Source organism: Janthinobacterium sp. CG3 (genome assembly GCF_000344615.1).
Taxonomy (GTDB): Bacteria; Pseudomonadota; Gammaproteobacteria; order Burkholderiales; family Burkholderiaceae_D; genus Janthinobacterium.
This window is the reverse complement of sequence record NZ_KB467824.1, coordinates 3,707,875-3,809,450: the sequence shown is the minus strand read 5'-3', so window position 1 is coordinate 3,809,450 and position 101,576 is coordinate 3,707,875. Positions and strand designations below refer to the sequence as shown.

Here is a 101,576-nt window from a genome sequence, read left to right as displayed (position 1 = left end):
TGCTTTACTTCTTCCAGATTGAGCCGTCTGCCGCCAAAGGGTGCAATTCCCGGGGCAGATGGTTTTACAAGTTATGCCTGATGACCATAGCAAATTGGTACCACCCCTTCCCATCCCGAACAGGACCGTGAAACAATTTTGCGCCGATGATAGTGCTGCAACCAGTGTGAAAGTAGGTTATCGTCAGGCTTGTTATATTAAAAAACCCCACCAGCCCCAGCGCGCTCAAGATCGCGCTGGGCGCCGGTGGGGTTTTTTTCCGTCCGCGTTTTTGTCGGCGTTAAACCAGAAGCAAACCTGGGGTCAGACCCCGGCCCTTGCTTTTGGTTTGGCTTCGCAGATGTAAAAAAAGCCCTTCTAGCTAACGAAGGGCTTGGTCCGCTACTGATTCGGCTTACTTCAAACGCCCCAGACGATATCGTTGCCGTTGGCGCTGGCCGAACGCAGCATTTCCATCAGCGGAAAGGCGCGGGCGCCGAAATCCACCCGCTGTACCTTGGCTTCTTCCAGCTTGTCGTCATCTTCTTTTTCCCCCGCGCCGGTATCGGCCGCAGGCTCCTGGCGCTGGCGGCTTGCCACGACTTCTTGCTCCAGCGTCGCCATTGCGCCTGCCGCTTCCGCCGCGGTGATAATGCCGCGCGCCGGGCTCTTATGCAGCAGGTCCAGGATGGGTTGCGCGTTGTCTTGCAACATCAGCACGTCGGCCGACGATTTGGATTTGAAAGTGATCAACATAAGTGCTTTCTGAAACTGTTATTTAGTTTGCCAACAATATCACGTTCGCCTGTTTCAGCTTTAGCGGTGGCGCTTCAAACGTGCGGCCGCCGTTTCAGTGCAGTTTGACCGAACTCATGAAGGTTTCGACGCTGTCGCGATCAAGGTGTTTTTCCTTGCCCAGCACGATGATTTGATAGACGCGCTTATCTTGGGCCGCAAAGCGCCCGACCAGCAGCATGGGCGTGCCGTTTTGCATGCCATTCGCTTCAATCTCAATCGATGATTTCTGGCTGGATGCACCGTTGCTGCTGCTGGCCGCCGACGATGCCTTTTCGCTTTTCACGGTGCCGCCGATGTTCTTGACCATCGCCGTTTTCATTGCCGCCAGCGCGGCCTTGGCCTTGGCGGCGTCGGCCATGTCGGCGCTGCCGATGGCAAAGGTGGTGCCGTCGATCTCGGCGGCGGTCATGGTCATGTTCGCTTTCACTCCGTTGAGGTCCACTTCGCGGGTGAAGCTTGCCGGTTTGGCGGGAAAGAGGGCGGAATAGCTCGCGTCCGGGCTGCGGTAGTCGCGCCAGTCGAATTTAGGGCTGCAGGCTGACAAGACGCAGGCGGCAACTAGGGTGCCCAGCACGGTGGGGATGGTTTTTTTTAGCATGGGCAAATGGTAGCAGCCGGGCCGGCGCGAGGCAATCGCGCACGCGCCGCTGTCAGCGTTCGCGCAAGGCGCGGCGATATTGGATCGCTTCGGCGACGTGCTGCGGCGCGATGGCCGGCGCGCCGGCCAGGTCGGCGATGCTGCGCGCCACCTTCAGCACGCGGTGGTAGGCGCGCGCCGACCAGCGCAGCCGCAGCATCGCCGTGCGCAGCAATTGTTCGCCTTCGTCGTCGAGCTGGCAATGCCGGTCGATTTCGCGCGCCACCAGGTGCTGGTTGGCTTTGCCCTGGCGCGCCAGTTGCAGCTGGAACGCCAGCGCGACGCGCTGGGCGACATCGGCCGAGCTTTCACCGTCGGCCGCCGCGCTCAGCGAGGCGGGCGGCATGGCCGCCACTTCGATCTGCATGTCGATGCGGTCGAGCAGGGGGCCGGAAATGCGGCCCTGGTAGCGCAGCACGGATTCGGTTGTGCAACGGCAGCGGTCCGACTGGCCCAGGAAGCCGCAGGGGCAGGGGTTCATCGCCGCGATCAGTTGGAAGCGCGCCGGAAAGTCGGACTGGTGCGCCGCGCGCGAAATGGTGATGCGACCGGATTCCAGCGGCTGGCGCAACACCTCCAGCACGCGCCGGTCGAATTCTGGCAGTTCGTCGAGAAACAGAATGCCGCAATGGGCCAGCGAAATTTCACCCGGACGCGGCACGCTGCCGCCGCCGACCAGGGCGACGCCGGACGCGGTGTGGTGCGGCGCGCGGAATGGCCGGCGCTTCCAGTTGCCGGCGTTGAAGCCGCCCGTCAGCGATTGCACGGCGGCCGATTCGAGCGCCTCCTCGTCCGTCATCGGCGGCAATAAGCCGCCAAAGCGCAGCGCCAACATGGTCTTGCCGGCGCCCGGCGGGCCGATCAGGATGATGCTGTGGGCGCCGGCGGCCGCCACCTCCAGCGCGCGCTTGGCCTGGCGCTGGCCTTTCACGTCGGCGAAGTCGGGGTAGGCGAACTGCGTGTCCGGCAGGCGGGCGCTGTGGCGTTGCAGCGCGGCGGCCGGATCGCGCGCGGCGAAGTGCGCGCACACCTGTAGCAGCGTGCTGGCGGGGTAAATGGCGGCGTCCGTGACCAGCGCCGCCTCGTCGGCGTTGGCCAGCGGCAGGATGAAGGCGCGCGGTTTGCCGTCGGCGCTGCGCTGCATGGCGAAGGTCATCGCCAGCGCGCCGCGGATGGGCCGCAGTTGGCCCGACAGCGATAGTTCGCCGGCGAATTCGTATTGGTTCAGGCGCCCGCCCGGGATCTGGCCGGAGGCGGCCAGAATGCCCAACGCGATCGGCAGGTCGAAGCGCCCCGATTCCTTCGGCAGGTCGGCCGGGGCGAGGTTGACGGTGATGCGCCGGTTCGGCATGTCGAAGCCGCCGTTTTGCAGCGCCGCGCGGACCCGGTCGCGCGATTCCTTCACTTCGGTATCGGGCAGGCCAACGATGGTAAACGACGGCAAGCCGTTGGCCAGGTGGACTTCGACGTTCACTTCAGGCGCGTCCATACCGGCCAGGGCGCGGCTTTTCAACACGGCGAGGCTCATGGTTTTCCTTGCGGCTGGGGATCGGCGTTACTGGGATCGTAAGGGGTTTTGCAGGGGGCGCTTTGAGGGCGACCAAACCTGGCGTGTATAGACGGCTGGAGCGGGGAGGGCTGTGACCAAACGCGTTAGGCTGGAGCCGGGTTTTGTAGGTCGGGTTTGCCCGCCAGGGCGCAACCCGACAACGTCGTTGGCCTGGAGCAGCGCGTCTCGCTTCGGCCAACATTGTCGGATTAGGCTTCGCTAATCCGACCTACGACACGCTAACTTAACGCTATGCGGGGCTTACGCGTCTTTCGACAGGACCGGCGGCAGGCGCGCTTCCAGTTCGGCCACGCGCGTTTCCAGCGCGTCGAGTTTGGCGCGGGTCTTGGCCAGCACTTGCGCCTGGATGTCGAATTCCTCGCGCGTCACCAGGTCGAGCTTGGAAAACCCCTGGGTCATCATCGATTTGACGTTCTTTTCGATGTCTTTGGCCGGCGAGTTTTCTATCGCTTGGTTGATCTTGCTCTGCAAGTCGGTGAAGAAGTTGTTCATATCCATGGGTATCCTTTGTGGCTGGCAGGCGCGTCGCACCATTGCGGTGCGCCCCCGGCGTTAAATTGGTGCGGGTCTGGCTAATGTGATAACGCGGCACGCTTGCGGTTCTGTGCGACCTGGCGAAAACGGGGCACGCCAGGGTTGAAATGTCCATAACGGGCAGCGGCGGCTGCTGGCACGCATTCTGCTAATGAGGTTACTGACAGCATTTTGCGCCTCATCCCAGATTTTAAACCCCAACCGCCATTAAAGTTCAATCAAAAGGAAATCGTTATGAAAAACCTGACCACGAACCTGACTCTAGCTGCCGCGTTGACCCTTGCAATGAGCGCCATCGGGACCGTGGCCCACGCCGAAGATGCTGCGACGCCGGAGCACGCCGTCAGTTACAACGTGGCCGTGACCAGCGATTACCGTTTCCGCGGCGTCTCGCAAACCCGCTTGCAGCCGGCGCTGCAGGGCGGCGCCGACTACGTCAACAATCCAACCGGCCTGTACGCCGGCGTGTGGGCGTCGAACATCAAATGGATCAAGGACGCGAAGGGCGACAGCGATATCGAGATTGACCTGTATGGCGGCAAGCGCGGTGAAATCGCCAAGGACGTCAGCTACGACATCGGCGGCCTGTACTACTTCTACCCGTCGAACGACCTGAACCCGAGCGCCAACACCTTCGAGGTCTACGGCCAACTCGGTTTCGGTCCGGCCTACGCCAAATACTCGGTGTCGACGACGAATTTGTTCGGCTTTTCCGACAGCAAACAAAGCGGCTACTTCGACATCGGCCTGAACTACGACGTCGCCCAAGGATATATGTTGAATCTGCACGCCGGCCACCAGGAAGTCAGACACAACGGTGCGGCCAGCTATAACGACTACAAAATCGGCGTGACCAAGGACTTCGGCGTCGTCACCGTCGCGCTGGCCGCGGTCAAGGCCGATATCGAGGTGCCCGCGCCGAACGGCAAAAACACGGCTAAAACCGGTCTCGTCCTGACCGTTTCCAAAACTTTCTAAGCGAGGCCAGCATGAAAATGATCACCGCCATTATCAAACCGTTCAAACTCGACGAGGTGCGCGAAGCCTTGTCGGCGATTAACGTGCAAGGCATCACGGTTACCGAAGTAAAAGGTTTCGGCCGCCAAAAAGGACATACCGAGCTGTATCGCGGCGCCGAATACGTCGTCGATTTCCTTCCTAAAACCAAAATCGAAGCGGCCGTCGACGACGCCATCGTCGACCAGGCGATTGAAGCCATCGAGACCGCGGCCCGTACCGGCAAGATCGGCGACGGCAAAATCTTCGTGTATAACCTGGAACAAGTCATCCGTATCCGCACCGGTGAAACCGGCAACGAAGCACTCTAAGGCAAGGGGAATATAGATGAATAAAAATATAACAAAATGGCTAGCCGGGGTTGCTGTCCTGTTTGCTTGCAGCGTCGCGATCCCGAGCTTTGCCGCCGACGAGACCGCTGCAAAAGTTGAACCGGTGGCCACGGCCGCCGTGGCCGCGCCGGCTGCCGCGCCAGCTGCGGAGCCCGCCTCCGCGCCGGTTGCCGCCGCCGCAGCCGCACCGGCAGCCGCCGCGGCGGCACCGGCCGCCCCTGCCGCGCCGGCCGCCGCACCCGTCGCCAACAAGGGCGACACCGCCTGGATGATGGTGGCGACCTTGCTGGTGATCCTGATGACCATTCCCGGCCTGGCGCTGTTCTACGGCGGCCTGGTGCGCGCGAAAAACATGCTGTCGGTGCTGATGCAAGTGTTCATGGTCTTCGCCCTGATCATCGTGCTGTGGTGCCTGTACGGCTACTCGCTGGCGTTCACCGAGGGCGGCTCGTTCTTTGGTGGTTTCGGCCGCCTGTTCCTGAACGGCATCTGGGATCCGGCCGCCGGCACCTTCGCCTCGGCCGCCACCTTCAGCAAGGGTGTCGTCATTCCCGAATTCGTGTTTGTCGCGTTCCAGGGCACGTTCGCCGCCATTACCTGCGGCCTGATCGTCGGCGCCTTCGCCGAGCGCGCCAAGTTCGCCGCCGTGCTGGCCTTCGTGGTGTTGTGGTTCACCTTCTCCTACCTGCCGGTGGCCCATATGGTCTGGTTCTGGACCGGCCCCGACGCGATCAAAGACGCCGCCACGCTGGCCGCCGAAACGGCCAAGGCCGGTTGGATCTGGAAAAAAGGCGCGCTCGACTTCGCCGGCGGCACCGTGGTGCATATCAACGCCGCCGTGGCCGGCCTGGTCGGCGCGATCATGATCGGCAAGCGCGTCGGTTACGGCCGCGAATCGATGGCGCCGCACTCGCTGACCATGACCATGGTCGGCGCCTCGCTGCTGTGGGTCGGCTGGTTCGGTTTCAACGCCGGCTCGGCGCTGGAAGCGAACGACATCGCCGGCCTGGCCTTCATCAACACCTTGCTGGCCACCGCCGCGGCCACCGTGTCGTGGGTGTTCGGCGAGTGGATCTCCAAAGGCAAGCCATCGATGCTCGGTGGCGCCTCCGGCGCCGTCGCCGGCCTGGTGGCGATCACCCCGGCCTGCGGCTACGTCGGGCCGATGGGCGCATTGTTCATGGGCTTGCTCGCTGGTATGATCTGCCTGTGGGGTGTGAATGGTTTGAAACGCCTGATCGGCGCCGACGACTCGCTGGACGTGTTCGGCGTGCATGGCGTCGGCGGTATCCTGGGGGCCTTGCTGACCGGCGTGTTTGCCGCGCCACAACTGGGCGGCCAGGGCGTGTTCGACTACGTCGCCAACAAGATGTCGGCCGACGCTTATTCGATCGGCAACCAGGTCTGGATCCAGGCGCAGGCGGTCGGCACCACGATCGTCTGGTCGGCGCTGGTTTCGGTCATCGCCTACAAGCTGGTCGACGTGGTCATCGGCCTGCGCGTGCCGGAAGAAGAGGAGCGCGAAGGCCTGGACATCACCAGCCACGGCGAGTCCGCTTACCATTCCTGATTGTCGATTGTGCACGTGCCCGCGCAAGCGGGCCGGCCAAGGCGCCCCCAGCGGGCGCCTTTTTGCATTGCGGGACTTTAAAACAAGGGTTTTGCCCCGATTTGGGGTACTTGCACGGTAATATAGACAGCGCTATGTGCTTTTTTGATGCCGGCACATAATTTAAGGATGTCACCATGGTTCCCCACCTCGTCACGGCCCTGACCGGACCTCTGCTCGACCTTGAAAAGAAAATCCTGGCCGCGACGCCGGCCATTGAGCGCTGGTTCCGCATGGAGTGGCAAGAGCACACGCCGCCGTTTTATTGCTCGGTCGATTTGCGCAACGCCGGCTACAAGCTGGCCCCGGTCGACACCAATCTGTTCCCCGGCGGCTTCAACAACCTGGCCACCGAAATGCTGCCGCTGTCGGTGCAGGCGGCCATGGCGGCGATCGACAAGTATTGCCCCGACGCGCGCAACCTGTTGATGATCCCGGAGAGCCATACCCGCAATCCCTTCTACCTGCAAAACGTCGCGCGCCTGATGCAAATCTTCCGCCAGACCGGGCTGCACGTGCGCCTGGGCACGCTGGACCCGGAAATCACCCAGCCGACGCCGTTGGCTCTGCCGGACGGCAACATGCTGGTGATCGAGCCGCTGGTGCGCCTGAACAACGGCCGGCGCCTGGGCTTGAAGGATTTCGATCCCTGCACGATTTTGCTGAACAACGACTTGTCGGCCGGTATCCCGGATATCTTGCAAAACATTCACGAGCAAAGCCTGCTGCCGCCGCTGCACGCGGGCTGGGCGGTGCGCCGCAAGAGTAACCACTTCGCCGCCTACGACGAGGTGGCGAAGAAATTCGGCAAGATGATCGACGTCGACCCGTGGATGCTGAACCCCTTCCACAGCAAATGCAGCGACATCAATTTCCAGGAAGGCGAGGGCGAGGATTGCCTGGCGGCCAACGTGGACGTGCTGCTGGCGAAGATCCGCAAGAAGTACAAGGAATACGGCATCAAGGAAAAGCCTTTCGTCATCGTCAAGCCGGACGCCGGCACCTACGGCATGGGCATCATGACGGTGAAGGACGCCAGCGAGGTGCGCGACCTGACCCGCAAGCAGCGCAACAAGATGTCCGTCATCAAGGACGGCAAGGTGGTCACCGACGTCATTATCCAAGAGGGCGTGCCGACCTTCGAGAGCATCAAGGAGGCGGTGGCCGAGCCGGTGGTGTACATGATCGACCGCTACGTGGTGGGCGGCTTCTACCGCGTGCACGCCGAGCGCGGCGTCGACCAGAACCTGAACGCGCCCGGTTCGCAGTTCGTGCCGCTGGCGTTCGCGCAGCAGCACGCGGTGCCGGATTTGAAGGCCAAGCCGGGCACCGCCGCGCCGAACCGCTTCTATGTCTACGGCGTGGTGGCGCGGCTGGCGCTGCTGGCGGCGTCGCTGGAGATGGAGCGCACCGATCCGAATCCGGAAGTCTACTGAACCGTAGGCGCGAGCCCGGCTCCGCGCCCCCGGTTTGGCGGCGGCGGCCGGCGCGTGGCCGCAAAGCGGGCTCGACCGGACCGGCGCCGCCAATCTCGGCTAGAATCAGGCATTACCTCATTTGGACCCGACCATGAAAATCGCATTCCTCGCCGATCCGCTGGCAGGCTTTAAGACTTACAAAGACACCACCTACGCGATGATGGTCGAAGCGTCCCGCCGCGGCCACGCGGTGTACGCGTTCGAGCAGAAGGACATGGCGCTCGACGAGGGCGTGGTCAGCGCCAACGTCGCGCGCATCACCCTGACCGGCGAGGCCGACGACTGGTTCCGCGCCGACCTGCGCCACGAGACCCCGCTGGGCGAGTTCGACGCCATCATCGAACGCAAGGACCCGCCCTTCGACATGGAGTACGTCTACGGCACCTATCTGCTGGAGCTGGCCGAGAAGCAGGGCGCGCACGTCTTCAACAAGCCGTCGGCGATCCGCGACAACAATGAAAAACTGTCGATCGCGCAGTTTTCGCAGTTCACCTCGCCGACCCTGGTCACTTCCAGCGAGGCGCGCCTGCGCGCCTTCCACGCGCGCCACCAGGACGTCATCTTCAAGCCGCTCGACGGCATGGGCGGCACCGGCATCTTCCGCGTCAAGTCCGACGCCCTGAACCTGGGCGCGATCATCGAGACGCTGAGCGACAACGGCGCCCGCACCATCATGGCGCAGCGCTTCATCCCGGAGATCGCCAAGGGCGACAAGCGCATCCTGGTCATCGGCGGCAAGCCGGTGCCGTTTTCGCTGGCGCGCATCCCGCAGGGCGGCGAAGTGCGCGGCAACCTGGCCGCCGGCGGCGTCGGCGTGGCGCAGCCCTTGACGGCGCGCGACCTGGAAATCGCCGAAACGCTGGGGCCGATACTGGCGGCGCGCGGCCTGATGCTGGTAGGATTGGACGTGATCGGCGACTACCTCACCGAAATCAACGTCACCAGCCCGACCTGCTTCCAAGAGATCGGGCAGCAGACCGGTTTCGACGTCGCCGCGATGTTCATCGACGCCGTCGAGCGCGGCGTGGCGGGGCGCTGAGATGGTCGGCATTCTGCTGATGACGCACGCGCCGCTGGGCCAGGCCTTCGTGGCCGCCTGCGCCCACGTGTTCCGCGGCCCGACCGAGCGCCTGGAGGCGATTGACGTCACCGCCGACCAGGACCTGCTGGAGGTGCAGGCGCTGGCGCAGGAAGCCATCCGCCGCCTCGACGACGGCAGCGGCGTGCTGGTCATGACCGACATCAAGGGCGGCACGCCGGCCAACTGCTGCAACAAGCTGCACGACGTCGGCCAGGTCGAGGTGATCGCCGGCATCAGCCTGCCGATGCTGCTGCGCGCCATCACCTACCGCCGCGACACGCTCGACGTGGTGGTGGAGATGGCGCTGGCCGGCGCGCAAAGCGGCGCGGTAAGGGTCGACAACCGCATCCGCGTCGGCGAGAATTAGGGGGGGGGGGGCCGAGGGGCAAGCCCCCGGAGTGAAAGTAGCGCCTTATAACTGCGACTGAGACAATATAAAAATGATTCAACAAGAACTCGAAATCATCAACAAGCTGGGTCTGCACGCGCGTGCCTCGGCCAAGTTCACGCAACTGGCCGCCAAGTTCCAGAGCGATGTCTGGCTGACCCGCAACTCGCGCCGCATCAACGCCAAGTCCATCATGGGGGTGATGATGCTGGCCGCCGGCAAGGGCGCCAAGGTGACGCTGGAGGCCGAGGGCGCGGACGAGGGTCCCTGCGTCGCCGCCCTCGCCGCGCTGATCAACGACAGGTTCGGCGAAGGCGAGTAATGCCTTCCGACCGCAGCCACACCCGCATCCCGACAGGTCCGCCGATGGCGTCCTTCACCTTGCACGGCATTCCGGTCTCGCGCGGCATCGCCATCGGCCGCGCCCACCTGCTGGCGCCGGCCGCGCTCGACGTCAAGCACTACCTGGTCGCCGAGGAGCTGCTGGAGGCCGAGGTGCGCCGCCTGCGGCACGCGCTGGCCGAGGTGCACAAGGAATTGCAGACGCTGTGGAACGAGCTGCCGAAGGACGCCCCGACCGAACTGGGCGCCTTCATCGACGTGCACGCGCTGATCCTCTCGGACCCGCTCATATCCGAGGCGCCGCTGGACATCATCCGCTCGCGCCACTACAACGCCGAGTGGGCCCTGCTGACGCAGATCGACGAGCTATCGGCGCAGTTCGACGAGATCGAAGACCCCTACCTGCGCGAGCGCAAGGCCGACATCCAGCAGGTGGCCGAGCGCGTCCTCAAGGTGCTGTTGGGCAGCGAGCCGCTGCCGTCGGCCAGGGCCGGCGACGACCCGTTCCAGGCGCAGATGATCGTCGTCGCCCACGACATTTCGCCGGCCGACATGCTGCAGTTCCGCGACCGCTCCTTCATCGGCTTCGTCACCGACGTCGGTGGCCAGAACTCGCACACGGCGATCGTCGCGCGCAGCCTCGACATACCGGCCGCGGTCGGCATGTCGCAGGCCTCGACGCTGATCGAGCAGGACGACTGGCTGATCATCGACGGCGACGCCGGCGTCGTCATCGCCAACCCCAGCGCGCTGGTGCTGGATCAGTACCGCGAGCGGCAGAACGCCATGCAGCGCGCCCGCAAGAAGCTCAACAAGCTGAAGAAAACCCCGGCCGTGACCAGGTGCGGCACGCCGATCACGCTGCTGGCCAACATCGAGCTGCCGGACGACTGCGCGGTGGCGATGGAGTCCGGCGCCAGCGGCATCGGCCTGTTCCGCTCGGAGTTCCTGTTCATGGGGCGCGGCCACAAGATCCCGTCCGAGGACGAGCAGTTCGAGGCCTACCGCCAGACGGTGGTGTCGATGAAGGGCCGGCCGGTGACCATCCGCACGCTCGACATCGGCGCCGACAAGCCGCTCGACCAGTCCGACCACACCGCGCTGAACCCGGCGCTGGGGCTGCGGGCGATCCGCTACTGCCTGGCCGAGCCGCAGATCTTCCTGACCCAGTTGCGGGCGATCCTGCGCGCCTCGGCCTTCGGCAAGGTGCGCATCCTGATCCCGATGCTGGCGCACGCCTTCGAGATCGACCAGTCGCTGGCGATGATCGCCCAGGCCAAGGCCGAGCTGCGCGAGGCCAACATCAAGTTCGACGCCGACGTCGACGTCGGCGCCATGATCGAGATCCCGGCGGCGGCGCTGGCGCTGCCGATGTTCGTCAAGCGCATGGACTTCCTGTCGATCGGCACCAACGACCTGATCCAGTACACGCTGGCGATCGACCGGGTCGACTACGAGGTCGCGCACCTGTACAACCCGCTCCACCCGGCGGTGCTGCAACTGATCTCGATGACCATCACGGCCGGCCACAAGGCCGGCATCGACGTCGCCGTCTGCGGCGAGATGGCGGGCGACGTCAAGCTCACGCGCCTGCTGCTGGGCATGGGCCTGCGCGAATTCTCGATGCATCCGGCGCAGCTGCTGGCGGTCAAGCAGGAAATCCTCAACAGCGACCTGGGCCTGATTACGCCGCGCACGCGGAAAATTTTGCGCTCGATGGAGCCAAATGTCATCGCCGAGGCGGTCCGCCAGTTGCAGGTGATGTAAGATTGCCATGCGGAGCCCGGGCGCCGGGCTCCGCGGCGGCGCCCCGGCCTTTCTTTCCACCCCATTTTTAACGTTGACAAGTACAAGCACATGGCCTCCATTGGAATCGTATCGCCGCAGACTATGCAGTTTGCGCAACCACTGCTGCTGCAAAGCGGAGCCACGCTGCACGACTACATGTTGATGTTCGAAACCTATGGCACCCTCAACGCCGACAAGTCGAACGCCGTGCTGGTGTGCCACGCGCTGAACGCCTCGCACCACGTGGCCGGGGTCTACGCCGACCAGCCGAAAAGCCTCGGCTGGTGGGACAACATGGTCGGCCCCGGCAAGCCGCTCGACACCGACAAGTTCTTCGTCATCGGCGTCAACAACCTCGGCTCCTGCTTCGGCTCGACCGGGCCGATGCACAGCAACCCGGCCACCGGCAAACCCTACGGCGCCGCCTTCCCGGTGGTGACGGTGGAGGACTGGGTGGTGTCGCAGTCGCGCCTGGCCGACGCCCTCGGCATCGACCAGTTCGCCGCCGTCATGGGCGGCTCGCTGGGCGGCATGCAGGCGCTGGCCTGGAGCATCATGTTCCCGGCGCGGCTGCGCCACTGCGTCGTCATCGCCTCCACCGCCAAGCTGTCGGCGCAGAACATCGCCTTCAACGACGTCGCCCGCCAGGCCATCCTGTCGGACCCGGACTACCACGGCGGCGACTTCTACGCCCACGGCGTGGTGCCGAAGAACGGCCTGCGGGTGGCGCGCATGGTCGGCCACATCACCTACCTGTCGAACGACGACATGGCCGAAAAATTCGGCCGCAAGCTGCGCGACGCCGCCCAGACCGGCAACTACAAGTTCGGCTTCGGCATCGACTTCGAGATCGAGTCCTACCTGCGCTACCAGGGCGACAAGTTCTCCGAGTACTTCGACGCCAACACCTACCTGTTGATCACCAAGGCGCTCGACTACTTCGACCCGGCGCGCGCCCACGACGGCGACCTGGCGGCGGCGCTGGCGCACACCCGGGCCAAGTTCTTCCTGGCCTCGTTCTCGACCGACTGGCGCTTTTCGCCCGAGCGCAGCCGCGAAATCGTCCAGGCGCTGGTGAGCAACCGGCGCCAGGTGACCTACGCCGAAATCGACGCGCCGCACGGCCACGACGCCTTCCTGCTGGAGGACCAGCGCTACATGAACATGGTGCGCGCCTATTACGAGCAGGTCTGGGCCGAAGGCGCCGCCCCGCCGCACACCGCACCGACCGCCAAGCACGGCAACAAGGAATACGCATGAACTTCGACGACTTGAGCGCGCTGCGCCCCGACCTCGCCTTTATCGCCCACTGGGTGCCGAACAAGGCCCACGTGCTCGACGTCGGCTGCGGCGACGGCGTCATGCTGCAGTACCTGCAAAGCGACAAGGCCTGCAGCGGCTACGGCATCGAAATCGCCGACGACAAGGTGCTCGCCAGCACCCGCCGCGGCGTCAACGTGATCCAGCAGGACATGGAGAAGGGCCTGGCCGTGTTCGGCGACAACAGCTTCGACACGGTGTTGTGCCTGTCCTCGCTGCAGATGATGAAGCACGTCGAGGACCTGCTGCGCGACATCGTGCGGGTCGGCGCCGAGGCCATCGTCTCCTTCCCCAACTTCGCCTACTGGCCGCACCGCGCCGCGCTGCTGCGCGGGCGCATGCCGGTGTCGAAATCGCTGCCCTACCAGTGGTACGACACGCCCAACCTGCGCTGCGCCACCATCTCCGACTTCGAGGAACTGGCCAACCAGGTCGGCCTGGAGGTGCTCGAATGCGTCGCGCTGGGCGCCGACGGCAAGCCGGTGACCTTCCTGCCCAGCCTGCGCGGCAGCATGGCGGTGTTCCGGCTGCGTAAAAAAGCGCTCCACTGATGTCGCGGCGGACCAAGGGCGCGGCGTGGCGGGACTACCTGAACACGCGCATGCTGACGGTGCTGGTGCTTGGTTTCAGCTCGGGCCTGCCGCTGTTCATCCTGCTGTACCTGCTGCAGGCGTGGCTGGCCAAGTCCGGCCTGAACGTCAAGGCGCTGGGCTTGTTCGCGCTGGTGCAGTTCCCCTACATCTGGAAATTCCTGTGGGCGCCGCTGATGGACCGCTTCAGCTTTGGCTCGCTGGGGCGGCGCCGCGGCTGGATGGCGCTGACCCAGGCCGCGCTGTTCGTGGCGATCGGCTGCATGGGCATGCTCGACCCGCTGACCCAGATCGGCCCGATCGCGCTGGCGGCCGCCGGCGTGGCCTTCCTGTCGGCCAGCCAGGACATCGTCATCGACGCCTACCGCCGCGAGATCCTCTCCGACAACGAGCAGGGCCTGGGCGCCGCCGTCATCGTCAACGCCTACAAGGTGTCCGGCATGGTGCCGGGCGCGCTGGCGCTGGTGCTGGCCGACCGCATGCCGTGGCAGCCGGTGTTCTGGATCACGGCGGCGTTCATGCTGCCGGGGCTGCTGTGCACGCTGCTGATCAAGGAGCCGGCCGTCTACGGCGCGCCGCCGAAGACGATGAAGGACGCCATCATCCTGCCGTTCAAGGAATTCATCGCCCGCGACGGCTGGCGCCACGCCCTGTGGATACTCGCCTTCGTGCTGCTGTATAAGATCGGCGACAGCATGGCCACCGCGCTGGCCACCAAGTTCTACCTCGACCTCGGTTTCACGATGACGCAGATCGGCCTGGCCGCCAACACCACCGGCTTCTGGGCCAGCCTGGCCGGCGGCGTGGTCGGCGGCGTCTGGATGGTCAAGCTGGGCATCAACCGCGGCCTGTGGGTGTTCGGCGCCTTGCAGGCGGTGGCCATCCTCGGCTTCGCCTGGCTGGCCCAGGCCGGCGCCAACACCGTCTTACTCAGCGCGGTGATCGGCTTCGAGGCCTTCGCCAGCCTGGGCCTGGGCGCGGCCGCCTTCGTCGCCTTCCTGTCGCGCAGCACCGACCCGCGCTACACCGCCACCCAATACGCGCTGTTCACCAGCCTGGCGGCGGTGCCGCGCACCTTCATCAATTCATCGGTAGGCTATATCGTCGCTGAAACCGGCTGGTTCACGTTCTTTATCGTGTGCTTCGTTTTGGCGTTTCCTGCGATGATGATGCTACCTAAAATCGCACCATGGAACGAAAAAAAATGATCGCATTAAAACGTCTGACGGTTCTCTTGAGCCTTTCCGCCTGCGCCGGTTTGGCGCTGGGCGAGCAAGCGCCGTCCGTACAGGACGGTATCGAAGTCAAGCCGCTGTCGAGGTGGCGCAATCTGCAGGACCAGCAGGAAGTGGACCAGCAGGCGCAAAGCCAGTACGCCGAGATGATGGACGAGGCGCAGCAAAAGGGCGCGCTGGTCGACGCCGCGCATCCGCAGGTGAAGCGCCTGCGCGCCATCGCCGCGCGCCTGACGCCGTACGCGCCGCGCTGGAACGAGCAATCGGCGCAGTGGAAATGGGAAGTCAACCTGCTCAACTCGCCGCAGGTGAACGCCTTCTGCATGCCGGGCGGGCGCATCGCGTTCTACAGCGGCATCCTGACGACGCTCAAGCTGAGCGACGACGAGGTGGCGGTGGTCATGGGCCATGAAATCGCCCACGCGTTGCGCGAGCACGGCCGCGCCCAGGCCGCCAAAACCAACGCCACCTCGATCGGCAGCCGCTTGCTCGGCGCCGGCGCGGCGGCCCTGTTCGGCGTCGACCCGCGCATCACCGGCACCGTCGCCGACATGGCGGCCAAGGGTTTGAGCCTGCATTACTCGCGCGACGACGAGCGCGAAGCCGACCTGGTCGGGCTGGACCTGGCCGCGCGCGCCGGCTTCGACCCGCGCGCCGGCATCGTGCTGTGGCAAAAAATGGGCTCGCTGAACAAGAGCGCGCCGCCGGCCTTCATGTCGACCCATCCGTCCGGCGCCGACCGCATCGACATCATGCAGAGCCACATGGGCCAGGTGTTGCCGCTGTACGCGCGCAGCAAGGGCGTCAGCGTTGAGAAACTGCCGGCCTACCGCAGCAGCGCGATCGCCAGCAAATAATGGCGCGGCCAGCGTGACGCCGCGCAAGGAGGCGCCGCGGCCGGCGCCGCTGCCGGTGCGCGACGGCGTCGCGCCCAGCTACCTGTGGCTGCCCGAAGGCGGCTGGGCCGACATGCTCAGCTTCCTGGTCGAACGCTTCCCGCTGGTAACAAGGGCGGAGTGGGGCGAGCGCATGGCGCGCGGCGAGGTCGTCAGCGGCGACGGCGTCGCGCTGCAGCCGGGCAGCCAGTTCCGCCGCGGCATGCGCATCTTTTACTACCGCGAGCTGGGGCGCGAAACCCCGATCCCGTTCGAGGAGCGCATCCTGTTCCAGGACGAGCACCTGGTCGTCGTCGACAAGCCGCATTTCCTGCCGATGATACCCAGCGGGCGCTTCCTGCGCGAGACGCTGCTGGTGCGCCTGAAGAAAAAGCTGGCGCTGGACGACCTGAGCCCGATCCACCGGCTCGACCGCGAGACCGCCGGCGTGGTGGTTTTTTCCAGCCGGCAAGCCAGTCGCGGCGCCTACCAGTCGCTGTTCCAACGGCGCGAGGTCAGCAAGGTCTACGAGGCGCTGGCGGCGCCGCTGGCGGGGCGCGACTACCCCTTCGTCCACCGCAGCCGCATGGTTGAAGGCGAGCCCTTCTTCCGCATGCGGGAGGTGGCCGGCGAGGCGAATTCGGAAACCGAGGTCGACGTTATCGAAGCGCGCGGCGCCGCAGCGCTATACCGGCTGCGCCCGCACACCGGCCGCAAGCACCAGTTGCGCGTGCACATGGCGGCGCTGGGCGTGCCCATCATTAACGACGCCTTCTATCCGGTGGCGCTGCCGTGCAAGGAGGACGACGTCTCGGCGCCGCTGCAACTGCTGGCGCGGGCGATTTCGTTCACCGATCCGCTGACGGGCGAATGGCGCCAATTTGAAAGCGGCAGGACGCTCGACCTGGACGCGTTCGCCTGAACCGCGCCGCCCGGGCTAGCCGTGCGGTAATGCCGCCGGCTAAGCCGGCCTACGACAACGCTTATATCGAATAGTCGATCGTCAACGGCGCGTGGTCGGAAAAGCGCTCGTCCTTGTAGATCGCCACGGTCTTGGCCTGCGCCGCGATGCCGGGCGTGGCGACGTGGTAGTCGATGCGCCAGCCGACGTTCTTGGCCCAGGCCTGGCCGCGGTTGCTCCACCAGGTGTATTGCTCCTCGCGCTTGTCGAGGCCGCGGTGCACGTCGACGAAGCCGACTTCGTCGAAGACCCGCGTCAGCCAGGCGCGCTCTTCCGGCAGGAAACCGGAATTCTTCTTGTTGCCCTTCCAATTCTTCAAGTCGATCTCGTTGTGGGCGATGTTCCAGTCGCCGCAGATGACCACTTCGCGGCCCTCGGCCTTGAGTTGCAGCAGGTGCGGCAGGAACAATGCCATGAAGCGGAACTTGGCTTCCTGGCGCTCCGGCGAGGACGAGCCGGACGGGCAATACACGGAAATCACCGACAGGGTGCCGAAATCGCAGCGCACGTAGCGGCCCTCGGCGTCGAACTCCGGGCTGCCGAAGCCGATGTGGACGGCGTCGGGCGCCAGTTTGCTATAGACGCCGGTGCCGGAATAGCCTTTCTTCTCGGCGTAGTGGAAATGGCCGTGGTAGTTGCCGGGGTTGAGGAACTCGGGCGTCATGTCGGGCAGTTGCGCCTTCAACTCTTGCACGCAGATGAAGTCGGCCGACTGCGCCGCCATCCAGGTGAAGAAGCCTTTTTTGGACGCCGAACGGATGCCGTTCAAGTTGGCGGAAATGATTTTTGGCATAGATAGGGGGGGGAAGAGGGCGGGCCGGCGCGCAACCGGCCTGCGGGATTGATTGTCGCGCCGGGGCGCGCGGATTAAAATACAGTCACTTTTAATAAATGAGGCCATCGTGAACAATTTACGTCAACAGTTTATCGCGTTTTCAGTGTCGACGGGCGTGTTGCGCTTCGGCGACTTCACCACGAAGGCCGGGCGCCAGTCGCCGTACTTCTTCAACGCCGGCCTGTTCCACGACGGCGCCACGCTGGCGCAACTGGCGCAGTTCTACGCCCAGACCCTGCTCGACTCCGGCGTTGAATTCGACATGCTGTTCGGTCCGGCCTACAAGGGCATCACGCTGGCCTCGGCCACCGCCGTGGCGCTGGCCGGCAAGGGCCGCAACACCTCGTTCGCCTTCAACCGCAAGGAAGCCAAGGACCACGGCGAGGGCGGCACCATCGTCGGCGCCAAGCTGCAGGGCAAGGTCGTCATCATCGACGACGTCATCTCGGCCGGCACCTCGGTGCGCGAGTCGGTCGACATGATCCGCGCCGCCGGCGCCGAACCGTGCGCCGTGCTGATCGCGCTGGACCGCATGGAGCGCTCGGGCAAGGACGGCGAACTGTCGCCGAGCTCGGCGGTGCAAGAGGTCAGCAAGGCCTACGGCATCCCGGTCATCTCGATCGGCAACCTCGACGACCTGTTCGCCTACCTGAACGGCGCCGGCGCCGACCCCGGGCTGCTGCAATACAAGGACGCGGTGGCGGCCTACCGCGGCCGCTACGGCATCTAAACCGGAGCCGCCTGCGAGCGACTCGATCCCGGCTTACCTTGTTCCTTGATCTTTTGTGCGTCGCCGCCTCATGGCGGCGCCGATTTAGGTTAAGCTGCAACCATGTCATATATACAATGCGAAGGCGGTCACATGAGATTTTCCGAGGATAAGCTGGCGCTGCTCACATGCAGCGATCTGGTCGCGCGGCACATCCATATCTGGCAGCCGGAGCAGCCGCGCGCGGTGATCCTGGCAATCCACGGCGGCATGGCGCACGCCGGCGACTATGTGACGCCGGCGCTGTATTTCCGCGCCCATGGCATCGCCACGGTGAGTTTCGACATGTGCGGCCACGACGGCAAGAAGCGGGTCGACATTCCCGGCTTCGACAGTTTCCTCGACGACGCCGAGCTGTTCTTGCAATGGGTCAAGCGCCACTATCCGGGCCTGCCGATCTTCGTCATGGGGCATTCGATGGGTGCGCTGATCGCCACCCACCTGGGCCTGGCGCGCTTCGCCGGCGACGCCGACATCAAGGGCTTCATCCTGTCCTCGCCGTACTACGTGAACGCGATCAAGGTGCCGAAGGTGTTGCTGCTGCTATCCGATTTCCTCGCCAGGGTGTTTCCGACCATGAAGGTGCCGCTCGGTTCCCTGACCGAGGTGCTGACGCACGACCGCGGCATCATCGCGCGCCATGTCGCCGACGAAAAGGACAACGTCCGCGCCACCGAGGTGACGGTGCGTTTCGCCGCCGCGCTGACGTCGGCCCAGTCCGGGCTGGCCAGCCGCTTGCCGGCCTGGCGCTTTCCGGTGTTCGGCGTGGTCGCCGGCGACGACAAGCTGGCCGACGCCGCCGCGTCGCAGGCGATGCTGGCGTCGATCTCGCCGGCGCTGCTGGAATACCATTTTTATCCGGATAATTACCACGAGAATTTCAACGAACTCAACCGGGACAAGATCTTTGGCCAGATCTTGCACTGGCTGGACGGCTTGCTGGAAGCCCCGCGCGGCAGCCAGCCGTAAGGCCCGGCCAGCGCCGTTTAAGCGGCGCTGGCCTGGGCGGCCTAGGCACGATGGCGGATGGGCAGCGGCGCGCAGCTGCGTATAATCAATTGCTTCCTCCGCCGCCATGGAAGCACGCCGATGTCCGCCCCTCAAAACCGGCCCAGCGCCGACCCGCCCGCCAACACGCAGGCGTGCCACTCCCTGTTTGAAGACCTCCAAGCCTTGCTTACCGGCACGCTGGTGGTGGCGCTCGGCATCGCCATGTACAAGAAGGCCGGCCTGCTGACCGGCGGCGTGACCGGCGTGGCCTTCCTGTCGCATTACGCCAGCGGCATCAATTTCGGCCTGCTGCTGGTCGGCATCAACCTGCCGTTTTATGTCTTCGCGCTCAAGCGCATGGGGCTGGCGTTCACCGTCAAGAGCCTGCTCGCGCTGGCGCTGGTGGCCTTGTTTACCGAGTATTCGTCGGCGCTGCTGCGCTTCGAGTGGCTGCACCCGGTGGTGGCCGGCGTCGTCGGCGGCATGCTGATGGGCGTGGGCATGTTGATCCTGTTCCGCCACAAAGCCAGCCTGGGCGGCTTTAGCGTGCTCGCCCTGTATCTGCAGGAAACGCGCGGCTGGCGCGCCGGCAAGGTGCAGATGGCGCTCGATTGCGCCATCCTGCTCGGTTCGGCTTTTGTCGTCGAGCCTATGATGATCGCGATCTCCATCCTGGGCGCGGTGGTGCTGAACTTGTCGCTGGCGACCAACCACAAGCATGGCAGGTATATGGCGGCGTAGGTCGGGCCGGCAACGCTGAAATCAAGCAAAGGGGTCAGACCCTGGGGGGGCTGGCCCCGGGGTTACGCCCTTGGTTTTAACGATTTCAGCGCCGCAGCCGCGTCATTTAACGGCATCAAGCTCAGACCGCGACAACACGGCCCTCGCCGGCGCTGCGCAGGGCCGCCTCGATCAGGCGTATCGTCGCCAGCGCGTCTTGCGCCGCCACCGGCGCCGGGGCGCCGTTGCGGATGGCGTCGGCCATGCCCTGGTAGAAGTGTTGATAGCAGCCGTCGGCCATCGGCAGGTGCCGGGCCTGGCCGTCGGCGGCGTCGGCCAGGTGCAGCGCGCCGTGCACCGGGTCGCGGCCCCAGCCGGGCTGGCCCGGGCGGCCGCCGGCTTTCAAGGCGTCTTCCTGCGGGTCCAGGCCGAATTTGACGAAGCTGCCCTTGTCGCCGTGCACGGCGAAGCGCGCCGTCGGCGCGTTGACCAGGCAGCCCGCCTGCAGCACCACGCGCAGGCGTTCGTAATACAGCACCAGGTGGAAGTAGTCGACCGCGGCGGCGCCGTCGCGCAGCAGCGCGATGTCGGCGTACAGCCGCTGCGGCGGGCCGAACAGTTGCAAGGCCTGGTCGAGCATGTGCGGGCCGAGGTCGTACAGCAGGCCGCCGCCCGGCGCGGCCGATTCGCGCCAGCGCTGTTTGATGTCGGGGCGGAAACGGTCGAAGTGCGATTCAAAGCTCGTCACGCGGCCCAGCGTGCCTTGCGCCAGCAGCGCCTTCAAGCTCAGGAAGTCGGCGTCCCAGCGGCGGTTATGGTACACGCTGAGCACGCGCCCGGCCGCCTTGGCGCAGGCGATCAGCGTCTCGGCCTCGGCGCTGGTGAGGGTGAAGGGCTTGTCGACCACCACGTGCTTGCCCGCCAGCAGGGCGGCGTGCGCCAGGCTGAAGTGCGCCTCGTTCGGCGCCGCGATGACCACCAGTTCTATCGACGCGTCGGCGAACAGTTGCGCCGCGTCGGCGTACACGGTGGCGGCCGGCCAATCCTTGTGGACCAGCTCGGGCTTGCTGGAGGCGACCGCGGTCAGTTCCAGCGTCTCGACGGCCGTCAATACCGGGGCGTGGAAGGTCGAGCCGGCAAAGCCGTAGCCAACCAAACCAGTTTTTATTTTTTGCATGGGATTCTCGCGGCGGGTGGACGGTCCATGATGATACCCGTTCGCCGCCGGCGGCGCAGGGCGCTACACCGGGGACAGACCACGATTTCCGGGAAAGCTTTCCGGGAAATCGTGGTCTGTCCCCGGTTTGCTCGTGTCGCGAGAAAGCTTTGTCGAAAATCTTGGTCTGTCCCCGCGTTCGCCGGTGTCGGGAAATCTGACAGGGGGCGGCTGCGCTACCGGGCAGGCCGGGCCGTGGCGCCGCGCGCACCGGCGCGGCGGCGTCTGGCCCGATATATGCATGAACCTTCTTACTTTCCAATGGGGGTGGTCATGATGAATTTTCGTTGCGGATGGGGCGGGCTGGCGCTCGCGGCAAGCCTGGGCGCCGCGCCGGTCGCGCAGGCGGCGCCGCTCAAGGTGCTCTGGTACAGCTATGCCGACCAGGCGTCGGAATACAAGGAAAAAATCTCGCTGCTGGCCGATTCGGTACAGACTTTGCCCAGCGGGACGGGACAGGCCTGGAACCTGACGTATTTCGGGCCCGGCAGCGCGGCGCCGAATTTTTCACGGTACGATGTGTTGGTGGTGCAAAGCGGCGAGGCCTTCCGCACCGGCGCGCCGGGCGCTCCGAACGCGCGGCCTGACTATAGCGGCATTCTGGGCAACAAGGCGGCGATCGCCTCCGCCCGCGGCGACCGCACCTTCCTGACCGGCGCCGATTCCGACTTCCACGCCGTGCGCGGCGACACCGGCAACATCGCCTTTCCGGCGAAATGCTCGCCGAGCATCACGGCGCCCGCGTGCTGGGACGGCGCGCTGGGCCACTCGGTCAACGCCGTCAACTGGGCCGGCAACGGCAACGGCATGGGCGTGGTGTCGTTCTTGGACGGCGAGTTTCCCGGTTCGTTCTGGTGGACCAAGCAGGACTCCTTCCTGCGCCAGGAACTGCTCGGCAATGTCGGCTACGGCGGCCACGACCAGCACGCGCTGTTCGACGCCCGCGGCGCGGCCCTGCCGCTCAATGCCGGCCTGAGCTCGCAGGGCTTGTCGAACTGGAACTTGTCCTTCCACGCCTTCTTCAAGGACAGCACGCCGGGTTACACGCAGGTGGTCGATTCCACCGCGCTGCCGGGCTGGGCGCTGGCGATCGCCACCTCGGGCACGGCAGCGGGGGCGCGGAGCGCGCCGGTGATGCTGCCGCAGGTTGACGAGCCCGCCATGCCGCTGATGCTGGCGCTGGGGCTGGCCACGCTCGGCGTCATCCGGCGGCGCCGGGGCCGGAGCGTGGCGCCGCATTGAAGCCTGGAGGGCCGGTAGTCCGGCGCAAGCTGGACGACCCGGCGCGCAGCCGCATGCGCGGGTGGTGTGGCAGGGGCGCAGCCATCCTTGGCTGCCCCCCCTATGCCGATGCCGGTTCGCTTAGCCCGCCAGCTTTTGCTTCAGCAGCTCGGTCAGCTGGGCCGGGTTGGCCTTGCCTTTCGAGGCCTTCATGGCCTGGCCGATCAGCGCGTTGATGGCCGCTTCCTTGCCGGCGCGGTATTGCTCGACCGACTTGGCGTTGGCCGCCAGCACCTCGTCGACGATCGCCGCCAGCGCGCCGCTGTCGGAAATCTGCTTCAAGCCCTTGGCGTCGATGACCAGGTCGGCCAGGTTCTCGTCGGCCGACTTGGCTTGCCACATGCCGGCGAACACCTCCTTGGCCAGCTTGTTGGAGATGGTGCCGTCGGCGATGCGCGCCAGCAGCAGCGCCAGTTGCGCGCCCGACACCGGGGCGTCGACGATGTCGACGTTTTCCCGGTTCAGCGTCGAGGCGACGTCGCCCATCAGCCAGTTGGCCGCCGTCTTCGCCTGTTCCTTGCCGGCCTTGGCCAGCACCGCCTCGAAGAACGCCGCCATCGCCTGCGACTGCGTCAGCACCAGGCCGTCGTAGTCGGACAGGCCGTATTCCTTGGTGAAGCGGGCGCGCATCGCCTCCGGCAGTTCCGGCATGTCGGCCTGGACGCGGGCGATCCACTGCGGCGAGATGACCAGCGGCGGCAAGTCCGGGTCCGGGAAGTAGCGGTAGTCCTGGGCGTCTTCCTTGCTGCGCATCTGCCGGGTTTCCTTGCGGTCCGGATCGTACAGACGGGTGGCCTGCTCGACCTTGCCGCCGTCCTCGATCAGCTCGATCTGCCGCCGCACCTCGTAGTGCACCGCCTCTTCGATAAAGCGGAAGGAGTTCAAGTTCTTGATCTCGCAGCGGGTGCCGAATTCCTTCTGGCCGACCGGGCGCACCGAGACGTTGACGTCGCAGCGGAACGAGCCCTCCTGCATGTTGCCGTCGCACACGCCCAACCACATCACCAGCGAGTGCAGCGCCTTGGCGTAGGCTACCGCCTCGGCGGCGCTGCGCAGTTCCGGCTCGCTGACGATTTCCAGTAGCGGCGTGCCGGCGCGGTTCAGGTCGATGCCGGTCATGCCGTGGTAGTCCTCGTGCAGCGACTTGCCGGCGTCCTCCTCCAGGTGGGCGCGCGTCAGGTTGACGGTTTTGGTGACGAACTCGCCGTCCTTTTCAAAGCCGAAGGTCAGGCTGCCGCCTTGCACCACCGGGTCTTCGAACTGGCTGATCTGGTAGCCCTTCGGCGAATCCGGGTAAAAATAGTTCTTGCGCGCGAAGATGGAGGTCGGCGCGATGGTGGCGCCGACGGCCAGGCCGAAGCGGATCGCCCGCTCGACGGCGGTCTTGTTCATGACCGGCAGCACGCCCGGCAGCGCCAGGTCGACCGGGCTGGTCTGGGTGTTCGCCGCGGCGCCGAACTGGATCGGCGCGCCGCTGAAAATCTTGGACTGGGTGGTGAGCTGCACGTGGTTCTCAAGACCGATGACGACTTCCCATTGCATAGTGTTCTCGCTTTCTGTTGGCCCGCGGGGGGCCGAATTCGTTGATGCGTTATCGCTTAAACGCCGGCCGGCGCGCGCAGGTGCCAGTCGGTGGCCAACTGGTACTGGTGGGCGATATTCAGCAGCTTGGCTTCGGCGAAGTAGTTGCCGATGATTTGCAGCCCGACCGGGCGCGCGGCGTTCTTCTCGCCCTGGCCGAAGCCGCACGGAATCGACATGCCGGGCAGGCCGGCCAGGCTGGTCGACAGCGTGTAAATGTCGGCCAGGTAGTTGGCGACCGGGTCGTCGGTCTTGGCGCCCAGGTCCCAGGCCACGCTCGGCGCGACCGGTCCCATGATGACGTCGCAGGGCGCGTCGGGGCCGTTCAGCGCGGCGGCGAAGTCTTGCGCGATCAGGCGGCGGATTTTTTGCGCCTTCAGGTAGTAGGCGTCGTAGTAGCCGTGGCACAGCACGTAGGTGCCGACCATGATGCGGCGCTGCACTTCCGCGCCGAAACCCTCGGCGCGGCTCTTCTTGTACATGTCCTGCAAGTCCTTGTACTCGGCGGCGCGGTGGCCGTAGCGCACGCCGTCGAAGCGCGACAGGTTCGACGACGCCTCGGCCGGGGCGATGATGTAGTAGGCCGGGATCGACAGCGCGGTGTTCGGCAGCGAGATGTCGACCAGCGTGGCGCCCAGCGCCACGTATTGCGCCAGCGCGGCGCGCACGGCCTGCTCGACGTCAAACGCCAGGCCTTCGCCGAAGTATTCGCGCGGCACGCCGATGCGCAGGCCGGCCAGCGATTGGCCCAGGTCGCGCGCGTAGTCTTCCGCCACGCCGCCTTGCTCCGGCGTCAGGCTGGTCGAGTCGCGCTCGTCGAAGCCGGCCATGGCCGTCAGCAGCAGGGCGCAGTCCTCGGCGGTTTTGGCCATCGGCCCGCCCTGGTCGAGCGAGGAGGCGAAGGCGATCATGCCGAAGCGCGACACCCGTCCGTAGGTCGGCTTGATGCCGGTGACGCCGCAAAACGCCGCCGGCTGGCGGATCGAGCCGCCGGTGTCGGTGGCGGTGGCGGCCGGCGCCAGGCGCGCGGCGATGGCGGCGGCCGAGCCGCCCGAGGAGCCGCCCGGCACGGCCGTGCTGTCCCACGGGTTCTTGACGGCGCCGAAGGCCGAGTTCTCGTTGGCCGAGCCCATGGCGAATTCATCGCAGTTGAGCTTGCCCAGGGTGACCATGCCGGCGGCGTTGAATTTCTCGACGACGGTGGCGTTGAAGGGGCTGGTGTAGTTGCCCAGCATTTTGGAGCCGGCCGTCGAGCGCCAGTCGCGCGTGACGAAGATGTCCTTGTGGGCGATCGGCACGCCGGTCAGCGCGGTGGCGGTGCCGTCGGCCAGGCGGGCGTCGGCGGCGGCGGCCTGCGCCAGCGTGAGCGCGCGGTCGACGTGCAGGAAGGCGTTCAGCGCGCTGCCGTCGATGCGGTCGAGGAAGTGGGTCGCCAGTTCGGTGGCGGAAATCGCCTTGCTGTGCAGCAGCGTCGACAGCTCTTTGATGGTTTTTGTATGCATGGTGGTCAATTCAAGTCGGTTCGGCGGGGTGGGGCGCGCGCGGTTCGCCGGGTGCTTGGCGGTCGGCTGCTCGGGCGTTTACTCGATCACCTGCGGCACCAGGTACAAGCCGTCCTCGGTCTTCGGCGCGAGCGCCTGGTAGTCGTCGCGGCGGTTCGGCTCGTTGGCGACGTCCTCGCGCAGGCGCAGCGCGATATTGTCCATGTGCGCCGCCAGCGGGTGGCTCAACGGCGCCACGCCGGTGGTGTCGACCGCCTGCATTTGCTCGGCCAACGCGAAAATACCGTTCAGTTGGCCCAGCGCGGTGGCGGCCTGCTCGTCGCCCATTTCAAGTTGCGCCAGGTGGGCGATGCGTTTTACGTCGGATAGGGTCAGGGACATGGCGAAATGGCGCGGACGGGCCGCGCGGGTTTAAAGTTGGCGTATAGATAAAACGCGGGTATTTAGTGCTATTTTGCTCATAAAAGCGCGCCAATGGCGTGTATTTCGCGCCCGGCCGGGCCGCATTTTTAGGCGCTTTTTGAGTAAATCGCAATCAAATTATAAGGTAGAATGGCGGGTTAATGCGTTGTCGGCGCCGATTCACTGCTGCCGCAGCATAGAAAAGAGTGCGCCAGCGCCCCAGCAGCCTCCGATGGCGCCCGCATAGATACCCCCTACAACAGCTTTTGCGCAGCTCGATGCGCTACAGGACACTCATGTTTGGTTTTTTACGCAGGTATATTTCCACCGATCTGGCCATTGACTTGGGCACGGCCAACACCCTTATCTATGTGCGCGGCCTCGGTATTGTGCTGGACGAGCCATCGGTCGTGGCGATCCGCCAGGAAGGCGGCCCGAACGGCAAGAAAACCATCCAGGCGGTCGGCAAGGAAGCCAAGCAGATGCTGGGCAAGGTGCCCGGCAACATCGAGGCGATCCGGCCGATGAAGGACGGCGTGATCGCCGACTTCACCGTCACCGAACAAATGCTCAAGCAATTCATCCGCATGGTGCACGACTCGAAATTCTTCCGGCCCTCGCCGCGCATCATCATTTGCGTGCCGTGCGGTTCGACCCAGGTCGAGCGCCGCGCCATCCGCGAATCGGCGCTCGGCGCCGGCGCCTCGCAGGTGTACCTGATCGAAGAGCCGATGGCGGCGGCGATCGGCGCCGGCCTGCCGGTGTCGGAAGCGACCGGCTCGATGGTCGTCGACATCGGCGGCGGCACCACCGAGGTCGGCATCATCTCGCTCGGCGGCATGGTCTACAAGGGTTCGGTGCGCGTCGGCGGCGACAAGTTCGACGAGGCCATCGTCAACTACATCCGCCGCAACTACGGCATGCTGATCGGCGAGCAGACCGCCGAAGCCATCAAGAAGGCCATCGGTTCGGCCTTCCCCGGCTCGGAAGTGAAGGAAATGGAAGTCAAGGGCCGCAACCTGTCGGAGGGCATCCCGCGCTCGTTCACCATTTCCAGCAACGAGATCCTGGAAGCGCTGACCGACCCGCTCAACAACATCGTCTCGGCCGTCAAGAACGCGCTCGAGCAGACCCCGCCGGAACTCGGCGCCGACATCGCCGAAAAAGGCATGATGCTGACCGGCGGCGGCGCCCTGCTGCGCGACCTGGACCGCCTGCTGATGGAGGAAACCGGGCTGCCGGTGCTGGTCGCCGAGGACCCGCTCACCTGCGTGGTGCGCGGCTCCGGCATGGCGTTGGAGCGTATGGACAAGCTCGGTTCGATCTTCTCCTACGAATAATCGACACGATGGGCCGGAACACAGCGTTCCGGCCCATCGCAGTTTTGGCTGACTTTTTTGGCTGATTTGTTGGTCGAGAGTCGTCTCGTTGGCGTCTTTGCGCCGGATTATTGGAAGTCATGGAATACAGCCCTCCGCCCCTGTTCAAACAAGGTGCCTCCGCCAGGGTCAAGATGATGGTGTTCGCCTGCATCTCGATCGGCCTGTTGCTGGCCGATTCGCAGAAGTTCGCCCTGAACGCGCTGCGCCAGAGCGTGGGCACGCTGCTGTACCCGGCGCAGATGGCGGCGCTGGCGCCGCGCAACCTGGCTTACGGCGTCGGCAACTACTTCTCCTCGCTGTCGGCGCTGGAGACCGAGGTGCGCGAGCTGAAGCGCCAGCAGATCGTTGCCGCCCAGACCATGCAGCAAGCCCAGTTGAATATCATCGAGAACAACCATTTGCGCAGGCTGATGGAGGCGCGCGAGCACGTGCCGGTGAAGTCGATGATGGCCGAGATCCTGTACGACGCGCGCGACATGTACTCGCGCAAGATCGTGCTCGACCGCGGCAGCCAGCAGGGCGTCGAGTTGGGCTTCCCGGTGATCGACAACCTGGGCGTGGTCGGCCAGGTGACGCGGGTGTTCCCGTTCACCGCCGAGGTGACCTTGCTGACCGACAAGGCGCAGGCGATCCCGGTGCAGATTTTGCGCAGCGGCCTGCGCTCGGTGGCCTACGGCGGCGGCCAGTCGGGCCAGCTGGAGCTGCGCTACACCACCACCAACGCCGACATCGTGGTCGGCGACATCGTCGTCACGTCGGGCCTGGACGGGGTCTATCCGGCCGGGCTGGCGGTGGCGCGCGTGATGCTCGTCGAGAACAACGCCAACGGCGTCTTCGGCCGCGTGGTGTGCCAGCCGCTGGCCGGCATCGCCCGCAACACCCAGTTGCTGGTGCTGATGTCGACGCCGAACATCGCGCCGCGCCCGCCCGAGGAAGAGTTGAAAACCAGCAAGAAGCACGGCAAGATGGCGCCGATCAAGGATGCGCCGGCGGCGCCAACGCCCGCCGCCGCCGCCGCGCCGGCCAAAGACGCCGCCAAGGCGGGCGCCGCGCCCGCCGCCAGGCCGGCCGCGCCGGCCACCGTCCCGGGCGCCGCCGCCGCCAAGCCGAAGGAGGAAAGCCGATGAACCGCCCCCATTACATCCTGCTGCCGGTGAGTCCGATTTTCATCGGCTTCAGCCTGTTGTGCGCGTTTTTGCTGAACCTGCTGCCCTGGGGCGGCTTGATCGGCGTGCCGGACTTCGTCGCGCTGGTGCTGGTCTTCTGGGGCATCCACCAGCCGCGCCGGGTCGGCATCGGCATGGCCTTTTTCATGGGCCTGCTGATGGACGTGCACAACGCCAGCCGGCTCGGCGAGAACGCGCTGGCCTACACGCTGCTGTCGTATTTCGCCATCATGATGCACCGCCGGGTACTCTGGTTTCCCGTTATGACCCAGGCCTTCCACGTGCTGCCGCTGCTGCTGCTGACGCAGTCGATCCAGCTGCTGGTGCGCTTCCTGGGCACCGGCATGCTGCCGGGCTGGTCGTATTTCATAGAAAGCCCGGTCTCGGTGGCGCTGTGGCCGGTGGTCACGTGGATGCTGCTGGCGCCGCAGCGGCGCGCGGTGGACCGCGACCACACCCGGCCCATCTGAGGCGGCGCGCGGCCGGCCCGCCGCGCCGTTGCGCGCCGCCTTGGCGGCGTCCCCGACACTCCCCGATTTGCCCCGACATGCCCATGAGCAGACCCGATGACCGAGATTAAGAACACCGAACGCGAGCTGCATTTCTTCCGCCTGCGCCTGACCGCGCTGGTGGCGCTGGTGTTCATTTGCTTTTGCTGCCTGCTGGCGCGCTTCATCTGGTTGCAGGTGATCAAGCACAACGACTTCGCCGCCCAGGCCGAGGACAACCGCATCGCGCTGGTGCCGATCGTCCCCAACCGCGGCCTGATCCTCGACCGCAACGGCGTCATCCTGGCGCGCAACTACTCGGCCTACACGCTGGAGATCACGCCGTCCAAGCTGACCGCCAGCCTGGACGCGGTGATCGACGACCTGGCCAAGCTGGTGGCGATCGAGGTCAAGGACCGGCGCCGCTTCAAGAAGATGCTGGAGGAGTCGAAGAACTTCGCCAGCGTGCCGCTGCGCAGCCGCCTGAGCGACGAGGAGGTGGCGCGCTTCACCGCCCAGCGCTTCCGCTTCCCCGGCGTCGAGGTGCAGGCGCGCCTGTTCCGCCAGTATCCGCTGGGCGAGGTGGCCTCGCACGTGGTCGGCTTCATCGGCCGCATCAACCGCGGCGAGGCGAAGGCGATGGAGGAGTCCGACGACGCCGCCAACTACCGCGGCACCGACTACATCGGCAAGGAGGGCCTGGAGAAAAGCTACGAGAAGCAGTTGCACGGCACCACCGGCTACGAGGAGGTCGAGGTGTCGGCGCGCGGGCGCGCCATGCGCACGCTGTCGCGCAAGGCGGCGGTGCCGGGCAACAACCTGATCCTGTCGATCGACATCGAGCTGCAAAAAGTGGTCGAGGAGGCCTTCGGCGAGTGGCGCGGCGCGATGGTGGCGATCGAGCCGTCCACCGGCGACATCCTGGCCTACGTGTCGCGGCCCGGCTACGACCCGAACCTGTTCGTCGACGGCATCGACCAGCAGAGCTGGAACGAACTCAACACCTCGCTCGACCGGCCGATGGTGAACCGGCCGCTGTCGGGCACCTACGCGCCCGGCTCGACCTTCAAGCCCTTCATGGCGCTGGCCGCGCTGGAGCTGGGCAAGCGCACCCCAAGCCAGGCGATTTCCGACCCCGGCTTCATGTACCTGGGCGACCATAAGTTCCGCGACGACAAGGTGGGCGGCCACGGCACCGTCGACATGCACAAGTCCATCGTGGTTTCCTGCAACACCTATTACTACCAGCTGGGCAAGGACATGGGCATCGACCTGATCCATGACTTCATGAAACCGTTCGGCTTCGGCCAGCCGACCGGCATCGACCTGGAGAACGAGCGCGTCGGCGTGTTGCCGTCGACGGCGTGGAAACGCGGCCGCTTCAAGACCGTGGCGCAGCAGAAGTGGTTCCAGGGCGACACGATTTCGGTGAGCAACGGCTCCGGCTACAATTCCTATACGCCGCTGCAAATCGCCCACGCGGTGGCCAACCTGGCCAACGACGGCGTGGTGATGAAGCCGCATCTGGTGAAAATCGTCGAGGACGGCGCCACCCGCGCGCGCACCCTGACGGTGGCCAAGGAAAGCTACCGCATCCCGCTCAAGCAGGACAACATCGACACCATCAAGCGCGCCATGGTCGGCGTCACCAGCGAGGCCGGCGGCACCGCCGTGAAACCCTTCCTCGGCGCGCTCTACACGGTGGGCGGCAAGACCGGCACCGCGCAGGTGATCGCGATCAAGAAAAACGAGAAGTACAACGCCAAGCTGATCGCCGAGCGGCTGCGCGACAACGCGCTGTTTACCGCCTTCGCGCCGGCCGACAAGCCGCGCATCGCGCTGGCCATCGTGGTGGAAAACGGCGGCTTCGGCGCCACCACGGCGGTGCCGATCGCCCGCAAGGCGCTCGACTTCTATCTGCTGGGCAAGCGCTCGGACGAGAGGGACACCACCAAGGTGCCGAAAGAGGACGCCGAGGCGCTGCAGGCGGTCGAAGCGATCGAGGACGAGCAGGCCGCCAACGCCGAAGCGCGGCCGGCGCCGGCGCCCGCCGCGGCGCCGATCCGCCCGACGCTGACGCCGGGCGTGCCGGCGCCCGCGCCGAAACCGCCGGCCGCGCCGACGACGCCGGCGCCGGCGCCGCAGCCGGCGCCGGCCCGGCCCGCTAACAAACCATAAGGAAACGCTGCATGCGTATGAACGAGAGGCGCTCCCTGTGGCGCCGGGTGCGGCCCTATCTGGCGGTGTTCGACCCGTCGCTGACCTTGATCCTGATGTTGCTGATGTGTACCGGCCTGGTGGCGATGTACTCGGCCGGCATCGGCATTCCGGGCAAAATGGAAGACCAGTTCCGCAACATCGGCATGTGTTTCGCGATGATGTGGCTGGTCGCCAACCTCAGCCCGCAACTGATGATGCGCGTCGCGCTGCCGGTGTACGTGGTGGCGGTGGCGCTGCTGGTGGCGGTGGCGCTGTTCGGCACGATCAAGCTGGGCGCGCGCCGCTGGCTGCACGTCGGCATCGACATCCAGCCGTCCGAATTCATGAAAATCGCCATGCCGATGATGCTGGCCTGGTATTTCCAGCACAACGCCGGGGCGCTGCGCTGGCAATCCTTCCTGATCGCCGGCGTGCTGCTGGCGGTGCCGATCGGCCTGATCGCCAGGCAGCCCGACCTGGGCACGGCGATGCTGGTCGGCGCGGCCGGCTTCTACGTGATCTTCCTGGCCGGCCTGTCGTGGAAAATGCTGATCGGCATGGCGCTGGCCTTCCTGGCCAGCCTGCCGCTGGTGTGGTCGAACCTGCACGACTTCCAGCGCCAGCGCGTGATGACCTTCATCGACCCGCTGCAGGACCCGCTGGGCAGCGGCTTCCACATCATCCAGTCGGTCATCGCCATCGGTTCGGGCGGCCTGACCGGCAAGGGCTGGACCAACGGCACCCAGGCGCATCTGGAATTCATTCCGGAGCGCACCACCGACTTCATTTTCGCGGTTTACTCGGAAGAGTTCGGCCTGGCCGGCAACCTGCTGCTGATGCTGCTGTACCTGCTGCTGATCGGGCGCGGCCTGATGATCGCGGCCAACGCGGCCAACGTGTTCTCGCGCCTGCTGGCCGGCGCCGTCACGATGGTCTATTTTACTTACGCCTTCGTCAACATGGGCATGGTCAGCGGCATCCTGCCGGTGGTCGGCGTGCCGCTACCGTTCATGAGCTACGGCGGCACCGCCATGATGACGCTGGGACTTAACGCAGGGATACTAATGAGCATACAACGCCACCGTAAATTGGTGCAGACATGATGGGTCGGCGGTTGACGCCGGCGCGCGCCGGCGCCGCGCTGGCGGCGCTGCTGGCGCTGGCGCTGGGCGGCTGCGGCACCGCGCCGCGGCAGGGCGGGGCGACGCCGGCGACCGGCGCCAGGCCGCCGTCGTCGCGCGCCGAGCCGTCGCTGCCGGCGCTGCCGCCGGCCGGCTCCGGCCGCGGCGGCTACTACAAGGACGACGGCCCGGGCGAGAATCCGCCGCCCAACCTGGCCGACACGCCGGACGCCGAGGCGCGGGTCGAGCCGCCGCTGCCGCGGGCGAACCGGCCGTACGTGGTGTTCGGCAAGACCTACACGCCGGTCGCCGGCAACCGGCCGTTCAGCCAGCGCGGCACCGGCAGTTGGTACGGTAAGAAATTCCACGGCCAGCGCACCTCGTCGGGCGAACTGTACGACATGTACAAGATGACGGCGGCGCATCCGACGCTGCCGATTCCGTCGTACGTGCGACTGACCAGCGCCGGCAGCGGCAAGCAAGTGGTGGTGCGCATCAACGACCGCGGCCCCTTCCATTCCAGCCGCGTCATCGACGTCTCCTACACGGCGGCGCTGAAACTTGGCCTGCTGAGCAAAGGCAGCCACGAATTGCAGATCGACCTGCTGCTGCCGGACGAAATCGAACGCATCCGCGCCGCCGGCAAGCAAGCCGCCGCCGCGCCGGCGCCGTCGGCGGCGGTACTGGCGGCCGAGGAGGAGGTGTCGACCGAGGCGGTGGCGATGCCGGAAGCGACCCAGTCGCTGCTGCCGGTCGCGGCGGCGGCGGTTGAGGCGGCCGCGCCGGCCGCCGCGAAAGGCGGTTTTTATTTACAGATGGGGGCGTTCGGACGGCTCGAGAACGCCGAAGCGGCGCGGTTGCGCCTGCTACCCTACACCGCCACCTTGGGCACGCTCGACGTGGTGCAGTCGGGTACGGTGCATCGCCTGTACGGCGGTCCGTTTCCCAGCCGCCAGGCCGCGGTCCAGGCCGCGGAAGCGCTGCTGGGCGCCTTTGGCGTAAAGCCGATCGTCGTGCAGCGCTAACACCGGGGACAGACCACGATTTCCAGGAAATATTTCCCGGAAATCGTGGACTCGGCGTCCTCGTCTGCCCCCGGTTTCGCTTCCAGCCTAGCGGCAGCTGCGCATTTCCTGCTCGGGGAACTTGGCCCGGATTTGCTCCACGCGGCTGCGCGTGGCCCGGTCCAGGTCGCGGAATTGGAAGGCCTGCAGTTTGCCGTTGCTGTAGCGCGGGCCGACGCGGGCGCTGTGCACGCCCTGTTTGACGAGGCTGGCCAGCAGCGTTTGCGCGCCCGTTTCCTGCTTGAACACGCCCAGCGAAATCGCCCAGCGCATCGTGGTGCTGTCCGACATGATGAAGAAATTGTTCACGCCCAATTGCTTGAGTTCGTTGGCTTTCTTGTCGGCCGCCTCCTTGTTGGCTTGCGGCGGAATATACACGATGTAGCTGGAGATATCCTGGCCGGGCACGTTGCGGCGCGACTGCCGCTCGCCCAGTTCCAGCGCTTCGAGGGCGCTCTCGAAACGGCGCGCGTCGGCCGGCGCGAAATTGCCGACCTCGGTGCAGACGAACACTTCGAGCGGCTTCGGCGCCGGCTTGGCGGCGGAGGCGCCGGCGGTAGCGGTAGCGGCGGCCGTCGCGGTCGCCGCCGGCAGCAGGCTGATTTTGTCGCTGTTGAGCTGCCTGGCCAGACGCTCGGGTTCGTGCGCGTCGGCGTGGAAGCTGCCGAGGTAGCCGCGCCCCAGCGCGAACAGCCCGGCGTTCACGGCCAATAGCAGCCAAAAGAGCCATTTCACCACGACGCGTCCTCGGCGGCGGCCTGCAGGCCAATCAAGACGATGTTCTCGACGAAGCGGTACGGCAGCGACAGGCTGGGCGCGATGAACGGCGCGGCGCCGCCCGAGATCAGGCATGCCGCGGCGCCGTGGGCGGCGAAGGCGCGCTCGATGGCGCCGGCCTGCGCGGCCAGGCAGCCGCTCAGGATGGCGTCGTCGGTATTGTCGGCGAAACCGGCCGGCAGCGCGACGTCCTGGCCGATGTGCGGCAGTTGCGCGGTATGGCGCGCCAGCGCGCTGGCCATCAACCCCAGCCCCGGCAGGATCATGCCGCCGAGGAAGCGGCCGTCGGCCGTGATCGCGTCGATGGTGGTGGCGGTGCCGCAATTGGCGACGATGATGGCCCGGCCGGGCGCCAGCGCGCGCGCGCCGATGGCGGCGGCGAAGCGGTCGCAGCCCAGTTGGGCCGGGTTGCGGTAGCCGTTGCGCAGGCCGGCCAGTTGCGGCACGGAGGCGAACCAGCGCGCCGCGTGCGGCGCCAGTTCCGCCGGCAACGCCCGTTCCAGGCCGGCGCGCAGCGCGGCGCCGGCGACGTTGGCCAGCAGCGCGCCGCGCAGCGGCCGCCCGGCCAGCGCCGCGCGCCACGCCTGCGGCAAGCCGGCCAGGCCGGCGTGCGGTACCGCGCCCCAGGCCAGCCAGGCGCCCAGGGCGGCGCCCGGCTCGGCCAGCGCCCATTTTATTCTGGTGTTACCCGCGTCAATCAATAGCATCATGGTTTTATTCTTCCGCTGAGCGCAACGATACGTCGCCCGACAAGACCGCGACCCGGCCCTGCGGCGTGTCGAGCAGCAGGCGGCCGCTGTCGTCGACGCCGCGGGCGACGCCCCGGTGCAGCACCTGGCCACGGTCGAGGATCTTGACGTCCCGCCCGTGGTGCGCGTGCAGCCGGTTCCAGCGCTCGCTAAAGGCGGCGAAGCCGGTGTCGTCGAACTCGGCCAGCGTCGCCGCCAACCGGTTCAGCAACTGCGCCATCAAGTCGTTGCGGTCCATTTGCGCCAGCCACGGCGCGGCGGCGACGCCGCGGCCGATCTGGCTTTCGAGCCGGTCCGGCATCAGCAGGTTCAAGCCGACCCCGACCACGGCCCACACCGCGCCGTCGGCGCCGGCCAGGGTTTCAACCAGGATGCCGGCCAGCTTGCCGTCGTCCTTGATCAAGTCGTTCGGCCATTTCAGGCGAACCGGCACGCTCAGCGCGGTCAGCGTTTCGGCCAGCGCGACGCCGACCGCCAGCGGCAGGCCGACCAGTTGCTGCAGCGGCCCCTTGAAGCGCCATGCCAGCGAAAACATCAGCGTGGCGCCCGGCTCGCTGAGCCAGGCGCGCCCGGCGCGCCCGCGCCCGGCGCTCTGCTGCAGCGCGATCAGCAGCGTCGGGCCGGGCAGGGCGGCGGCGCGCGCCAGCAGGTCGGCGTTGCTGGAGCCGGTTTCGGCCACCACCTCGATCGCCACGTGGGCGGCGCTGGCGGCGCAGCGCGCGTGGACGGCGGCGCCGCTGATGCCGGTGTTGGCGGTGGCGTTGACGACTGCGCTCATGGCAGGCGGCGCGCTTTGTGCGGCGCCTTCGCAAACGCCAGGTCGTAGAGCGGATTGGGCAGCATGCGCAGCAGCTTGGCCACCAGCCCCATCTGCCACGGGATCACGCGGTAGCTGGCGCCGGCGGCGATGGCGGCGACGGCCTTGGCGGCGAAGGTCGCGGCCGGCATCAGGAAGGGCATCGGGTAGGCGTTATGCTCGGTCATCGGCGTGTCGATGTAGCCGGGCGTGATCGTGACGACGCGGATGCCGTACGGCTTGAGCTCGAGCCGCAGCGATTCGCAGTAGCTCATCAAGGCCGCCTTCGAGGCGCTGTAGGCCTCGGCGCCGGGCAGGCCGCGGATGCCGGCGACGCTGCCGATGCCGACCAGGCGCGCCGGCGTGGCCTGCGCTTTCATGGTGGCGATGAAGGGCGCGAAGGTGGCCACGGTGGCGGTGACGTTGACCGCCATGATGGTCGCGAACGCGGCCAGGTCTTCCGGGTGTTCGGTGAGCGTGCCGAAGGACACGCCGGCGCAGGCCAGCACCGCGTCGACGCCGCCGGCGTGGCCGATGAAGTCGACGGCGGCGGCGCCCAGCGCGGCGTGGTCGGTGACGTCAACCGGGTAGGCGCGGTGCAGTTGCGGGTTGGGCAGGGTGGCGATCAGCGCGGCGAGCGCGTCGCCGCGGCGGGCCAGCAGGCCGAGCGTCGCGCCCTGCCGGGCGTAGCGCAGCGCCAGGGCCGCGCCCAAGCCGCTCGACGCGCCGGTGATGAAAACCCGCGTCATCGGCTGCTGCATGCTTATTTCTTTTCCGCTTTCGCTTTCGCGACCAGATGGTCCATCACGGCCAAACCCTGGCTGTTCAACTGCTCTTCGTTCTGCGCCGATTTCGAGCCTTCGTTGGCCATCGAAGGCGAGGTGGTGAAGCGGCCGTCGATGCCGATCATCGGCCAGGAATCGACCTTGAAGGCGCCCATCATCGCGTTGGCCTGGCGCACCCGCGCGGCCACGCCGAAGGAGCGGTAGGCGTCGCTGAACTTGGCGCGGTCGATACCCTGCTTTTCAACGAAGCTGAAGACCGCCTCGTCGCTGTTGAGGCGGTTGCGTTCGACGTGCATGGCCTGGAACACCTTGCTGTGCAACTGCTCGACCAGACCCATCGCCTCGAGCGTGAAGAACAGGCGCTGCTGCGGCGCCACGCTCTCGTCGCGCTGCACGTGGACGCGCTTGAAGACGATGTTGTCGCCCTGTTTCTTGACCCAGGCGGCCAGCGCCGGTTCGAGCACGTTGCAATGCGGGCAGTAATAGGCGAAGAATTCGACGACCTCGATTTTTTTGCCGGCGGGCGTCGCCTGCGCGACCGGCAGGGTCTGGTACTCGACGCCGTTTTTCGGATCGGCCGGCGAGGCCTGGGCGGCCATGGCCGCGCCGCACAAGGTCGCCGCAAACAGTACTTTTTTGAGCAAACGCATAAGACTCCCTGGTTATTTCTGGTTGCGCACGACGGCGACGTCGACGCCGTTTTCGGATAATTTGGTGCGGGCCCGGTTCATCGACTCGACCTGGGTGTACGGACCCATGCGGACGCGGTGCAGCACGCCGTTGTCGGTGTTGCGGTCGGTGATGGCGGCCTCGAAGCCGAGCAGGGCCAGCTTGGCGCGCGCGCTCTCGGCGTCGACGGTTTCGCGGAACGCGCCAACCTGCAGGTAGTAGATCCATTTTTCCTCGGCCGCGTCGGCCTTGGGCGGCGCCTTGGCCTCGGGTTCCTTGCTGAAGCCGGCGATGACCTGTTGCAGCGGATCGGCCGGCGGCGCTTTCGGCGCCGGCTTCGGCTCGGGCGCGGCCTTCGGCTCCGGCGCCGGCTTCGGTTCGGCCGCAACCTTCGGCTCGGCCGGCGCTTTCGGCTCCTTGTCGAAATCCTTGGCCGCCTCGCGCGCCGCCTCCTTGTTGCCGTACATCGGCTTGTTCGGATCGCTGGCCTGGCCGGCGGTCGGCTCGCTCTTGCCGTTCCTGGCCTTGTCGGTGAACGGCGTCGAACCCTTGGTGATCACCAGCGCGACGACCACGGCGATGACCAGGCCGACGACCAGGCCGATGATGATGCCAACGAGGGTGTTGCCGCGCTGGCGGCGCGGCAGGCTGGAAATGCGCTGCTTGCGCGGCGGGCTGGAGCGGGCGGCGGAAGCGTTCATGCGTCCGGGCTTTCCAGGCTTTCGCGCACCATCTTGTCGGGCGCCGACACGCCGATCAGGGCCAGGCCGTTGCGCAGCACCTGGCGCGTGGCGACCATCAGGGCCAGGCGCGCCAGCTTGAGCGGCTCGTCGTCGACCAGCACGCGCTCGGCGAAGTAGAAGCTGTGCAGGTTGGCGGCCAGTTCGCGCAGGTAGAACGCGACCTGGTGCGGGCCCAGTTCGTTCTGGGCGCGCGCCAGCACCTCCGGATAGGCCGCCAGCGCCGCCAGCAGCGTGGCCTCGGTCGGCGCCGTCAGCGGCGCCAGGTCGACGCCGGCCAGCGTGGCCTCGTCGCCGTGCCACTGCTCCAGCATGCGGCAGATGCGCGCGTGCGCGTAATGCACATAAAACACCGGGTTCTCGTCCGAGCTTTTCAGCGCGACGTCGACGTCGAAGACGAATTCGGTGTCGGCCTTGCGCGAAATAAGGAAAAAGCGCACCGCGTCGCGGCCCTTGGCGATATCGCCGGCGCCGGACCATTCGATCAGGTCGCGTACCGTGACGTAGGAACCGGCGCGCTTGGAGATCTTGACCTCCTCGCCGTTCTTCATCACCGTCACCATCTTGTGCAGCACGTAGTCCGGGTAACCCTTCGGAATGCCCATGTCGACCGCCTGCAGGCCGGCGCGCACGCGCGCGATGGTGCCGTGGTGGTCGCTGCCCTGGATGTTGATGGCCTGGGTGAAGCCGCGCTGCCACTTGACGACGTGGTAGGCGACGTCCGGCACGAAATAGGTGAAGCTGCCGTCGGTCTTGCGCATCACGCGGTCCTTGTCGTCGCCGTAGTCGGTGGTGCGCAGCCACAGCGCGCCGCCGTCCTCGTAGGTCTTGCCGGACTTGACCAGCGCGTCGACGGTGGACTCGACCTTGTTATCGCTGTACAGCGACGATTCGAGGTAGTAATTGTCGAACTTGACGCCGAAGGCCTGCAAATCGATGTCCTGCTCGTTGCGCAGATAGGTGACGGCGAAGGCGCGGATGGAATCGATGTCCTCGACGTCGGCGCTGGCGGTGACGGGCGCGCCGTCGCTGGCCGCGACCGTTTTACCGGCGAGGAAATCGCCGGCGATGTCGGCGATATAGTCGCCGTTGTAGGCCGACTCGGGCCAGGCGGCGTCGCCCGGCTTGTGGCCGCGCAGGCGCGCCTGCACCGAATTGGCCAGCGTCTGGATCTGCACGCCGGCGTCGTTGTAATAAAACTCGCGCGTGACGGCATAGCCCTGCGAGCCGAACAGCGAGGCCAGCGCGTCGCCGAGGGCGCCCTGGCGGCCGTGGCCGACGTGCAGCGGGCCGGTCGGGTTGGCCGAGACGAATTCGATGACGACCTGCTTGCCGGCGCCGGCGGTGCTCTGGCCATACGCGGCGCCCTGTTGCAGCACGGCCGAGACGACGGCCTGCTTGGCGGCGGCGGCCACGCGCAGATTGATGAAGCCGGGGCCGGCGATATCGGCCGACTCGATCAAACCCTTGCCGGCCGGATCGGCCAGCAGCGCCGCGACGATGGTCTGGGCCAGCTCGCGCGGATTCAACTTCAACTGCTTGGCCAGCTGCATCGCGATATTGCAGGCGACGTCGCCGTGCGAGGCGTCGCGCGGTCGCTCCAACACCACCGACGGCGTCAGCGCAGTGCCGGCCAGGACGGGAACGAGAGCGGCCTGGAACAGGGCGATGATTTCTTGTTTTTGTTGAGCGAGCATGAGCGTGGTGGCGGCGGGGCCGCGCTAAATAAACAACCGAAGGCAAAAAGGACGGCGCCAGGCGCCGGCCAAACAGCAGTAATTATACTGGTTTGGCGCCGCCAGCAATACGAGCGGTGCGGCAACCCCGGGCCGGCGCGGGCGCCGGTGTGGAGGCGGGCCGGCTTGCGCTTGCGCAAAGGGGCGCCATATGGCGGTTTTCACAACGCTTTTGCGGGCCGTAAAGCAATCGCTTAGGTGAAGCCGCGCCACAACCGCTACAATCGACCCTTTACAGTGCGTGGCCGCGCCCGCCGCGCGCGCAGACCAGATACCGGATTGATGATGATTAAGCGCCCCATGTTGAAGTTGAAGATTGTCTCGAAGCCGGCCCCGACGCCGGCCGAGGCCGCCGCCGCCGAGGCCGCCGCGTACGCCAAGCTGCGCCCCAGCTACCACCCGGACGTGAAGCCGCGGCTGCAACCGAACTTCCAGCCCGACCTGCGCGCCGATTCGCTGGCGTTTTGCCTGCTCGGCGCCGCCAACGCGGTGGCCCAGGTGCGCGGCGGCGGCGCCCTGCCGCAGGCGCTGGCCAAGGTGTTCGCGCAGAACGGCGCCACGCCGCAGGCGCGCGGCGCGATCCAGGACATTTCCTACCGCGCCATGCGCCAGCTGGGCCGCAGCGAGACGCTGATCGGCCTGATGACGTTGAAGGCGCCGGAGCCGCCGATGCTGGCCGCGCTGCTGTGCTGCGCGCTGGCGCTGATGGCCGCCGAACCCGGCGAGCAGCCCTACGAGGAATTCACCGTCGTCGACCAGGCCGTCACGGTGGCCACCTCGCACCCCGACATGGCGCACGCCAAGGGCATGGTCAACGCCGTGCTGCGGCGCTTCCTGCGCGAGCGCAAGGCGCTGTTGGCGGCGGCGCTGCAGCAGCCGCTGGCGCAGTGGAACTACCCGCAGTGGTGGATCGACGCCGCGCGCGCCGCCTATCCGCGCGACTGGCAGGCGATCCTGACGGCCGGCAACGCCGCGCCGCCGCTGACGCTGCGCGTGAACGCGCGCAAGAGCACGGTGCCGGCCTTCCTGGCCCGCCTGGCCGAGGCCGGCATCGGCGCGGCCCAGGTCGGCCCGTCCGCGGTGCGCCTGGAGCAGCCGGTGGCGGTCGGCCTGATCCCCGGCTTCGCCGACGGCCACGTCTCGGTGCAGGACGCCGGGGCCCAGCTGGCCGCGGCGCTGCTCGACTTGCGGGACGGCATGCGCGTGCTCGACGCCTGCGCCGCGCCCGGCGGCAAGACTTGCCACATCCTGGAAACGGCGGCCGTCGAGCTGACCGCCATCGACGCCGACGCCAAGCGCCTGCCGCGCATCGCCGAGAACCTCGAACGGCTCGGCCTGGCGGCGACGCTGAAGGCGCAGGACGCCCAGTCGGCGGCGTGGTGGGACGGCCAGCAGTTCGACCGCATCCTGGCCGACGTGCCATGCACCGCCTCGGGCATCGTGCGGCGCCACCCCGACATCCGCTGGCTGCGGCGCAAGGGCGACGCGCTCCAACTAGCAACACTTTCGGCCAAAATCCTCGACAACCTTTGGCAGATGCTGCGCCCCGATGGTAAATTGTTGTTCGTGACCTGCTCGTTGTGGCCGCAGGAGTCGGAAGCCCAGGCCGCCGCCTTCGCGGTGCGCAACAACGCCACGCGGCTGCCGGCGCCGGGCCAGTTGCTGCCGACCGGCACGGCCGAACAGGACCACGACGGGCTGTTTTACGCCTTGTTTCAAAAAAATGGCGGGTAAGCGGCCGGTCCGCCATTTTCCAACGCAAGCACCGCAAGCACCGCAACCACCGCAACCATTATTGAGCACCGGCCCACTTGTGACGACACGCTTTTTCCGATTGCTCGCCTGGCAACTGCTGCTGACGCTGGCGTGCATGCTGCCGCGCGCCCACGCCGCCGACGGCGTCGAGATCACGCGCGCCTACATCGAGTCGGTCGACGAGGGCTACAAGCTGGCCGCCAGCTACGCCTTCGACCTGAACCACGGCCTGGAGGACGCGGTGCAGCACGGCGTGCCGCTGTTCTTCACCACCGAGATCGAGCTGACCCGGCCGCGCTGGTTCTGGTTCGACGAGAAGGCCATCGTTGCCAGGCGCACCAGCCGGATTTCCTACAACGTGCTGACGCGCCAGTACCACGTCTCGATCACCGGCAACGTGCAGCAGAGCTTTGCCTCGCTCGAGGACGCGCTGTTCCTGATCCGCCGCCCCAGCCGCTGGCTGGTGGCCGCGCGCGGCGCGCTCAAGCCGGGCGAGACTTACAACGTCACGCTGCGCATGGACCTGGACCGCGACTACCTGCCCAAGCCGATCCAGGTGAACGCCTTCAACAACAGCGAATGGCGCCTGAGCTCGAATAAAAAGTCCTTCCTGTACAAGGCGGAGTAGTGAAGCAGGCGTTGCGCTATGCGATGGTGGTGGGCGGCGGCGTGGTCAGCATCTTGCTGTTCCTGCTGGCGTCGGCGTCCGACAACTCGGGTTTTTTCGACCGCTATTATTCCTGGTTGCTGGGCCTGAACGCGGCGGTGGCGGTGTCGCTGCTGCTGCTGGTCGGCATTTCGCTGGCGCGCCTGTACGCCCGCCACAAGAGCGGCAAGTTCGGCTCGCGCCTGATGGCGCGCCTGGTGCTGCTGTTCGCCGGCATCGGCATCCTGCCCGGCCTGGTGATTTTCCTCGTCTCGGTGCAGTTCGTCTCGCATTCGATCGACTCCTGGTTCAACGTCAAGATCGAGGCCGGCCTGGAGGCCGGCCTGAACCTCGGGCGCGCCGGCCTCGACAGCGAGCTGCTCGAACTCAAGGCGCGCGCGCTGCGCTCGGCCCAGGAACTGTCCTCCGAACCGCCCGAATACAATATGGCCACGCTGGCGCGCCTGGTGCGCGAGCGCGGCATGCAGACGGCGCTGATCGTGCGCGCCGACGGCCGCCTGGTCGGCGGCGCCGGCGCCGGGCCGAACGCCAAGCTGAGCGCCGAGCTGCCCAACCCGGACATGCTGTCGCAGGCGGCCGGGCCGGCCGGCTACGGCGCCGCCGAGGGCGGCATGGAATTGCAGGACGGCAAGGACGGCGGCGGCATGCGCCCGGCCGCCGCGGCCGCCGCCACGGCGGCCGACCCGACCACCGGCCTGCGCCTGCGGGTGCTGGTGCCGATCCCGGGCGCGGCGCCGCGCTACCTGCAACTGCTGCAGTCGGTGCCGGTCAGCCTGGCCACCAACGCCGAGGTGCTGCGCACCGCCTACAGCGAGTACAAGGAGCGCTACGTGGCGCGCTCGGGCTTGCGCAAGATGTACATCGAGACGCTGACCTTGACCTTGCTGCTGGCCATTTTCGGCGCCATCGGCAGCGCCTTCCTGATCGCCGACAACCTGGCCCAGCCGCTGCTGGTGCTGGCCGAGGGCACCCGCGCGGTGGCCGAGGGCGACCTGTCGCCGCGGCCCATCGTCGCCAGCCGCGACGAGCTGGGCACGCTGACGCAGTCGTTCAACACCATGACGCGCCAGTTGTTCGAGGCGCGCACCGCCGTCGAGAGCAACCGCGCCGCGCTGCAAAACGCCAAGGCGCACCTGGAGTCGGTGCTGGCGAACATGTCGGCCGGCGTGATGGTGCTCGACGGCGACTTCAAGCTCGTCACCTGCAACGAGTCGGTCGAGCGCATCCTGCAGCACGCCGGCGCGACCATGGTCGGCCAGCCGCTGGCGCACATCGGCGGCATGGAGGAGTTCGGCGGCGCCATCGTCAGCGCCTTCACGGCGCAAAGCGCGCAGACGGCGTCGGGGCGCAACCTGCAGCGCCTGCACTGGCAAAAACAGGTGGAGATTCCGCGCCGCCCCGGCGACGAGCACGACATCACGCTGCTGGCGCGCGGCTCGCGCCTGCCGCTGGAAACCGGCAGCGGCTACCTGGTGGTGTTCGACGACATTTCCGACGTCATCTCGGCGCAGCGCTCGATCGCCTGGGGCGAAGTGGCGCGCCGGCTGGCGCACGAGATCAAGAACCCGCTGACGCCGATCCAGCTGTCGGCCGAGCGGCTGCAGATGAAGCTGGCCGACAAGCTCGGCGAGGCCGACGTCGCGTTGCTCAACCGCAGCACCACCACCATCGTCAACCAGGTCGACGCGATGAAGCGCATGGTCGACGACTTCCGCGACTACGCGCGCACGCCGCCGGCGGTGCTGACGCCGCTCAGCCTGAACGAGCTGATCGAGGAAATCCTCCACCTTTACCTGGGCGGCGATGACGCCGACATCATCCACCCGCTGCTGGCGCCGGGCCTGCCGCTGGTGATGGGCGACGCCACCCAGATGCGCCAGGTGGTCCACAACCTGCTGCAAAACGCCCAGGACGCGATGAACGACGTCGCGCCGGGCGCGCCGCACCCGCGCATCGACGTGCGCACCGAGGCGATCCACTACCGCAGCGCCGGCGGCGGCGTCAACGTCGCGGTGCGCCTGGCGATCAGCGACAACGGCCCCGGCTTTGCACCGAAAATACTCGCGCGCGCCTTCGAACCGTATGTGACGTCGAAGGCGCGCGGCACTGGATTGGGACTGGCCATGGTCAAGAAAATCGTCGACGAACATGGCGGCAGGATCGATATTGAGAACCGGGCCGACGGAAGTGGCGCGTCTGTCGTCATTTTGCTGTTAAAGTTAGCTCCGGTTAATCTGGCTTAACGCTTAAAACACTAATAAAATCATAGTTGTGACGCGGCGCGGTGACTGCGCGGCGAAATCGGCGAAATGAGGAAGGCAAGGATAGATGGCAAACATTCTCGTAGTTGATGATGAAATGGGGATCCGCGAGCTGCTCTCGGAGATTCTTGGAGACGAGGGCCACGCGATCCAGTTGGCGGAAAACGCCCAGCAGGCGCGCGAGGCGCGCAACGCCGGCGCGCCGGACCTGGTGCTGCTCGACATATGGATGCCGGACACGGACGGCGTCACGCTGCTCAAGGAATGGCAGCGCGACGGCTTGCTGACGATGCCGGTCATCATGATGTCGGGCCACGCGACGATCGACACCGCCGTCGAGGCGACCCGCATCGGCGCGCTGAACTTCCTCGAGAAGCCGATCGCCCTGCAAAAACTGTTGAAGGCGGTGCAGCAGGGTCTGACGCGGGCGCAGGAAACGGTGCGCGCGCCGGCGCCGGCGCCGCGGCCGCAGCCGCAAGCGCCGCTGGACGACGGCGCGGCCGGCGCCGCCTCGCCGTTCGGCGGCGCGGCGGCGCAGTCGCACGCGGTGGTGCGCACCGGCGCGCTGGCGCAGCCGGCCGCCGACGGCCACACCTTCAGCCTGTCGTTCGACCTGCCGCTGCGCGAGGCGCGCGACGCCTTCGAGCGCATGTATTTCGAACACCACCTGGGCCGCGAGGGCGGCAGCATGACGCGGGTGGCGGAGAAAACCGGGCTGGAACGTACCCACCTGTACCGCAAACTCAAGCAATTGGGCGTCGAGCCCGGCAAGCTGGCCAAGAAAAACCTGTGATGGGCGGCGGCGCCGGTAACACGGCAACCGTGCTGGTGACGGGCGCCGGCGCGCGCGAGCGCGAGGCGGCGATTGCCGCCGCGCTGCACGCGGGCGCGGACGGCGCCGCCATCCTCGAAGGTTTGGCCGACGGCAATTCCGCCTTGGCCGACCTGCTTGAGCGCGCGCCGGCCGCGGCCGCGCCGCGAGTGCTGCGCATCGCCCCCGGTTGCCTGTGCTGCACCGGCAACCTGGTGCTGCGCGTTACCCTGAACCGCCTGTTGCGCCGGCCGCCGGCGCAACTGTTCATCAGCCTGGCCAACGCCGAACACCTCGGGCAACTGCGCCAGTGGTTGACGAGCCCGCCTTACGACGCCCTGCTGACGCTGGGCGCCGACCTCGACCTCGACCTGGCCGCGTGCTTTGCCGGCCCGCTACACGACTGAACGGCGCGTGCGGGCGACGCGTTTGCGCCACTCCGGTATCATATCCTGACACACTGCGTCGGCGCGGGGCCGTCCGCGCCACTTGAAAACGCCGGCGACAGCCCCACCTGATTTCTGAAGAACGATATGGCTTGCCGCCATGTCGATGAAGCGAAGGAATCCACATGAATCTGATCTACAACAGCGAGCAATATAGCGTCGTCGAATTCGGCGTCGACCGCGACCTGGAAGCGTTGCGCTTCGGTGGCTATGAAATCGTCGACAAGGGCGGCAAGCGCGAGACCTTCATCGCCGGCCTGTTGGCGCAGTCGTTCCGCCGCGACGTCAACCTGCTGATCGCGCGCGAGCCGAGCATGGAGGAAATCGACGAATTCCTGGGCGGCTACGATTCCTTGATGAGCCAACCGGTGCTGCTGCACTAACGGCAGCGGCGCTGGCCGGGCGTACCGGTGGCGACGGGCGAGGCTGTGCGGGTTTCCTCGCTACGTCGCCGTGTGTTGCCGCTATCACGCGCGCCGTCGCCCCGGCGGCGTGCGCGCGTGGTAAGGTTGGCCTGTTATAGCAGAACCGCAAGCAGACCATGTGCCAACTTCTCGGAATGAACTGCAATGTCCCTACCGACATTGTTTTTAGCTTTACCGGCTTCGCCATGCGCGGCGGCCACACCGACACCCACCACGACGGCTGGGGCATCGCCTTTTTCGAGGGCGCCGGCGTGCGCCATTTCGTCGACCACCAGGCCGCCGTCGCCTCGCCCGTCGCCGCACTGATCAAGCGCTATCCGATCAAGTCCAAGAACGTCATCGCGCATATCCGCAAGGCCACCCAGGGCCGGGTCGCGCTGGAGAACTGCCATCCCTTCGTGCGCGAGCTGTGGGGCCGCTACTGGGTGTTCGCCCACAACGGCGACCTCAAGGATTTCCACCCCGAATTGGACGGCATCTACCGGCCGGTCGGCTGCACCGACAGCGAACGGGCTTTTTGCTACCTGTTGCAGCAACTGCGGGCGCGCTTCGGCGCGACGGCTCCGCCGCTGCCGCGGTTGCGCGCCGCGCTGGCCGAACTGGTGCGCGGCATCGCCGCCCACGGCACCTTCAATATGCTGCTCTCGAGCGGAGGCGAACTGTTCGCGCACTGCTCGACCAATCTGTTTTATGTCGTGCGCCAACATCCGTTTGTAACCGCTAAACTATCGGACGAGGACGTCACGGTGGATTTTTCGACCCTGACCACGCCGCAAGACCGGGTCGCCGTCATCGTCACGCAACCGCTGACCACCAACGAGTCGTGGACCGCGTTTGCGCCCGGGGAATTGAAATTATTTGTCGATGGATTGCCGCAGGAAGACGAATCGGCGTAATTTGTCCAAGACAAGCGCAAATATTGCTGCCAAAATAGCCGTATGACATGATTATTACGGTAAAGTATTGACAATATTGACCCTCGACATGCGCGAAGCACCTTCTACCCCCTCGCCGCGTGTCACTCGACGTGAATGATAAAGATTTAATGATCGACATTTCTAGCACCGATATCGCCCCGAAACCTTTGCGCGTGCGCGAGTTTTACCTGGGGCGCCAGCCGATCTTGGATTGGAACCAGGCGTTGTTCGGCTACGAGTTGCTTTTTCGCAACGCCCCGGTCGGGCCGGCGAACATTAGCAGCGACCTGTCCGCCACCGCTTCCGTGATCGCCCACGCCTCCCAGCTGGGCATGGAAAAAGTCATCGGCGACGCGCTCGGCTTCGTCAACGTTGACGCCGACGTCATCATGAGCGACATTTTCGGCTTCCTGCCGCGCGAGAAGGTGGTGCTGGAAATCGTCGAATCGATGATCGTGACGCCGCAGATCCACAGCCGCATCGGCGAGCTGGTCGGGCACGGTTTCACGTTCGCGCTGGAAAACGTCATCGCCGACTCGAACCAGGTGCAGGAACTGATGTCCCTGGTCGACTACGTCAAGATGGACATGAGCAAGGTCGAACTGGCCACGCTGTCGACCCTGGCGCCGCGTTTCAAGCGCGAGCAGAAAAAACTGGTGGCCGAGAAGGTCGAGACCCGCGAGGAGTTCAAGACCGGCCTGGACCTGGGCTTCGATTTCTTCCAGGGTTATTATTTCGCCAAGCCTGCGATCATGACGGGCAAGAAGCTGTCGCCGTCGCAACTGGCGGTGATGGAGTTGATGACCCTGGTCACCTCCGACGCCGACAATATGGAAATCGAGCGCGCCATCAAGCGCGACGTGTCGCTGGCGCTGAACCTGCTGCGTCTGGTCAACACGCCGGCCGTCGGCGCGCGCCAGCGCATCGATTCGCTCAGCCAGGCCGTGTCGGTGCTGGGCCGGCGCCAGTTGCAGCGCTGGCTGCAAATCATGCTGTACGCCGAGCCGAGCAAGCGCGGCCACAGCATGACGCCACTGCTGATGCTGGCAACGACCCGCGGCCGGCTGTTGGAATTGTTGGCGACCAAGCTGCGCCCGAACCAGGCCCACGCCGCCGACGTCGCCTTCACGGTCGGCATCATGTCGCTGATGGACACGCTGTTCGGCGTGTCGATGGACGAGATTTTGAAGCAAATCCACGTGATCGACGAGGTCGGCGAAGCCTTGCTTGAACGTAACGGTTTCTATGGCGACCTGCTCAAGCTGGCCGAGTGCATCGAACGCATCGAAGACATGGAAGACCAGATCGTGCCGACCTTGCGCGAACTGGCGATGTCCACCGAAGACCTGGTCGAGCTGGAAATAGCGGCCTTCGAGTGGAGCGACAACGTGGTGCGCTACGCGCTGTAAGCTGGTTGTCGCCCAAGTAAACCGGCAATGAGCCGGCAACGGCGCCTCCTTATCGGGGCGCCGTTGGCGTTTCTGCGTGGCGGCGCTCAGGTCGCGGTGCCCGTGCCGGGCCAATGCTTGTGCAGCTCGGGGTCGGTGCGCATCTCCCACAGCGCCAGGACGGCCACGGCAATGCCGACGATGAGCTCGTTCCACATCGCCGTGCCGCGATCCGCGGCGCCCAATACCCACGGCGACGCGGCCACCCATATGCCCACCAGCAAATTGAGCAGGACGGCCCAGAAATACGTCTTGTACAGGTCGAAGGCGGCCAGCACCGCGATCACCACCCCGGAGACGAAGGCGTTGATCATGTGCGGCGAGCCTTCCGGGTAGCTGAACGCCCACGGGGAAACGATCAACCATAAGCCGAGTACCAGGATCAGTTGGTCTTGCCAGCGCCTTGCGCTTACCACTTCGTTCGTTGCCATATGCCCTCCATTGCTTGTCACGGGAATGTCGTGCAGCGGGGGACGCAACAGCTTGGCTGGCGCAAACCCGCCGACGTACACAATTAGTGCGCGGGGCGGCAGAAAAGTTCAGTGTTGTGCATGGCCGCGATTGTCGTCGGTCGGCTTAGCCGGAACGGCGTAAGCCGACCGGCGACGCGCGATCCGGTCATTGCATCAAGACAGGTTCGGCGCGAGCCAGCGTTCGACCTCGTCCTTGCTGGCGCCGCGGCGCTTGACCATGTCGTTGAGCTGGTCTTCGCCGATCTTGCCGACGACGAAGTACTTCGACTCCGGATGGGCGAAGTAGAAGCCGGACACGGCCGCGCCAGGGAACATGGCGAACGATTCGGTCAGCCGCATGCCGATTTCCTCGGCCTGCAAGACCTTGAACATGTCGGCCTTGACGGTGTGCTCCGGGCAGGCCGGGTAGCCGGGCGCCGGGCGGATGCCCAGGTATTTCTCGCCGATCATGTCCTCGTTGCTCAGCGTCTCGGCGCTGGCGTAGCCCCACAGGTCTTTGCGCACGCGCTCGTGCAGGTATTCGGCGAAGGCTTCGGCCAGGCGGTCGGCCAGCGACTTGAGCATGATCGACGAGTAGTCGTCGTGGGCGTCCTCGAAGCGCTTCTCGTACTTCTCGATGCCCAGCCCGGAGGTGACGGCGAACATGCCGATGTAGTCCTTTAACCCGGACGGCTGGCCCTGCAGCAGTTTCGGCGCGATGAAGTCGGCCAGGCACTGGTTCGGACGCTGCACCTTGTTGCCGTCGGCGTCTTCGATAATCGGCTTGACGCCCTGCTGGCGCAGGCCGTAATAGGTGAAGGCCACCGTGGCGCGCGTGTCGTCGGTGTAGATCTCGATGTCGTCGTCGTTGACGCTGTTGGCCGGCAGCAGCGCGACGACGCCGTTGGCGCTCAGCCAGCGCCCGTCGATGAGTTTTTTCAGCAGCGCCTGGCCCTCCGCGAACACCTTGGTGGCGGCGTCGCCGACCACCTCGTCCGTCAAAATCGCCGGGAACGGCCCGGCCAGGTCCCAGGTCTGGAAGAACGGACCCCAGTCGATGTACTGGGCGATCGCCGCCAGGTCGACGTTCTTGAACACGCGCCGGCCGATGAACTTCGGCTTCACCGGCGTGTGCGCGCCGTCGAAGGGCACCAGCATCTTGTTGGCGCGCGCCGCCGCCAGCGTCAGGATCGGCAGCACCTTCTTGTTGGCGTGCTGCTCGCGGATGCGCGCGTAGTCGACTTCGATGTCTTCGATGTATTTGTCGCGCGCCTCCGGCGTCAGCAGCGACTGCGCCACCGACACCGAGCGCGAGGCGTCCGGCACGTATACCACCGGGCCTTCGTAGTTGTGGGCGATCTTCACGGCCGTGTGGGCGCGGCTGGTGGTGGCGCCGCCGATCAGCAGCGGAATCTTTAGCATGCGGAAGTGCGGGTCGCGCTGCATTTCCTTGGCGACGTGGGCCATTTCCTCCAGCGACGGCGTGATCAGGCCGGACAGGCCGATGATGTCGGCGTTCTCGATCTTGGCGCGCGCCAGGATTTCCGAGCAGGGCACCATGACGCCCATGTTGACGACCTCGAAGTTATTGCACTGCAAGACGACCGAGACGATGTTCTTGCCGATGTCGTGGACGTCGCCCTTGACGGTGGCGATGACGATCTTGCCCTTCGGCTTGGCGACGATGCCGGTGCGCTGCTCTTCGCGTTTTTTCTCTTCCTCGATGTAGGGGATCAAGTGGGCCACGGCCTGCTTCATCACGCGCGCCGACTTGACCACCTGCGGCAGGAACATCTTGCCCTGGCCAAACAGGTCGCCGACCACGTTCATGCCGTCCATCAGCGGGCCTTCGATGACGTGGATGGGGCGCCCGCCGTTGCCCAGCAATTCCTGGCGCGCCTCCTCGGTGTCCTCGACGATCCATTGCGTGATGCCCTGCACCAGCGCGTGCGACAGGCGCTGCTGCACCGTGCCCTCGCGCCAGGCCAGCGTCTGCACCTCGGCCTTGCCGCCGGCCTTCAGGGTGCCGGCGATCTCGATCATGCGCTCGGTGGCGTCGTCGCGGCGGTTCAGCACCACGTCCTCGACGCGCTCGCGCAGCTCGGCGTCGAGGTTGTCGTAGACGCCCATCATGCCGGCGTTGACGATGCCCATGGTCATGCCGGCCTTGATCGCGTGGTACAGGAACACCGTGTGGATGGCTTCGCGCGCCGGGTCGTTGCCGCGGAAGCTGAAGCTGACGTTGGAGACGCCGCCGGAAATCTTGGCGTGCGGCAGGTTGTCCTTGATCCAGCGGGTGGCGTTGATGAAGTCGACCGCGTAGTTGTTGTGTTCCTCGATGCCGGTGGCGATGGCGAAAATGTTCGGGTCGAAGATGATGTCTTCCGGCGGGAAACCGATGGCCCGCGTCAGCAGCTTGTAGGCGCGCTCGCAAATTTCGGTCTTGCGCTCGAAGGTGTCGGCCTGGCCCTTTTCGTCGAAGGCCATGACGATGACGGCGGCGCCGTAGCGGCGGCACAGCGTGGCTTGGCGCAGGAACTCGGCCTCGCCTTCCTTCATCGAGATCGAGTTCACCACCGCCTTGCCCTGCACGCACTTCAGACCGGCTTCGATGACCGACCATTTCGACGAGTCGATCATGATCGGCACGCGCGATATGTCCGGCTCGGAGGCGATCAGGTTGAGGAAGCGCGTCATCGCCGCCTGCGAGTCGAGCATGGCCTCGTCCATGTTGATGTCGATCACCTGGGCGCCGTTCTCGACCTGCTGGCGGGCCACCGACAGCGCCTCGTCGTATTGCTCGTTGAGAATCATGCGCGCGAAAGCCTTCGAGCCGGTCACGTTGGTACGTTCGCCAACGTTGACGAACAGCGAGGCGTCGTTGACGGTGAACGGCTCCAGGCCGGACAGGCGCAGGTCGTGGTTGGCGGCCGGCACGGCGCGCGGCGCGGTCGTCGCCAGCATGTCGGCGATCGCCTGGATGTGGTCGGGCGTGGTGCCGCAGCAGCCGCCGGCCATGTTGATGAAGCCGCTGTCGGCGAATTCGCGCAGCAGCGCCGAGGTGTCCGCCGGCAGCTCGTCGAAGCCGGTGTCGCTCATCGGGTTGGGCAGGCCGGCGTTCGGGTAGATGCAGACGAAGGTGTCGGCGATCTTCGCCAGTTCCTCGGCGTACGGGCGCATCAGCGCCGCGCCCAGCGCGCAGTTCAGGCCGATGGTCAAGGGTTTGGCGTGGCGCACCGAGTTCCAGAACGCCGGCACGGTCTGGCCCGACAGGATGCGCCCGGAGGCGTCGGTGACGGTGCCGGAGATCATGATCGGCAGGCGCACCTGGTCCGGGTTTTGCTCGAAGTACAGGTCGATGGCGAACAGCGCGGCTTTGCAGTTCAGCGTGTCGAAGATGGTTTCGACCAGCAGCACGTCGGAGCCGCCCTCGACCAGGCCGCGGGTTTGCTCCAGGTAGGCCGCCACCAGTTGGTCGAAGGTGACGTTGCGCGCGGCCGGGTCGTTGACGTCCGGCGAGATCGAGGCGGTCTTCGGCGTCGGCCCCAGCGCGCCGGCGACGAAGCGCGGCTTGTCGACGCTGGAATACTTGTCGCAGGCGGCCCGCGCCAGCTTCGCCGCCTGCACGTTCATCTCATAGGCCAGGTGCGCCATATGGTAGTCGTCCTGGGCGATGGTGGTGGCGCCGAAGGTGTTGGTCTCGATCAGGTCGGCGCCGGCGGCCAGGTAGCGCTCGTGGATTTCCTGGATAATGTGCGGCTGCGTCAGGGTCAGCAATTCGTTGTTGCCCTTGACGAAGAGTTCGCGCGCGCCGCTGTCGGCCGGCGCGGCGAAGTCGATGAAGCGGCCTTCGGGGCCGCCGCGGTAGGCCACCTCGTCGAGTTTGTATTGCTGGATAATCGTGCCCATCGCGCCGTCGAGGATCATGATCCGGCGCGACAGGATCTCGCGCAACTGGGTTTCGGTCTTAGACATGGCGGGGATCACGGTATCGTTCATTTCATGCTTTCATTTGACGGGACGGGCAGGGCGTCGGACCAGGCTGGGGCCGTAACTTCGCGAGGATAAAATTATACGGCATCGGCCTGCTTTGGTTTGGCGGCGGGGCGCCGTGGCGGCGGCGATACGGGCGCGAAGAGGTTTCTTTGCCACACTATGGAGGGGGCCGGCCCGGCGGCGGCGCGGCGCGCCCCGCCCATCGTTATTTTTTCCTGAATAAAACTGCCCGATGAAATTTCTTCCGTGGATAATGCCTGTTTGGTAGAAATAGAGAGCGTTGTGTGATGGCTGCTACAGTTTCATTTCCGCGCGCCGCGCGACCAGGCGCCGCCGGGCCGCGCCTGGCGCTGGCCGCCTGTTTCCTGTTGGGTTTGTCCGCTTGCGGCGGCGGCGGTGCGGACGGCGCCGCGCCTGTCGCTGCGGTTGCGCCGGCGGCCGTCGCCACGCTCACCGGCGTGTCCGGCAATAGCGCGGTGGTGGGCGGCAGCATCGTCGTGACCGGCACCAACTTGAACCTCGTCGACGCCTTCCGCCTCGGCGACCTGGCGCTGGCGGCCAGCAACAGGACGCCGACCTCGGCAACCTTGACGATGCCGGCGACGCCGGCCTCGGGCGTGCTGACGATGGTGGTCGGCAGCACCTCGCTGAGCAGCGACTATCGCATCGACGCCTACGTCGCGGTGGCGGTGACGGCAATCACGCCGTCGGCCGGCCCGGTCGGATCGCGCGTCACCGTGAGCGGGCGCGGCCTGGCCGGCGTGACGGCTGTACGCTTTAGCAACGGCGTGGCGGCGACGCTGCCGGCCGAGCGCAGCGACGCCAGCCTGAGCTTCCCGGTGCCGCCGGGCGCCGCTTCCGGCAAGCTGAGCCTGACCGGCGCCTACAACGCGCTCACCACCGACGCCGCGTTCGATGTCCTGCCCGCCGTCACGCTCGCCGCCGGCGGCCTCGAATTTGCCCAGGTGTTCAGCCGCCGGGCCAACGATCCGCAGTTGTTGCTGACGCAAGACAAGGCGGTCGTGGTGCGCGCCGCCGTGCTGGCCGCCGCGCCGGGCCGGGCCAGCCCCGCCGTCAGCCTGAGCGCCTACGCCGGCAACGGCGTATTGCTGGGCCGCATGGCGATGACGGGCCCGGCCGAGTTGCCGCTGGCCCGCGACGACTACCGGCTCGACACCACCTTCAACGCGCTACTGCAAGGGGCCTGGGTACGGCCCGGTTTGACGGTCAGGGTGACGGTTGGCGAGGGCGCCGCCGCCGTGACCCTGGACGCCACACCGCCGGTGGCCGCCGCCACCGCCATCCGCATCGTGCTGGTGCCGCTGCGCACGCCATCCGGCGTGACCGTCTCGCCAAGCATGGACAGCGTGAACGAGCAGCTGGCGCGTATCTATCCGTATGCGACGTCGAGCATCACCGTGGCGCAACGCCAGCCCTTGACGGTGAGCGGCAGCAGCGCCGACCTGAGCTGGTGGCACAACGCCTTGGCCGAGCTGGAGGAGGTACGCAAGCAGGAAGATCCGACGGCGTTTTATTATGGCCTGGCGCCGACTTACACCAATCCTTCGGCGCTGACGCATACGGCGGGGATGGCCTATTTGACCGACCGCGACAGTGGCCGCGGCGCCACCTCGGCCCTGGGCGTGGACGCCACCTGGCGCAAGCCGAGTGCAACGGACCCCTTCGGCAACAACTGGCCGCTGTGGCTGACGGTGATGTTGCATGAGCTGGGCCACAACCACTCGCTCAAGCACGTCGACTGCGGCGCGCCGGAGAATGTCGATACCGACTATCCGTACCCGAACGGCGATCTGGGCGATCTGCCGCTGTACGACAGCGTCTACCGCGCGACGACGTATCTGGGTGGCTTGGACGCGCCGCGGGCGGTCGATCTGGATGGCGTGAGCGGAAAAATGAAAGACGTAATGAGTTACTGCGACGGCGCCTGGCTGTCCGATTTCAGCTACCTGCGGGCCCAGCAATTTTCACTGAAGCGCGCGCAGGCGCAGGCGCAGGCCCCGGCCCGCGTGATGGCGAAACGCACGGCGGCGCTGGCCGACGGCTACCTGAGCATCTCGGGCAGCATCAGCCGCGGCGCGCTGCTACTGCGCCCCGCCATGGCGTCGAGCGCCCGCCTGCACCAGGAAGTGGCGGGCCAGCAGCACGCCTACGTGTTGCGCGTGGTGACGGTGGCGGGCCAGACCTTCGACCAGCCCTTGGAGACCCAACTGGTCGCCGACAGCAAGGTCGAAACCCGCCACTTCTGGGCCAGCCTGCCCAACCCGGGGCCGGTCGCGAGCATCGAGGTGTTGTACCAAGGCAAGCCGCTGGCGCGTCCGGCGGCGGCGCAAACGCCGGCCGGCAAGCGCGCCGCGGCGCCCGGTGTGGCCAGCTTCGACTGGACGCTGGAGGGCGGGCGCCTGGCGTTGACCTGGAACGCCGCCGTCGAGCCGCAGGCGGCGGTGCTGCATATCGCCGCCAACGGCCAGAAAACCGTGCTGGCCAACGCCTTGAGTGGCGGCAGCGCGGCGCTCGACGTCAGCGCGCTGCCCGTTGGCGGCCGCTTTGAGGTGAGTCTGGCGACGACGTCGAACGCGCGTTTGCTGAGCATTCCGCACCACTGAGCGCGAGCGCCCGCCCGCGTCGATAGGAAGCGGGCCAGCAGCGCGCCGGCGAAGCGCGCTTCGAGCGGAATGCGCATGCTGTGGCCGCTACCGGGCGGCATTTGCGGGTAGCGCTGGCGGATTTCCTCGATGTCGTTGAGCGACAGCTCGCGCGGCGGAATCACCCGCGTCAGACCCATCGCCCAGTTCACCGTGTTGGCCTGCACCGACCTGTAGCGTTGAGCATGACCAGTGAATGGGACGAGAATGGGCCACCGTGGTGCGAATTGCTGCACGAGTAGATGAGAACGACCTGGAACAGTCCGAAATACGCGGTCGAATTGGGTCACCGCGCAGAACGATTTGTGTGAAACTTGCACGAAATATGTGCATTACTAAGTATTGATCTGCGTTTGCGGCACCATTACCATGGTCTTCTCTCCACTTTGACTGAAAGAGCCCATACCATGCCGATCCTGAACGTGCGCCTGTCGACCAGGCCAGATAGCGTCCAATACGCCGCCGTGGCCGGCGCGTTGTCGCGCCTGACCGAGCAGATTTTGCACAAAGACCCTGCGCTGACCTCGGTCGCCATGTCGCACGTCGAGCCGGCGCACTGGTTCGTCGGCGGCGCGCCGCTGTCGCAGCAGGGCAAGACCAGCTTCTTCCTCGACATCCTCGTTACCGACGAGACCAATACGGCGGCGGAGAAGGGCGCCTACATCGCCGCCGTGTTCAAGGAAATGGCGGCGCTGCTGGGCGAGCTGCACGACGTCAGCTACATCCACGTGCACGACGCGCGCGCGGCGGCCTGGGGCTATGGCGGCAAGACCCAGCAGTACCGCGGAATCAAGAAGCAGCTTGATACGCCTTGATGGCGGTGGCCCCGGTTTCGTAGGTCCGGTTAGCCCGCCCAGGGCGTAACCCGACTGGCGTCGGCAGTGGCTCGGCGTCGGATCACGCTGGCCCCGGCGGCCCCCGCATCCGGCCTACGGTTGATTGCGGAGGATGGCGCGGTTCAGTCCCAGCGGCGCGTCCGGTACAGCTCGGCGGCGAAGTCGACGAAGGCCCGTACCTTCGGCGACAGGTGGCGGTTCTGCGGATACAGCGCGTACAGTTCGCGCGGCGCGATGGCGTAGTCGGGCAGTACCCGCACCAGCTCGCCGCGCGCCAGTTCGTCGCGGACGATGAACGCGGCGGCGGCCGCGATGCCCAGCCCGCCGACGGCGGCCGCGCGCAGGGCGATGCCGGTGTTGGCCTGCAGATTGCCCTGTACGCTGACGTGGTGGGCCGCGCCGTCCGGCCCGGTAAAGTCCCAATCGCGCGGTTGCGCCGCCAGGGTGTAGCTCAGGCAGTTGTGCGCCAACAGATCTTGCGGCGTGCGCGGCGCGCCGTGCCGCTCAAGGTAGGCCGGCGCCGCCACCAGCGCCACGCCGCCGCTGGCCAGGCGGCGCGCGATCAGCGTCGAGTCGGGCAGCTTGCTCGTCAGCCGCAGGGCGACGTCGAAGCCGTCCTCGATCAGGTCGACGATGCGGTCGTTGCACACCAGGTCGATGCGCAGTTCGGGGTAACGGGCGAGAAATTGCGGCAGCCAGTGCGCCAGTTCCAACGCGCCGAAGGCCATCGGCGCGTTGACGCGCAGGCTGCCGGCGGGGCGCGCCTGCTGCTCGGCGACGGCGCGGTCGGTGGGGCCTTGAGCGGTCCACGCACTCCTTCGACTTGTGGCTTCATGTCGCGCGCCAGGTACTGCAATTCCAGCTGCAACCACCAGTGAGGCGTCGACATGAACGTCAGCAGTTCGACACAGGGTCGGCTCGGCGTTGCGTGGACGCTTTCTGATTATTGGTTTGTACTCCATTGCCAAATCGTTCGACCATATGCAGAATTGCCAAAAATAGGCATGACATCGCCTTGCTTGAAATGACTGCGGCTATGCAGTTTGGCCGGGGTTTCCCAGAAGCCGGTTTGAGGGCAGGGCTGTCCGCCCTCAATACGCCTGGCATTGACTAATGTTTCCGTATCCCGGCTGGTGTAGCGGTTTTCTTCCCATAATTTTCGTGCATAATCGACCAAGTCTTTGGGATAGACAAGATGGTCGATTACACTGTCGTTCAAGTCAAGTATAAAGGCGGTTGCGCCCGCTTCAAATGCCCAGTAACCGTAATAACCAGCATAGCCTTCTTCGTTAACCTTTAGATGCTCGTTGTACCAGCGTGGATGATCTTTCATGGCCGGATACCACTGCTTCAGGTACTTATTGACGAGATCGAGCGTGGTCTTTTCATTCTCTTCATAGTACGCTTGCAGCAGGATGTCATAGGGTTTGCCGATAATACAAGTTTCTAGCGTCTGCTCATCTTCGACGTATTCGCTAATCAATTGTTCGAACAGACCGTCCTGGCCGCGGTGACTGCGTAATATGTGGATGATGCGTTTAACCGAACGTTGATCGCGCAGCAATATGGCGATGCTTAGCAGTTGTAGTGTGTTCTCGTAATCGGAAAGGGTGGAGAAGTCCGGCGCCCCTGCATATTCATACGGACCAAACTCTGGAAACTCAAGCGCAGCTTCCTGTTGATAAAATTGATCCACATCATTCCACGCTTCGAACGCATCCACAATGCCCGATATGTGCGGCGCCAGCTCATCAATCGGCACGCCCGCTGTGTAGTCGAGCATCCAGATCCAAAACATTTCTAGGTATAAAAACCGATGAACCGAAGAGTTTTCCTGTGTCGAATCGGCTATTTCTTTATTGGCAAGTTGACCTTCAATTAACGAAAATTGATTTTTTCGAGTTTTATTATAGAGTTCTTCGTAGAGGAACTGCTGGCGGCGGCGCTCATGAAATGGTAAAATTTCCATTGCTATTTTCTCCGTTTTTTCTTGGTTGAATCTGGTTTTTCTTCTTCTTGCGAACGTGAGGAGTTATTGGGTGTTGATTTTTTCGATCTTGTACGACCTTTTTCTGTGCGATCTATTTCAATATGGTCGAACGTTTCAGTTATGTTATGAGTTTTTTTGTGTTTATCATGTAATTTTATGTTGTAATGATCGCCTGTTGAAAGTAGCTCCAATGTGGCTTCAAAATGATCAATAACTCCAGGCGCTGCGGTTAACTTGAGTTTGCTATTCGGGTGGGCTGATGTCAAGAACGGATTGGAGCCAGCAGTAATTCCAAGCATAAGGTACACCCAACGATTTTTCAAATTGCTAGCCGATTGCATTGCGGCAGTCTTAGTGCTCTCACGAATCCAATTTTTCCCCATCTGTGTGCCCTTTTTAGGCTGGCCAAGCAAAGCCCACAACATGAGTTCTCTGTCGTTGAGTGTGGCGGGGGCTCGCGGAATACTGCCATTTCTGACGTTGTTTTGCAGCCGTTCAAACAGACTGTATACAGTCTCGCTGAACTTCGCCTCGATGAAGTGAAACGTGTCGCCGTCCGTCTGCCAGATTGTATCGGGACCGGATAGCGTCACCTTTGCCAAGTCTTCCGGTACTAGCTCAGTGGGGCGCTTGTGTTTGCTATCGGGGCCGACAATGCGCGGGTAGTCCGAGCGCCATTTCCCATGTATGTTGCCGTGGGGCCAGGCGCCGGCTTGTTCAAGCACGTGTTCCATATGATAATAATCCGCCATATGTTCGCCGATCAGCCCCCTTGGTCCGAATTTTATTTCAGAAAGCAATTGCCGTATTGGCCTCGCAGTATGCGTCACCGGCGCGCTGCCGCCGCCGCTGCTCTGACGGTTGGAATCGGCGACTGGCTTGTGCGTCTTGTCTTTTCCGGGTGAAACCGGTTCCTTGGCTTTGGCCGTGGTCACAGGCTTGCCTGGCTTGGGCGCGGTTGTCGGCTTCGAATGTGGCGTGCCGCTGTGCGGGTGGGAGGCGCCGGGCCTGTGGTTGTGCTTGGCGGCCGGATTGGCGCCGGTGGTGGCTGCGGCGGCAATTTTTTTCGCCGCCCACAAAGCGTCCTCGCCCAGCATGTCCTGAATCATTTCCTGCACCGCTTTGGCTCCCTGCGCAATGCCGGCCTTGAGCGGTCCACGCACTCCTTCGACTTGTGGCTTCATGTCGCGCGCCAGGTACTGCAATTCCGGCTGCAACCACCAGTGGGGCGTCGACATGAACGTCAGCAGTTCGACGCAGTTATCCAGCGCGCCCATCGCGGTTGACATGGCCAATTGGGTATTCTGTGCCCACTGGAAGGTCTTCAGGAACTTGATCGCGGCACCCTTGCTTTCTCCCAGCATGGCTTCGATCATCACGTGGCCGCCGGCGGCCGCCGCTCCGGCCTCCTTGCGGTATTTTCTCAAGGGTTTGATGATCGTTTTGAACAGGCTTCCCACTTCGGGAATACAACCGAACGCCGCCAACGCGATGTCGATCCAGTCATCCTTGGTCGCGTGCGCCACACCTTTCCTGCCGATCCGATAAATCATTCCCGACACGTCGCGCACGTCCATGATTTGGTCGACCACGGGGACCAGGGAAATGGCGCCCCCGATCACCATGGCCGCCTTGCCTTGATCCTCTTCAAAGTCACCTAAAATCAAGTCTTTGAAGAATTCTACGACCTCGTCAACGAAGTTTTGGCTCATGATCGTGTACCTTTTCCCTTGTTTGCCCTGGCCGCTTCCAGCAAGGCTGTGGCTTGATCTTGCTGCTGTCTGGCCAGTAGGAGCTGCGGATCGGGCGCCAGCGGCGGTGCTACCCATTCACGCTGGTCTTCACCGTACTCGACGTGGTACTCGCCGGGAGGAACGTTTTCGACACGGGCGTGCCCCTTTGCATCCAGCAAACCGTTGCGTGAAGTGCCATTGGCGAAGGTGATCTTGTAGGGTGAATTGACGACCGGCTCTAAATCGCCGTAATGCAAGTTCAACTCAATGGCCCGGTCAATATCGGCTGCTTTGGGGAGGGCCGGCAGACTGGCCTGGCTGCTGGCCGGCCCGGTCAACTCCTTCATGCTGGCCTTGAAGTCCATCTTGCCCGGCCCGTGAATCATGATGTTGCCGCCTTCAAGCTTCAGATAGGCGCCTTGCGCCGTCATCAGCACATGCTCCTTCGCGGCGATGTTGACGCTCTGGGTGACGCTGGCCACGGTGACGGCCTTGTCGGCGGTGATGCTGGTCTTGTCCGATTGGCTCTGGCTGCTGACCTTGCCGGTCGCCGCGTGCAGTTTGATGCCGGTTTCCTGGTTCGGCTTGTCCTTATTGCCGGCCTTGCCGTAGGTGAACAGGCTGAGGCCCGCCTTCACCAAGTAATAGCTGTTGCCCTGCGCGGCGAAGTTGATGTCCTGCCCGGCGGTGACGCTGCCGGTGTTGCCGGCGGCGAGGATGGCGTTGGCCGGCGTGGTCGCGGCGATGCCGGCCGGGCTAGACAGTTGCAACTGCGTTGCCGTGTAGGCCGTCACCGGAGTCTGCCCGCCGCCGCCGTCCGTACCCTTGAGTACCTCGACGCTGTTGGCCATCTGGGCGATCGCCGGCAATTGGTCCGGTGCCGGCTCGGCCTGGCCCTTGTCGTCCTTGATGCCGGCGTTGTGCTTTTGCGCGGTGCCGGCCATGCTCAGTTGCAGTTCGTGGCTGCGCTCGATCTGCGCCTGCGCCTCCTGCGAGTCGAGCTGGCTGCCGCTGGCGCCGTTGCGGGCGTCGCTCGACAGCAGCATCCCTTGGCCGGCGCGCAGCGCGGCGGCGTGCTCGGTTTTCAATTCGGCGCCGAAGCCGGCCTTGGCCAGGCGCTGGTTGTCGCTCTGGTGGCGCAGGTGGCCCAGGTTCAGCTCGTCGTTGCCGCGGTGCGCCTTGGCGTGGCGCTGCAGCGACAGCCGTGGCTGGCCGGGGCTGTCGTCGAACACCAACTGGTTGTAGGGCGCCGGCGCCGCTCTGGCTGCTGGGCCATCGCCTGCGATTTCAAGCCCGACAGTACGGCCGGGTGGGCGTGCCGCCGCCCCTCGCCGGGAACCAGGCCGCGCGTTGCCGGTGGCCGCGCCGCGCCCTTGAACGCCTGGTTGTGCTGCGCGTCGGGCTGGCCCTTGCCGTTGTAGACGGCGCCGATGACGACGGGACGGTCGATGTTACCTTCAAAGAAGTCCACCAGCACTTCCTGGCCGACGCGGGGTAGCGCGTTGGCCCCCAGTTGGCGCCGCCACCGGGGCGATCGGCGTGGCCACGCGCACCCAGGTGCCGGCGCGGTGGTCGGCCGGGCGCCGCTGTGGCCGTCCGGCGCCGGGTGGTCGAGGCGGCTGTGGCTGCCGGCGCCGCGCTGCCAGTGCATCTGCACCAGGATGCGGTGGTCGCGGTCGGTGTGGATGACGCTGCCGGGCGGGCCGACGACGATGGCCGTTTGCTGGCCGTGCACGGTCGGGCGCGGTGCAGCAGGTGGCCGTGGCCGTCCACGCCGCTGCTGCGGTAGGGCGTGGCGCGGGCCGATGGCGTCGAGGCGGCAGCGGTACAGCGGCCGTTCGCCGATGTGCCTGCCGCTGGCGTGCAGGCTGTGCGCTTGCTCCTTTTCGTTGGCGGCGGCCAGCGCGCCCTGCCCAGTTCGCGCACGATGCCGGCGCGGCATCTCGGCGCTCAGGTTGTTGTGCGCCAGGTGCACGGCGCGCACGATCAGGAAGCTGCGGCCGTCGTCGTCGCGGGCGGCGTCGAACCGGTGGTGGCCGCGCAGGGTGAAGGTGGTGCCGGGCGCGGCGGTGCGCACGGTGCCGGCGGCGGTGTGGATTTCCCTGCCCGCCTCGAACGCCTGCAGCTGGTTGTCGGCGATGCGCTGGCCCTGCGCGCGGCTCTGGTAGGCGTAGGCGCCGGGGGCGTCGCGGCTGAGCAGGCGCACGCCGTCGCCGATGTCGCCGTAGGCGCCGACCGGGTTGTCGCGGCAGGAGCGGTAGTCCCAGGAACTCAGTTCGATGGCGTTGGTCCGCTGCGTCAGCGTGGTGCGCCAGCGGTCCAGGCTGTCCGCCTTCATCACCGCGCCGGGCTGGGTGAATGCAATGTCGGCCTGGACGTTGGCTTGGAAGCTGCCGTTGTGGTCGGCCACGACCAGGGTATGCCCGCCCAGGCCGGGGCCGTCGCCGGCGCTGTGCTCGTAGTAGTAGAACAGGCCTTCCTCGCTCATCAGGCGCAGGACGAAGGCGAGGTCGCTTTCCTGGTATTGGGTGGTAAGGCTGCGGCGCGGGCAGATGTCGCGCTCGGCGATGTCGAAGCGCCACGCCGGCATCAGGCGGCCCTGGCCCAAGTAGGGGGCGAAGACGGAGTCGAGGATGTCGCACACCGTCATGTCCTGGAAGATGCGGCTGTCCTGGTTCAACGCCAGGAAGGCGGTCCATGGTTCGATGGTCAGCGCGTAGCGGGCGAAGCCGCCGTTCGCTGCGGTCATTTCGACGGCCGTGATGTGGCCGTGGAAGGGGCGCCGGGCGCCGGCGGCGCCGGTGAGCAGGTCGACGCGGGCGGGCTGGCCGATCAGCGACTTCAGGGGGATGCGGGCGTCGCTGGACAGCGCCGCGACCTTGAGCGAGTAGCCCTGGCTCAGGCCTTCCTCGCCGCGTAGGCATTCGACTAGTAATTTGTCGGGGCCGAGCGGTGTCGTCAGTTGCAGCAGGCGGGTGCTTTGCGTGAAGCCCGCAAGCAAGGCTTGCAGGCTGGATGACTGTGGCATTTGGCACTACTCCCGTGTGGCGCACTTTGAGATGAAAATAAAGCAATATTTTTCACATGGCATTAAGCATCAGAAATGCTGCTGGCACAAGGGAGATTCGTTCGAGACAGCCTTGACCGATATCAATACGGGGAGGTTCAGTCCCAGCGGCGCGTCCGGTACAGCTCGGCGGCGAAGTCGACGAAGGCCCGTACCTTCGGCGACAGGTGGCGGTTTTGCGGATACAGCGCGTACAGTTCGCGCGGCGCGATGGCGTAGTCGGGCAGTACCCGCACCAGCCCGCCGCCCGCCAGTTCGTCGCGGACGATGAACGCGGCGGCGGCCGCGATGCCCAGCCCGCCGACGGCGGCCGCGCACAGGGCGATGCCGGTGTTGGCCTGCAGATTGCCCTGTACGCTGACGTGGTGGGCCGCGCCGTCCGGCCCGGTAAAGTCCCAATCGCGCGGTTGCGCCGCCAGGGTGTAGCTCAGGCAGTTGTGCGCCAACAGCTCTTGCGGCGTGCGCGGCGCGCCGTGCCGCTCAAGGTAGGCCGGCGCCGCCACCAGCGCCACGCCGCTGCTGGCCAGGCGGCGCGCGATCAGCGTCGAGTCGGGCAGCTTGCTCGTCAGCCGCAGGGCGACGTCGAAGCCGTCCTCGATCAGGTCGACGATGCGGTCGTTGCACACCAGGTCGATGCGCAGTTCGGGGTAACGGGCGAGAAATTGCGGCAGCCAGTGCGCCAGTTCCAACGCGCCGAAGGCCATCGGCGCGTTGATGCGCAGGCTGCCGGCGGGGCGCGCCTGCTGCTCGGCGGCGGCGCGGTCGGCGGCGTCGAGCGCGTCGAGGATCTGCCGGCTGGCGTCGTAGTAGCGTTGGCCCGCCTCGGTCAGCGCGAAGCGGCGCGTGGTACGGTTCAGCAGTTGCGCGCCGAGGTGGGCTTCCAGGTGGCTGACATGGCGCGACACCGCCGTGTGCGACACGCCCAGCGCCGCGCCGGCCTTGGTGAAGCTGCCCAGTTCGACGACGCGGCGCAGGGCGCGCAGCGCCGCCAGTTGGTCCACGCTTTAGCTAAAGCGTGCGCCGTCGATGGCGAAGCCCTTGATGAACTCGGCCGCCGGTAGGCGCTTGCCGCCCGGCTTTTGCAGTTCGGTCAGGCGCAGCGAGCCGGCGCCGCAGGCCACCACGATGCCGTGCTGGGCGTCGGCCGCCAGCACCTGGCCGGGGGCCTCGGCGCTGTCGGCTTCCATCGCCTCGGCGGCCCACAGTTTAATGGTGACGCCGTCGACTTGCGCGGTGGCGCCGGGGAAGGGATTGAAGGCGCGGATTTTCAGGCCCAGCTCCAGCGCCGGCAGGGCGAAGTCGAGCGCCGCCTCGTCCTTGCTGATCTTGGCGGCGTAGGTGACGCCGGCCTCCGGCTGCGGCACCGCCTCCAGCGCGCCTTGCTCCATCTTGCGCAGCGCGGCGACGATCATCCTGCCGCCGAGCGCGGCCAGCGTGTCGTGCAGCGTGCCGGTGTTGTCCTGCGCGGCGATGGTGACGCGCTCGATCGCCAGCATCGGCCCGGTGTCCAGGCCTTCCTCCATTTGCATGATGGTCACGCCGGTCTCGTCGTCGCCGGCCTCGATGGCGCGGTGGATCGGCGCGGCGCCGCGCCAGCGCGGCAGCAGCGAGCCGTGGATGTTGACGCAGGGCCGGATGTCGAGCGTGCTGCGCGGCAGGATCAGGCCGTAGGCGGCCACCACCATGACGTCGTAGTCGGCCGCCAGCAGGCGCTGGTGCGCCGCCTGCGCCTCGGCCGCGCGCTGCGGATCCTTGCTGTCCTGGCGCAGCGACAGCGGTTGCAGCACCTCGATGCCATGGCGCTGCGCCAGTTGCTTGACGGCCGAGGCGTGCAGTTGCATGCCGCGTCCGGCCGGGCGGTCGGGCTGGGTCAACACCAGCGGCACCTCGAAACCGGCTTCGAGCAGCGACTGGAGCGCGACGGCGGCGAATTCCGGCGTGCCTGCAAAGATCACTTTCATAGTACTCCTTGGCTTGTGGCGCGCGGGCGCCACCTTACTTGCGGGCGCCCGCGCGGGCCGCCCGGTGACCGGACAATCAGTAGCGGCGCCCTTGCGCGCGCAGCGACGCCTCGCGTTCCAGGCCGCGGATTTCCTTGACCATCTTGGCCTTGATGCGGTTGCGCTTGAGCGGCGACAGGTAGTCGACGAAGACCTTGCCCAGCAAATGGTCCATCTCGTGCTGGATGCAGACGGCCAGCAGGCCGTCGGCGCTGACTTCGAAGGGCTGGCCCTGCAAGTCGAGCGCGCGCACCTTGACCTGGGCGTGGCGGTTGACGCCGTCGTACACGCCGGGCACCGACAGGCAGCCTTCGTCGTAGACTTCCATCTCCGGGCTGGCCCAGGTGATTTCGGGGTTGATGAACACCTGCAAGGCGTCCTTGGTTTCGGTGACGTCGATGATCAGCAGTTGCTGGTGCACGTCGACCTGCGACGCGGCCAGGCCGACGCCGGGCGCGTCGTACATGGTTTCGGCCATGTCGGCCACCAGTTGCGCCAGGCGGGCGTCGAACACGCTGACGGGTTTGGCGACCGTGTGCAGGCGCGGGTCGGGATAGCGGAGAATATTAAGTATGGACATACGAGTTCGGTTGGGCTGGGTGGGTTAAATTGGTGCTGCTTGCGCTAACGGGCCTGGCGACATAATCTTGCGTGAACCAAAACGCAACAGCCGCCGGGGTGGCCGCAGCGCGGTTTTTCTTGCTAGTTCAAGGTTTTATGGGCAGAATTTGATTCAGTTCGGCAAGCCTTATCGTCGATAGGGTAGCGTATTTCCTGGCAGCGCCGGCTCGGACGCGCTTCGGTTTCATGGCGATGCCGCACTTTACGGCGCACTTTACGGACCTATTAATGGAAAATTTTAGCACAGTCGGGACGCGCCTTGTGTTTGCCGCGCTTTTTGCGGGCGGCGCGGCCAACCAGGCCGCCGCGGCCACTTGCGAATTTTTGCCGAACGCGCCGGACCAGCACGAGGTCGTCAAAGGCGACACGCTGTGGGGTATTTCCGGCAAATTCCTCGAGCATCCCTGGTGCTGGGGCCAGGTCTGGGGCATGAACCGCGAGGAAATCCGCAATCCGCACTGGATTTATCCGGGCCAGATCGTCTACCTGGACCGCGCCGCCGGGCGCCTGCGGCTGGGCCGGCTGGTCGGCGACAGCGGCGGCGCCGGCCAGCCGGGCGACACCCGCCTGTCGCCGCAGTTGCGGGTCGAGGGCCTGGGCAAGGACGCGGTGGCGTCGATCCCCTCGGGCGTCATCGAGCCCTTCCTGAGCCAGCCCCTGATCGTCGAACCGGACGAGCTGAACGGGGCGCCGCGCATCATCGCCACGCAAGAGAACCATTTATTCCTGGGCAAGGACGACAAGGCCTATGTGCGCGGCGACCTGCAGGGCGGCACCTCGTTCCAGGTGTTCCGTCCCGGCAAGCCGCTGAAGGACCCGGACACCGAGAAGGTCATCGGCTACGAGGCCTTCTACCTCGGCACGGTGATGCTGCGCGCCGAGGCCAAGCCCGGCAGCGAGGTGCACACCTTTGTCGTCGCCAGCGCCAACCAGGAGATGGGCAGCGGCGACCAGTTGCTGCAGGCGCCGCCCACGCCGATGCGCAACTACGTGCCGCACCCGCCCGAGCGGCAGGTCAACGCGCGCGTGATGTCGGTCTACGGCGGCGTCAACTACGCCGGCCAGAGCCAGATCGTCAGCGTTAATCGCGGCTCGCTTGACGGGCTCGACATCGGCTCCGTGCTGCAGCTGTACCATAACGGCAAGACGGTGAGCGACACGACCGGCGCCAAAGGCTGGCACGGCATGGGCAAACCGGAGGTCAAGCTGCCCGACGAGCAATACGGCAGCCTGTTTGTTTTCCGCGTCTTCAAGCATATCGCGTATGGCTTGATCATGCAGGTCACCGAGCCGGTGCAAGTCGGCGACGTCGCCACCTCACCGGAGTAACGCCGCCGTGCCAGCCACGGACACCCCGCCCCCCGAACCCGCCGACGACCTGCTGCACTGGCTGCGGCTGCAGGACGTGGCGGGCGTCGGTCCGGTGACGGCGCGCCAACTGCTGGCCCGCTTCGGCCTGCCGGGGCAGATTTTCGCCGCCAGCCACGCCGCCTTGCGCGAGGTGGTCGGCGCGGCCGGCGCCGCGGCGCTGCTGGCGCCGCCGCCGGACGGGCTGGCGCGCCGCCACGACGCCGTGCTGGCGTGGCTGGCGGCGCCCGGCAACGCCGTGCTGACGCTGGCCGACGCCGCCTATCCACGCAGCCTGCTCGACATCGCCGATCCGCCGCTGCTGCTGTACGCCAAGGGCCGCTGCGCGTTGCTGGCGCGCGCGGCGCTGGCGGTGGTGGGCGCGCGCAGCGCCAGCGCGCAGGGCGTGGCCAACGCCGGCCGTTTTTCCCACGCGCTCAGCGAGGCGGGCCTGACCATCGTCTCGGGATTGGCCCTGGGCATCGACACCGCCGCCCACGAGGGCGGCCTGCGCGGGGCCGGCTCGACCGTCGCCGTGATCGGCACCGGCGCCGACCTGGTATACCCGCCGGCCAACCGGACGCTGTCGCAGCGCATCGGCGAGCGCGGCTGTATCGTCAGCGAATACCCGCTGGGCTGGCCGGCGGCGCCGACCAACTTCCCGCGCCGCAACCGCCTGATCAGCGGCCTGTCGCTGGGCGTGCTGGTGGTCGAGGCGGCGGCGCGCTCCGGTTCGCTGATCACGGCGCGCCTGGCCGGCGAACAGGGCCGCGACGTCTTCGCCATTCCCGGCTCGATCCACGCGACGTTGGCGAAGGGCTGCCACAAGCTGATCAAGCAGGGCGCCAAGCTGGTCGAGACGGCGGCCGACGTGCTCGACGAGCTGAAGTTGCCGCTGCCGCCCGGGCCGGCGCCGGCGCACCGGCCCGGCGCCGGCCCGGCGCGCCACGCCGCGCTGCTGGCGGCGCTGGGTTTCGACCCTGCCGACGCCGACACGCTGGCCGCGCGCGCCGGCCTCGACGCCGCCGCCGTCGTCGGCCAGTTGCTCGAACTGGAACTGGCCGGCCTGGTCGAGCGCCTGCCCGGCGGCACCTTCCAGCGCACCGTGCTCTAATTAGATAGCGCGCTTTGCGCAGGTCGGCTCAGGCCCGACTGGCGTCGGCGGCGGCGGCCCGGCGTCGGATGACGCTGCGCTCATCCGGCCTACGCTACGCGAACGTGCGCGCGCTTGCCCTTGTGCCGCAAGGAGCTTAACTGATAGAGTAGAGCCATGTTCGACATCCTAGTTTATCTCTACGAGACTTATTACCGTCCCGACGCCTGCCCTGAACCGGCCGCGTTGGCGAAGAAACTGTCGGCCGTCGGTTTCGACGACGAGGAGATTTCCGAGGCGCTGGACTGGTTGACCGACCTCAATGCCATGGCCGGCGCCGCGCTGTCGCTGACGACCGAGTCGACCGGCACCCGCTTCTACGTGGCCGAGGAGAGCGAGGCGCTGGGCACGGCGGCAATCGGCTTCATCCAGTTCCTCGAAAGCGCCAAGGTGCTCAGCTCGCAGCAACGCGAAATCGTCATCGAGCGCGCGCTGGCGCTGGACGAGGCGCCGGTGTCGCTGGGCAAGCTGAAGGTGATCGTGCTGATGCTCTTGTGGAGCCAGGGCAAGGAGCCGGACGCGCTGATGTTCGACGACCTGTTCGGCGGCGACGACGAGCAGGCGGCGCCGCGTTTGCTGCACTGAGGAATTACACCCTGTTTGCCCGTTGCCGCCGGCGTGCCGGCGCGGGCGCAGCCACACCGCCATCAAACCGTATCGATTCCCGCAACACTTGTCGGCGTACCCGCCGCAGCCCCGGCGCGGCCCTTGCGGATTTGTCGGCAACGCGCTTATCATTGGCCGCTTGACAATACTATTCCATAGACAGTGCCGGGTAGACAAACGCGCTGGCGCCTTCGATGCACTGTATGATGCGCTTGCTGAACCAACCCTAGAGCAATTTTCGAGACCACATATATGACCAAAACCCTCATCATCGCCGAGAAGCCTTCTGTCGCGAACGATATCGCGAAGACGCTTGGCGGCTTTACCAAGCACGATGAGTACTTTGAATCGGACGAATACGTGCTGTCGTCGGCCGTCGGCCATCTGCTGGAAATCGCCGTGCCCGAAGAGCACGACGTCAAGCGCGGCAAATGGAGCTTCGCCCACCTGCCGATGATTCCGCCGTACTTCGCGCTGAACCCGATCGCCAAAACCGAGGCGCGCCTCAAAGTATTGAACCGGTTGATCAAACGCAAAGACGTGACGACCCTCATCAACGCCTGCGATGCCGGGCGCGAAGGCGAGCTGATTTTCCGCCTGATCGCGCAAAACGCCAAGGCCAAGCAACCGGTCAAGCGCCTGTGGCTGCAGTCGATGACGCCGGGCGCGATCCGCGACGGCTTCAGCAACCTGCGCAGCGACGAGGACATGCTGCCGCTGGCCGACGCCGCGCGCTGCCGTTCGGAAGCCGATTGGTTGATCGGCATCAACGGTACCCGCGCGATGACCGCGTTCAACTCGAAAGAGGGCGGCTTCTACCTGACCACCGTCGGCCGGGTGCAGACGCCGACGCTGTCGATCGTCGTCGAGCGCGAAGAGAAGATCAAGAAATTCGTCTCGCGCGACTTCTGGGAGGTGCGCGCCGAGTTCGTCTGCGCGGCCGGCATCTACGAGGGCCGCTGGCTCGACACCGCCTTCAAGAAGGACGAGAACGACCCTGAAAAGCGCGCCGAGCGCCTGTGGAGCAAGACCGCCGCCGATTCGATCGCCACCGCCTGCCGCGGCCGCCAGGGCAACGTCACCGAGGAATCCAAGCCGACCACCTCGATGGCGCCCGGCCTGTTCGACCTGACTAGCCTGCAGCGCGAGGCCAACTCGCGCTTCGGCTTCTCGGCCAAGAACACGCTCGGCCTGGCCCAGGCGCTGTATGAAAAGCACAAGGTGCTGACCTACCCGCGTACCGATTCGCGCCACCTGCCGGAAGACTACATCCCGACCGTGGTGCAGGCGCTCGAAACGGTGATGGAGAACAACAACTACCACCAGTTCGCCAAGCAGATCATCGACAAGGGCTGGGTCAAGCCGAACAAGCGCATCTTCGACAACACCAAGATCTCGGATCACTTCGCGATCATCCCGACGACCATCGCGCCGAAGAACCTGTCCGAGCCGGAGCAGAAGCTGTACGACCTGGTGACGCGCCGCTTCATGGCGGTGTTCTTCCCGCCGGCCGAGTTCCAGGTCACCACCCGCTACACCGAAGTGAGCGGCCACCAGTTCAAAACCGAGGGCAAGGTCATGACCAACCCGGGTTGGCTGGCGATCTACGGCAAGGAAGCGTCGACCGACGAGGACAAGGAAGCGAACGGCAACGGCAACCTGGTGCCGGTGGCCAAGGGCGAGAAGGTGCACACCGACAAGGTCGGCGCCAACGCCCTGGTGACCAAGCCGCCGGCGCGCTACACCGAGGCGACGTTGCTGTCGGCCATGGAGGGCGCCGGCAAGCTGATCGACGACGACGAGTTGCGCGACGCCATGGCCGGCAAGGGCCTGGGCACGCCGGCGACGCGCGCGGCCACCATCGAGGGCTTGCTGACCGAGCGCTACCTGATCCGCGAAGGGCGCGAGCTGATCCCGACCGCCAAGGCGTCGCAGCTGATGACCTTGCTGCGCGGCCTCGGCGTCAACGAGTTGACCGCGCCGGAATTGACCGGCGAGTGGGAATACAAGCTGTCGCAGATGGAAAAGGGCAAGATCTCGCGCGACGAGTTCATGCGTGAAATCGCCCAGATGACGCAAATCATCGTCAAGCGCGCCAAGGAATACGACAACGACACCATTCCCGGCGACTACACGACGATGACGACGGCGTGCCCGAACTGCGGCAGCGTGGTGAAGGAAAACTACCGCCGCTTTGCCTGCACCAAGTGCGACTTCTCGATGAGCAAGACGCCGGGCAGCCGCCAGTTCGAAATCGCCGAGGTCGAGGAACTGCTGGAGAAGCGCACCATCGGCCCGCTGCAGGGCTTCCGCTCGAAGATGGGGCGGCCGTTCGCGGCGATCCTGCGCATCGTGCGCGACGAGGACATCAGCAACTTCAAACTGGAGTTCGACTTCGGCCAGAACGACGACGACGAGAACGCCGAGCCGGTCGACTTTACCGGCCAGACCGCGCTGGGGCCGTGCCCGAAATGCGCCGCCAACGTCTACGAGATGGGCCTGGCGTACGTATGCGAGCACAGCATGGCGAAACCGAAGACCTGCGATTTCCGCAGCGGCCGCATCATCTTGCAGCAGGAAATCCTGCCCGAGCAAATGGTCAAGCTGCTCAACGACGGCAAGACCGATTTGATGCCCGGCTTCATCTCGCAGCGCACCCGCCGTCCGTTCAAGGCCTTCCTGGTCAAGGGCAAGGACGGCAAGATCAGCTTCGAATTCGAAGAGCGCAAAGCCAAGGCGCCGGCCAAGGGCAAGGCGGCCGCGGTCGCCGACCCGGTCGACGGCGCCGAGGGTGAAGACGGCGCGCCGGCCAAGGCAACGGTGAAAAAAGCCGCCGCCGCCAAGGCGCCGGCCAAAAAAGCCGCGGTCAAAAAGCCGGCGGTGAAAAAAGCCGCGGTGAAAAAAGCCCCGGCCAAGAAAGCCGCCACGGTCGAATAAACGGCGTTGGCGCAAACAAAAACGGCGACGGCACCCAGGTGCCGCCGCCGTTTTTTTTCGCCGTTTTAGCGGGCCGATACGGCCAGAAAAGCCGGCGGCAACGAGCCTTCGGCGTCGGCCCCCCCGGTCACGCTTGGCGGGCGCTCAATCGAGGAAGTCGGAGTACTCTTTCTGGGCGTAGCCGGCGACCCGGCTCCACGGCAATGCGCGGCTCAGGCTGGCCAGCGGCTTGGCGTCGACCCGGCGGTAAAAGGTGTTGGCCTTGTCGCCGCTTTCGATGGTCAAGGCGATCTGCCGCTGCTCGTCCCACAGCACGCGCTGGTACACGCCGTTTTTCTCGACTTCGTGCCAGCGCGCGCCGGCCACGCTGGAGGCTTGCTTCGACAAGGGCATGGCGGACACCAGTGTCGGGTTCGCCAGATAGAAACTGTTGTCCCAGGAACCGTCGAAATCGACGTTGTCGTAGTCGCTGGCGGGAACCGCGATCAGTTCCCGCTTGGGGGCGTCGATGAATTCCAGGCGCACCTGGTTCTTCTCCAGCATGACGTGGCGCGGCGTCAGCACGTGGTTGAATTCCTTGTGCTCGTGTTGCGCGGGCTTGAACCCGACCTTCTTGCCGAGCGGCGCGGCGGCCGCCTTGGGCAGCACGCGCTCGATCCAGACGTGGCCCGGGCGGCGCAGCATGCTTTCCTCGTAGCGGCTCTCGCGCGTGACGCCTTCCGCTGTTTGCGCGCGGCTGTAGTACTGGATGGTCAGGTCGAGGTCGGGCGCCGGGGCGGCCGCTTGGGCGAGGGCGCTCAGCAAGGCGCCGGCGAGGAGGAGGGTAGGCGATTTCATGTGTGGTCTTTTTCGTGTGCGTTAAGCCAGCGTGTGGTCGGTCGGATGAGCGGGACGCGTCATCCGACCATGTTGGCCAAAGCGGGCCGCGCCGCTCCGGGCCAACGTGGTCGGGCTAACCCGAGCTACATTTCTTAGAGGCCGAACGCGGACTTGAGCAGGCTGAACACTTTGGTGTTGTCCAGCGTGCCTTTGAAGCTTTTCGCGCCGGCGCCGGTGGCCAGCAGTTTCACGTCGCCGCCGCCGTGGGTTTCGCTCGACAGGCGCACGCCGGTTTCCTGCAGGTAGTCGTTGCCCAGCGCGGTGGCGCTGTCGACGCTGGTGCGCAGGTTGGGACGGTTCGGGCCGTTGCCGAACACCAGGGTGGTGTAGCTGTTGCCGTCGGCGTCCAGGCTCGGTTTGCCGTCCTTGTAGTTGCGGTTGATGTCGAGGATGGGGTTGCCGCGCTTGCCGTAGCCGTTGAACGCCAGCGTGTGGTCGTGGTCGGCGGTGACGACGATGAGCGTGTTGGCCAGCGTCGGGTCGCTTTGCCTGGCCTTGTCCAGCGCCGCCTTGATGGCGTCGTCGAAGGCGACGGTGTCGGTCAGCGCGCGCTTGGCGTTGGTGCCGTGCAACGCGTGGTCGATGCGGCCGCCCTCGACCATCAGGAAGTAACCCTTGCCGTTGCCGGACAACAGGTCCATCGCCTTGACCGTCATCTCGGCCAGGCTGGGCTGGTTCGCCCCTTCGCCCTTCGGCGGCGTGGCGCCGCGGTCCAGCTCATACTCCAGGTGGCTCTTGCTGCTGTACAGGCCGATGAACTTCTTGTTGTTCGGCGCCGCCGCCATTTGCGCCTTGGTCGCGGCCACCGTGTAGCCCTTGGCCGCCAGTTCGGCCAGCAGGTCGCGTCCGTCGGCGCGGCCTTTGCTGTTGCTTGCCGCCGCGAACGGCGTGAAGTGGTTGCGGCCGCCGCCCATCAGCACGTCGACGCCGTCGGCCAGCGCGGCGTTGTAGCCGGCGCCGCCCGGCACCACCTGCGCGGCGATGGCGTACTGCGCGTTGCGGTTGCAAATGTGCGAGAACGTCGCCGCCGGGGTCGCGTGGGTCAGTTCGGTGGTGGTGATCGCGCCGACCGCCTTGCCGCTGGCCTTGGCCAGTTCGAGGATGGTGGCGGCGGCCTTGCCGTTGCCGGCGGCGCAGTTGTTGACGCCGAGGTTGCCGTTGGCGTCCCTGCCCGGGTCCGTGGCGACGGTGTCGGCCGACATCGAGACCACTTCATTGTTCATTTTGACGCCGGTCATGTAGGCGGCCATCGATGGCGCGCTGTCGGTGGTCTGGGCGTCGTTCGAGTAGGTCTTGATGCGCGCGGTGCGCTCCAGCTTGTCCATGGCCAGGCTGCCGTCTTCACCGTACTGGTAAATGCGCGCGGCGGTCACGGTGGTCGGACCCATGCCGTCGCCGAGGAAGAAGATGACGTTCTTGGCGTCGGCGGCGCAGGCGCCGTTGGCGAACAGCGCGGCCAGGGCGGCGCCCAGCAGGGTGTGGTTCAGGGTAGGTTTCATCTTGGATATCCCGTTCTTGATGCGTTTTTGACGCGTTTTTTTGACGATTACAGGCCGGCGGCGTTTTTTACCAGGCCGAATACTTTGGTGTTGTCGATGGTGCCGAGGAAGCTGTCGGCGCCCTTGCCGACGGCGCCCAGGAAGACGTCGGCGCCGCCGTGGGTTTCGCCGCCGACCGCCGTACGGACCACCGCTTCCTGGTGGTAGGCGTTGGCGCCGGTAACGCTGTCGTCCAGGCCCGCCAAGCTGGCGCGGCTGGCCTGCGTGCGGTTTTCGCCGTTACCGAAACCGATGATCGAGTACGGCGCGCCGTCGGCGTCCTTGACGGCGACGCCGGTGACGTAGTCCTTCACCAGGCCCAGCACGCCCGGCTTGCCGGCTTCGGTTTTGCCGGTGCGCTTGGCGTAGCCGTTCAGCGCCAGCGTGTGGTCGTGGTCGGCGGTGACGACGATCAGCGTGTTGGCCAGCGTCGGGTCGCTGAGTTTCGCCTTGGCGATGGCGGCCTTGATGGCGTTGTCGAAGGCGACGGTGTCTTGCAGCGCCTTCTTGGCGGTGGTTTCATGCAGCGCGTGGTCGATGCGGCCGCCCTCGACCATCAGGAAGTAGCCCTTCTTGTTTTTCGCCAGCACGTCCATCGCCTTGGTGGTCATGTCGGCCAGGCTTGGTTCCTTGGCGGCGTCGCGGTCCAGGTCGTAGCTCATGTGGCTGGACGTGAACAGGCCGAACAGGCGCTCGGTCTTGCCGGCGTCGAGCGCGTTGAATTCGCTCGCGTTGGCGGCCACCGTGTAGTTTTTCGCCTTCATTTCGGCGACCAGGTCGCGGCCGTCGGCGCGCTTGCCGCCGTCCTTGAACGGCGTGAAAAACTGCTTGCCGCCGCCCAGCACGACGTCCAGGCCGGTCGCGCCCAGCGCGCTGTTGTAGCCGGCGCCGCCCGGCACCATGGCCGTGGCGATGTCGTTTTCCAGGTCGCGGTGGCAGATGTGCGAATAGGTCGCCGCCGGCGTGGCGTGGGTGACGCGGGTGGTCGTGACGACGCCGGCCGACAGGCCCTTGGCCTTGGCCAGTTCCAGCAGCGTGGTGGCGGGCTTGCCGTTGGCGGCGCCGCAGTTGTTGCCCAGCTTGTTGCCGTTGGCGTCGGCGATCGGGTCGACCGCCTTGGTGTCCTGCGACATCGACAGCACTTCATTGTTCATCTTGACGCCGGTCATATAGGCCGACATCGACGGCGCGCTGTCGGTCACTTGGGCGTCGTTCGAGAAGGTTTTGACGAAGGCCGTTTCCGGCAGCGTGTCCATGGTCAGTTCGCCGTCTTCGCCGACGGCGTAGATGCGCGCGGCGGTCATGGTGGTCATACCCATGCCGTCGCCGAGGAAGAAAATGACGTTCTTGGGCGCTTCCGCGACTACCTCGGTTTCCTTCTTGGTATCGCTGCCGCAGGCGGCCAGCATCATGGTGATAGCGACGCTGAGTCCAGCGGCGGTGAGGTGTCTGCGTGTCATGTGCTTGATCCGGGCTGTGAAAAGCTGCGAATGTAGCAAGACTTTATGACGCGCTGATGACCAGGGGGCCGACCACCGGTTGCCGCGAAAAATCCGCTACCGGGCCGCCGTTCGGCCTAAGCCGACCTACACCTTCACGCTTGCATTCATCCGAATGAAGCAATTAACCATTGCACTTTCCCCCGTATTTCATCCGGATTAAGCAACGTAAGATGCGTTCATTCCAATCACATCGCAAAGGTCTCTATCATGTTCAAGCCAAGCACCCTGTTCGCCGCACTGGCCGCCGCTGCCGTTGTCTCCGTGGCCCCGGCCTCGGCCGCCGCGCCGGCGCCACTCAAGCTGGAAGTGTTCAATCCGGGCGAGGCGGCGATCTTCCCGGTGGCCTCAGTGCTGGTAAGCGGCAAGACCGACGCGGTCTTGATCGACGCCCAGTTCTCCCGCGGCGAAGCGCTCAAACTGGTCGAGCAGATCCGCGCCAGCGGCAAGAAGCTGACCACGGTCTATATCAGCCACGGCGACCCTGACTTCTACTTCGGCCTGGACGTCGTCAAGGCGGCCTTCCCCGAAGCCAAGATTGTCGCGACGCCGCAGACCATCGCCGCGATGGAAAAGAAAGCCACGGCCAAGGTCGCTTATTGGGGGCCGATCCTGAAGCAGAACGCGCCGCGGGGCATCGTCATGCCGGAACCGTTGCAAGGCAACGAGATTACGCTGGAAGGGCAGACACTGACGATCTCGGGTCCGTCGCCGGAGCGTAGCTACGTATGGATTCCTTCGATCAAAGCGGTAGTCGGCGGCGTGGTGCTGTTCAACGACCTGCACGTGTGGAGCGCCGACACGCAGAGCGCGCAGTCGCGCCAGGACTGGCTCGGCACGCTGGCCGGCATCGCCGCGCTAAAGCCCGTGACGGTGGTGCCCGGCCACTTCAAGGTGGGCGCCGCGCTGACACCGCAGAGCATCGCCTACACCCGCGACTATCTGGTGCGCTTCGAGGCGGCCACCGCCAAGGCCGCCAACTCGGCCGAGTTGATCGCCGACATGAAGCGGCAGTATCCGGACGCCGGCCTGGACGCGGCGCTGAGCACCAGCGCCAAGGTCGCCAAGGGCGAAATGAAGTGGTAGCGACAGCGGCGGCGCCCACAGCGACACCGCACTACACCTTCGGCCAGCTGCGCTGTGCCGCAGATAGTTAAAAGACCAAGCGTGCCGCGCCGCGACGCACGGCCTTTTATTTTGTCATTTGTAAAAGCTATCGAGTGCATATAAGTAATTGGCTTTACCTTTGCCTCCGTACTGCTTAGTATCCTTATATCCGAATGACAACAACGAAGGAACAAGCCATGAGTCAGAAACCGCCAATCAGCACCGCATCGGGCATTCCCGTCGCCGACAACCAGAATTCGATCAGCGCGGGTCCGCGCGGCCCGTTGTTGTTGCAGGATTTCCACCTGATCGAGAAACTCCAGCATTTCAACCGCGAGCGCATCCCGGAGCGCGTGGTCCACGCCAAAGGCTCGGGCGCCTACGGCACCTTCACCGTCACCCACGACATTAGCGGCTACACCAAGGCCAAATTGTTCAGCGAAGTGGGCAAGCAGACCGCGACCTTCGCGCGCTTCTCCACCGTCGGCGGCGAGCGCGGCAGCGCCGACACCGAACGCGACCCGCGCGGCTTCGCGCTGCGTTTCTACACCGAAGAAGGCAACTGGGACCTGGTCGGCAACAACACGCCGATGTTCTTCATCAAGGACCCGATCAAATTCCCCGACTTCGTGCATACCCAGAAGCGCGACCCGCAATCGAACCTGAAGTCGGCCAACATGATGTTCGACTTCTGGAGCAAGGCGCCGGAAAGCCTGCACCAGGTGACGATGCTGTTCTCCGACCGCGGCACGCCGGACGGCTTCCGCCACATGGACGGCTTCGGCAGCCACACCTACAGCCTGATCAACGACAGGGGCGAACGCGTCTACGTCAAGTGGCACTTCAAGACCCGCCAGGGCATCAAGAACCTGAGCGCGAAAGAGGCCGGGCGCCTGGCCGGCGACGACCCGGACTACGCCCAGCGCGACCTGTTCGGCGCCATCGGCAAGGGCGACTTTCCGCGCTGGGACGTCAAGCTGCAAGTGGCCACCGAGGCCCAGTTGGCCGAGTGGGAGGCGCGCACCGGCTGGAACCCTTTCGACCTGACCAAGGTTTGGCCGCACGGCGACTTCCCTTTGAAACCGGTCGGCGTGTTCGAACTGAACCGCAATCCCGACAACTACCACGCCGAAGTCGAGCAGGCGGCGTTTTCGCCTTCCAACGCGGTGCCGGGCATGGGGTACTCGCCGGATAAAATGCTGCAGGGGCGTTTGTTCGCCTACCACGACGCCGCGCTGCACCGGGTCGGCACCAACCACCAGCACCTGCCGGTGAACGCGGCGCGCTGCCCGTTCCACAACCAGCAGCGCGACGGCGCGATGGCGATCCACAACGGCGGCGCCGCGCCCAACTACGCGACGCTGGAAGCGGCCGGCAGCAATCCTGTCGGGCTGGGCCACGGCGAGCCGACGCTGGCGCTGGAAGGCGGCGCCGCCCGCTACGACGGCCGCGGCGTGGAAGACGACTTCACCCAGGCCGGCAACCTGTTCCGCGTACTGACGCAGCAGGGCAGGCAGAACCTGTTCGACAACCTGGCCGGGCCGCTGAGCCAGGTCGACGCCGACATCCTGCAGCGCCAGTTGGGACATTTCGACAAGGCCGACCCGGCCTACGGCGCCGGCGTGCGCGCGGCCTTGAGCGCGCGTAACGCGATGTAAGCGAGGCCTTCCCCGCCGGGTGGTGTGCTGCGTTTCAAGCAACGGGGTCGCCGGCGCGCTGTTTTCTACTGCGCCGGCGGCGTCGCGTCGATCGGCGTGGCGCGATACTGCGCAATCGACCCCAGCGCGCGCATCCCCTCCACCAGCGACGGCCATGGCTGCGCCCACACCTGCGGGTAAATACACTCGCCTTCATACTGCACCGGATAGGCCAAGTTCTCCACGCCGGGCGTAAATTGGCAGTCCATGCCGGGCTTGCTGTTGCCGCGCGCGTCGCAGCGATACCAGCCGCTGCCCTCCAGCCACACCGCGACGAAGCCGTGGGTGCAATGCGGCGGGTTGGGGCCGCTCAGCGTCAGGCGCTGGTAGCACAATCCGGCCGCGATGCCGTTGGCGCGCAGCAGGGCCACCAGCAGGTGGCTCTTCGCCGTGCACAGCCCGGTGCCGACGGCCAGCGCCTGCGACGCCGTCAGCGTGACCTCGTCGCGTTGGTAGTCGATGCTGTGCTCGATCTGGTCGCGCACCCAGTCGAAGCAGCGCTTGGCGCTCGCTGGCGGCGTGTCGGCGCGCAGGCTGCGCGCCAAGTCTTGAATTGCCGCGTCGCGATAGTCGATGATGTCGCTGGCGGCGAGGAAGGGGGTCAGGTCGGGCTGGATGGCGGTCACGCGTGGCTCCTTGAAGTGGAAGGACAATTATGGCCGAATTGAACCTGTTTTTAAATAGGCAAGTGAGAGGGGATGTTTCAGCGTTTCAGACGCGCGCCTTGCGCGGGCGCAAACCTGCGGCCGTCTATCTGATGTTGCCAGGTATACATAATGCCCATCCTTGCGTAGACTCACCAGATGGCCGTCATTGCAATGTTCTGCTATCAGCGAACGGGCTGCAATGCGGATGACCCAGCTTGTGGCGCCGCTACCCGATGCGGCGCCGGACGATACGAGGCAAACTGATATGAACATGGCGTCTTTAACCGTGTACGGCGACGACCGTATGCTCCAGGCGATCCGCGAGGCGCTGCCGACGGAACCGGCCAGCGATTGGCTCAAGGGCGATGCGCGCGGCAACGGCCGCATCCACCTCGACTCGGGTTTTACGGTCGACATTATCGCGGTCGGCAGCCCGGATCTGCTGCTCGAGCCGATCCGCGCCTACCTGGCCGAGTGCGGCTCGCGCGGGATTTCGTTTACCGAGTCGCGCATTGTGGCCGAGTTGAAGATCGGCCTGGACGGCGGCGCCGCGCTGCCGGCGCCGGCCAGCTTCGATCTCTCGCTGGACGACTTGAACATGCTGGCGGAAATGGGCGTTTGCCTGAGCCTGACGGCGCGGCCGCACGCCTGACGACAGCAACGGCGTCACCCCGGGGTCAAAGCTTCAGGTCTGACCGCGGTTTTTTGCCGTTGTTTTCAAGCTACTGCTTGAACTCGACGCCGATCATGTTGTCGTCCGGCTTGCGGTCGATGAGTTTGTTGTCCGGATCGATGCCGGCCCTGGCCGGTTTGCCGCTCACCACGAGCGTGTACGTGCTCTCCTTTTGCGCGATCAGTTTGCGTTCGCGCAGCAGGCTGTTGCCGTCCTTGTCGTCAACGCCGATGTCGACCAGGTCCTTCAGCGGCGCGTCTCGTTCCTCGCCCAGTTCACCGGCCCGCACCTTGGTCGCGTGCACCTTCAGCGTCACCTCGTACTTGCCGTCGGCACGCTTGCGCGCGCTCGCCGCCAGCGCGTGGTTCTCGTACAGCACGATGGACTCGAACAGGTCGTCGATCAGGTAGGCCTGCGCCGGCGGCGTCACCCGGCGCAACGCCTCAATCAGCGTCGTCACGCTCGGATACGGCGGCCCGGCCAGCGCGTGGCGCGCCAGCAGGGTGCGCAGCGCGCCGTTGACCTTGTCTTCGCCGACGATGTCCTGCAGCAGGTACAGCGCCAGGCTGCCCTTGTGGTAGTGGATGTAGTTCTGGTCTTCGTTCTCGGCCAGCGGCAGCTCCTTCTTGTTTTCCTCGGCGCGCCCCATCAAATACTGGTGCAGGTCGTAACGCAGGAAGCGCCGCATCTTGTGCGGGCCGAAGCTTTTCTGCATGACCATCAGCGCCGAATACTCGGCCAGCGTTTCGCTGAGCACGCTGGCGCCGCGCGTGTTGCCGGCCACCAGCTGGTGGCCCCACCACTGGTGCGCGAGCTCGTGCGCCGTCACGTAGTACGGGTAATCGATGTCCTTCGGGTTGTTGTCGTCGACCTTGGCAATAAAACCCAGCCCCTCCGAGAGCGCGATGGTGGCGGGGAAGGACTGCGCCAATTTGGCGTAGCGCGGGAGCTCGACCACGCGCACCTGCTTGTGCTGGTAGGGGCCGAAGTGCTTGCTGTAGTACTCCAGCGCGTCGCGCACGCCGCCGGTGATGCGCTCGAGGTTGTATTCGTGGCCGGGGTGGTGGTAGACGTCGATGGCGACGTCCTGCCAGCGCTCGTGGCGCACCGCGTAGCGGCCCGACTGGAAGGCGTAGAAGTTGAGGATAGGCTGGTCCATCTTGTAGTGGTAGTAGTGGCGGCCCTTGTCGATCCACTCGTTTTCCAGCGTGCCCGGGGCGATGGCGATCTGGTCCGGGCTGGTGCTGACGGTGGCCTCGAAGCTGATCCAGTCGGCGTCGCTGGCCAGGGTGTTGTCGGCCAGGCCGCGCGGATCGTTGCGCGCCAGCGCGCGCTCCTGCGCCGGCAGGCCGTGGCGCTTGCGGTCGCGCGGGTCGCGCAGTTCGAGCCGGCGCTGGTAGCCGATGTGCGGCAGCACGGCGTTGCTGACGAAGCTGCCGTTGCCGACCACCGGCGTGTCCTGGCCCAGGCCGAGCGCGCCGCGCGGGGCGAATTCAAGGTCGAATTCAAGCGCCAGCGTGGCGCCCGGCGCCAGCGGCTTGAGCAGCTTGAAGCTGTAAAATCCCAGGCGCTTGTCGCTCAGGCCGGTGTGCACCGGCGTGTCGAAGCGCAGCGCGCGGATGGCCGCTCCGGTGTCTTGCTGGATGAAGACGTCGCTGATCGGCACGCCGCTCTTGTTGTGCAACTGGTAGCGGCCCTTGGCGAACAGGGTGCGCTGTTCCGGCAACATGTCGAGCTCCAGCTTGACGGCGGTGATGCGCGGCTGCGCCGCCGCGGCGAAGCGCTGGTACTGCCGCTCGTAGCTGGCGTGGTCGGCGTCGCGCTGGTACGCCGACTTGACGTCGTTGAGCACGTGCTGGCTGTAGTACAGCAGCGCGCCGGTGCCGACGAAGACGGCCAGGCCCAGGCCGAGCGCGCGCAGCACCGGCCCGGTCAGCGCGTGGCGCGCCAGTTGCAGGCGGATGCGCCAGTCGGCGTCGGCGCCGCGCGGCCAAAACACCAGGGCCAGCACGCTCAGCACCAACGCCGCGCCGGACCAGTACAACTGATACCAGCGCTCGCGCAGCAGGAAGTGGCCGTCGCCGTTCATGGCCGAGTAGACGTAGCCGGGCGTGCTGGCATACAGGATCAGCGGGTCGCCCAGGCCGAGCGTGCCGAAGGTGAGGGTGGCGGCGTAGTACAGGATCATCGCGAAGAAGGCGACGAATTTGTGGTTGATGATACTCTGCAGGGCGATCGCCAGCACCGCCACCAGCGCGTAGCCGGGCAGTTGCACCAAAAACAGTTGCTGTAGATAGAGGCCGGGGTCGAGCAGGAAGTAGCCGTTGGCGATCTGGATCGACATGCCGCAGAGCATCACGGCGACCAGCAGCAGCGCCTGCACGGCGATCAGCGCGAACAGTTTCGACAGCAGCGCCAGCCAGCTGGGGACGGGCAGCGCGTCGAACATCTGGGCGATGCGGCTTTCGCGCTCGCGCCAGACCAGCTCGCCGGCGTAGAAGGTGGTGATGACCAGCATGAACAGGGCGAAGGCGCCGCTGACCACTTCCAGCACCCGTTCCGTCACCGGATAGCTGCTGGCGCCGCAGATGGCGTCCATGTCGAGCGCGTTGGCGTACATGGCCAGCACGCCGGCCAGCACGATGACGGCGAAGTAGATGTTCTTGACGGTTTCGCGCAGGTTCAGCCAGCTCAGTTGCAGCAGCAGCGGGGCCAGCTTGCGCTGCTGGAAATCGGGCGGCTCCCGGGTGCGCGCCGGCGTCGCCGTCGGGCCCGGCGCCGGCTCGGCGGCGACGCGCGGGCCGTGGCCGGCGTCGAAGGTGGCGCTGAACTGGAAGCGCCGGTAGCCCAGCATCAGCGCGGCCAGCGCGAACGAGGACCAGAGCAGGCGGTTGCTCAGGTAGACGCCCTCCGGCAGCACCAGGCGCAGGTTGCGCTCGGCCACCGGCCAATACTCGGTCAGGCGGATCACCGCGGTGGTGCCGAACGGGTCGATCAGCGCGGCCAGCGTCTTGTAGTCGAGGTCGCGCGCCAGCGACGGCGCCACCAGGTAGCCGATCAGCATCACGACGCTGCTGATATACACCGGCAGCATGCGCCGCGTCAGCGCCGCCAGGATAAAGAAGATGGCGCCGAAAATGAACAGGTTCGGCAGCAGCGTGAAGGCGTAGGGGATCAGGTAGGCGGCCAGGCGCTGCGGCCCCAGCCGGTCGGGTTCGATGCCGGGCACGTAGGTGCCCAGCCAGGCGCCCAGCACGATGCTGGAGAACACCACCGCCAGCACCAGGTAGGCGCCGAGGAAGCGGCCGAAGATGTACTGGCGCTTCTTGATCGGCGCGCTGAAGAAGAAGTGCTGCATGTCGTACTCGACGTCCTCCTGCACCGAGCGGCCCATCATGGCCGCCACCACCACCACGCCGAAGCAGCCGAGGAAGCTGCAGGTGAGGGCGATGCTGCGCGAGGAGTTGAGCGCGACCTTGCTGCCGAAGCTGACGTAGGCTTCCTTGAAGACGCCGCCGGCGGCGGCCATCCACAGCACCGCCAGCAGCAGGAAGACGACGAAATAAAACCAGGTCGACAGCCGCGTCAGCCGCTGGCGCGCTTCGAACAGGGCGATCGCAAGCATGCGCGGCCCTTAGCAATTGGCCGCGGCGCGGTGGCGCCCGGCAATGGTGGCGAAGTAGACGTCTTCGAGGTCGCCGATGGCCTCCTCGAAGCCGTCGCCCGGGTCGTCGTCGCTGTAGACGTGGATCAGGGTGCGGCCCGACAGCAGCCGCGTCGAGATGACGGCGTGGCGCTGCTGGAAGCTGGCCAGCTCCTTCTTGTCGACGAAGCGCGCCCAGATTTTGCAGCTGACGTCGTCGATGAGTTGCTGGGTCTGGCCGCACAGCAGCAGGTGGCCCTTGTTGATGATGGCCATGTTGGCGCACAGGTCGGCGACGTCGCTGACGATGTGGGTCGACAGCAGCACGGTCTTGTCGTCGCCGATGTCGGAGAGCAGGTTGTGGAAGCGCACCCGCTCCTGCGGGTCGAGGCCGGCGGTGGGTTCGTCGACGATGATCAGTTGCGGGTCGCCCAGCAGCGCCTGGGCGATGCCGAAGCGCTGGCGCATGCCGCCGGAAAAACCGCCCAGGCGCTGGTGGCGCACGTCGAACAGATTGGTTTGCTGCAGCAGGGCGTCGACGACCTCGCGCCGCCGCGCCCGGTTCGACAGGCCCTTGAGCACGGCGAAGTGGTCGAGCAGCTCGTAGGCCGTCACCTTCGGATACAGGCCGAAGTCCTGCGGCAGGTAGCCGAGCAGGCGGCGGATCTCGTCCTTGTCGTCGAGCACGTCAAGCTCGCCGAAAAACACCGAGCCGGCGTCGCACTCCTGCAGCGTGGCCAGGGTGCGGATCAGCGTCGACTTGCCGGCGCCGTTCGGGCCGAGCAGGCCGAACATGCCGCTGGGTATCGTCAGCGAAATATTGTCGAGCGCCACGACGCCGTTGCTGTAAGTCTTAGACAGGTTGCGGATCTGTAATTGCATGCCATTCCTCACTTATGCGTGCCGGCGCCGGCGCCAGCGCCATCCTGGCCTCTATTATGGTGGCATTGTATTCAATTGGGGCCATGGCGGGCGTGTCCGTGCGATATTCGGCGTATTCGGCCGCCCAGAGTGCGCGAACGCGGCCGCCGGGCGCGCGCCGTTGGCCGGCGGCGGGGGCGCCGCGATGCCCTATAATCAGCTTTTCACACCAAAACAGACACATGCCATGGCAGCGAACCAGTACCACCACCCCTTGGATCGTTTGATTATCGGCGCCGACAGGGCGCTGCGCGTCATCGCCGGCGTCGCCTCGGCGTCGCGGCCGACCCCGGCGGTGCACGCGCCGGACGCGGCGCTGGACCAGGCCGAGCAGCGCCACGCCGCCGGCCTGATGCGTGTAAACCACGTCGGCGAAGTGTGCGCGCAGGCGCTGTACAACTCGCAGGCGCGGCACGCCGGCAGCGACGCCATGCGCGCGCAGTTCGCGCAGGCGGGCAGGGACGAGGAAGACCACCTGGCCTGGACGGCGCAGCGGCTGGCCGAGCTGGGATCGCAGCCCAGCCTGCTCAATCCGCTCTGGTACGCCGGCGCCTACGCGCTCGGCACCGTGGCGGCGCGGCTGGGCGACGCGCGCAGCCTCGGCTTCGTCGTCGAAACCGAGCGCCAGGTTGAACAGCACCTGGCCAGCCACCTGGAGAAATTGCCGGCGCAGGACGCCAAATCGCGCGCCATCGTCGAACAAATGCGCGTCGACGAAATCGAGCACGGCGCCAAGGCCGAGGCGCTGGGCGCGGCGCAGGTGCCGGCGCCGGTCAAGGCGCTGATGGCGCTGATGGGCAAAGTGATGACAAAGACCGCGTACTACCTCTAGCGACGGCGGGATTGTGTGGGTCGGGTTAGCCCGGCAGGGCGCCCGCCTCGGCGGCCCCCGCGTCCGGCCTACGCCACGCTAACGTGGCGTTTAGCCTTCGACAATCTCAAACGAATGCGTCATCTCGGCGGTTTTCGCCAGCATGATGGACGCAGAGCAATACTTATCATGCGACAGCGCGACCGCGCGTTCGACGCCGCCCGGCTTCAAATTCTTGCCGGTGACGGTGAAATGGAAATGAATCTTGGTAAACACCTTCGGCTCGGTCTCGGCGCGTTCGGCCTTCAGCGTCACCTCGCAGCCGCGCACGTCCTCGCGCCCGCGCTTGAGGATCAGCACCACGTCATAGGCGGTGCAACCGCCGGTGCCGAGCAACACCATTTCCATCGGCCGCGGCGCCAGATTATGGCCGCCGCCGTCGGGCGCGCCATCCATCGTCACCAGATGACCGGAGCCGGTTTGTGCCAAAAAACTCATGCCCGACGGGCCGTTCCAGCTAACTTTGCATTCCATGGTTCTCTCCGATAAATAAGCGCCCTATATTGTAAGGGAGGAACGCAAACGGCGTGCCGCCGCACCCCCGAAGGTGGTGGTTGACGCGGACGGGCGAGATCGCTTATACTTGTCGGCTTTCCGTTCGCTCAGGAAAAGTAGATAAGGCAGAGTCCGCAAGAAGTTGATGTTGGCGGAACCACCATTTGAGCGTGTAATCTTTTAGGAAGTCAACATGAAAACATTTTCCGCTAAAGGACATGAAGTCCAGCGCGATTGGTTCGTGATTGACGCGACGGACAAAGTCCTCGGACGTGTTGCCAGCGAAGTGGCACTCCGACTGCGCGGCAAACACAAACCAGAATTTACTCCTCACGTCGATACCGGCGACTTCATCGTCGTCATCAACGCAGGCAAACTGCGTGTGACCGGTACCAAAGCCACTGAGAAAATTTACTACCGTCACTCTGGTTATCCAGGCGGCATCTACGAAACCAATTTCCAGAAAATGCAACAGCGTTTTCCGGGTCGCGCGCTGGAAAAAGCGGTCAAGGGCATGTTGCCTAAAGGCCCGCTCGGCTACGCGATGATCAAAAAGCTGAAAGTGTACGCGGAAGCAACCCATCCGCACGCTGCTCAGCAACCTAAAGCACTTGTTCTCTAAGGAACTGACATGATCGGTAATTACAATTATGGAACCGGCCGTCGCAAGAGTGCAGTGGCTCGCGTTTTTATCAAAGTCGGCACAGGCTTGATCGTCGTTAACGGCAAGCCAGCGAACGAATACTTTTCGCGCGAAACAGGTCTGATGGTCATCCGTCAACCTCTGGAACTGACCGGCAATGTCGAGCGTTTCGACATCAAGGTCAACGTTCACGGCGGCGGCGAGTCCGGCCAAGCTGGTGCAGTGCGTCACGGTATCACCCGCGCGCTGATCGACTACGACGCAGCCCTGAAACCAGACCTGGCTAAAGCCGGTTTCGTTACTCGCGATGCTCGTGAAGTTGAGCGTAAAAAAGTTGGTCTGCGCAAAGCACGTCGCGCAAAGCAATTCTCGAAGCGTTAATTCGCCCGCTACGGCACGCAGTCTCTGCGTGTTGTTCAAAAAGCCGCCGACCCCTGTCTGGCGGCTTTTTTGCGTTTGGCGCCGGCGCGCCCGCATTCGCTAGCCCTGTTAAAATAACGCTCCTATTTCTCACTTTACTCTTCACACCTCATTTGCAAGGAATAAACATGATCAAAGTTGGCATCGTTGGCGGCACTGGATACACCGGAGTGGAGTTGCTGCGCCTGTTGGCGGTCCATCCACAGGTCCAGCTGACGGCGATCACGTCGCGCAAGGAAGATGGCTTGCCCGTTGCCGACATGTATCCATCCTTGCGCGGCCGCGTCGACCTGGCCTTCTCGTCGCCCGACAAGGCCAACCTGAGCGAGTGCGACGTGGTGTTTTTCGCCACGCCGCACGGCGTCGCGATGGCGCAGGCGCCGGCCCTGCTGGCCGCCGGCGTGAAAGTGATCGACTTGGCGGCGGATTTCCGCTTGAAGGACCAGGCCGTCTTCGAGCAATGGTACAACATCCCCCACACCGCGCCCGAGCTGATCGAGCAGGCCGTGTACGGCTTGCCAGAGCTGAACCGCGACGACATCAAGGGCGCCTCGCTGGTCGCCAATCCGGGTTGCTACCCGACCACGATGCAACTGGGCTATACGCCCCTGCTGAAGGCCGGCCTGATCGACGCCTCCAGCCTGATCGCCGACTGCAAGTCGGGCGTCTCCGGCGCCGGCCGCAAGGCCGAGATCGGCATCCTGTTCTCCGAGTCCAGCGACAATTTCAAGGCTTATAGCGTGTCCGGCCACCGCCATTTGCCAGAAACCACCGCGCAGTTGCAGCGCTTCACCGACCAGAAAGTCGGCCTGATCTTCACGCCGCATCTGGTGCCGATGATCCGCGGCATGCATTCGACCTTGTACGCGCGCCTGAGCAAGGACGTCGGCAACGCCGAATTGCAGGCGCTGTTCGAAGCCGCGTACCGCGACGCGCCGTTCGTTGACGTAATGCCGTTCGGCGCGCATCCGGAAACCCGCTCGACGCGCGGCTCGAACATGTTGCGCCTGGCGCTGCACCGTCCGCAAGTCGACGGCGCGCCCGGCAATACCGTCATCGTGCTGGTGGTGCAGGACAATCTGGTCAAGGGCGCGTCCGGCCAGGCGGTGCAGTGCATGAACCTGATGTTCGGCCTGGACGAGAGCATGGGGCTGGCGCATATCGCGTTGATGCCGTAACGGCGACCCAGATCAAGGCGCTGCGGCTACGCCGGGGTAAATTAGTTGCTTAGGTCCACCGACCGGTAGTGTTTGCCTGAGGACTTCTGCGATGTTCGCCCGTAACCCGAGAAACGCGATGGATAGCCTGATCGGCGCAGCGACCCGGATCGACGGCGATGTGCTGTTCAAGGGTGGCCTGCGGATCGACGGCCAGGTGCGCGGCAACGTCACCGCCGAAGTCGGCCAGCACAGTTTTGTGGTGGTCGGCGAGCATGGCAGGATAGACGGCGAGGTGCGCTGCGACCATCTGGTGGTGAATGGCGCGATCAACGGCCCGGTGCACGCGTCGGAATTGCTTGAAGTTCAGCCGAAAGCCCGCATCTACGGGGAAGTCCATTACAAAGTGTTGGAAATGCACGGCGGCGCGCTGGTCTCGGGGCAACTGGTCCACCATGACGGCGTCGACAAAGTGTTGCATTTGGCGGCGTCTGAAGCGTGAGCTGCGCTAAAGGTCTATAATGAATCAATGTTTTCAAGTAGGAGTATGAAATGAATGCCGTCGCCGAATCGCTAGATGTAATCCCTTCGCCTATTATCTTCACCGACAGCGCCGCCGAAAAGGTCGCGCAGTTGATCGAGGAAGAAGGCAATCCCGACTTGAAGCTGCGCGTTTTCGTGCAAGGCGGCGGTTGCTCCGGCTTCCAGTACGGCTTCACGTTTGACGAAATCGTCAACGAAGACGACACCACGATGGTGAAAAACGGTGTGCAGTTGCTGATCGATTCGATGAGCTACCAGTACCTCGTCGGCGCCGAAATCGACTACAAGGATGACCTTGAGGGCGCGCAGTTCGTCATCAAGAACCCAACCGCGTCGTCGACCTGCGGTTGCGGCTCCTCGTTCTCGGTGTAAGCCTTCGCCGGTAAGGCCCGTTGCGGCGGACGACTTCGGTCGTTCCGCCGCTTTCGTTCGTCCGCGGTTTCGTGCGTGGCGTAAGCCGAGCGGTTCGCGGCGGCCGTTCCGTCCGAACCCCCGGCCAATTCTCTAGCGTGGATACAGGGCGCCCAGCACGCGGCCGCCTTGCGCTCCGGTTACCGCCGCCAGGTTGCCCGCCGCGCGTTGTGTGAAGCGGTAGGCCAGCCAGGCGAACGCCAGCGCTTCGACGTGGTTCGGCGGCACGCCCAACACGTCGGTCGATTGCACCGTTGCCTGTCCGTCCAGCGCCGCCGCCAATTCGCGCAGCAGCGTGCCGTTGTACGCCCCGCCACCGCAGACATACACGGCGTCGGCTTGGGCGCCGTGTTGGCGTATCGCCTGCGCCAGCGTCAGCGCGGTCAGCCTGGTCAGTGTGAACTGGACGTCGGCCGGCGCCGCGCCGGCGAACGGCGCCAGCTTGGCGGCGAGCCAGTCGGCGTTGAACAGGTCGCGCCCGGTGCTTTTGGGCGCCGGCAGCGCGAAGTAGGGCTCGGCCAGCATGCTCGCCAGTAGCGCCGGGATGTCCTTGCCGCTGGCCGCCCAGGCGCCGTCGGCGTCGTAGTCGCGGCCCAGGTGGTGGCCGATCCACGCGTCCATCAAGGCGTTGCCGGGGCCGGTGTCGAAACCGCTGACGCCGCCGTCGGCGCCGAGCACGCTGATGTTGCTGATGCCGCCGATGTTGGCGACCACCCGGGCCTGGCCCGGCTGGCCGAACTGCGCCCGGTGGAAGGCCGGCACCAGCGGCGCGCCCTGGCCGCCGGCGGCGACGTCGCGGCTGCGGAAGTCGGCGACGACGTCGATGCCGCACAGTTCGGCCAGCAGCGCGGGGTTGTTGGTCTGGCGCGTGAAGCCCAGTTCCGGGCGGTGGCGGATGGTCTGGCCGTGCGCGCCGACGGCGCGGACGGCGCCGGCGCCGACGCCGGCCTCGGCCAGCAGCGCCGCCGCGCAATCGGCGTAGCGCGCCGCGATCCGGTTGGCGGCCAGCGCCTCGCGTTCGATTTCGTTGTGGCCGGCGCTTTGCAGGGCCATCAGGTCGGCGCGCAGCTCGGCCGGAAAGGCGATGTAGGCGGCCGCCAGCGTGCGCGGCGCGGCGCCGCCAAAGTCGACCAGGGCGCCGTCAACGCCGTCCAGGCTGGTGCCGGACATCAGACCGATGTAGAGAGTCATGTGTTTGTCCTCGCTAGTTCAAAAATTGTTCGATGGCGCCATTTTGCCTGAGTGCGGGCGCGGCGCGTCGAACGCGGCGGCGGCTGGCTGCGGCGGGAAGAAAAAATGCAGGGGGAGGGGGGGGGCCGCCGCGCGTCGTTCGACGCGGGCGGCGGAATGCATCAGCGCGACGCCAGGGCCGTGCCGTTCGGGCGCAGCAGCGTGAAGCGGTGCATCATGTCGGCCGACACCATGCGGAAGCGGCTCAGTTCGGCGGACGTCAGTGGCGCCTGCGCCAGCACGTTGACCGACATCGGGTCGGCCGCTTGCTTGTTGACGCGGAACTCGTAGTGCAGGTGGGCGCCGGTCGACCAACCGGTGCTGCCGACGTAGCCGATGACGTCGCCCTGGTTGACTTTCATGCCTTTTTTCAAGCCCGGCGCGAAGGCGCTCATGTGGGCGTAGGCGGTCGAATAGTTGGCCCAGTGCTGCAGCACCACCATGTTGCCGTAACCATTCTGGACGCCCACCGAATCGACCACGCCGTCGCCCGAGGCGCGGATCGGGGTGCCGGCGGCGGCGGCGAAATCGACGCCCTTGTGCTGTTTCCAGTTGCCTGAAATCGGGTGCACGCGCATGGAGAAGCCGGACGAGATACGGGAAAATTCAAGGGGGGATTTGAGGAAGCCTTTTTTGAGCGATTTGCCGTCGAAGCTGTAGTAACCGCCGCCTTGCTTGCTGGCCGGTTCTTCGAACCAGACCGATTGGAACGTGGTGCCGCGGTTGGTGAATTCGCCGGCCAGGATGCGGCCCGCCCGGACCATTTCGCCGTCTTGCCAGAAGGTTTCATACACCACGTTGAAACTGTCGCCGCGCTTCAGGTCGGAACGGAAATCGATGTTGGTCGAGAACATCTCGACGATCTGCGCCGAGATCGAGTCCGGCAGGCGGGTGCCGTCCAGGCTTGAATCGGTCGCCGCGAACAGCGTCGAGGTGATCTGGCGCGCGTGCATTTCCACCCGCCGCTCCAGCTGCGCCGCCACTTCCGTGGCCACGAAGGAGTCGCCCTTGCGGTTGATCATGATGTTCTTGACGTCGCTTTCCTTGGCGTCGACCAGGGTCGCGCGCAGCCATTGCAACTGGCCGTCTTCGGTGGTCTGCGCCTGCACCCGTTTACCGGCTTTGAGCAACATGACACCGCGCGCGATCTTGTCGGTCTTGATGAAATTGGTGGCCGCCGCATCGTCCACGCCGAGTCGGGTCAGCAAGGCGGCAAGGGTGTCGCCGGCGCGGACTTTCTCTTCGTGGACGAATTTCTGGTCGTGGTCGTCTTGAGCGAGCGCGGTGATCTGCGCGCTCAGGTTCGGCATTTCCAGGTCTTGGGCGATCGACTTCACCGGCAGGTCCGAGGCGTCCGGCGCCAGAGGCGCGACGCCGGCCGCACCGAATGCGAACACCGTCAGCAACAGCGCCGAGGCGCTGAGGATACGCGCTTTGCGCGACGAAGCTAGCAGTGTGTACAAGTGTGAGCTCGTTTTGGATTTGGTTGGGTTCATGCAATCAGTTAGAATTTGCGGCTTGAACGAAGCTCTCTATATTGTTGTTGTTATTTTGGTTCGTTTCATTCGGCAAGATTGATGGGATCGGGCATTATAGCAAACTCCGGAAACCTACCACCATTTCGCGATTTTTCGCGGCATTTCGCAAAAGAACATATATATGGACAACACCTCCGCATCGCCTAAAAAGGCCGCCCCCGCCGCAACCGCACTGCCGCTGTCGGACAGGGTACAAGAAGCCCTCGCGATTACCAAGCGGGGCGTCGACGAACTATTGATCGAAACCGAATTTGCGCAAAAATTAGCCCGCTCCGAATCGAGCGGGGTGCCGTTGCGGATTAAACTGGGCCTGGACCCGACCGCGCCGGACTTGCATCTGGGCCACACCGTGGTGCTCAACAAGATGCGCCAGCTGCAAGACCTCGGCCACCAGGTGATTTTCCTGATCGGCGACTTCACCTCGATGATCGGCGACCCGTCCGGGCGCAACATCACGCGTCCGCCGCTGACCAAGGAGCAGATCGAGGTCAACGCCATGACCTACTTCGCCCAGGCGTCGCTGGTGCTCGACCCGGCCCGCACCGAAATCCGCTACAACTCCGAGTGGTGCGATCCGCTCGGCGCGCGCGGCATGATCCAGCTGGCGTCGAGCTACACGGTGGCGCGCATGATCGAGCGCGACGACTTCACCAAGCGCTTCAAGGACGGCGTGCCGATTTCGATCCACGAATTCCTCTACCCGCTGATGCAGGGCTACGACTCGGTGGCGCTGAAGTCGGACCTGGAGCTGGGCGGCACCGACCAGAAGTTCAACCTGCTGGTCGGGCGCGAGCTGCAAAAGCAATACGGCCAGGAACAGCAGTGCATCCTGACGATGCCGCTGCTGGAAGGCCTCGACGGCGTCGACAAGATGTCGAAGTCGAAGAACAACTACATTGGCATCACCGAGCCGGGCAACACCATGTTCGCCAAGCTGATGAGCATTTCCGACGTCATGATGTGGCGCTACTACGAGCTGCTGTCGTTCCGCTCGATCGCCGAGCTGGCGCAGCTGAAGGCCGAAGTCGAGGGCGGCCGCAACCCGCGCGACGCCAAGGTGGCGCTGGCGCAGGAAATCGTCGCACGCTTCCACTCGAAGCAGGCGGCCGACGACGCGCTGGCCGACTTCGTCAACCGCTCCAAGGGCGGCATCCCGGACGACGTCGCCGAGGTGAGCCTGGGCGGCGCGCCGCAGGGCTTGCCGCAACTGCTCAAGCAGGCCGGCCTGTGCCCGTCGACGTCCGAGGCGATGCGCATGATCGAGCAGGGCGGCGTGCGCATCGACGGCGCCGTCGTCGGCGACAAGGCATTGAAGCTCGACGCCGGCACCTTCGTGCTGCAAGTGGGCAAGCGCAAGTTCGCCCGCGTTACCCTGAGCGCATGATCGCGCTGTTGCAGCGCGTCAGCCAGGCCAGCGTGGCGGTCGACGGCGCCAGCATCGGCGCCATCGCCGCCGGCCTGATGGTATTGCTGTGCGCCGAGCGCGGCGACAGCGAGCGCGAGGCCGATTTGCTGCTGGCCAAGCTGCTGGGCTACCGCGTCTTCGGCGACGACGCCGGCAAGATGAACCGCAGCGTCACCGACGTCGGCGGCGGCTTGCTGCTGGTGCCGCAGTTCACGCTGGCGGCCGATACCAAGTCCGGTACGCGGCCCTCGTTCACGCCGGCCGCCAGCCCGCGGGACGGCCTGCGCCTGTTCGATTATTTCGTGCGCCAGGCGCGCCACCGCCACCCCGTGGTCGAGACCGGCCGCTTCGGCGCCGACATGAAGGTGTCGCTGACCAACGACGGCCCGGTGACGTTGTGGCTGCAAATACACCCCAACGCGGCTGCGAAGTAACGCCGTTCCTTGCGTGCGCTCAAACGAATGCGGCGCGGTATCCGCAAAAATATTGATAAAGAACGGGGTGCCAAATGAAACTGTGGAGCGATTCGTTTCGGGATTGCGGCCTCATCCCCGCCGATCACGCTTTCGCGGCGATCGACCCGGACGCCCGGGTGCGCCTGGCGGGCAACCGCAACCCGCACCTGGCCTGGGACGAGGTGCCCAGCGGCACCGAATCGCTGGCCCTGTTCTGCTTTGACGTCGACGCGCCGCTCGACGCCGGCGGCGTCAACCGCGAAGGCTTGACGCTGGCTGAACAATTGCCGCGCGGCGATTTTTTCCACTGGACCGTGATCGACCTGCCGGCGGCGCTGCGCACGCTGGCGGCCGGCGCGTTTTCGGCGCAGGTGACGCTGCGCGGCAAACCGGGCCGGGCCGTGGCGGCGGCCGCCGACGGCGCTGGCCGGCCGTGGCGCGAGGGCGTCAACGACTTCAGCGACTGGTTCGCCGGCGACCCGGCGATGGCCGGCGACTATTACGGTTATGATGGCCCCTGTCCGCCATGGAACGACGAGCGCATCCACCACTACATTTTCCGCCTGTACGCGCTCGACGTCGCGCGCCTGGCGCTGGCGCCGCGCTTTACCGGGGCGCAGGCGCGCGCGGCGATCCACGGCCACATCCTCGACGAGGCGCAACTGATCGGCGCCTACTCGCTCAATCCCGAGCTGGCCCTTACCTTGAAAACATAGACTGCATGAGCACCACGATTTTATTGATACGCCACGGCGAAACGGCGTGGAACGCGGCGCGCCGCCTGCAGGGACACACCGACATCGACCTCAACGACGAGGGCATGCGCCAGGCCGAGGCGCTGGGCGAGGCGCTGGCCGGCGCGCCGCTGGCGGCGGTGGTATCGAGCGACCTGCGGCGGGCGCGCCAGACCGCGGCGGCGGTGGCCGGCCAGCACGGCCTGGCGCTGCAAGCCGATTGCCTGCTGCGGGAACGCTGCTACGGCGCCTTCGAAGGCATGCTGTACGCCGACATCGCCGAACGCTATCCGCTTGAGTACGCCGAATGGCAGGCGCGCCATATCGACGCGGTGATGCCGGCCGGCGAGCGGGTGGCGGAAAGCTTCCGCCAGTTTTACCGGCGCGCGGTCGACGGCGTCGAGCGCTGGGCCGCGCGCTACCCGGGCCAGACCATTGCCGTGGTGGCGCACGGCGGCGTGCTGGAGTGCGCCTACCGCGCGGCGGTCGGCATGTCGCTCGACAGCCCGCGCGACTTCCAGGTCAAGAACGCCAGCGTCAACCGCTTCGCCTTCGCCGCGGGCAAGTTGACGCTGACGCAGTGGGGCGACGTCGAACACCTGAGCGCGGGCGCCATCGACGAGCTGGGCTGAGTAGCCGGCTCACCGGGGACAGACCACGATTTCCGGGAAATATTTCCGAAGAAATATTTCCCGGAAATCGTGGTCTGTCCCCTGATGCACCCTGATGCATAGGGCAAATTGCTTGTCCAATAAAAAATAGTGCTTATTATTTGAGCAGAACCTCGGTTAAAATAGTGGGTTCCCCCAACCATTTCAGGTCTCGCCAGTGCAAATCGGCCCACACATTCTGCGCAACAACGTTTTCGTCGCCCCGATGGCCGGGGTGACCGACCGGCCGTTCCGCCAGTTGTGCAAGCAGTTGGGCGCCGGCTACGCGGTGTCTGAAATGGCGGCGTCGAATCCGCGCCTGTGGGCCACCGAGAAAAGCGCGCGGCGCACCGACCACGACGGCGAAATGGAGCCGAAGGCGGTGCAGATCGCCGGCGCCGACCCGCGGGACCTGGCCGATTGCGCCAAGTTCAACGTCGACCGCGGCGCGCAGATCATCGACATCAATATGGGTTGCCCGGTGAAAAAGGTGTGCAACAGCTGGTGCGGTTCGGCCCTGCTGCAAAACGAAAGCCTGGTCGAGAAGATCCTGCACGCGGTGGTCAACGCCGTCGACGTGCCGGTGACGCTGAAGTTCCGCACCGGCTGGAACCGCGACAACAAGAACGCCCTGAACATCGCCCGCATCGCCGAGCAGGCCGGCATCGCCATGCTGACGCTGCACGGGCGCACCCGCGCCGACGGCTACAGCGGCGACGCCGAATACGAGACCATCGCCGCCGTCAAGGCGGCGGTCGGCATCCCGGTGGTGGCCAACGGCGACATCACGACGCCGCAGAAAGCCCGCCTGGTGCTGGACCAGACCGGCGCCGACGCCGTCATGATCGGCCGGGCGGCGCAGGGCCGGCCGTGGATTTGCCGCGAAATCGCGCATTTCCTGCGCACCGGCACCCTGTTGCCGGCGCCGTACGTGGACGAGGTGCGCGCGCTGATGGACGAGCATTTGCGCGCCCACTATGCGTTTTACGGCGAATTCCTGGGCGTGCGCACGGCGCGCAAGCACATCGGCTGGTATGTGCGGGACTTGCCCGGCGGCGAGGAGTTCCGCCAGAAGATGAATTTGCTGGAGTCCACCGAGGCACAGTTAGTTGCCGTCGACCAATTTTTCGAATCGCAATGGAGTTTTGGCGAACGGTTACAATACCGCCTCGCCGACGCCGCATTGGCAAGCGAATGAAGAGTAGCGGCCGGACGTAGCAGCGTCGCAGCAGCACAGCACCAAAGGGCACACGCCTTACCGTCACGCGTTTTTAGAGCGGCACGAAGACGGCGTCATGACAGATCAATTAGCCGAATGAATCGTAAAACGTAAAATGAGTAAAGAAAGTATCCAGGAAGTTGTCCAGAAAAGTCTTGAGGAGTATTTCAACGACCTGGGCGAGCAGCAAGCGTCGAACATTTACGACATGGTCGTGCTGACCGTGGAAAAGCCTATCCTCGAGGTCGTCATGACGCGCGCCGACGGCAACCAGTCGCACGCCGCGCAAATGCTCGGCATCAACCGCAACACCTTGCGCAAGAAGCTGCAAGAGCACGGCCTGCTGTAAGGCGCGCAGCCGCCGCCGGTTCCCGCGCCGCCGTGGCGCGGGCGGCGGCGTGGCCGCGCATCCGTCCCACCGAACATTCAACCACCTAGCCACTGCCATGATCAAACAAGCCCTCATCTCCGTTTCCGACAAGACCGGCGTGCTCGACTTCGCGCGCGCCCTGTCCGCGCTCGGCGTCAACATCCTGTCGACCGGCGGCACCGCCAAACTGTTCGCCGACAACGGCGTGCCGGTGACGGAAGTCGCCGACTACACCGGCTTCCCCGAGATGCTGGACGGCCGCGTCAAGACGCTGCACCCGACGGTGCACGGCGGCATCCTGGCGCGCCGCGATTTCCCGGAGCACATGGCCAAGCTGGCCGAGCACGGCATTGCGACCATCGACATGGTGGTGGTCAACCTGTACCCGTTCCAGGCGACGGTGGCGAAAGACACGTGCACGCTGGAGGACGCGATTGAAAACATCGACATCGGCGGCCCGGCCATGCTGCGCTCGGCGGCGAAAAACCACAAGGACGTCGTCGTCATCTGCGACCCGGTCGACTACGCCACGGTGCTGGCCGAAATCAAGGCGGCCGACGGCGTCGTCGGCTACGACACCAAGTTCATGCTGGCCAAGAAGGTCTACGCCCACACCGCGCAGTACGACGGCGCCATCACCAACTACCTGACCAGCCTGGGCCCGACCAAGGAACACGGCAGCCGCGGCGCCTACCCGGAAACCTTGAACGTCGCGTTTGAAAAAGTGCAAGACATGCGCTACGGCGAGAACCCGCACCAGAGCGCGGCGTTCTACCGCGACCTGCACGCCACCGAAGGCGCGCTGGGCAACTACCGCCAGTTGCAGGGCAAGGAACTGTCGTACAACAACATCGCCGACGCCGACGCCGCGTGGGAATGCGTGAAGAGCCTGGGCGGCTTCGACCAGAGCGCCGCCTGCGTCATCGTCAAGCACGCCAACCCGTGCGGCGTGGCGCTGGGCGCCAACGCGGCCGAGGCGTACGCGCGCGCGCTGCAAACCGACCCGACCTCGGCGTTCGGCGGCATCATCGCCTTCAACACCGAACTCGACGGCGCCACCGCCGAGCAGATCGCCAAGCTGTTCGTCGAAGTGTTGATCGCGCCGTCGTTTTCAAACGACGCCAAGCAGATCCTGTCGAGCAAGCAAAACGTGCGCATGCTTGAAATTCCGCTGGGCAAGGGCGTCAACGCGATGGACTTCAAACGCGTCGGCGGCGGCCTGCTGGTGCAGTCGCCGGACGCCAAAAACGTCTCGATCGGCGACCTGAAGGTGGTGACCAAGCTGCAACCTACCCAGCAGCAACTGCAAGACCTGATGTTCGCCTGGCGCGTGGCCAAGTTCGTCAAGTCGAACGCGATCGTGTTCTGCGGCAATAACATGACCCTGGGCGTGGGCGCCGGCCAGATGAGCCGCATCGACTCGGCCCGCATCGCCGCGATCAAGGCGCAAAACGCCGGCCTGGCGCTGGCCGGCTCGGTGGTGGCGTCGGACGCCTTCTTCCCGTTCCGCGACGGCCTCGACGTTGTCGTCGACGCCGGCGCGACCTGCGTCATCCAACCGGGCGGCTCGATGCGCGACCAGGAAGTGATCGACGCGGCCAACGAACGCGGCGTCGTCATGCTGTACACCGGCACCCGCCACTTCCGCCATTAATAATCGGCTGGCAATAGTTTTATTGCCGCTAGCGTAAAGCAAAACCAAGGGCAAGCAGCCCTTGGTTTTTTTTGCGTCGCCGGCGCCCGAATACCCACGGCCTTGCCGTCCAGAACAGCCTCCCCGCGTTACAATCGGACAATGATTATTCTAGGCATAGACCCTGGCTTGCGCACGACCGGTTTCGGCGTCATCGACAAGCAGGGCAACAAGTTGCGCTATATCGCGTCCGGCACCATCAAGACCGTTTCCGAGGGCGAGTTGCCGCCGCGCCTGAAGATTATCCTGCAAGGCATTACCGAAATCGTCGCCACTTACCGGCCCGACTGCGCCGCCATCGAGAAGGTTTTCGTCAACGTCAATCCGCAGTCGACCTTGCTGCTGGGGCAGGCGCGCGGCGCCGCCATCTGCGCGCTGGTCGGCGCCGACCTCGACGTGGCCGAATACACCGCGCTGCAAGTCAAGCAGGCCGTGGTCGGCCACGGCAAGGCGGCCAAGGAACAGGTGCAGCAGATGGTGTCGCGGCTGCTGACGCTGCCCGGACTACCCGGCAGCGACGCCGCCGACGCGCTCGGCGTGGCGATTTGCCACGCCAACAGCTACGACGCCTTGGCCCTGATCAGCGCGCTGGCGCCCGGCATGGCCGGTTTGCGCATGAAGCGCGGCCGCCTGGTCGGCTAAACTACCCATTCCACCCGCATTCCCAAACAAGGTCACACGATGATAGGTCGTCTCTGCGGTATTTTGCTTGAAAAAAATCCGCCGCAATTGCTGGTCGACTGCCAAGGCGTCGGCTACGAGGTCGATGTGCCGATGAGCACGTTTTACAACCTGCCGCACGTCGGCGAAAAAGTCGTGCTGTTCACGCACCAGGCGATCCGCGAGGACGCGCACCTGCTGTTTGGCTTCGGCAACGCCGAGGAGCGCGCCGTGTTCCGCCAGTTGATCAAGATCACCGGCGTCGGCGCGCGCATGGCGCTGTCCATCCTGTCGGGCATGACCATCGCCGACCTGGCCCAGGCCATCACGCTGCAAGAGTCGGGCCGCCTGGTGAAGGTGCCCGGCATCGGCAAGAAGACCGCCGAGCGGCTGCTGCTGGAACTCAAGGGCAAGCTGGGCGCCGACATCGGCGCCGGCGGCGCCCGCGCGGTGCCCGATTCGCAGTCCGACATTCTGAACGCGCTGATCTCGCTGGGCTACTCCGACAAGGAGGCGGTGCAGGCGTTGAAGAGCGTGCCGGCCGGCAGCGGCGTCTCCGACGGCATTAAACTGGCGCTTAAAGCGCTGTCCAAAGGCTAACCATGAGCATTCAAACCGATAACTTCAGCGAGCAGCGCATCATCGACGCCGCGCCCGCCTCGCCCAACGAGGAGGCGATCGAGCGGGCGCTGCGGCCCAAGCAGCTCGACGAGTATGTCGGCCAGGAAAAGATCCGCGGCCAGCTGGAAATTTTCATCACGGCGGCGCGCCAGCGCAAGGAAGCGCTCGACCACACCCTGCTGTTCGGCCCGCCGGGCCTGGGCAAGACCACGCTGGCGCACATCATCGCGCGCGAAATGGGCGTCAACCTGCGCCAGACCTCCGGCCCGGTGCTGGAGCGCCCGGGCGACCTGGCGGCGATCCTGACCAACCTGGAAGCCAACGACGTGCTGTTCATCGACGAGATCCACCGCCTGTCGCCGGTGGTCGAGGAGATCCTCTACCCGGCGCTGGAAGACTACCAGATCGACATCATGATCGGCGAGGGGCCGGCGGCGCGCTCGGTCAAGCTCGACCTGCAACCGTTTACGCTGGTCGGCGCCACCACCCGCGCCGGCATGCTGACCAACCCGCTGCGCGACCGCTTCGGCATCGTCGCCCGGCTGGAGTTCTACAACGCCGACGAGCTGACCAAGATCGTCACGCGCAGCGCCGCGCTGCTGAAGGCGCCGATCGCCCCCGACGGCGCGCGCGAAATCGCCCAGCGCGCCCGCGGCACGCCGCGCATCGCCAACCGCCTGCTGCGGCGCGTGCGCGACTACGCCGAGGTCAAGGGCAACGGCGACATCACCAAGGACGTCGCCGACAAGGCCCTGGTCATGCTCGACGTCGACACGGTCGGCTTCGACGTGATGGACCGCAAGCTGCTGGAGGCGGTGCTGTTCAAATTCGGCGGCGGCCCGGTCGGCATCGGCAACCTGGCGGCGGCCATCGGCGAGGCGGCCGACACCATCGAAGACGTGCTCGAACCCTACCTGATCCAGCAGGGCTTCCTGCAGCGCACCCCGCGCGGGCGCGTCGCCACGCCGGCCGCCTACGCCCACTTCGGCGTCAGCGCGCCGCGCACCGGCCCGAACGGCGAACTGTGGAACCTGTAGTGGTGGAAGGCAAGGCGGCGATGCAGATCTGGGTCGACGCCGACGCCTGCCCGGTCGCCGTCAAGGACATCCTGTACCGCGTTGCCGAGCGACTGCAACTGATGGTGACGCTGGTCGCCAACCAGGGCTTGCGGGTGCCGGCCTCGCGCTTCATCCGCACCGTGCGGGTGGCGTCGGGCGCCGACGTGGCCGACCGCGAAATCGTGCGCCTGCTGGCGGCGGGCGACCTGGTCGTCACCGCCGACATTCCGCTGGCGGCCGACGTGCTGGAGAAGGGCGGCTTTGCGTTGAATCCGCGCGGCGAGTTCTACACCGTCGACAACATCGCCCAGCAACTGACGATGCGCGCCTTCCTGGAGGAGTTGCGGGGCGGCGGCGTCGACACCGGCGGCCCGGCGCCGTTCAGCCAGGGCGACCGGCAAAACTTCGCCAAGCAACTGGACGGCCACCTACGCCGCCACGCGCGAAATATACAGTCGTTTAAACCGTAGATACTATGAATGAAGGCGGGTCGGCAAAAGACGCAAATTAATCCTAAAGTGAAGGTTCGAAGAATCAACTTAGGAGAAAATCATGCAACCGACCCGCGCCAACGATTTTACGCCTGAAGTCGAAGTTTTTGCAGTGGCATTAGAGTTGTCGAGCAAGAGCTGGAAAATTGCCTTGCACGACGGAAAGAGAGAGAAGCCGGCGATTCAGACGGTTTCCGGCGAGACAGCGGCGGGGCGCCTCAACGAAACGGTGCAGGAGATTGAGAAGTTCAAGGCAAAGTGGGGCCTGGCCGCCGAGGTACGCACCGTCGTGCTGTACGAGGCTGGTCAGGATGGCTTCTGGATTGAACGCGCCCTCTCGAAGCTGGGCTACGAGGTGGTGATCTGCGACCCTGCCAGCATTCCCGTCGAGCGGCACAAACGGCGGGCCAAGACCGACCGGCTCGACGCGATCAAGCTGGTGCTGACATTGCGGGGCTGGTTGCGTGGCGAGTACGACCGGATGCACGTGATCCGTGTTCCGACGGTGGAGGCCGAGGCGCAGCGGCACGTGGTACGGGACCGCGGCGAGTTGCAAAAGGAAACGCAGCAGCACCGCGACCGGATCCGCAAGCTGCTGCGCACCGTCGGCTGCTGGGATGGCGTCGGCGGCGATGTGGGGGCGCGGCTGAACAAGCGGGAATTGTGTTGCTACGA

General features: G+C 65.6%; 93 protein-coding genes and 1 rRNA gene. 59 read left to right on the top strand and 35 right to left on the bottom strand.

Annotated elements, in window-relative coordinates; genetic code table 11:
- Positions 1-76 precede the first annotated feature (76 nt).
- Positions 77-189, top strand: a 5S ribosomal RNA gene (gene rrf, locus JANGC3_RS0116800).
- A gap of 210 nt (positions 190-399) precedes the next feature.
- Here rrf and JANGC3_RS0116795 read toward each other — a convergent pair.
- The 4 genes from JANGC3_RS0116795 to JANGC3_RS0116780 all read right to left on the bottom strand — a co-directional run bounded on the left by JANGC3_RS0116795 (position 400) and on the right by JANGC3_RS0116780 (position 3,482).
- Positions 400-735, bottom strand: coding sequence for a DUF1840 domain-containing protein (locus tag JANGC3_RS0116795; RefSeq protein ID WP_017877656.1), 336 nt, complete (start codon positions 733-735; stop codon positions 400-402).
- A gap of 94 nt (positions 736-829) precedes the next feature.
- Complete coding sequence (locus JANGC3_RS0116790) at positions 830-1,375, bottom strand: hypothetical protein (protein WP_017877655.1); 546 nt, start codon at positions 1,373-1,375, stop codon at positions 830-832.
- A 52-nt stretch (positions 1,376-1,427) separates the two neighbouring features.
- Positions 1,428-2,942 (bottom strand): YifB family Mg chelatase-like AAA ATPase, encoded by a 1,515-nt coding sequence (locus tag JANGC3_RS0116785; protein ID WP_017877654.1) that lies wholly within the window; start codon positions 2,940-2,942, stop codon positions 1,428-1,430.
- Positions 2,943-3,224: 282 nt separating this feature from the next.
- On the bottom strand, positions 3,225-3,482 hold the full coding sequence (locus JANGC3_RS0116780) for an accessory factor UbiK family protein (protein ID WP_017877653.1): 258 nt from the start codon (positions 3,480-3,482) through the stop codon (positions 3,225-3,227).
- A gap of 270 nt (positions 3,483-3,752) precedes the next feature.
- Between JANGC3_RS0116780 and JANGC3_RS0116775 the strand changes: the two genes are divergently transcribed.
- The 13 genes from JANGC3_RS0116775 (at position 3,753) to JANGC3_RS0116715 (ending at position 16,495) form a co-directional block, all read left to right on the top strand.
- On the top strand, positions 3,753-4,496 hold the full coding sequence (locus JANGC3_RS0116775) for a TorF family putative porin (RefSeq protein ID WP_026133096.1): 744 nt from the start codon (positions 3,753-3,755) through the stop codon (positions 4,494-4,496).
- A gap of 11 nt (positions 4,497-4,507) precedes the next feature.
- Positions 4,508-4,846 carry a P-II family nitrogen regulator gene (locus JANGC3_RS0116770; RefSeq protein WP_017877651.1) on the top strand — a complete coding sequence of 113 codons (339 nt, stop codon included), beginning with the start codon at positions 4,508-4,510 and terminating at the stop codon, positions 4,844-4,846.
- 16 nt (positions 4,847-4,862) lie between these two features.
- Positions 4,863-6,437, top strand: coding sequence for an ammonium transporter (locus tag JANGC3_RS0116765; RefSeq protein WP_026133095.1), 1,575 nt, complete (start codon positions 4,863-4,865; stop codon positions 6,435-6,437).
- 176 nt (positions 6,438-6,613) lie between these two features.
- Positions 6,614-7,912 (top strand): glutamate--cysteine ligase, encoded by a 1,299-nt coding sequence (gene gshA, locus JANGC3_RS0116760; protein ID WP_017877649.1) that lies wholly within the window; start codon positions 6,614-6,616, stop codon positions 7,910-7,912.
- A gap of 133 nt (positions 7,913-8,045) precedes the next feature.
- Positions 8,046-8,993 (top strand): glutathione synthase, encoded by a 948-nt coding sequence (gene gshB, locus JANGC3_RS0116755; RefSeq protein WP_017877648.1) that lies wholly within the window; start codon positions 8,046-8,048, stop codon positions 8,991-8,993.
- Between the two features lies 1 nt (position 8,994).
- Positions 8,995-9,402, top strand: a complete 408-nt coding sequence (locus JANGC3_RS0116750; RefSeq protein WP_017877647.1) for a PTS sugar transporter subunit IIA — start codon at positions 8,995-8,997, stop codon at positions 9,400-9,402.
- 73 nt (positions 9,403-9,475) lie between these two features.
- Positions 9,476-9,745, top strand: coding sequence for an HPr family phosphocarrier protein (locus tag JANGC3_RS0116745; RefSeq protein ID WP_017877646.1), 270 nt, complete (start codon positions 9,476-9,478; stop codon positions 9,743-9,745).
- A 44-nt stretch (positions 9,746-9,789) separates the two neighbouring features.
- Positions 9,790-11,532 (top strand): phosphoenolpyruvate--protein phosphotransferase, encoded by a 1,743-nt coding sequence (gene ptsP, locus JANGC3_RS0116740; RefSeq protein WP_017877645.1) that lies wholly within the window; start codon positions 9,790-9,792, stop codon positions 11,530-11,532.
- Between the two features lie 90 nt (positions 11,533-11,622).
- Positions 11,623-12,813, top strand: coding sequence for a homoserine O-succinyltransferase MetX (gene metX, locus JANGC3_RS0116735; protein WP_081611889.1), 1,191 nt, complete (start codon positions 11,623-11,625; stop codon positions 12,811-12,813).
- Positions 12,810-13,424 (top strand): methionine biosynthesis protein MetW, encoded by a 615-nt coding sequence (gene metW / locus JANGC3_RS0116730; protein ID WP_017877643.1) that lies wholly within the window; start codon positions 12,810-12,812, stop codon positions 13,422-13,424. Before metX ends, metW begins: the two co-directional genes overlap by 4 nt.
- Positions 13,424-14,671 (top strand): AmpG family muropeptide MFS transporter, encoded by a 1,248-nt coding sequence (locus JANGC3_RS0116725; protein ID WP_017877642.1) that lies wholly within the window; start codon positions 13,424-13,426, stop codon positions 14,669-14,671. Before metW ends, JANGC3_RS0116725 begins: the two co-directional genes overlap by 1 nt.
- On the top strand, positions 14,668-15,555 hold the full coding sequence (locus JANGC3_RS0116720; RefSeq protein ID WP_026133094.1) for a M48 family metallopeptidase: 888 nt from the start codon (positions 14,668-14,670) through the stop codon (positions 15,553-15,555). The genes JANGC3_RS0116725 and JANGC3_RS0116720 overlap by 4 nt, the downstream gene beginning before the upstream one ends.
- A gap of 13 nt (positions 15,556-15,568) precedes the next feature.
- Complete coding sequence (locus JANGC3_RS0116715) at positions 15,569-16,495, top strand: pseudouridine synthase (protein ID WP_017877640.1); 927 nt, start codon at positions 15,569-15,571, stop codon at positions 16,493-16,495.
- A 61-nt stretch (positions 16,496-16,556) separates the two neighbouring features.
- Here JANGC3_RS0116715 and JANGC3_RS0116710 read toward each other — a convergent pair whose 3' ends face one another.
- Complete coding sequence (locus JANGC3_RS0116710; protein ID WP_017877639.1) at positions 16,557-17,327, bottom strand: exodeoxyribonuclease III; 771 nt, start codon at positions 17,325-17,327, stop codon at positions 16,557-16,559.
- A gap of 109 nt (positions 17,328-17,436) precedes the next feature.
- On the opposite strand from JANGC3_RS0116710, the gene pyrE reads away from it, so the two are divergent.
- The 3 genes from pyrE (at position 17,437) to JANGC3_RS0116695 (ending at position 19,869) form a co-directional block, all read left to right on the top strand.
- Entirely contained in the window at positions 17,437-18,099 is a 663-nt protein-coding gene (gene pyrE / locus JANGC3_RS0116705) for an orotate phosphoribosyltransferase (protein ID WP_026133093.1), read from the top strand.
- Between the two features lie 132 nt (positions 18,100-18,231).
- Positions 18,232-19,107 (top strand): alpha/beta fold hydrolase, encoded by an 876-nt coding sequence (locus tag JANGC3_RS0116700; protein WP_017877637.1) that lies wholly within the window; start codon positions 18,232-18,234, stop codon positions 19,105-19,107.
- 120 nt (positions 19,108-19,227) lie between these two features.
- Positions 19,228-19,869 carry a YitT family protein gene (locus tag JANGC3_RS0116695; protein ID WP_017877636.1) on the top strand — a complete coding sequence of 214 codons (642 nt, stop codon included), beginning with the start codon at positions 19,228-19,230 and terminating at the stop codon, positions 19,867-19,869.
- A gap of 121 nt (positions 19,870-19,990) precedes the next feature.
- Here the strand turns inward: JANGC3_RS0116695 and JANGC3_RS0116690 are convergent, their stop codons facing one another.
- Positions 19,991-21,025: an oxidoreductase gene (locus JANGC3_RS0116690; protein WP_017877635.1), complete on the bottom strand. Its 1,035-nt coding sequence runs from the start codon at positions 21,023-21,025 to the stop codon at positions 19,991-19,993.
- 312 nt (positions 21,026-21,337) lie between these two features.
- Between JANGC3_RS0116690 and JANGC3_RS0116685 the strand changes: the two genes are divergently transcribed.
- Positions 21,338-22,306, top strand: coding sequence for a hypothetical protein (locus JANGC3_RS0116685; protein ID WP_035788765.1), 969 nt, complete (start codon positions 21,338-21,340; stop codon positions 22,304-22,306).
- 120 nt (positions 22,307-22,426) lie between these two features.
- Here JANGC3_RS0116685 and gatB read toward each other — a convergent pair whose 3' ends face one another.
- The 3 genes from gatB to gatC form a co-directional block, all read right to left on the bottom strand.
- A complete protein-coding gene (gene gatB, locus JANGC3_RS0116680; protein ID WP_017877633.1) occupies positions 22,427-23,887 on the bottom strand; it encodes an Asp-tRNA(Asn)/Glu-tRNA(Gln) amidotransferase subunit GatB in 1,461 nt (486 codons plus the stop codon).
- A gap of 56 nt (positions 23,888-23,943) precedes the next feature.
- Entirely contained in the window at positions 23,944-25,428 is a 1,485-nt protein-coding gene (gene gatA / locus JANGC3_RS0116675) for an Asp-tRNA(Asn)/Glu-tRNA(Gln) amidotransferase subunit GatA (protein WP_017877632.1), read from the bottom strand.
- A gap of 78 nt (positions 25,429-25,506) precedes the next feature.
- Positions 25,507-25,809, bottom strand: coding sequence for an Asp-tRNA(Asn)/Glu-tRNA(Gln) amidotransferase subunit GatC (gene gatC / locus JANGC3_RS0116670; protein WP_017877631.1), 303 nt, complete (start codon positions 25,807-25,809; stop codon positions 25,507-25,509).
- Between the two features lie 317 nt (positions 25,810-26,126).
- Here gatC and JANGC3_RS0116665 point away from each other — a divergent pair, with 317 nt between their 5' ends.
- From JANGC3_RS0116665 to JANGC3_RS0116640, 6 genes are all read left to right on the top strand, one after another.
- The gene (locus JANGC3_RS0116665) at positions 26,127-27,170 is read left to right on the top strand and encodes a rod shape-determining protein (RefSeq protein WP_010393186.1); all 1,044 of its coding nucleotides are present in this window, start codon (positions 26,127-26,129) and stop codon (positions 27,168-27,170) included.
- Positions 27,171-27,289: 119 nt separating this feature from the next.
- Positions 27,290-28,339, top strand: a complete 1,050-nt coding sequence (gene mreC, locus JANGC3_RS0116660) for a rod shape-determining protein MreC (protein WP_035788764.1) — start codon at positions 27,290-27,292, stop codon at positions 28,337-28,339.
- Complete coding sequence (gene mreD, locus JANGC3_RS0116655; protein WP_017877629.1) at positions 28,336-28,848, top strand: rod shape-determining protein MreD; 513 nt, start codon at positions 28,336-28,338, stop codon at positions 28,846-28,848. Before mreC ends, mreD begins: the two co-directional genes overlap by 4 nt.
- Positions 28,849-28,944: 96 nt before the next feature.
- Positions 28,945-31,044: a penicillin-binding protein 2 gene (gene mrdA / locus JANGC3_RS0116650; protein ID WP_017877628.1), complete on the top strand. Its 2,100-nt coding sequence runs from the start codon at positions 28,945-28,947 to the stop codon at positions 31,042-31,044.
- An 11-nt stretch (positions 31,045-31,055) separates the two neighbouring features.
- Entirely contained in the window at positions 31,056-32,168 is a 1,113-nt protein-coding gene (rodA, locus tag JANGC3_RS0116645; RefSeq protein ID WP_026133092.1) for a rod shape-determining protein RodA, read from the top strand.
- Positions 32,165-33,211 carry a septal ring lytic transglycosylase RlpA family protein gene (locus JANGC3_RS0116640; protein ID WP_026133091.1) on the top strand — a complete coding sequence of 349 codons (1,047 nt, stop codon included), beginning with the start codon at positions 32,165-32,167 and terminating at the stop codon, positions 33,209-33,211. Before rodA ends, JANGC3_RS0116640 begins: the two co-directional genes overlap by 4 nt.
- Before the next feature lie 87 nt (positions 33,212-33,298).
- Here the strand turns inward: JANGC3_RS0116640 and JANGC3_RS0116635 are convergent, their stop codons facing one another.
- The 7 genes from JANGC3_RS0116635 to argS are packed head-to-tail and all read right to left on the bottom strand — an operon-like array spanning position 33,299 to position 39,463.
- Positions 33,299-33,985 (bottom strand): SPOR domain-containing protein, encoded by a 687-nt coding sequence (locus JANGC3_RS0116635; RefSeq protein WP_232429723.1) that lies wholly within the window; start codon positions 33,983-33,985, stop codon positions 33,299-33,301.
- Entirely contained in the window at positions 33,982-34,737 is a 756-nt protein-coding gene (locus JANGC3_RS0116630) for a type III pantothenate kinase (protein ID WP_017877624.1), read from the bottom strand. Before JANGC3_RS0116630 ends, JANGC3_RS0116635 begins: the two co-directional genes overlap by 4 nt.
- Positions 34,738-34,741: 4 nt before the next feature.
- Positions 34,742-35,554 carry a biotin--[acetyl-CoA-carboxylase] ligase gene (locus JANGC3_RS0116625; protein ID WP_017877623.1) on the bottom strand — a complete coding sequence of 271 codons (813 nt, stop codon included), beginning with the start codon at positions 35,552-35,554 and terminating at the stop codon, positions 34,742-34,744.
- Entirely contained in the window at positions 35,551-36,333 is a 783-nt protein-coding gene (locus JANGC3_RS0116620; protein ID WP_017877622.1) for an SDR family oxidoreductase, read from the bottom strand. Before JANGC3_RS0116620 ends, JANGC3_RS0116625 begins: the two co-directional genes overlap by 4 nt.
- 2 nt (positions 36,334-36,335) lie before the next feature.
- The gene (locus JANGC3_RS0116615; RefSeq protein ID WP_017877621.1) at positions 36,336-37,007 is read right to left on the bottom strand and encodes a thiol:disulfide interchange protein DsbA/DsbL; all 672 of its coding nucleotides are present in this window, start codon (positions 37,005-37,007) and stop codon (positions 36,336-36,338) included.
- Positions 37,008-37,019: 12 nt separating this feature from the next.
- Complete coding sequence (locus JANGC3_RS0116610) at positions 37,020-37,727, bottom strand: SPOR domain-containing protein (RefSeq protein ID WP_017877620.1); 708 nt, start codon at positions 37,725-37,727, stop codon at positions 37,020-37,022.
- The gene (gene argS, locus JANGC3_RS0116605; protein WP_017877619.1) at positions 37,724-39,463 is read right to left on the bottom strand and encodes an arginine--tRNA ligase; all 1,740 of its coding nucleotides are present in this window, start codon (positions 39,461-39,463) and stop codon (positions 37,724-37,726) included. Before argS ends, JANGC3_RS0116610 begins: the two co-directional genes overlap by 4 nt.
- A 324-nt stretch (positions 39,464-39,787) precedes the next feature.
- Between argS and rsmB the strand changes: the two genes are divergently transcribed.
- From rsmB to JANGC3_RS0116565, 8 genes are all read left to right on the top strand, one after another.
- A complete protein-coding gene (gene rsmB, locus JANGC3_RS0116600) occupies positions 39,788-41,236 on the top strand; it encodes a 16S rRNA (cytosine(967)-C(5))-methyltransferase RsmB (RefSeq protein ID WP_026133088.1) in 1,449 nt (482 codons plus the stop codon).
- A gap of 79 nt (positions 41,237-41,315) precedes the next feature.
- Complete coding sequence (locus tag JANGC3_RS0116595) at positions 41,316-41,885, top strand: DUF4390 domain-containing protein (protein WP_026133087.1); 570 nt, start codon at positions 41,316-41,318, stop codon at positions 41,883-41,885.
- Between the two features lie 23 nt (positions 41,886-41,908).
- Positions 41,909-44,167, top strand: coding sequence for an ATP-binding protein (locus JANGC3_RS0116590; RefSeq protein ID WP_051068390.1), 2,259 nt, complete (start codon positions 41,909-41,911; stop codon positions 44,165-44,167).
- 85 nt (positions 44,168-44,252) lie between these two features.
- Positions 44,253-44,978, top strand: coding sequence for a response regulator (locus tag JANGC3_RS0116585; protein WP_026133086.1), 726 nt, complete (start codon positions 44,253-44,255; stop codon positions 44,976-44,978).
- Entirely contained in the window at positions 44,978-45,403 is a 426-nt protein-coding gene (locus tag JANGC3_RS0116580; protein WP_035788763.1) for a hypothetical protein, read from the top strand. The genes JANGC3_RS0116585 and JANGC3_RS0116580 overlap by 1 nt, the downstream gene beginning before the upstream one ends.
- A gap of 164 nt (positions 45,404-45,567) precedes the next feature.
- Complete coding sequence (locus JANGC3_RS0116575) at positions 45,568-45,825, top strand: BTH_I0359 family protein (protein ID WP_017877613.1); 258 nt, start codon at positions 45,568-45,570, stop codon at positions 45,823-45,825.
- Positions 45,826-45,983: 158 nt separating this feature from the next.
- Positions 45,984-46,763, top strand: coding sequence for a class II glutamine amidotransferase (locus JANGC3_RS0116570; RefSeq protein WP_026133085.1), 780 nt, complete (start codon positions 45,984-45,986; stop codon positions 46,761-46,763).
- Positions 46,764-46,912: 149 nt separating this feature from the next.
- Positions 46,913-48,193 carry an EAL and HDOD domain-containing protein gene (locus tag JANGC3_RS0116565; RefSeq protein ID WP_017877611.1) on the top strand — a complete coding sequence of 427 codons (1,281 nt, stop codon included), beginning with the start codon at positions 46,913-46,915 and terminating at the stop codon, positions 48,191-48,193.
- Positions 48,194-48,279: 86 nt separating this feature from the next.
- Here JANGC3_RS0116565 and JANGC3_RS0116560 read toward each other — a convergent pair whose 3' ends face one another.
- Both JANGC3_RS0116560 and metH read right to left on the bottom strand, forming a co-directional pair.
- Positions 48,280-48,663 carry an SPW repeat protein gene (locus JANGC3_RS0116560; protein ID WP_017877610.1) on the bottom strand — a complete coding sequence of 128 codons (384 nt, stop codon included), beginning with the start codon at positions 48,661-48,663 and terminating at the stop codon, positions 48,280-48,282.
- 195 nt (positions 48,664-48,858) lie between these two features.
- The gene (gene metH, locus JANGC3_RS0116555; RefSeq protein WP_017877609.1) at positions 48,859-52,683 is read right to left on the bottom strand and encodes a methionine synthase; all 3,825 of its coding nucleotides are present in this window, start codon (positions 52,681-52,683) and stop codon (positions 48,859-48,861) included.
- 284 nt (positions 52,684-52,967) lie between these two features.
- On the opposite strand from metH, the gene JANGC3_RS0116550 reads away from it, so the two are divergent.
- Positions 52,968-55,304, top strand: a complete 2,337-nt coding sequence (locus JANGC3_RS0116550; RefSeq protein WP_157406687.1) for an IPT/TIG domain-containing protein — start codon at positions 52,968-52,970, stop codon at positions 55,302-55,304.
- 446 nt (positions 55,305-55,750) lie between these two features.
- Positions 55,751-56,158: a tautomerase family protein gene (locus JANGC3_RS0116540; protein WP_017877607.1), complete on the top strand. Its 408-nt coding sequence runs from the start codon at positions 55,751-55,753 to the stop codon at positions 56,156-56,158.
- A gap of 143 nt (positions 56,159-56,301) precedes the next feature.
- Here the strand turns inward: JANGC3_RS0116540 and JANGC3_RS29490 are convergent, their stop codons facing one another.
- From JANGC3_RS29490 to def, 8 genes are all read right to left on the bottom strand, one after another.
- Positions 56,302-57,051: a substrate binding domain-containing protein gene (locus JANGC3_RS29490; RefSeq protein ID WP_232429722.1), complete on the bottom strand. Its 750-nt coding sequence runs from the start codon at positions 57,049-57,051 to the stop codon at positions 56,302-56,304.
- A 71-nt stretch (positions 57,052-57,122) separates the two neighbouring features.
- Positions 57,123-58,148, bottom strand: coding sequence for a PoNe immunity protein domain-containing protein (locus tag JANGC3_RS0116530; RefSeq protein WP_081611887.1), 1,026 nt, complete (start codon positions 58,146-58,148; stop codon positions 57,123-57,125).
- 2 nt (positions 58,149-58,150) lie between these two features.
- Positions 58,151-59,881 carry a hypothetical protein gene (locus JANGC3_RS0116525; RefSeq protein WP_017877604.1) on the bottom strand — a complete coding sequence of 577 codons (1,731 nt, stop codon included), beginning with the start codon at positions 59,879-59,881 and terminating at the stop codon, positions 58,151-58,153.
- Complete coding sequence (locus JANGC3_RS33855) at positions 59,878-61,134, bottom strand: DUF2345 domain-containing protein (protein WP_232429721.1); 1,257 nt, start codon at positions 61,132-61,134, stop codon at positions 59,878-59,880. The genes JANGC3_RS0116525 and JANGC3_RS33855 overlap by 4 nt, the downstream gene beginning before the upstream one ends.
- On the bottom strand, positions 61,056-62,930 hold the full coding sequence (locus JANGC3_RS33850; protein ID WP_232429720.1) for a type VI secretion system Vgr family protein: 1,875 nt from the start codon (positions 62,928-62,930) through the stop codon (positions 61,056-61,058). The genes JANGC3_RS33855 and JANGC3_RS33850 overlap by 79 nt, the downstream gene beginning before the upstream one ends.
- 137 nt (positions 62,931-63,067) lie before the next feature.
- Complete coding sequence (locus tag JANGC3_RS0116515; RefSeq protein ID WP_017877603.1) at positions 63,068-63,970, bottom strand: LysR family transcriptional regulator; 903 nt, start codon at positions 63,968-63,970, stop codon at positions 63,068-63,070.
- A gap of 3 nt (positions 63,971-63,973) precedes the next feature.
- Positions 63,974-64,930, bottom strand: coding sequence for a methionyl-tRNA formyltransferase (gene fmt, locus JANGC3_RS0116510; RefSeq protein ID WP_026133084.1), 957 nt, complete (start codon positions 64,928-64,930; stop codon positions 63,974-63,976).
- Positions 64,931-65,006: 76 nt separating this feature from the next.
- Positions 65,007-65,549 (bottom strand): peptide deformylase, encoded by a 543-nt coding sequence (def, locus tag JANGC3_RS0116505; RefSeq protein WP_017877601.1) that lies wholly within the window; start codon positions 65,547-65,549, stop codon positions 65,007-65,009.
- Positions 65,550-65,818: 269 nt separating this feature from the next.
- Between def and JANGC3_RS0116500 the strand changes: the two genes are divergently transcribed.
- The 4 genes from JANGC3_RS0116500 (at position 65,819) to JANGC3_RS0116485 (ending at position 71,633) form a co-directional block, all read left to right on the top strand.
- The gene (locus JANGC3_RS0116500) at positions 65,819-66,919 is read left to right on the top strand and encodes a LysM peptidoglycan-binding domain-containing protein (protein ID WP_026133083.1); all 1,101 of its coding nucleotides are present in this window, start codon (positions 65,819-65,821) and stop codon (positions 66,917-66,919) included.
- Between the two features lie 7 nt (positions 66,920-66,926).
- The gene (gene dprA / locus JANGC3_RS0116495; protein WP_017877599.1) at positions 66,927-68,051 is read left to right on the top strand and encodes a DNA-processing protein DprA; all 1,125 of its coding nucleotides are present in this window, start codon (positions 66,927-66,929) and stop codon (positions 68,049-68,051) included.
- A 156-nt stretch (positions 68,052-68,207) separates the two neighbouring features.
- Positions 68,208-68,675, top strand: coding sequence for a DUF494 family protein (locus tag JANGC3_RS0116490; protein ID WP_026133082.1), 468 nt, complete (start codon positions 68,208-68,210; stop codon positions 68,673-68,675).
- A 273-nt stretch (positions 68,676-68,948) separates the two neighbouring features.
- Positions 68,949-71,633 (top strand): DNA topoisomerase III, encoded by a 2,685-nt coding sequence (locus tag JANGC3_RS0116485; protein WP_017877597.1) that lies wholly within the window; start codon positions 68,949-68,951, stop codon positions 71,631-71,633.
- Between the two features lie 144 nt (positions 71,634-71,777).
- On the opposite strand, the gene JANGC3_RS0116480 is transcribed toward JANGC3_RS0116485, so the two are convergent.
- The 3 genes from JANGC3_RS0116480 to JANGC3_RS0116470 all read right to left on the bottom strand — a co-directional run bounded on the left by JANGC3_RS0116480 (position 71,778) and on the right by JANGC3_RS0116470 (position 75,510).
- Positions 71,778-72,470: a hypothetical protein gene (locus tag JANGC3_RS0116480; RefSeq protein ID WP_026133081.1), complete on the bottom strand. Its 693-nt coding sequence runs from the start codon at positions 72,468-72,470 to the stop codon at positions 71,778-71,780.
- A 134-nt stretch (positions 72,471-72,604) separates the two neighbouring features.
- On the bottom strand, positions 72,605-74,011 hold the full coding sequence (locus JANGC3_RS0116475) for an alkaline phosphatase (protein ID WP_017877595.1): 1,407 nt from the start codon (positions 74,009-74,011) through the stop codon (positions 72,605-72,607).
- A gap of 47 nt (positions 74,012-74,058) precedes the next feature.
- Positions 74,059-75,510: an alkaline phosphatase gene (locus tag JANGC3_RS0116470; protein WP_035787769.1), complete on the bottom strand. Its 1,452-nt coding sequence runs from the start codon at positions 75,508-75,510 to the stop codon at positions 74,059-74,061.
- A 249-nt stretch (positions 75,511-75,759) separates the two neighbouring features.
- Here JANGC3_RS0116470 and JANGC3_RS0116465 point away from each other — a divergent pair, with 249 nt between their 5' ends.
- Positions 75,760-76,635: an MBL fold metallo-hydrolase gene (locus JANGC3_RS0116465; protein WP_017877593.1), complete on the top strand. Its 876-nt coding sequence runs from the start codon at positions 75,760-75,762 to the stop codon at positions 76,633-76,635.
- Between the two features lie 218 nt (positions 76,636-76,853).
- Positions 76,854-78,314: a catalase gene (locus JANGC3_RS0116460; RefSeq protein ID WP_017877592.1), complete on the top strand. Its 1,461-nt coding sequence runs from the start codon at positions 76,854-76,856 to the stop codon at positions 78,312-78,314.
- Positions 78,315-78,379: 65 nt separating this feature from the next.
- Here the strand turns inward: JANGC3_RS0116460 and JANGC3_RS0116455 are convergent, their stop codons facing one another.
- Positions 78,380-78,979, bottom strand: coding sequence for a transglutaminase-like domain-containing protein (locus JANGC3_RS0116455; protein WP_026133080.1), 600 nt, complete (start codon positions 78,977-78,979; stop codon positions 78,380-78,382).
- 292 nt (positions 78,980-79,271) lie between these two features.
- Here JANGC3_RS0116455 and JANGC3_RS0116450 point away from each other — a divergent pair, with 292 nt between their 5' ends.
- Positions 79,272-79,652 carry a hypothetical protein gene (locus JANGC3_RS0116450; protein ID WP_232429719.1) on the top strand — a complete coding sequence of 127 codons (381 nt, stop codon included), beginning with the start codon at positions 79,272-79,274 and terminating at the stop codon, positions 79,650-79,652.
- Positions 79,653-79,722: 70 nt separating this feature from the next.
- Here JANGC3_RS0116450 and JANGC3_RS0116445 read toward each other — a convergent pair whose 3' ends face one another.
- Positions 79,723-83,298, bottom strand: a complete 3,576-nt coding sequence (locus tag JANGC3_RS0116445) for a M1 family aminopeptidase (RefSeq protein ID WP_017877589.1) — start codon at positions 83,296-83,298, stop codon at positions 79,723-79,725.
- A 9-nt stretch (positions 83,299-83,307) separates the two neighbouring features.
- Positions 83,308-84,198 carry an ABC transporter ATP-binding protein gene (locus JANGC3_RS0116440; RefSeq protein ID WP_017877588.1) on the bottom strand — a complete coding sequence of 297 codons (891 nt, stop codon included), beginning with the start codon at positions 84,196-84,198 and terminating at the stop codon, positions 83,308-83,310.
- 226 nt (positions 84,199-84,424) lie between these two features.
- Between JANGC3_RS0116440 and coq7 the strand changes: the two genes are divergently transcribed.
- Positions 84,425-85,069, top strand: coding sequence for a 2-polyprenyl-3-methyl-6-methoxy-1,4-benzoquinone monooxygenase (coq7, locus tag JANGC3_RS0116435; RefSeq protein WP_035787766.1), 645 nt, complete (start codon positions 84,425-84,427; stop codon positions 85,067-85,069).
- Positions 85,070-85,159: 90 nt separating this feature from the next.
- Here coq7 and JANGC3_RS0116430 read toward each other — a convergent pair whose 3' ends face one another.
- Complete coding sequence (locus tag JANGC3_RS0116430; protein WP_017877586.1) at positions 85,160-85,582, bottom strand: OsmC family protein; 423 nt, start codon at positions 85,580-85,582, stop codon at positions 85,160-85,162.
- Between the two features lie 214 nt (positions 85,583-85,796).
- On the opposite strand from JANGC3_RS0116430, the gene rplM reads away from it, so the two are divergent.
- The 5 genes from rplM to erpA all read left to right on the top strand — a co-directional run bounded on the left by rplM (position 85,797) and on the right by erpA (position 88,738).
- On the top strand, positions 85,797-86,225 hold the full coding sequence (gene rplM / locus JANGC3_RS0116425; RefSeq protein ID WP_017877585.1) for a 50S ribosomal protein L13: 429 nt from the start codon (positions 85,797-85,799) through the stop codon (positions 86,223-86,225).
- 9 nt (positions 86,226-86,234) lie between these two features.
- Complete coding sequence (rpsI, locus tag JANGC3_RS0116420; RefSeq protein ID WP_017877584.1) at positions 86,235-86,627, top strand: 30S ribosomal protein S9; 393 nt, start codon at positions 86,235-86,237, stop codon at positions 86,625-86,627.
- A gap of 167 nt (positions 86,628-86,794) precedes the next feature.
- Positions 86,795-87,844, top strand: a complete 1,050-nt coding sequence (argC, locus tag JANGC3_RS0116415) for an N-acetyl-gamma-glutamyl-phosphate reductase (protein WP_017877583.1) — start codon at positions 86,795-86,797, stop codon at positions 87,842-87,844.
- 91 nt (positions 87,845-87,935) lie between these two features.
- Positions 87,936-88,325 (top strand): bactofilin family protein, encoded by a 390-nt coding sequence (locus JANGC3_RS0116410; RefSeq protein ID WP_026133077.1) that lies wholly within the window; start codon positions 87,936-87,938, stop codon positions 88,323-88,325.
- Between the two features lie 50 nt (positions 88,326-88,375).
- Positions 88,376-88,738 carry an iron-sulfur cluster insertion protein ErpA gene (gene erpA / locus JANGC3_RS0116405; RefSeq protein ID WP_017877581.1) on the top strand — a complete coding sequence of 121 codons (363 nt, stop codon included), beginning with the start codon at positions 88,376-88,378 and terminating at the stop codon, positions 88,736-88,738.
- A gap of 132 nt (positions 88,739-88,870) precedes the next feature.
- Here erpA and JANGC3_RS0116400 read toward each other — a convergent pair whose 3' ends face one another.
- Together JANGC3_RS0116400 and JANGC3_RS0116395 are read right to left on the bottom strand one after the other, a co-directional pair.
- Complete coding sequence (locus tag JANGC3_RS0116400; RefSeq protein ID WP_017877580.1) at positions 88,871-89,968, bottom strand: anhydro-N-acetylmuramic acid kinase; 1,098 nt, start codon at positions 89,966-89,968, stop codon at positions 88,871-88,873.
- A 161-nt stretch (positions 89,969-90,129) separates the two neighbouring features.
- Positions 90,130-91,503: a M23 family metallopeptidase gene (locus tag JANGC3_RS0116395; protein ID WP_026133076.1), complete on the bottom strand. Its 1,374-nt coding sequence runs from the start codon at positions 91,501-91,503 to the stop codon at positions 90,130-90,132.
- A gap of 163 nt (positions 91,504-91,666) precedes the next feature.
- Here JANGC3_RS0116395 and tyrS point away from each other — a divergent pair, with 163 nt between their 5' ends.
- The 12 genes from tyrS to JANGC3_RS29480 all read left to right on the top strand — a co-directional run.
- Positions 91,667-92,929, top strand: a complete 1,263-nt coding sequence (gene tyrS / locus JANGC3_RS0116390) for a tyrosine--tRNA ligase (RefSeq protein ID WP_017877578.1) — start codon at positions 91,667-91,669, stop codon at positions 92,927-92,929.
- Positions 92,926-93,384 carry a D-aminoacyl-tRNA deacylase gene (gene dtd, locus JANGC3_RS0116385; RefSeq protein WP_017877577.1) on the top strand — a complete coding sequence of 153 codons (459 nt, stop codon included), beginning with the start codon at positions 92,926-92,928 and terminating at the stop codon, positions 93,382-93,384. Before tyrS ends, dtd begins: the two co-directional genes overlap by 4 nt.
- 74 nt (positions 93,385-93,458) lie before the next feature.
- Complete coding sequence (locus JANGC3_RS0116380) at positions 93,459-94,121, top strand: YbhB/YbcL family Raf kinase inhibitor-like protein (RefSeq protein WP_017877576.1); 663 nt, start codon at positions 93,459-93,461, stop codon at positions 94,119-94,121.
- Between the two features lie 5 nt (positions 94,122-94,126).
- Positions 94,127-94,771 carry a histidine phosphatase family protein gene (locus JANGC3_RS0116375; protein ID WP_017877575.1) on the top strand — a complete coding sequence of 215 codons (645 nt, stop codon included), beginning with the start codon at positions 94,127-94,129 and terminating at the stop codon, positions 94,769-94,771.
- A gap of 196 nt (positions 94,772-94,967) precedes the next feature.
- Positions 94,968-95,987: a tRNA dihydrouridine synthase DusB gene (gene dusB / locus JANGC3_RS0116370; RefSeq protein WP_017877574.1), complete on the top strand. Its 1,020-nt coding sequence runs from the start codon at positions 94,968-94,970 to the stop codon at positions 95,985-95,987.
- Between the two features lie 136 nt (positions 95,988-96,123).
- Entirely contained in the window at positions 96,124-96,357 is a 234-nt protein-coding gene (locus JANGC3_RS0116365; protein WP_017877573.1) for a helix-turn-helix domain-containing protein, read from the top strand.
- 97 nt (positions 96,358-96,454) lie between these two features.
- Positions 96,455-98,032: a bifunctional phosphoribosylaminoimidazolecarboxamide formyltransferase/IMP cyclohydrolase gene (purH, locus tag JANGC3_RS0116360; protein WP_017877572.1), complete on the top strand. Its 1,578-nt coding sequence runs from the start codon at positions 96,455-96,457 to the stop codon at positions 98,030-98,032.
- A gap of 141 nt (positions 98,033-98,173) precedes the next feature.
- On the top strand, positions 98,174-98,713 hold the full coding sequence (ruvC, locus tag JANGC3_RS0116355; protein WP_026133075.1) for a crossover junction endodeoxyribonuclease RuvC: 540 nt from the start codon (positions 98,174-98,176) through the stop codon (positions 98,711-98,713).
- A gap of 39 nt (positions 98,714-98,752) precedes the next feature.
- On the top strand, positions 98,753-99,331 hold the full coding sequence (ruvA, locus tag JANGC3_RS0116350; RefSeq protein WP_026133074.1) for a Holliday junction branch migration protein RuvA: 579 nt from the start codon (positions 98,753-98,755) through the stop codon (positions 99,329-99,331).
- Positions 99,332-99,333: 2 nt separating this feature from the next.
- The gene (ruvB, locus tag JANGC3_RS0116345; protein WP_017877569.1) at positions 99,334-100,389 is read left to right on the top strand and encodes a Holliday junction branch migration DNA helicase RuvB; all 1,056 of its coding nucleotides are present in this window, start codon (positions 99,334-99,336) and stop codon (positions 100,387-100,389) included.
- A gap of 20 nt (positions 100,390-100,409) precedes the next feature.
- The gene (locus JANGC3_RS0116340) at positions 100,410-100,880 is read left to right on the top strand and encodes a YaiI/YqxD family protein (protein ID WP_026133073.1); all 471 of its coding nucleotides are present in this window, start codon (positions 100,410-100,412) and stop codon (positions 100,878-100,880) included.
- Positions 100,881-100,962: 82 nt separating this feature from the next.
- Positions 100,963-101,576, top strand: a 614-nt coding sequence (locus tag JANGC3_RS29480) for an IS110 family transposase (RefSeq protein WP_017877567.1), incomplete at its 3' end; no start/stop codon positions are given.

Bases quoted from the DNA above. Each gene is read 5' to 3' on its own strand.
- JANGC3_RS0116795 (WP_017877656.1), bottom strand. From the start codon at position 735: ATGTTGATCACTTTCAAATCCAAATCGTCGGCCGACGTGCTGATGTTG.
- JANGC3_RS0116790 (WP_017877655.1), bottom strand. From the start codon at position 1,375: ATGCTAAAAAAAACCATCCCCACCGTGCTGGGCACCCTAGTTGCCGCC.
- JANGC3_RS0116785 (WP_017877654.1), bottom strand. From the start codon at position 2,942: ATGAGCCTCGCCGTGTTGAAAAGCCGCGCCCTGGCCGGTATGGACGCG.
- JANGC3_RS0116780 (WP_017877653.1), bottom strand. From the start codon at position 3,482: ATGGATATGAACAACTTCTTCACCGACTTGCAGAGCAAGATCAACCAA.
- JANGC3_RS0116775 (WP_026133096.1), top strand. From the start codon at position 3,753: ATGAAAAACCTGACCACGAACCTGACTCTAGCTGCCGCGTTGACCCTT.
- JANGC3_RS0116770 (WP_017877651.1), top strand. From the start codon at position 4,508: ATGAAAATGATCACCGCCATTATCAAACCGTTCAAACTCGACGAGGTG.
- JANGC3_RS0116765 (WP_026133095.1), top strand. From the start codon at position 4,863: ATGAATAAAAATATAACAAAATGGCTAGCCGGGGTTGCTGTCCTGTTT.
- gshA (WP_017877649.1), top strand. From the start codon at position 6,614: ATGGTTCCCCACCTCGTCACGGCCCTGACCGGACCTCTGCTCGACCTT.
- gshB (WP_017877648.1), top strand. From the start codon at position 8,046: ATGAAAATCGCATTCCTCGCCGATCCGCTGGCAGGCTTTAAGACTTAC.
- JANGC3_RS0116750 (WP_017877647.1), top strand. From the start codon at position 8,995: ATGGTCGGCATTCTGCTGATGACGCACGCGCCGCTGGGCCAGGCCTTC.
- JANGC3_RS0116745 (WP_017877646.1), top strand. From the start codon at position 9,476: ATGATTCAACAAGAACTCGAAATCATCAACAAGCTGGGTCTGCACGCG.
- ptsP (WP_017877645.1), top strand. From the start codon at position 9,790: ATGGCGTCCTTCACCTTGCACGGCATTCCGGTCTCGCGCGGCATCGCC.
- metX (WP_081611889.1), top strand. From the start codon at position 11,623: ATGGCCTCCATTGGAATCGTATCGCCGCAGACTATGCAGTTTGCGCAA.
- metW (WP_017877643.1), top strand. From the start codon at position 12,810: ATGAACTTCGACGACTTGAGCGCGCTGCGCCCCGACCTCGCCTTTATC.
- JANGC3_RS0116725 (WP_017877642.1), top strand. From the start codon at position 13,424: ATGTCGCGGCGGACCAAGGGCGCGGCGTGGCGGGACTACCTGAACACG.
- JANGC3_RS0116720 (WP_026133094.1), top strand. From the start codon at position 14,668: ATGATCGCATTAAAACGTCTGACGGTTCTCTTGAGCCTTTCCGCCTGC.
- JANGC3_RS0116710 (WP_017877639.1), bottom strand. From the start codon at position 17,327: ATGCCAAAAATCATTTCCGCCAACTTGAACGGCATCCGTTCGGCGTCC.
- JANGC3_RS0116700 (WP_017877637.1), top strand. From the start codon at position 18,232: ATGAGATTTTCCGAGGATAAGCTGGCGCTGCTCACATGCAGCGATCTG.
- JANGC3_RS0116695 (WP_017877636.1), top strand. From the start codon at position 19,228: ATGTCCGCCCCTCAAAACCGGCCCAGCGCCGACCCGCCCGCCAACACG.
- JANGC3_RS0116690 (WP_017877635.1), bottom strand. From the start codon at position 21,025: ATGCAAAAAATAAAAACTGGTTTGGTTGGCTACGGCTTTGCCGGCTCG.
- JANGC3_RS0116685 (WP_035788765.1), top strand. From the start codon at position 21,338: ATGATGAATTTTCGTTGCGGATGGGGCGGGCTGGCGCTCGCGGCAAGC.
- gatB (WP_017877633.1), bottom strand. From the start codon at position 23,887: ATGCAATGGGAAGTCGTCATCGGTCTTGAGAACCACGTGCAGCTCACC.
- gatA (WP_017877632.1), bottom strand. From the start codon at position 25,428: ATGCATACAAAAACCATCAAAGAGCTGTCGACGCTGCTGCACAGCAAG.
- gatC (WP_017877631.1), bottom strand. From the start codon at position 25,809: ATGTCCCTGACCCTATCCGACGTAAAACGCATCGCCCACCTGGCGCAA.
- JANGC3_RS0116665 (WP_010393186.1), top strand. From the start codon at position 26,127: ATGTTTGGTTTTTTACGCAGGTATATTTCCACCGATCTGGCCATTGAC.
- mreC (WP_035788764.1), top strand. From the start codon at position 27,290: ATGGAATACAGCCCTCCGCCCCTGTTCAAACAAGGTGCCTCCGCCAGG.
- mreD (WP_017877629.1), top strand. From the start codon at position 28,336: ATGAACCGCCCCCATTACATCCTGCTGCCGGTGAGTCCGATTTTCATC.
- mrdA (WP_017877628.1), top strand. From the start codon at position 28,945: ATGACCGAGATTAAGAACACCGAACGCGAGCTGCATTTCTTCCGCCTG.
- rodA (WP_026133092.1), top strand. From the start codon at position 31,056: ATGCGTATGAACGAGAGGCGCTCCCTGTGGCGCCGGGTGCGGCCCTAT.
- JANGC3_RS0116640 (WP_026133091.1), top strand. From the start codon at position 32,165: ATGATGGGTCGGCGGTTGACGCCGGCGCGCGCCGGCGCCGCGCTGGCG.
- JANGC3_RS0116630 (WP_017877624.1), bottom strand. From the start codon at position 34,737: ATGATGCTATTGATTGACGCGGGTAACACCAGAATAAAATGGGCGCTG.
- JANGC3_RS0116625 (WP_017877623.1), bottom strand. From the start codon at position 35,554: ATGAGCGCAGTCGTCAACGCCACCGCCAACACCGGCATCAGCGGCGCC.
- JANGC3_RS0116620 (WP_017877622.1), bottom strand. From the start codon at position 36,333: ATGCAGCAGCCGATGACGCGGGTTTTCATCACCGGCGCGTCGAGCGGC.
- JANGC3_RS0116615 (WP_017877621.1), bottom strand. From the start codon at position 37,007: ATGCGTTTGCTCAAAAAAGTACTGTTTGCGGCGACCTTGTGCGGCGCG.
- JANGC3_RS0116610 (WP_017877620.1), bottom strand. From the start codon at position 37,727: ATGAACGCTTCCGCCGCCCGCTCCAGCCCGCCGCGCAAGCAGCGCATT.
- argS (WP_017877619.1), bottom strand. From the start codon at position 39,463: ATGCTCGCTCAACAAAAACAAGAAATCATCGCCCTGTTCCAGGCCGCT.
- rsmB (WP_026133088.1), top strand. From the start codon at position 39,788: ATGATTAAGCGCCCCATGTTGAAGTTGAAGATTGTCTCGAAGCCGGCC.
- JANGC3_RS0116590 (WP_051068390.1), top strand. From the start codon at position 41,909: ATGGTGGTGGGCGGCGGCGTGGTCAGCATCTTGCTGTTCCTGCTGGCG.
- JANGC3_RS0116585 (WP_026133086.1), top strand. From the start codon at position 44,253: ATGGCAAACATTCTCGTAGTTGATGATGAAATGGGGATCCGCGAGCTG.
- JANGC3_RS0116580 (WP_035788763.1), top strand. From the start codon at position 44,978: ATGGGCGGCGGCGCCGGTAACACGGCAACCGTGCTGGTGACGGGCGCC.
- JANGC3_RS0116575 (WP_017877613.1), top strand. From the start codon at position 45,568: ATGAATCTGATCTACAACAGCGAGCAATATAGCGTCGTCGAATTCGGC.
- JANGC3_RS0116570 (WP_026133085.1), top strand. From the start codon at position 45,984: ATGTGCCAACTTCTCGGAATGAACTGCAATGTCCCTACCGACATTGTT.
- JANGC3_RS0116565 (WP_017877611.1), top strand. From the start codon at position 46,913: ATGATCGACATTTCTAGCACCGATATCGCCCCGAAACCTTTGCGCGTG.
- JANGC3_RS0116560 (WP_017877610.1), bottom strand. From the start codon at position 48,663: ATGGCAACGAACGAAGTGGTAAGCGCAAGGCGCTGGCAAGACCAACTG.
- metH (WP_017877609.1), bottom strand. From the start codon at position 52,683: ATGAACGATACCGTGATCCCCGCCATGTCTAAGACCGAAACCCAGTTG.
- JANGC3_RS0116550 (WP_157406687.1), top strand. From the start codon at position 52,968: ATGGCTGCTACAGTTTCATTTCCGCGCGCCGCGCGACCAGGCGCCGCC.
- JANGC3_RS0116540 (WP_017877607.1), top strand. From the start codon at position 55,751: ATGCCGATCCTGAACGTGCGCCTGTCGACCAGGCCAGATAGCGTCCAA.
- JANGC3_RS0116530 (WP_081611887.1), bottom strand. From the start codon at position 58,148: ATGGAAATTTTACCATTTCATGAGCGCCGCCGCCAGCAGTTCCTCTAC.
- JANGC3_RS0116525 (WP_017877604.1), bottom strand. From the start codon at position 59,881: ATGAGCCAAAACTTCGTTGACGAGGTCGTAGAATTCTTCAAAGACTTG.
- JANGC3_RS33850 (WP_232429720.1), bottom strand. From the start codon at position 62,930: ATGCCACAGTCATCCAGCCTGCAAGCCTTGCTTGCGGGCTTCACGCAA.
- fmt (WP_026133084.1), bottom strand. From the start codon at position 64,930: ATGAAAGTGATCTTTGCAGGCACGCCGGAATTCGCCGCCGTCGCGCTC.
- def (WP_017877601.1), bottom strand. From the start codon at position 65,549: ATGTCCATACTTAATATTCTCCGCTATCCCGACCCGCGCCTGCACACG.
- JANGC3_RS0116500 (WP_026133083.1), top strand. From the start codon at position 65,819: ATGGAAAATTTTAGCACAGTCGGGACGCGCCTTGTGTTTGCCGCGCTT.
- JANGC3_RS0116490 (WP_026133082.1), top strand. From the start codon at position 68,208: ATGTTCGACATCCTAGTTTATCTCTACGAGACTTATTACCGTCCCGAC.
- JANGC3_RS0116485 (WP_017877597.1), top strand. From the start codon at position 68,949: ATGACCAAAACCCTCATCATCGCCGAGAAGCCTTCTGTCGCGAACGAT.
- JANGC3_RS0116480 (WP_026133081.1), bottom strand. From the start codon at position 72,470: ATGAAATCGCCTACCCTCCTCCTCGCCGGCGCCTTGCTGAGCGCCCTC.
- JANGC3_RS0116475 (WP_017877595.1), bottom strand. From the start codon at position 74,011: ATGAAACCTACCCTGAACCACACCCTGCTGGGCGCCGCCCTGGCCGCG.
- JANGC3_RS0116470 (WP_035787769.1), bottom strand. From the start codon at position 75,510: ATGACACGCAGACACCTCACCGCCGCTGGACTCAGCGTCGCTATCACC.
- JANGC3_RS0116465 (WP_017877593.1), top strand. From the start codon at position 75,760: ATGTTCAAGCCAAGCACCCTGTTCGCCGCACTGGCCGCCGCTGCCGTT.
- JANGC3_RS0116460 (WP_017877592.1), top strand. From the start codon at position 76,854: ATGAGTCAGAAACCGCCAATCAGCACCGCATCGGGCATTCCCGTCGCC.
- JANGC3_RS0116450 (WP_232429719.1), top strand. From the start codon at position 79,272: ATGGCGTCTTTAACCGTGTACGGCGACGACCGTATGCTCCAGGCGATC.
- JANGC3_RS0116445 (WP_017877589.1), bottom strand. From the start codon at position 83,298: ATGCTTGCGATCGCCCTGTTCGAAGCGCGCCAGCGGCTGACGCGGCTG.
- JANGC3_RS0116440 (WP_017877588.1), bottom strand. From the start codon at position 84,198: ATGCAATTACAGATCCGCAACCTGTCTAAGACTTACAGCAACGGCGTC.
- coq7 (WP_035787766.1), top strand. From the start codon at position 84,425: ATGGCAGCGAACCAGTACCACCACCCCTTGGATCGTTTGATTATCGGC.
- JANGC3_RS0116430 (WP_017877586.1), bottom strand. From the start codon at position 85,582: ATGGAATGCAAAGTTAGCTGGAACGGCCCGTCGGGCATGAGTTTTTTG.
- rplM (WP_017877585.1), top strand. From the start codon at position 85,797: ATGAAAACATTTTCCGCTAAAGGACATGAAGTCCAGCGCGATTGGTTC.
- rpsI (WP_017877584.1), top strand. From the start codon at position 86,235: ATGATCGGTAATTACAATTATGGAACCGGCCGTCGCAAGAGTGCAGTG.
- argC (WP_017877583.1), top strand. From the start codon at position 86,795: ATGATCAAAGTTGGCATCGTTGGCGGCACTGGATACACCGGAGTGGAG.
- JANGC3_RS0116410 (WP_026133077.1), top strand. From the start codon at position 87,936: ATGTTCGCCCGTAACCCGAGAAACGCGATGGATAGCCTGATCGGCGCA.
- erpA (WP_017877581.1), top strand. From the start codon at position 88,376: ATGAATGCCGTCGCCGAATCGCTAGATGTAATCCCTTCGCCTATTATC.
- JANGC3_RS0116400 (WP_017877580.1), bottom strand. From the start codon at position 89,968: ATGACTCTCTACATCGGTCTGATGTCCGGCACCAGCCTGGACGGCGTT.
- JANGC3_RS0116395 (WP_026133076.1), bottom strand. From the start codon at position 91,503: ATGAACCCAACCAAATCCAAAACGAGCTCACACTTGTACACACTGCTA.
- tyrS (WP_017877578.1), top strand. From the start codon at position 91,667: ATGGACAACACCTCCGCATCGCCTAAAAAGGCCGCCCCCGCCGCAACC.
- dtd (WP_017877577.1), top strand. From the start codon at position 92,926: ATGATCGCGCTGTTGCAGCGCGTCAGCCAGGCCAGCGTGGCGGTCGAC.
- JANGC3_RS0116380 (WP_017877576.1), top strand. From the start codon at position 93,459: ATGAAACTGTGGAGCGATTCGTTTCGGGATTGCGGCCTCATCCCCGCC.
- JANGC3_RS0116375 (WP_017877575.1), top strand. From the start codon at position 94,127: ATGAGCACCACGATTTTATTGATACGCCACGGCGAAACGGCGTGGAAC.
- JANGC3_RS0116365 (WP_017877573.1), top strand. From the start codon at position 96,124: ATGAGTAAAGAAAGTATCCAGGAAGTTGTCCAGAAAAGTCTTGAGGAG.
- purH (WP_017877572.1), top strand. From the start codon at position 96,455: ATGATCAAACAAGCCCTCATCTCCGTTTCCGACAAGACCGGCGTGCTC.
- ruvC (WP_026133075.1), top strand. From the start codon at position 98,174: ATGATTATTCTAGGCATAGACCCTGGCTTGCGCACGACCGGTTTCGGC.
- ruvA (WP_026133074.1), top strand. From the start codon at position 98,753: ATGATAGGTCGTCTCTGCGGTATTTTGCTTGAAAAAAATCCGCCGCAA.
- ruvB (WP_017877569.1), top strand. From the start codon at position 99,334: ATGAGCATTCAAACCGATAACTTCAGCGAGCAGCGCATCATCGACGCC.
- JANGC3_RS0116340 (WP_026133073.1), top strand. From the start codon at position 100,410: ATGCAGATCTGGGTCGACGCCGACGCCTGCCCGGTCGCCGTCAAGGAC.